The organism is Bacillus sp. GW823-FHT06B01, from assembly GCF_058952315.1.
This window is the reverse complement of sequence record NZ_JBXAHR010000003.1, coordinates 893,668-1,009,010: the sequence shown is the minus strand read 5'-3', so window position 1 is coordinate 1,009,010 and position 115,343 is coordinate 893,668. Positions and strand designations below refer to the sequence as shown.

106 protein-coding genes, 5 pseudogenes, 1 riboswitch and 4 other annotated features (2 of these 116 only partly in view) are annotated in these 115,343 nt (G+C 35.0%); of the genes and pseudogenes, 29 read left to right on the top strand and 82 right to left on the bottom strand.

Annotation, left to right across the window (positions count from 1 at the left end; translation table 11 throughout):
• The 11 genes from AC1Q8N_RS18430 to AC1Q8N_RS18380 all read right to left on the bottom strand — a co-directional run.
• On the bottom strand, positions 1-135 hold the start of the coding sequence (locus tag AC1Q8N_RS18430) for a class I SAM-dependent methyltransferase (RefSeq protein WP_493521310.1). Its footprint begins 1,911 nt before the window's first position; 135 of the gene's 2,046 nt are visible here — the first part of the coding sequence; its start codon is at positions 133-135; its stop codon lies off the left edge, out of view.
• Positions 136-186: 51 nt separating this feature from the next.
• Positions 187-399, bottom strand: a complete 213-nt coding sequence (locus AC1Q8N_RS18425) for a hypothetical protein (RefSeq protein WP_141520086.1) — start codon at positions 397-399, stop codon at positions 187-189.
• Between the two features lie 63 nt (positions 400-462).
• Positions 463-843, bottom strand: coding sequence for a BA_1872 family lipoprotein (locus AC1Q8N_RS18420; protein WP_000771817.1), 381 nt, complete (start codon positions 841-843; stop codon positions 463-465).
• Between the two features lie 59 nt (positions 844-902).
• Positions 903-1,112 (bottom strand): hypothetical protein, encoded by a 210-nt coding sequence (locus tag AC1Q8N_RS18415; RefSeq protein WP_088107098.1) that lies wholly within the window; start codon positions 1,110-1,112, stop codon positions 903-905.
• A 442-nt stretch (positions 1,113-1,554) separates the two neighbouring features.
• Positions 1,555-3,183: a peptide ABC transporter substrate-binding protein gene (locus AC1Q8N_RS18410; protein WP_098080400.1), complete on the bottom strand. Its 1,629-nt coding sequence runs from the start codon at positions 3,181-3,183 to the stop codon at positions 1,555-1,557.
• A gap of 154 nt (positions 3,184-3,337) precedes the next feature.
• Positions 3,338-4,663 carry a bifunctional S-methyl-5'-thioadenosine deaminase/S-adenosylhomocysteine deaminase gene (locus tag AC1Q8N_RS18405; protein ID WP_141520087.1) on the bottom strand — a complete coding sequence of 442 codons (1,326 nt, stop codon included), beginning with the start codon at positions 4,661-4,663 and terminating at the stop codon, positions 3,338-3,340.
• A gap of 114 nt (positions 4,664-4,777) precedes the next feature.
• Positions 4,778-5,221 (bottom strand): GNAT family N-acetyltransferase, encoded by a 444-nt coding sequence (locus tag AC1Q8N_RS18400; protein ID WP_098643178.1) that lies wholly within the window; start codon positions 5,219-5,221, stop codon positions 4,778-4,780.
• Between the two features lie 213 nt (positions 5,222-5,434).
• Positions 5,435-6,949, bottom strand: a complete 1,515-nt coding sequence (gene scpC / locus AC1Q8N_RS18395) for a succinyl-CoA:acetate CoA-transferase ScpC (RefSeq protein ID WP_098080406.1) — start codon at positions 6,947-6,949, stop codon at positions 5,435-5,437.
• Positions 6,950-7,076: 127 nt separating this feature from the next.
• Positions 7,077-7,721 carry a LytTR family DNA-binding domain-containing protein gene (locus AC1Q8N_RS18390; RefSeq protein WP_098078308.1) on the bottom strand — a complete coding sequence of 215 codons (645 nt, stop codon included), beginning with the start codon at positions 7,719-7,721 and terminating at the stop codon, positions 7,077-7,079.
• 81 nt (positions 7,722-7,802) lie between these two features.
• Positions 7,803-8,408: a pentapeptide repeat-containing protein gene (locus tag AC1Q8N_RS18385; protein ID WP_098068174.1), complete on the bottom strand. Its 606-nt coding sequence runs from the start codon at positions 8,406-8,408 to the stop codon at positions 7,803-7,805.
• A gap of 55 nt (positions 8,409-8,463) precedes the next feature.
• Positions 8,464-9,387, bottom strand: coding sequence for an alpha/beta hydrolase (locus tag AC1Q8N_RS18380; RefSeq protein WP_098078311.1), 924 nt, complete (start codon positions 9,385-9,387; stop codon positions 8,464-8,466).
• 204 nt (positions 9,388-9,591) lie between these two features.
• Here AC1Q8N_RS18380 and AC1Q8N_RS18375 point away from each other — a divergent pair, with 204 nt between their 5' ends.
• The gene (locus AC1Q8N_RS18375) at positions 9,592-10,353 is read left to right on the top strand and encodes a DODA-type extradiol aromatic ring-opening family dioxygenase (RefSeq protein ID WP_098078313.1); all 762 of its coding nucleotides are present in this window, start codon (positions 9,592-9,594) and stop codon (positions 10,351-10,353) included.
• 52 nt (positions 10,354-10,405) lie between these two features.
• On the opposite strand, the gene AC1Q8N_RS18370 is transcribed toward AC1Q8N_RS18375, so the two are convergent.
• The 3 genes from AC1Q8N_RS18370 to AC1Q8N_RS18360 form a co-directional block, all read right to left on the bottom strand.
• Entirely contained in the window at positions 10,406-11,620 is a 1,215-nt protein-coding gene (locus AC1Q8N_RS18370) for a multidrug efflux MFS transporter (RefSeq protein ID WP_048543276.1), read from the bottom strand.
• Between the two features lie 167 nt (positions 11,621-11,787).
• The gene (locus AC1Q8N_RS18365; RefSeq protein ID WP_048543277.1) at positions 11,788-12,639 is read right to left on the bottom strand and encodes a GNAT family N-acetyltransferase; all 852 of its coding nucleotides are present in this window, start codon (positions 12,637-12,639) and stop codon (positions 11,788-11,790) included.
• Between the two features lie 19 nt (positions 12,640-12,658).
• The gene (locus AC1Q8N_RS18360) at positions 12,659-13,375 is read right to left on the bottom strand and encodes a DUF554 domain-containing protein (RefSeq protein ID WP_046955070.1); all 717 of its coding nucleotides are present in this window, start codon (positions 13,373-13,375) and stop codon (positions 12,659-12,661) included.
• Between the two features lie 211 nt (positions 13,376-13,586).
• Here AC1Q8N_RS18360 and AC1Q8N_RS18355 point away from each other — a divergent pair, with 211 nt between their 5' ends.
• Positions 13,587-14,690: a CapA family protein gene (locus AC1Q8N_RS18355; RefSeq protein ID WP_098080412.1), complete on the top strand. Its 1,104-nt coding sequence runs from the start codon at positions 13,587-13,589 to the stop codon at positions 14,688-14,690.
• Positions 14,691-14,742: 52 nt separating this feature from the next.
• A complete protein-coding gene (locus tag AC1Q8N_RS18350) occupies positions 14,743-14,970 on the top strand; it encodes a hypothetical protein (protein ID WP_046959079.1) in 228 nt (75 codons plus the stop codon).
• 79 nt (positions 14,971-15,049) lie between these two features.
• Here the strand turns inward: AC1Q8N_RS18350 and ilvA are convergent, their stop codons facing one another.
• The 6 genes from ilvA to ilvE are packed head-to-tail and all read right to left on the bottom strand — an operon-like array spanning position 15,050 to position 21,950.
• Positions 15,050-16,312 carry a threonine ammonia-lyase IlvA gene (ilvA, locus tag AC1Q8N_RS18345; RefSeq protein ID WP_046959078.1) on the bottom strand — a complete coding sequence of 421 codons (1,263 nt, stop codon included), beginning with the start codon at positions 16,310-16,312 and terminating at the stop codon, positions 15,050-15,052.
• Between the two features lie 31 nt (positions 16,313-16,343).
• The gene (gene ilvD, locus AC1Q8N_RS18340) at positions 16,344-18,017 is read right to left on the bottom strand and encodes a dihydroxy-acid dehydratase (RefSeq protein ID WP_098080414.1); all 1,674 of its coding nucleotides are present in this window, start codon (positions 18,015-18,017) and stop codon (positions 16,344-16,346) included.
• A 46-nt stretch (positions 18,018-18,063) separates the two neighbouring features.
• Positions 18,064-19,071, bottom strand: a complete 1,008-nt coding sequence (locus AC1Q8N_RS18335; protein ID WP_493521309.1) for a ketol-acid reductoisomerase — start codon at positions 19,069-19,071, stop codon at positions 18,064-18,066.
• Between the two features lie 14 nt (positions 19,072-19,085).
• Positions 19,086-19,316 carry an ACT domain-containing protein gene (locus AC1Q8N_RS18330; RefSeq protein ID WP_048543283.1) on the bottom strand — a complete coding sequence of 77 codons (231 nt, stop codon included), beginning with the start codon at positions 19,314-19,316 and terminating at the stop codon, positions 19,086-19,088.
• Positions 19,313-21,028: an acetolactate synthase large subunit gene (gene ilvB, locus AC1Q8N_RS18325; protein ID WP_493521308.1), complete on the bottom strand. Its 1,716-nt coding sequence runs from the start codon at positions 21,026-21,028 to the stop codon at positions 19,313-19,315. The genes AC1Q8N_RS18330 and ilvB overlap by 4 nt, the downstream gene beginning before the upstream one ends.
• A gap of 22 nt (positions 21,029-21,050) precedes the next feature.
• Positions 21,051-21,950: a branched-chain-amino-acid transaminase gene (ilvE, locus tag AC1Q8N_RS18320; RefSeq protein WP_493521307.1), complete on the bottom strand. Its 900-nt coding sequence runs from the start codon at positions 21,948-21,950 to the stop codon at positions 21,051-21,053.
• Positions 21,951-22,102: 152 nt separating this feature from the next.
• Positions 22,103-22,342 (bottom strand) — a binding site (T-box leader).
• Positions 22,343-22,409: 67 nt separating this feature from the next.
• Positions 22,410-22,655, bottom strand: a binding site (T-box leader).
• Positions 22,656-22,941: 286 nt separating this feature from the next.
• On the opposite strand from ilvE, the gene AC1Q8N_RS18315 reads away from it, so the two are divergent.
• Positions 22,942-23,700: an SDR family oxidoreductase gene (locus AC1Q8N_RS18315; protein ID WP_048543286.1), complete on the top strand. Its 759-nt coding sequence runs from the start codon at positions 22,942-22,944 to the stop codon at positions 23,698-23,700.
• A gap of 49 nt (positions 23,701-23,749) precedes the next feature.
• On the opposite strand, the gene AC1Q8N_RS18310 is transcribed toward AC1Q8N_RS18315, so the two are convergent.
• Genes AC1Q8N_RS18310 through AC1Q8N_RS18295 form a run of 4 tightly spaced genes read right to left on the bottom strand, consistent with a single transcriptional unit; the run spans position 23,750 to position 28,862 of the window.
• Positions 23,750-24,439, bottom strand: coding sequence for a response regulator transcription factor (locus AC1Q8N_RS18310; RefSeq protein ID WP_000821645.1), 690 nt, complete (start codon positions 24,437-24,439; stop codon positions 23,750-23,752).
• 15 nt (positions 24,440-24,454) lie between these two features.
• Positions 24,455-25,945 carry a sensor histidine kinase gene (locus AC1Q8N_RS18305; RefSeq protein ID WP_048543287.1) on the bottom strand — a complete coding sequence of 497 codons (1,491 nt, stop codon included), beginning with the start codon at positions 25,943-25,945 and terminating at the stop codon, positions 24,455-24,457.
• Between the two features lie 27 nt (positions 25,946-25,972).
• The gene (locus AC1Q8N_RS18300) at positions 25,973-27,217 is read right to left on the bottom strand and encodes a copper resistance CopC/CopD family protein (RefSeq protein WP_048543288.1); all 1,245 of its coding nucleotides are present in this window, start codon (positions 27,215-27,217) and stop codon (positions 25,973-25,975) included.
• A gap of 16 nt (positions 27,218-27,233) precedes the next feature.
• Positions 27,234-28,862 (bottom strand): multicopper oxidase family protein, encoded by a 1,629-nt coding sequence (locus AC1Q8N_RS18295; RefSeq protein WP_088057877.1) that lies wholly within the window; start codon positions 28,860-28,862, stop codon positions 27,234-27,236.
• Between the two features lie 247 nt (positions 28,863-29,109).
• Between AC1Q8N_RS18295 and msrA the strand changes: the two genes are divergently transcribed.
• Positions 29,110-29,646: a peptide-methionine (S)-S-oxide reductase MsrA gene (gene msrA, locus AC1Q8N_RS18290; RefSeq protein WP_001291868.1), complete on the top strand. Its 537-nt coding sequence runs from the start codon at positions 29,110-29,112 to the stop codon at positions 29,644-29,646.
• A 163-nt stretch (positions 29,647-29,809) separates the two neighbouring features.
• On the opposite strand, the gene AC1Q8N_RS18285 is transcribed toward msrA, so the two are convergent.
• The 7 genes and pseudogenes from AC1Q8N_RS18285 to AC1Q8N_RS18255 form a co-directional block, all read right to left on the bottom strand.
• On the bottom strand, positions 29,810-30,010 hold the full coding sequence (locus tag AC1Q8N_RS18285) for a hypothetical protein (RefSeq protein WP_098080534.1): 201 nt from the start codon (positions 30,008-30,010) through the stop codon (positions 29,810-29,812).
• Positions 30,011-30,214: 204 nt separating this feature from the next.
• A complete protein-coding gene (locus AC1Q8N_RS18280; RefSeq protein WP_493521306.1) occupies positions 30,215-31,111 on the bottom strand; it encodes an RCC1 domain-containing protein in 897 nt (298 codons plus the stop codon).
• A 164-nt stretch (positions 31,112-31,275) separates the two neighbouring features.
• Positions 31,276-31,542: pseudogene (locus tag AC1Q8N_RS18275) on the bottom strand (FusB/FusC family EF-G-binding protein); the annotation flags it as partial.
• A gap of 143 nt (positions 31,543-31,685) precedes the next feature.
• Positions 31,686-32,816 (bottom strand): annotated as a pseudogene (locus tag AC1Q8N_RS18270) (RNA-guided endonuclease InsQ/TnpB family protein).
• 641 nt (positions 32,817-33,457) lie between these two features.
• Positions 33,458-33,832: pseudogene (locus tag AC1Q8N_RS18265) on the bottom strand (FusB/FusC family EF-G-binding protein); the annotation flags it as partial.
• 110 nt (positions 33,833-33,942) lie between these two features.
• Positions 33,943-34,629, bottom strand: a complete 687-nt coding sequence (locus AC1Q8N_RS18260) for a DUF421 domain-containing protein (RefSeq protein WP_048543294.1) — start codon at positions 34,627-34,629, stop codon at positions 33,943-33,945.
• Between the two features lie 164 nt (positions 34,630-34,793).
• Complete coding sequence (locus AC1Q8N_RS18255) at positions 34,794-35,057, bottom strand: CD3324 family protein (protein ID WP_048543295.1); 264 nt, start codon at positions 35,055-35,057, stop codon at positions 34,794-34,796.
• 326 nt (positions 35,058-35,383) lie between these two features.
• Between AC1Q8N_RS18255 and AC1Q8N_RS18250 the strand changes: the two genes are divergently transcribed.
• Complete coding sequence (locus tag AC1Q8N_RS18250; protein WP_048543296.1) at positions 35,384-36,088, top strand: polysaccharide deacetylase family protein; 705 nt, start codon at positions 35,384-35,386, stop codon at positions 36,086-36,088.
• A gap of 39 nt (positions 36,089-36,127) precedes the next feature.
• On the opposite strand, the gene AC1Q8N_RS18245 is transcribed toward AC1Q8N_RS18250, so the two are convergent.
• The gene (locus AC1Q8N_RS18245) at positions 36,128-37,465 is read right to left on the bottom strand and encodes a sodium-dependent transporter (protein ID WP_098642842.1); all 1,338 of its coding nucleotides are present in this window, start codon (positions 37,463-37,465) and stop codon (positions 36,128-36,130) included.
• A gap of 302 nt (positions 37,466-37,767) precedes the next feature.
• Positions 37,768-37,990: a binding site (T-box leader), on the bottom strand.
• A 221-nt stretch (positions 37,991-38,211) separates the two neighbouring features.
• Here AC1Q8N_RS18245 and AC1Q8N_RS18240 point away from each other — a divergent pair.
• Positions 38,212-39,846: a putative polysaccharide biosynthesis protein gene (locus AC1Q8N_RS18240; RefSeq protein ID WP_098642843.1), complete on the top strand. Its 1,635-nt coding sequence runs from the start codon at positions 38,212-38,214 to the stop codon at positions 39,844-39,846.
• 38 nt (positions 39,847-39,884) lie between these two features.
• Here the strand turns inward: AC1Q8N_RS18240 and AC1Q8N_RS18235 are convergent, their stop codons facing one another.
• From AC1Q8N_RS18235 to AC1Q8N_RS18220, 4 genes are all read right to left on the bottom strand, one after another.
• Positions 39,885-40,709, bottom strand: coding sequence for a DUF4037 domain-containing protein (locus AC1Q8N_RS18235; protein WP_098642844.1), 825 nt, complete (start codon positions 40,707-40,709; stop codon positions 39,885-39,887).
• 93 nt (positions 40,710-40,802) lie between these two features.
• Positions 40,803-41,315 (bottom strand): GNAT family N-acetyltransferase, encoded by a 513-nt coding sequence (locus AC1Q8N_RS18230; RefSeq protein ID WP_048543604.1) that lies wholly within the window; start codon positions 41,313-41,315, stop codon positions 40,803-40,805.
• A gap of 54 nt (positions 41,316-41,369) precedes the next feature.
• Positions 41,370-42,287, bottom strand: a complete 918-nt coding sequence (gene cysK / locus AC1Q8N_RS18225; RefSeq protein WP_000762271.1) for a cysteine synthase A — start codon at positions 42,285-42,287, stop codon at positions 41,370-41,372.
• A 10-nt stretch (positions 42,288-42,297) separates the two neighbouring features.
• Positions 42,298-43,509 carry an MFS transporter gene (locus AC1Q8N_RS18220; protein ID WP_048543300.1) on the bottom strand — a complete coding sequence of 404 codons (1,212 nt, stop codon included), beginning with the start codon at positions 43,507-43,509 and terminating at the stop codon, positions 42,298-42,300.
• A 244-nt stretch (positions 43,510-43,753) separates the two neighbouring features.
• Between AC1Q8N_RS18220 and AC1Q8N_RS18215 the strand changes: the two genes are divergently transcribed.
• On the top strand, positions 43,754-45,394 hold the full coding sequence (locus AC1Q8N_RS18215; protein WP_048543301.1) for a peptide ABC transporter substrate-binding protein: 1,641 nt from the start codon (positions 43,754-43,756) through the stop codon (positions 45,392-45,394).
• 41 nt (positions 45,395-45,435) lie between these two features.
• Here the strand turns inward: AC1Q8N_RS18215 and hflX are convergent, their stop codons facing one another.
• A complete protein-coding gene (gene hflX / locus AC1Q8N_RS18210; protein ID WP_098642845.1) occupies positions 45,436-46,695 on the bottom strand; it encodes a GTPase HflX in 1,260 nt (419 codons plus the stop codon).
• A 483-nt stretch (positions 46,696-47,178) separates the two neighbouring features.
• Complete coding sequence (locus AC1Q8N_RS18205) at positions 47,179-47,733, bottom strand: cobalamin biosynthesis protein CbiN (RefSeq protein ID WP_098642846.1); 555 nt, start codon at positions 47,731-47,733, stop codon at positions 47,179-47,181.
• Between the two features lie 180 nt (positions 47,734-47,913).
• On the opposite strand from AC1Q8N_RS18205, the gene AC1Q8N_RS18200 reads away from it, so the two are divergent.
• Positions 47,914-48,897: a ketoacyl-ACP synthase III gene (locus AC1Q8N_RS18200; RefSeq protein ID WP_060489920.1), complete on the top strand. Its 984-nt coding sequence runs from the start codon at positions 47,914-47,916 to the stop codon at positions 48,895-48,897.
• Between the two features lie 87 nt (positions 48,898-48,984).
• On the opposite strand, the gene AC1Q8N_RS18195 is transcribed toward AC1Q8N_RS18200, so the two are convergent.
• The 5 genes and pseudogenes from AC1Q8N_RS18195 to AC1Q8N_RS18175 all read right to left on the bottom strand — a co-directional run.
• The gene (locus AC1Q8N_RS18195) at positions 48,985-50,253 is read right to left on the bottom strand and encodes an MFS transporter (RefSeq protein WP_493521305.1); all 1,269 of its coding nucleotides are present in this window, start codon (positions 50,251-50,253) and stop codon (positions 48,985-48,987) included.
• Between the two features lie 205 nt (positions 50,254-50,458).
• A complete protein-coding gene (locus AC1Q8N_RS18190; protein ID WP_097917600.1) occupies positions 50,459-52,207 on the bottom strand; it encodes an MFS transporter in 1,749 nt (582 codons plus the stop codon).
• 36 nt (positions 52,208-52,243) lie between these two features.
• Positions 52,244-52,783 (bottom strand): PadR family transcriptional regulator, encoded by a 540-nt coding sequence (locus AC1Q8N_RS18185; RefSeq protein WP_098080248.1) that lies wholly within the window; start codon positions 52,781-52,783, stop codon positions 52,244-52,246.
• A 175-nt stretch (positions 52,784-52,958) separates the two neighbouring features.
• A complete protein-coding gene (locus tag AC1Q8N_RS18180) occupies positions 52,959-53,771 on the bottom strand; it encodes a polyphosphate kinase 2 family protein (protein WP_098080246.1) in 813 nt (270 codons plus the stop codon).
• A gap of 89 nt (positions 53,772-53,860) precedes the next feature.
• Positions 53,861-54,154, bottom strand: a pseudogene (locus AC1Q8N_RS18175) (carbon starvation CstA family protein); the annotation flags it as partial.
• Between the two features lie 110 nt (positions 54,155-54,264).
• Between AC1Q8N_RS18175 and AC1Q8N_RS18170 the strand changes: the two are divergent.
• Entirely contained in the window at positions 54,265-54,729 is a 465-nt protein-coding gene (locus tag AC1Q8N_RS18170) for a YozF family protein (RefSeq protein ID WP_048543308.1), read from the top strand.
• A 19-nt stretch (positions 54,730-54,748) separates the two neighbouring features.
• On the opposite strand, the gene AC1Q8N_RS18165 is transcribed toward AC1Q8N_RS18170, so the two are convergent.
• Both AC1Q8N_RS18165 and AC1Q8N_RS18160 read right to left on the bottom strand, forming a co-directional pair.
• Positions 54,749-55,027, bottom strand: coding sequence for a hypothetical protein (locus tag AC1Q8N_RS18165; protein ID WP_098080244.1), 279 nt, complete (start codon positions 55,025-55,027; stop codon positions 54,749-54,751).
• Between the two features lie 28 nt (positions 55,028-55,055).
• Complete coding sequence (locus AC1Q8N_RS18160) at positions 55,056-56,318, bottom strand: MFS transporter (protein ID WP_048543309.1); 1,263 nt, start codon at positions 56,316-56,318, stop codon at positions 55,056-55,058.
• Between the two features lie 137 nt (positions 56,319-56,455).
• Between AC1Q8N_RS18160 and AC1Q8N_RS18155 the strand changes: the two genes are divergently transcribed.
• Complete coding sequence (locus tag AC1Q8N_RS18155; RefSeq protein ID WP_001136059.1) at positions 56,456-56,941, top strand: 8-oxo-dGTP diphosphatase; 486 nt, start codon at positions 56,456-56,458, stop codon at positions 56,939-56,941.
• Between the two features lie 29 nt (positions 56,942-56,970).
• On the opposite strand, the gene AC1Q8N_RS18150 is transcribed toward AC1Q8N_RS18155, so the two are convergent.
• Genes AC1Q8N_RS18150 through AC1Q8N_RS18140 form a run of 3 tightly spaced genes read right to left on the bottom strand, consistent with a single transcriptional unit; the run spans position 56,971 to position 60,125 of the window.
• The gene (locus AC1Q8N_RS18150) at positions 56,971-58,596 is read right to left on the bottom strand and encodes a YndJ family protein (protein ID WP_493521304.1); all 1,626 of its coding nucleotides are present in this window, start codon (positions 58,594-58,596) and stop codon (positions 56,971-56,973) included.
• A 5-nt stretch (positions 58,597-58,601) separates the two neighbouring features.
• Positions 58,602-59,213, bottom strand: coding sequence for a DUF4166 domain-containing protein (locus AC1Q8N_RS18145; RefSeq protein ID WP_098123367.1), 612 nt, complete (start codon positions 59,211-59,213; stop codon positions 58,602-58,604).
• Between the two features lie 3 nt (positions 59,214-59,216).
• Positions 59,217-60,125: a DoxX-like family protein gene (locus AC1Q8N_RS18140; RefSeq protein WP_098642849.1), complete on the bottom strand. Its 909-nt coding sequence runs from the start codon at positions 60,123-60,125 to the stop codon at positions 59,217-59,219.
• A 191-nt stretch (positions 60,126-60,316) separates the two neighbouring features.
• A riboswitch (Lysine riboswitch) is annotated at positions 60,317-60,503 on the top strand.
• Positions 60,504-60,702: 199 nt separating this feature from the next.
• On the opposite strand from AC1Q8N_RS18140, the gene AC1Q8N_RS18135 reads away from it, so the two are divergent.
• Together AC1Q8N_RS18135 and AC1Q8N_RS18130 are read left to right on the top strand one after the other, a co-directional pair.
• The gene (locus AC1Q8N_RS18135; RefSeq protein WP_098080235.1) at positions 60,703-61,932 is read left to right on the top strand and encodes an aspartate kinase; all 1,230 of its coding nucleotides are present in this window, start codon (positions 60,703-60,705) and stop codon (positions 61,930-61,932) included.
• 343 nt (positions 61,933-62,275) lie between these two features.
• On the top strand, positions 62,276-62,728 hold the full coding sequence (locus AC1Q8N_RS18130) for a VOC family protein (RefSeq protein ID WP_000002878.1): 453 nt from the start codon (positions 62,276-62,278) through the stop codon (positions 62,726-62,728).
• Positions 62,729-62,922: 194 nt separating this feature from the next.
• On the opposite strand, the gene AC1Q8N_RS18125 is transcribed toward AC1Q8N_RS18130, so the two are convergent.
• Both AC1Q8N_RS18125 and asnA read right to left on the bottom strand, forming a co-directional pair.
• A complete protein-coding gene (locus tag AC1Q8N_RS18125; RefSeq protein ID WP_098642850.1) occupies positions 62,923-63,360 on the bottom strand; it encodes a helix-turn-helix domain-containing protein in 438 nt (145 codons plus the stop codon).
• 136 nt (positions 63,361-63,496) lie between these two features.
• A complete protein-coding gene (gene asnA / locus AC1Q8N_RS18120; RefSeq protein WP_048543314.1) occupies positions 63,497-64,480 on the bottom strand; it encodes an aspartate--ammonia ligase in 984 nt (327 codons plus the stop codon).
• Between the two features lie 70 nt (positions 64,481-64,550).
• Positions 64,551-64,809: a binding site (T-box leader), on the bottom strand.
• Between the two features lie 405 nt (positions 64,810-65,214).
• Between asnA and AC1Q8N_RS18115 the strand changes: the two genes are divergently transcribed.
• Positions 65,215-65,349 (top strand): DUF3934 domain-containing protein, encoded by a 135-nt coding sequence (locus AC1Q8N_RS18115; RefSeq protein ID WP_000047588.1) that lies wholly within the window; start codon positions 65,215-65,217, stop codon positions 65,347-65,349.
• A gap of 95 nt (positions 65,350-65,444) precedes the next feature.
• Here AC1Q8N_RS18115 and AC1Q8N_RS18110 read toward each other — a convergent pair whose 3' ends face one another.
• From AC1Q8N_RS18110 to AC1Q8N_RS18085, 6 genes are all read right to left on the bottom strand, one after another.
• Positions 65,445-68,639 (bottom strand): SNF2 helicase associated domain-containing protein, encoded by a 3,195-nt coding sequence (locus AC1Q8N_RS18110; RefSeq protein WP_493521303.1) that lies wholly within the window; start codon positions 68,637-68,639, stop codon positions 65,445-65,447.
• A 118-nt stretch (positions 68,640-68,757) separates the two neighbouring features.
• Positions 68,758-69,690 carry a response regulator gene (locus AC1Q8N_RS18105; RefSeq protein ID WP_048543316.1) on the bottom strand — a complete coding sequence of 311 codons (933 nt, stop codon included), beginning with the start codon at positions 69,688-69,690 and terminating at the stop codon, positions 68,758-68,760.
• 2 nt (positions 69,691-69,692) lie between these two features.
• Positions 69,693-70,991 carry a sensor histidine kinase gene (locus AC1Q8N_RS18100; protein WP_098080230.1) on the bottom strand — a complete coding sequence of 433 codons (1,299 nt, stop codon included), beginning with the start codon at positions 70,989-70,991 and terminating at the stop codon, positions 69,693-69,695.
• Between the two features lie 63 nt (positions 70,992-71,054).
• Positions 71,055-72,767, bottom strand: a complete 1,713-nt coding sequence (gene malS / locus AC1Q8N_RS18095; RefSeq protein WP_141500165.1) for an oxaloacetate-decarboxylating malate dehydrogenase — start codon at positions 72,765-72,767, stop codon at positions 71,055-71,057.
• A gap of 75 nt (positions 72,768-72,842) precedes the next feature.
• Positions 72,843-74,282: an aspartate ammonia-lyase gene (aspA, locus tag AC1Q8N_RS18090; RefSeq protein ID WP_048543319.1), complete on the bottom strand. Its 1,440-nt coding sequence runs from the start codon at positions 74,280-74,282 to the stop codon at positions 72,843-72,845.
• A gap of 24 nt (positions 74,283-74,306) precedes the next feature.
• Positions 74,307-75,578 (bottom strand): cation:dicarboxylate symporter family transporter, encoded by a 1,272-nt coding sequence (locus AC1Q8N_RS18085; protein ID WP_048543320.1) that lies wholly within the window; start codon positions 75,576-75,578, stop codon positions 74,307-74,309.
• 376 nt (positions 75,579-75,954) lie between these two features.
• On the opposite strand from AC1Q8N_RS18085, the gene pyrH reads away from it, so the two are divergent.
• On the top strand, positions 75,955-76,698 hold the full coding sequence (gene pyrH / locus AC1Q8N_RS18080) for a UMP kinase (protein ID WP_048543321.1): 744 nt from the start codon (positions 75,955-75,957) through the stop codon (positions 76,696-76,698).
• 53 nt (positions 76,699-76,751) lie between these two features.
• On the opposite strand, the gene cls is transcribed toward pyrH, so the two are convergent.
• The 6 genes from cls to AC1Q8N_RS18050 form a co-directional block, all read right to left on the bottom strand.
• A complete protein-coding gene (gene cls / locus AC1Q8N_RS18075) occupies positions 76,752-77,963 on the bottom strand; it encodes a cardiolipin synthase (protein WP_141520075.1) in 1,212 nt (403 codons plus the stop codon).
• Between the two features lie 110 nt (positions 77,964-78,073).
• The gene (locus tag AC1Q8N_RS18070; RefSeq protein WP_098047449.1) at positions 78,074-79,219 is read right to left on the bottom strand and encodes an ABC transporter permease; all 1,146 of its coding nucleotides are present in this window, start codon (positions 79,217-79,219) and stop codon (positions 78,074-78,076) included.
• Position 79,220: 1 nt separating this feature from the next.
• A complete protein-coding gene (locus AC1Q8N_RS18065; RefSeq protein ID WP_098080227.1) occupies positions 79,221-80,330 on the bottom strand; it encodes an ABC transporter permease in 1,110 nt (369 codons plus the stop codon).
• Between the two features lie 37 nt (positions 80,331-80,367).
• Positions 80,368-81,306, bottom strand: coding sequence for an ABC transporter ATP-binding protein (locus AC1Q8N_RS18060; protein ID WP_001093813.1), 939 nt, complete (start codon positions 81,304-81,306; stop codon positions 80,368-80,370).
• Positions 81,307-81,442: 136 nt separating this feature from the next.
• Complete coding sequence (locus tag AC1Q8N_RS18055) at positions 81,443-82,543, bottom strand: sensor histidine kinase (RefSeq protein ID WP_048543326.1); 1,101 nt, start codon at positions 82,541-82,543, stop codon at positions 81,443-81,445.
• 4 nt (positions 82,544-82,547) lie between these two features.
• Positions 82,548-83,186 carry a response regulator transcription factor gene (locus AC1Q8N_RS18050; protein WP_048543327.1) on the bottom strand — a complete coding sequence of 213 codons (639 nt, stop codon included), beginning with the start codon at positions 83,184-83,186 and terminating at the stop codon, positions 82,548-82,550.
• A gap of 283 nt (positions 83,187-83,469) precedes the next feature.
• Here AC1Q8N_RS18050 and AC1Q8N_RS18045 point away from each other — a divergent pair, with 283 nt between their 5' ends.
• From AC1Q8N_RS18045 to exsE, 4 genes are read left to right on the top strand one after another with little or no spacing between them, the layout of a single operon-like run.
• Positions 83,470-83,952, top strand: a complete 483-nt coding sequence (locus AC1Q8N_RS18045) for an RNA polymerase sigma factor (RefSeq protein ID WP_234931839.1) — start codon at positions 83,470-83,472, stop codon at positions 83,950-83,952.
• Positions 83,949-84,392, top strand: coding sequence for a hypothetical protein (locus tag AC1Q8N_RS18040; protein ID WP_048543328.1), 444 nt, complete (start codon positions 83,949-83,951; stop codon positions 84,390-84,392). Before AC1Q8N_RS18045 ends, AC1Q8N_RS18040 begins: the two co-directional genes overlap by 4 nt.
• Positions 84,385-85,455: a hypothetical protein gene (locus tag AC1Q8N_RS18035; RefSeq protein WP_048543329.1), complete on the top strand. Its 1,071-nt coding sequence runs from the start codon at positions 84,385-84,387 to the stop codon at positions 85,453-85,455. Before AC1Q8N_RS18040 ends, AC1Q8N_RS18035 begins: the two co-directional genes overlap by 8 nt.
• A complete protein-coding gene (gene exsE, locus AC1Q8N_RS18030; RefSeq protein ID WP_098080226.1) occupies positions 85,452-86,408 on the top strand; it encodes an exosporium protein ExsE in 957 nt (318 codons plus the stop codon). The genes AC1Q8N_RS18035 and exsE overlap by 4 nt, the downstream gene beginning before the upstream one ends.
• Positions 86,409-86,440: 32 nt before the next feature.
• On the opposite strand, the gene AC1Q8N_RS18025 is transcribed toward exsE, so the two are convergent.
• Complete coding sequence (locus tag AC1Q8N_RS18025; RefSeq protein ID WP_098642852.1) at positions 86,441-87,688, bottom strand: DUF445 domain-containing protein; 1,248 nt, start codon at positions 87,686-87,688, stop codon at positions 86,441-86,443.
• 159 nt (positions 87,689-87,847) lie between these two features.
• The gene (dsdA, locus tag AC1Q8N_RS18020) at positions 87,848-89,188 is read right to left on the bottom strand and encodes a D-serine ammonia-lyase (protein ID WP_098080222.1); all 1,341 of its coding nucleotides are present in this window, start codon (positions 89,186-89,188) and stop codon (positions 87,848-87,850) included.
• A 150-nt stretch (positions 89,189-89,338) separates the two neighbouring features.
• Between dsdA and AC1Q8N_RS18015 the strand changes: the two genes are divergently transcribed.
• Positions 89,339-89,884, top strand: a complete 546-nt coding sequence (locus AC1Q8N_RS18015) for a helix-turn-helix domain-containing protein (protein WP_000427657.1) — start codon at positions 89,339-89,341, stop codon at positions 89,882-89,884.
• A gap of 54 nt (positions 89,885-89,938) precedes the next feature.
• Here AC1Q8N_RS18015 and AC1Q8N_RS18010 read toward each other — a convergent pair whose 3' ends face one another.
• The 6 genes from AC1Q8N_RS18010 to AC1Q8N_RS17985 all read right to left on the bottom strand — a co-directional run bounded on the left by AC1Q8N_RS18010 (position 89,939) and on the right by AC1Q8N_RS17985 (position 93,714).
• Entirely contained in the window at positions 89,939-90,619 is a 681-nt protein-coding gene (locus tag AC1Q8N_RS18010; protein ID WP_141497535.1) for a prolipoprotein diacylglyceryl transferase family protein, read from the bottom strand.
• An 18-nt stretch (positions 90,620-90,637) separates the two neighbouring features.
• A complete protein-coding gene (locus tag AC1Q8N_RS18005) occupies positions 90,638-91,192 on the bottom strand; it encodes a TlpA family protein disulfide reductase (RefSeq protein WP_000733169.1) in 555 nt (184 codons plus the stop codon).
• Between the two features lie 18 nt (positions 91,193-91,210).
• Positions 91,211-91,924, bottom strand: coding sequence for a cytochrome c-type biogenesis protein CcdA (gene ccdA / locus AC1Q8N_RS18000; RefSeq protein ID WP_098080220.1), 714 nt, complete (start codon positions 91,922-91,924; stop codon positions 91,211-91,213).
• 53 nt (positions 91,925-91,977) lie between these two features.
• The gene (locus AC1Q8N_RS17995) at positions 91,978-92,790 is read right to left on the bottom strand and encodes a M56 family metallopeptidase (RefSeq protein ID WP_098642853.1); all 813 of its coding nucleotides are present in this window, start codon (positions 92,788-92,790) and stop codon (positions 91,978-91,980) included.
• Position 92,791: 1 nt separating this feature from the next.
• Positions 92,792-93,208 carry a BlaI/MecI/CopY family transcriptional regulator gene (locus tag AC1Q8N_RS17990; RefSeq protein WP_048543337.1) on the bottom strand — a complete coding sequence of 139 codons (417 nt, stop codon included), beginning with the start codon at positions 93,206-93,208 and terminating at the stop codon, positions 92,792-92,794.
• A gap of 110 nt (positions 93,209-93,318) precedes the next feature.
• Entirely contained in the window at positions 93,319-93,714 is a 396-nt protein-coding gene (locus AC1Q8N_RS17985) for a DUF3942 family protein (RefSeq protein ID WP_098047439.1), read from the bottom strand.
• Positions 93,715-94,090: 376 nt separating this feature from the next.
• On the opposite strand from AC1Q8N_RS17985, the gene AC1Q8N_RS17980 reads away from it, so the two are divergent.
• Entirely contained in the window at positions 94,091-94,789 is a 699-nt protein-coding gene (locus AC1Q8N_RS17980) for a peptidase E (RefSeq protein ID WP_048543339.1), read from the top strand.
• A gap of 57 nt (positions 94,790-94,846) precedes the next feature.
• Here AC1Q8N_RS17980 and AC1Q8N_RS17975 read toward each other — a convergent pair whose 3' ends face one another.
• Together AC1Q8N_RS17975 and AC1Q8N_RS17970 are read right to left on the bottom strand one after the other, a co-directional pair.
• Positions 94,847-96,256, bottom strand: coding sequence for an MATE family efflux transporter (locus AC1Q8N_RS17975; RefSeq protein WP_000804152.1), 1,410 nt, complete (start codon positions 96,254-96,256; stop codon positions 94,847-94,849).
• Positions 96,257-96,355: 99 nt separating this feature from the next.
• Positions 96,356-97,120, bottom strand: a complete 765-nt coding sequence (locus AC1Q8N_RS17970; RefSeq protein ID WP_064470811.1) for a DUF2087 domain-containing protein — start codon at positions 97,118-97,120, stop codon at positions 96,356-96,358.
• A gap of 256 nt (positions 97,121-97,376) precedes the next feature.
• Between AC1Q8N_RS17970 and AC1Q8N_RS17965 the strand changes: the two are divergent.
• Positions 97,377-97,529 (top strand): annotated as a pseudogene (locus AC1Q8N_RS17965) (MBL fold metallo-hydrolase); the annotation flags it as partial.
• A gap of 361 nt (positions 97,530-97,890) precedes the next feature.
• On the top strand, positions 97,891-98,313 hold the full coding sequence (locus AC1Q8N_RS17960; protein ID WP_098080215.1) for a PH domain-containing protein: 423 nt from the start codon (positions 97,891-97,893) through the stop codon (positions 98,311-98,313).
• An 88-nt stretch (positions 98,314-98,401) separates the two neighbouring features.
• Here the strand turns inward: AC1Q8N_RS17960 and fumC are convergent, their stop codons facing one another.
• The 5 genes from fumC to AC1Q8N_RS17935 all read right to left on the bottom strand — a co-directional run bounded on the left by fumC (position 98,402) and on the right by AC1Q8N_RS17935 (position 104,283).
• Positions 98,402-99,790, bottom strand: a complete 1,389-nt coding sequence (gene fumC, locus AC1Q8N_RS17955; protein ID WP_046959025.1) for a class II fumarate hydratase — start codon at positions 99,788-99,790, stop codon at positions 98,402-98,404.
• 123 nt (positions 99,791-99,913) lie between these two features.
• Positions 99,914-101,317 carry a Na+/H+ antiporter NhaC gene (gene nhaC / locus AC1Q8N_RS17950; protein WP_000843982.1) on the bottom strand — a complete coding sequence of 468 codons (1,404 nt, stop codon included), beginning with the start codon at positions 101,315-101,317 and terminating at the stop codon, positions 99,914-99,916.
• A gap of 330 nt (positions 101,318-101,647) precedes the next feature.
• Positions 101,648-102,307, bottom strand: coding sequence for a class I SAM-dependent methyltransferase (locus AC1Q8N_RS17945; RefSeq protein ID WP_048543345.1), 660 nt, complete (start codon positions 102,305-102,307; stop codon positions 101,648-101,650).
• Between the two features lie 112 nt (positions 102,308-102,419).
• Positions 102,420-103,292: a TIGR03943 family putative permease subunit gene (locus AC1Q8N_RS17940; protein WP_048543346.1), complete on the bottom strand. Its 873-nt coding sequence runs from the start codon at positions 103,290-103,292 to the stop codon at positions 102,420-102,422.
• A 13-nt stretch (positions 103,293-103,305) separates the two neighbouring features.
• Positions 103,306-104,283 (bottom strand): permease, encoded by a 978-nt coding sequence (locus tag AC1Q8N_RS17935; RefSeq protein ID WP_098222393.1) that lies wholly within the window; start codon positions 104,281-104,283, stop codon positions 103,306-103,308.
• Positions 104,284-104,468: 185 nt separating this feature from the next.
• Here AC1Q8N_RS17935 and AC1Q8N_RS17930 point away from each other — a divergent pair, with 185 nt between their 5' ends.
• From AC1Q8N_RS17930 to AC1Q8N_RS17920, 3 genes are all read left to right on the top strand, one after another.
• Complete coding sequence (locus AC1Q8N_RS17930; protein WP_098080212.1) at positions 104,469-105,656, top strand: GTP-binding protein; 1,188 nt, start codon at positions 104,469-104,471, stop codon at positions 105,654-105,656.
• 310 nt (positions 105,657-105,966) lie between these two features.
• The gene (locus AC1Q8N_RS17925; RefSeq protein ID WP_098047433.1) at positions 105,967-106,932 is read left to right on the top strand and encodes a DMT family transporter; all 966 of its coding nucleotides are present in this window, start codon (positions 105,967-105,969) and stop codon (positions 106,930-106,932) included.
• A gap of 16 nt (positions 106,933-106,948) precedes the next feature.
• The gene (locus AC1Q8N_RS17920) at positions 106,949-107,620 is read left to right on the top strand and encodes a GntR family transcriptional regulator (RefSeq protein ID WP_046959020.1); all 672 of its coding nucleotides are present in this window, start codon (positions 106,949-106,951) and stop codon (positions 107,618-107,620) included.
• Positions 107,621-107,676: 56 nt separating this feature from the next.
• On the opposite strand, the gene fbpA is transcribed toward AC1Q8N_RS17920, so the two are convergent.
• The gene (fbpA, locus tag AC1Q8N_RS17915; protein WP_000098304.1) at positions 107,677-107,847 is read right to left on the bottom strand and encodes a Fur-regulated basic protein FbpA; all 171 of its coding nucleotides are present in this window, start codon (positions 107,845-107,847) and stop codon (positions 107,677-107,679) included.
• A 193-nt stretch (positions 107,848-108,040) separates the two neighbouring features.
• Positions 108,041-108,940, bottom strand: a complete 900-nt coding sequence (locus tag AC1Q8N_RS17910) for a cation diffusion facilitator family transporter (protein WP_097917572.1) — start codon at positions 108,938-108,940, stop codon at positions 108,041-108,043.
• 213 nt (positions 108,941-109,153) lie between these two features.
• Between AC1Q8N_RS17910 and AC1Q8N_RS17905 the strand changes: the two genes are divergently transcribed.
• Positions 109,154-110,227 carry a WD40/YVTN/BNR-like repeat-containing protein gene (locus AC1Q8N_RS17905; protein ID WP_098642854.1) on the top strand — a complete coding sequence of 358 codons (1,074 nt, stop codon included), beginning with the start codon at positions 109,154-109,156 and terminating at the stop codon, positions 110,225-110,227.
• Between the two features lie 40 nt (positions 110,228-110,267).
• Here the strand turns inward: AC1Q8N_RS17905 and AC1Q8N_RS17900 are convergent, their stop codons facing one another.
• A complete protein-coding gene (locus tag AC1Q8N_RS17900; RefSeq protein ID WP_098642855.1) occupies positions 110,268-111,413 on the bottom strand; it encodes a DUF4179 domain-containing protein in 1,146 nt (381 codons plus the stop codon).
• Positions 111,410-111,976: a sigma-70 family RNA polymerase sigma factor gene (locus tag AC1Q8N_RS17895; protein ID WP_000840022.1), complete on the bottom strand. Its 567-nt coding sequence runs from the start codon at positions 111,974-111,976 to the stop codon at positions 111,410-111,412. Before AC1Q8N_RS17895 ends, AC1Q8N_RS17900 begins: the two co-directional genes overlap by 4 nt.
• Before the next feature lie 419 nt (positions 111,977-112,395).
• Here AC1Q8N_RS17895 and asnB point away from each other — a divergent pair, with 419 nt between their 5' ends.
• Positions 112,396-114,219, top strand: a complete 1,824-nt coding sequence (gene asnB, locus AC1Q8N_RS17890; RefSeq protein WP_048543353.1) for an asparagine synthase (glutamine-hydrolyzing) — start codon at positions 112,396-112,398, stop codon at positions 114,217-114,219.
• A 42-nt stretch (positions 114,220-114,261) separates the two neighbouring features.
• On the opposite strand, the gene AC1Q8N_RS17885 is transcribed toward asnB, so the two are convergent.
• The gene (locus AC1Q8N_RS17885; protein ID WP_088062938.1) at positions 114,262-115,089 is read right to left on the bottom strand and encodes a PP2C family serine/threonine-protein phosphatase; all 828 of its coding nucleotides are present in this window, start codon (positions 115,087-115,089) and stop codon (positions 114,262-114,264) included.
• A 124-nt stretch (positions 115,090-115,213) separates the two neighbouring features.
• Here AC1Q8N_RS17885 and AC1Q8N_RS17880 point away from each other — a divergent pair, with 124 nt between their 5' ends.
• A protein-coding gene (locus tag AC1Q8N_RS17880) for a MarR family winged helix-turn-helix transcriptional regulator (protein WP_098080206.1) crosses the window boundary here: on the top strand, positions 115,214-115,343 show its beginning. It continues 281 nt past the right edge of the window; only the first 130 of its 411 coding nucleotides appear in the window; it begins with the start codon at positions 115,214-115,216; its stop codon lies off the right edge, out of view.

Genomic DNA, 115,343 nt, shown 5'->3' with positions numbered 1-115,343 from the left:
TACTTGTACATTCTCATAGTTTTGATGTATCTCCTCTGCCTCGATTAGATACTTTAACCACGTAGGGAGAGTATTCGAAAACCCTTCAATGTATTTATTTAGAACCTCAATATTTTTCAACTTATTTACCCCCATATATAATCAATTTCAGTAGTATGGTCTGGGACATCTTCTCTAAAAAGATTATCACCTTATGCCCCCTTTACCATCTATATCTCTTTCAAATACAAATGCATCAAACCGAGTCTTTTTATCATGTAAAAGAGAGTTATCAATTTCGTTTCTAACATCCCAAGTTTGTAACACATTCTTTTGTTCATCTCTTATTTTAACTTCATCAGGAATTTCGACGGAATAAACAGCAGGACTCAGCGAAGCATTTCTTACATTAATAAACATTTGTTGTGATAGAATCAACCGAAAATAGAAACGGCAAGCGGGTGCACTCCACTTGCCATTTTTTCATAGCTTAGTATGTATTTGAATTTCTTTTGCTTTCTCTTTTTCACCCTTCACTCGTACAATTAAATCATATGATCCGGATTTTGGCGCTTCAAAAGAAAGCAGACCTTCTTGTTGAGAAGTGACTTCTTCTTCATAAATAACCTTATCACCTTTTGTAACTTGCAATAAAATCGTACCTTCTTCAACGGCTGCTTCATAAGGAATTTCCACATTTCCTTTTTCAGCTTTAATCGTTTGCACATCGTAATACCCTTGCAACGAACCAATTTTTAAAGTCGTTTCGCCATTTTTTTGAACCTTTGTGACTTGTGTTGCTGTATTGCATGCGCTTAACAATACAACAAGAGTGAGAATCATAAATAAACGTAGTAATTTCATAGAAATTCTCCTTTTTTATGTATATGAATTAAATTTCTAACTCTAAATTTTGTACCATCTTATTTCCCACCTCTTAAAATAGCTGTTTTTATAATAAAATAAGTAATAGAAAATAATAAACAAGTACCCATTGTACCAAAAACTGCAACTGAGATGTTACCTGCCAATGTTTCATTTGGATCTAATGCATTAGGTAAAATTGTACCCAAAATTGCAATACAGGCTAATACAACCATAAAATATTTAAATCTTTTTACTTTCTTATTCATACTAATTATCCCCTTTATTCCTTAACATTAACTTCTAAACCAAATCCCCATAAACCTACACCAGGACCTAATGGTACATGGAATTTGACTCTGCTTTTTCTAGCTTCAAAGGATCCCCCTAGATTCCCAAATTAATATCCCCAAGTATTATACATACCAATTAATTCATATAGAAAAAGCCCGTTCAAATCAAATACTTAAGCTCCCTTATTTTTATAATACTCAAATAATTATACACAAACATCGCTATCGATTCATCTTAATACCTCAATTACCTTTTAAGTATATCAATGACAAAATATATAATCTAATATTTTTTATATAATTAAAAACAAACATAGTTACAACAAGAGATTGTTTTTATGCTGATTTGTACTGTATTCCCTTATTCCATGTACTCTTTAAAAAAACCTTACTTTTTAAAAAGTAAGGTTTTTTGTATTTATTCATTAGCAATATAAGCATTCTTATACGTATAAACACCACCAAATTGATGCTTCTCAATTCCTTTTACATAATCCTTTTGTACGTAAGCTGATCCCATTTGATAAAGCGGTGCAACTGCAGCATCCTCTAGCAGAATACGCTCGGCCTCTTGCAATGCTTCCCATCTTTTCTTTTGATCTAGTACAAAATCGCTTTTCGCTTTCTTTATTAATTCATCGTAGTGAAGGTTAGAATAATTCATTTTGTTATTCTGATTATCCGTCGTAAAGAGTTCTAAATAACTAATTGGGTCTTTATAATCCGGTCCCCAATTTGCCATAGATATATCGTAATCTCCTGTTTGTTCTAACTGTAATTTTTGCTTAAATGGCTGTTGTTTAATTTGTATCGTTAATCCTTGCAAATTCTTTTCTAAGTCACCTTTTATATATTCTGCCATACGTTTTGCATTATCTTGTTCAAACGTTAAAAACTCTAGGTTTACTTGTTCTACTCCAAGCTCTTTTTTTGATTCTTCCCAAATCTTTTTCGCATTTTGCAAATCATATGAAGAAAGATCTCCGTTTTCTTTTCTAAAATCTTTGCCAGTCTCTTCATTTATATGACCAGCCGGTACAAGTTCGCTTGCAGGTTTTGCCCCGTTATTAATAAAGTGAGCAACGAAAGCTTCTTTATTTAACGCGAATGAAATAGATTGACGCACCTTTTTATTTGCTAACGCACTATTTTTTTCATTAAAACGTAGCATAGCAATTCCTGAATCGCTCGACATATGTAAGTCCTTGCTTCCCTTATACTTGTCTACAAATTGAGAATTAATAGGCACTCGATCCAAATCACCAGCTTCGTATAAATTAACAACCGTCATTGTATCTTTTACAATTTGAAAGTTTATTTCGTCTAATTTCACTTTCTTTTCATCCCAATATGTAGCATTCTTCTTTAATTGAAACTCTTGTTCATGCTTCCACTTCTCTAATACAAATGGCCCGTTATATATGAGATTACTAGGTTCCAATGCATAATTCTTTCCTTGTTCTTTCAAAAATGATTCATGCTGTGGTAAGTAAATCGGTAGTGCTAACAACTGTAAAAAATACGGAATTGGCTGTTCGAGTTCCACTTCTAACGTATAATCATTTATTGCTTTAACTCCAAGGTTATCAAGAGGCATTGTTCCTTTATTAATTTCTTTCGCATTTTTCACATGAAAAAGCATGTACGCATATTGAGACGCTGTTTCACGGTTAATTGCACGTTTCCATGCAAACATAAAATCATTTGCTGTCACACTGTCCCCATTTGACCATTTTGCATCTTTACGCAAATCAAATGTATATTTTTTACCATCTTCACTTCTTTTAAACGATTTTGCTACTGCTGGAATAGGCTGATCTTGATCATCTAATACATACAAACCTTCAAATATGTTTTGCATAACGTGCGCTGATGTACCATCCATCGTTTTCGCAGTATCAAGAGAAGGAATTTCTTCTGATACTGTTACATTTAACACTTGTTTTTTAGCTTCTGCATCACTTTTATTCGCTTCATTATTACAAGCTGTTAATAATAAAGTTGTAACAAGTGCCATTACCATTAAATGGCTCTTTTTTTGCTTCATGAATTGTTCTCCTTAAGTATAAAATATTATAAAGCGTTATATATTATAGCAGAAATATGAACAGAAAGATGCGACATTCTTTTGAATATTTATTCGTTCAAGAAAAAAGCTATCCTTTTAAAAAAGGATAGCTTTTTCAACTACATATAATTACCTATCTTTGTAAACCTCGTTTATAACGACTTGCTTCAAATATAATACGCTCTTCATCTAACGTTTTACATTCACCATTCCAAACGACACGTTTTCCGTTAATAATTACATCGCTTATATCTTTTCCACTAGCGGCATATACAAGGTGTGATAACACTTCATCTGCTGGTTGTAAATGCGGCTTATTAGACGGGTCAATCGTAATAAAATCGGCACACTTTCCAACCTCAAGTGATCCTGTTTGTTTCATCCCGATTACTTCAGCAGCTCCTTTAGTCGCAAGTGTAAGAGCTGTTTCAACCGGTAACGCTGTTGCATCTTGATGAATACCTTTTTGTAGTAAAGTCGCTATACGCATTTCTTCAAGCATATCTAAATTGTTATTAGATGCTACACTATCTGTTGCAATTCCTACTTTCATTCCTGCTTCTAGCATCGCTTTTACATTCGCTATACCAGAACCTAGTTTTAAATTACTATTCGGGTTATGAGCTACTCGAACATCATGTTCTGCTAAAAATGCACGCTCATTTTCATTTAATACTACACCGTGTGCAATAACTGTTGGGCGTTTAAATAAACCGCAACTTGCTGCATATTCTACTGGACGTTTTCCGTACTGTGTTTCAATATCACGTACTTCACGCTCTGTTTCCGAAAGATGAATATGAACCATCGTTTGATTTTCTACTGCAATACGAGCACACTCTTCTAACAGTTCTGTAGAACATGTATATGGACTATGCGGCGCAACCATCGTAGTTAACATACCACTTTCTTTATAGTAACGCTTCACATATTTTTCAGCTTCTTCAATCGCTTTCTTCTCATCGTCCTTCGTTCCGAAGCTAAATAAAGTTCTTGAAACAGCAGCTCGCATCCCACTCTTTGATACCGTTTCCATAATTGCATCTTGATCTATTCCAATTGGATTAAACATATCAGAGAATGATGTTGTACCACTTTTCACCATTTCAAGTAATCCTAATTCCGTACTAGCAACCGCAAGCTCTGGCGTAAACTGACTTTCAAGTGGCCAAATTCTCGTCTCCAGCCATGGTTGTAATAACATATCATCGCCAATACCTCTTAAGAGACTCATTACAACGTGTGTATGTGTATTTACAAGCCCTGGTAAAACCCACTTTCCTTTCATATCAATTACTTCATCTACTTCAAAATCATTAGCGAATTCTCCGCTCTTTACATCTATAATTTGATCATTTTCTACAATGATATATCCATTTTCTATCACTTCGTTTTGTTCATTCATCGTTACAATTGTAGCGTTTACATAAGTTGTTTTCAAAAGTATTTCCCCTTTCAACTCTATGAAGTTCCCTTTAATAAGTTACCACCATTATAGTAACTTATTAAAGATTAAGAGTCAAAAGATAATTTCAATTCTTTCATTTCTCAGCTTCTCCTACTATTAATTGTTTTACACATCATATTTCAAAAGAGGCAGTAAACGATCCTTAAAAACCGTTGATGGTGTCTCTCCTATTAACTTTGCTCCCATCTTCCAGTAAAACCCTTTTGCATTCGGATCACTATCAATTGTAAAACTTTTTATTCCTAGCTCATTTGCTTTTTCTAATACATACTCCCAAAGTATTTTCCCGTACCCTGCTCCTTTGTAACGAGGTTGAATATATAGAAAATCAAGAGCATTTTCATTACGTAAAAATGAGAAAAATCCAATCTTCGTATTATCGTTTTCTAAAACATATACAAAATTATTTTTTATGTACTCTTCGGTAATTGTTAAATCTTCCTTACAAGCAAGTATGAATGCTTCGCTATAGTTCCACGTTGCTTTTGAATGTAGTGCAAGTTCACTTAATTCATTTTCTTCACTTAATAACGCTTTTCTTATCTTCATGATTCTTTCTCCTCACCTTTAATATATAAACTATTAAAATGATTCGAAAAGTAATTTAAAAAACCTCTTATTTCCGTAAATAAGAGATTACTTTTATAATTCTTCAGAATAGGTAACAATTTTTTAAAAGAAAAAAAACGCCATTCCTGAAAATTGACGTTCTTTTTCTTTCAATCTTTATAGCATATTATATTAAGAATTATTTTTACACTTCTATACAGTTTCTACTACATCTTCAAGCATTGTTCCATTTTCAGCATAATTCGTATGCCAAGAAAAAGCTTTTTCTAAAACATGAGGGGTTTGTCCACCTCTTGTTTTTGCTTCCTCGTAATAAGCTCGTAGCTGTTCACGATACATTGGATGTACGCAATTCTCAATAATTAGTTCCACTCTTTCTCTTGGCGCAAGCCCTCTTAAGTCAGCATACCCCTGTTCAGTGACGATAACATCTACATCATGTTCCGTATGGTCTACATGAGAAACGAAAGGAACGATGCTTGATATGTTGCCACCTTTTGCAATCGATTTAGTAACAAAAATAGCTAGGCGTGCATTTCTCGCAAAATCACCAGAACCACCAATACCATTCATCATTTTCGTACCTAAAACGTGAGTAGAGTTAACATTTCCATATATATCTAATTCTAAAGCAGTATTAATTGAGATTAACCCGAGGCGGCGAATGATTTCAGGATGATTAGAAATCTCTTGCGGGCGCATCATTAATTTGTCACGATAGTTTTCAAAGTTAGAAAATACTTGTTGCATTTTCTCTTCAGAAAGCGTGATCGAACAGCAGGAAGCAAAATTAACTTTCCCAGCGTCCATTAGATCAAAGACCGCATCTTGTAAAACTTCAGAATACACTTCTAAATCTTCAAACTCCGAATCTAGCATGCCGTGCAATACTGCATTAGCAACTGAACCAATTCCCGATTGTAACGGTGCTAAACGATTTGTTAATCGGCCTACTTTAACCTCTTCTCGAAGGAACTCTATTAAATGCTGTGCCATAATAACAGTTTCTTCATCTGGAGGAACAATTGTCGATGGCGAATCCAGTTGATTCGTAAACACAATTCCCTTCACTTTTTCAGCATCAATTGGGATACCGATTGTTCCAATTCGATCATCCGTTTTTACGAGCGGAATAGGGAGTCTTTCCCTTTGTTTACCTGGTTCATATAAATCATGCAGCCCCTCTAATTGCGTAGATTGAGCCATATTCATTTCAATAATAATGGACTTAGCATTTAAGGAGAATGCTAAGGAATTTCCAATTGAAGTGGTTGGAATAATCATTCCATCTTCAGTAATCGCAACCGCTTCCAAGATAGCGAAATCTATATCCATAACATCAGCACGAAGTAACTCTGCTGTATGAGATAAGTGCTGATCCACAAATAAAAAGTCTCCGTTATTAATTCCTTTTCGCATAGTCGCATCGGCTTGGAAAGGCAATCTTTTCCCTAAAATTCCTGCCTCAGCAAATAATTTATCTACATCCGAACCTAAGGAAGCCCCTGTATAAACATTTACTTTAAAAGATTTATCATTCTTAACTCGGTTTACAAGTGCAAATGGGACTGCTTTTACATCACCAGCACGTGTAAATCCACTTAATCCTAAAGTCATTCCACTTTCAATCCATGAAGCTGCTTCTTCAGGTGTAACTACTCGATCTTTTAATCGTTGATCCCTAATTCTATCTAAATTATTCTCCATATGTAATCCCTCTCCCAATGAATATTCATAATTATTTTACACATTAACACCATCAAAATAGGGATTTTCTTACACAATGCCGAAAATTCAGATAAAACAGCGAATCTAGGTTCTAAAGCAGAAAATTTTAGAATCCTAGAAGCTTACGAAAATAGCTGGCGTATGATTGACTTACTGGTACCATCTCTCCGTTATCCATAGAAAGTAAAAAAGTAGAATGGGTATCAGGATAAATCGCTTTAATATGATTAACATTTACAATAAAGGAACGATGGCATCTAATAAACGAATCTTTCGGAAGCAAGTATTCGAATTCTTGTAGAGAGTATTTATGCGTTCCTGTTAACTCTTCTGAATTCACATATGTCTTTTTATCTTTAGCCTCTAAATACATGACCTTTGCAAAAGGAACTGGAATCCATCCGTCTGTTGTTTTTAAAGTAACGACTGACTTACCATCCGTTAAAGCGGGATAAATTGCCGTCACGCAACCTTCAATCTTTCCATTATTTGAAAATGGTACGGCCATTCCATGATAAGGAATACCGAAAACATCTCGGTTAATAAACTCAGAGGCTTTTTGCTTCGTTACCATTGCTTTATGAGCAATCGTTCCTTCCTTAATGGGATTCCCGGCGCTAATCTTTAAATCAATTCGTTTACTTGGCCGATAGTAAATATATTCTTTCGTGTTCGAAACAGCGATTGATATTTCATCTGAAAATAATTCCCCAACAACATCTAGTAGTATACCTAATGTTTTATCTTCCATATTATTAACACCTCATTCACTATTATACTACTATTATGATTTGTAAAACCGTTCAACAATTTGAACGGTTTTACAAACAATTTAGTTCACCTTAGCCCCATAACATCTTGCTACTGCAACTGCCTGCGCTATATCTAATTTCACATTTTTCAAATCAAAACTTGTAAAATCAATTCTATCAACTATCGCCCCTTTTAAATTTGCACCGCTAAGTTTCGCCTTCCCTAGTTGTACACCTGTTAAATCTGCTTCACGTAAATCTGCTTTTTCTAAATTACATTCATATAGGTCAGCTTCAATTAAACGTATACCCTTTAACATTTGTTTACTTAAGTTCGCGAACCTTAAATTCGTATATGACCAATCGCCCGATATTATAGTTATTCCGTCTAAATTCGCTTCTTCAAAATCAGAGCCAGTCATTTTACATTCTTCAAACTTCGATACGAATAAATTCACACCAACAAACTTACAATTTGCAAATGTAGTTCCTTGATGGATAGAAGCGTTAAATAGAGCACCGGTAAAATCACATTCTATGAAATTACAATTTTCAGTAGAAACTTCCGTTGCATCTACCCCTCTAAAAGAGCATTTTATGAAGGTACAATTTTTCAATTCCTCTTCTTTAATCAAAACATCTTGAAAATCTATTTCTATATACTCTTTATTTACAAATTCACTCATAACTATTCCTCCATTTCCTCAAAGAAACCTCACTTGAAAAAAGTGAGGTTTCTTCTCATACAATATGCCCATCTAACCAAGAAATCAAATCTTGAAATACTTCATCTCTATTTACTTCGTGGAACATTTCATGCCTTCCATTTTCATATAAACGCAGCGTTACATCTTTCACGCCACATTTTTTATAATTTTCATATACTTCTTTTACACCTTTCCCCATATCCCCAACAGGATCACGATCTCCTGAAAAAATATGTATTGGAAGATTTTTCGGTGTTTTCTTAAACTCTTCTAGTTTATTTACTTCTAATACACCGGAAAACAATTCGCGATAAAAGCTTGTTGTACAAATAAATCCACATAACGGATCCGCAATATATTTATCAACTTGATTATTATCTGAAGATAACCAATCAAATTTCGTACGATTTGGCTTAAAGTGTGAGTTGAAATTTCCGAAAGATAAAAAGTTTAGCATCGGACTTTTCGTTTTTTCCCCGCGTAGTTTCATCTCGATTGTCGCTACTTTATGACCAATGACTCCTAACAATCCCGGGTTCCCACCAGTTCCTGAAATAAGGAATCCATCATATAATCCACCTTTAAGTTGTACAGCACGTCTTGATAAAAAAGAACCCATACTATGTCCAAGTAAAAACAACGGACATGTCTGCTCTTTTCTTATTGTTTCTGATACAAAAATAACATCAGACACAGCCTCACTCCAACCTACATTTGGTTCAAAATGACCATAATCTTCTTCTCTTTTCACTGTTTTCCCATGACCTTTATGATCATGCGCATAAACACCATACCCCGCTTCTAATAAGGCAGCAATAAAGTCTGTATAAACACCTGCATGTTCTGTCATACCATGTGCAATTTGAATAATCCCTCGCGGATCTCTTTCTGGTAGCCACTTACGTAAATAAATTTCCGATCCATCCAATGCCGTAACGAAACTTTCCTGTACGTTCATTTCGTCAGCCCCCAACTCTATTATGTATATCAAAAAATGAATATCCATTCATTATTCTTATTATGTATTATATGCAATTGCCTTCATTATGACAAATGACCCACTTTTCCAATTAGCTCTTAAACTAATATATTGACGAACAGAAAATAAAATTATATAGTTACTTACATAAAGTAATTATTATATTTTTGGGAGGTTTCTATTATGATGCCATCATTATTTTTAGCACACGGATCACCGATGCTTGCTATTCAAGATACAGACTATACAAGGTTTTTAAAAACACTTGGCGAAACATACAAACCGAAAGCAATTGTTATTTTCACCGCTCACTGGGAAAGCGAAGTAGTAACGATTTCTTCATCAGATAACGAATATGAAACAATTTATGATTTTGGAGGTTTTCCTCCTGAGTTATACGAAATCAAATATCGTGCGAAAGGCTCTTCTAACATTGCATCTATGTTAGAAACAAAATTTAAAAACAAAGGTATTCCAGTCCATCATAATATGACGAGAGGTTTAGATCATGGCTCATGGACTCTTCTGCATCGCATGTATCCAGAAGCAAATATTCCTGTTGTCCAAATATCAGTCAATCCATTCCTTGCTGCAAAAGAGCAATTTAAGATTGGCGAAGCACTAAAAGGACTTGGACAAGAAGATATTTTAGTAATCGGGAGCGGTGTTACCGTTCATAACTTACGAGCTTTAAAATGGAATCAAACTACACCCGAACAATGGGCAATTGAATTTGATGATTGGATTATTAAACATATGCAGACTACTGATAAAGATGCATTATTTAATTGGGAGAACAATGCCCCTCATGCACAATTAGCAGTACCAAGAGCAGAGCATTTTGTTCCTTTATTTATCGCTATGGGAAGCGGTGAAAATAACGGTGAAGTCATTCACCGCAGTTACGAGCTTGGTACATTAAGCTATCTTTGTCTCCAATTTTAAAGAAAAGGATGAAGCAATCATTGCTTCATCCTTTTCTTTTTCATTCACTTAGTTAACTAACTTCCAAATGTCGTTTCTCTGATACCTCTTCGTTCTTATTGTGAAAATAAACCCAAATGCACGCAATAAATAATAGTGATGAAGTAGAGAAGAAAACATATTGGAAGCCTGCATGAGCTGCAATTTGTCCACCAAGTACTGGTCCAATCATATTTCCTAAAAACTGAAACGATTGATTATACCCAAATATTCTTCCCGTTACATGGGTTGGTGTATGTTGTTTTAGTAGAGTTTGTACGGAAGGTAATAGCCCTGCTTGTGCGATACCTAATAAAAAGCGAAGAATTAATAGTTGCCAAGCTGAGGTTACAAATGCTTGCGGAATAAAAATAATTCCTGCCGCAAATAATGCCACAACTAACGTTTTTTGAGGTCCAATACGATCTGATAATCTCCCTAACTTAGGAGCTGCCATAATAATAGCTAAACCTGTCGCAGACATGACTGCGCCTGCAATCATTTCAATATGAGCTGTTCCTGGGCCTTCTAAATTCTTTACATACAATGTAATAATAGGTTGAATTGACATGTTCGCAAGTTGAATAATAAATGTTGTTACAAACAAACTAATAATTAAATGCTTTGCTGGAACCATTGTCCATACTTTTTTCGGTTGTACTTTTTTTGCTTGAGCGAAGTGATTCTCTTCATGTAGGAAGAAAAAAACGATGAGAAAAGAAAGGAATAAAAAAGCTCCTGTAACAAGAAAAACATGGCGCATTCCAATTAACTCAGACAAGTATCCTCCAAGTAACGGGCCAAGTAAAGAACCGCTCACGCCCCCAGTTGAAATTGTAGAAATTGCCCAACCTGAATGCTCTTTCGGAGTTTCTGCTGCAATAAATGTCATCGCCGTTGAAAGGAAACCAGATACTGCTCCCATCAAAAACCTTAGTGCGACTAGTTGATACACATCCGTTACAAACCCCATAAGCGTCATAATAATCGCCATACCAAGGCTCGCACGAATCAGCATCAATTTCCGTCCATGTATATCACCAAGCTTTCCCCATATTGGTGATACGATCGCACCCATTAAAAATGTTATACCAAATGCAAGTCCCGACCACTGTGCAATACTAGAAGTGCCAGTTACTCCTAATTCCTCAATATAAAAAGATAAAAAAGGAATTACTAAACTCATACCGGCTGCAGTGGTAAAACAACCTAGCCAACAAATCATTAAATTTCGTTTCCAGCTGGCCATTTTCACACCTTCTTTCTTTAGATACCCATTCTACACCCTTTCTTGTAAAAAGTTTAGTAATTTGCTTTAATTGTAAGATTTACTACAAAACCCGCTATTTTCTAGTGAAAACCACTACATCTCTACATTATTTTCATAAAAAAACCAACTCCCATATATGGAGTTGGTTACTTATTCTCTAACGGTATTAAACGCGCATCACAATTTCGCTCATAAAACTCAATCGGACCTGCTTGTCCAATAATTGCGTATTCATATCCTTCTTGCTTCATACTATGTAAACAACGATGTAACAATTCCTTACCTACACCTTTCACGCGATTTTGTTTCGCTGTGCCCATTGGACCAAACAATCCCTTCTTTCCTCTCACTACATCATAACAAGCGAAACCTACTATCACTTCTTCTTGTTCTGCTATATAAATAGGTAAATTTTCTTTATATGTACGAAATCCATACTCTATTGAATGTAACCAACGTTCACCAAATTCCTCATTAACAAAACTTGCTAATTTTTCAAAATCAGAAGGGCTAGCCTTTCTAACAGTACAAATTAAATGATTATAAGTAGGAACAAAATATTTTAGATCGACCGCTAAATCTCTTGGCTCAGCTATAATACGTAATATATCTTTTTGTATTTGTGCATTTCCAATCAACGTATCCGTGCGAAATAGCGCATATATAACATGCCCTTCATTTATTATTACTTGCTGGAAACGTTCCATACGTTTCTTCGCTATTTGTAAAATTTCTAGCACCTTATAAGATACCTTATATTGTCCTATTTTCTTATACTCTTGATACGGTGAATCGTAATGCTTTCGTATTGAAAATTTTTCTAAAAAATCCGTACCCAAGTTACGAAACAAATACATATACAACTCGCTACAAACTCCAGTGCCTTCTTTACTCATTCCGATAAACAGATGAGTTGATTGAATAATATTATTTTCCGCCTCTTCTGCTGCAATCTTCAATATGTTATGAACACGTTTTGTATATTGAAATTCCTCCATATATATATCCATCCCCCTACTACTTTACTATTAAACCGTAACCGTAAATAAGTGAAACAATTATTCCAACTACCAATATACCTGGCAGTAAATTTGCCACTTTAATTTTAATAATACCAAGTAAGTTCAATCCAATAGCGGCTATCATAATACCACCTGTAGCTGTCATTTCCACTATAAATTGATTCATTAATTCTTTCGGGACCAAACTATTAATTTGTGTTGCAAAAACCGCAATCCCTCCTTCATATAAAATAACTGGAATCGCCGAAAATACTACGCCAATTCCTAAAGTTGTCGTTAATATAATAGAAATAAACCCATCGATAATCGCCTTTGTAAATAAAATATCATGATTTCCGCGAATCCCACTGTCGAGTGCACCAAGTATGCCCATCGCACCAATTGCAAAAATTAAAGTAGCTGTTACAAACCCTTCTGATATGCTCCCTTTCCCTTTCGATCCAACTTTATTTTCTAGCCAATCTCCTAACAGCTTTAACTTTTCCTCTAGTTGTAGCCATTCCCCGATGACAGTACCAATAACTAAACTTAAAATGACAACAAGAAAATTTTCACTTTTCAATGCCATTTGAAGTCCAAGCACAGTAACTGCTAAACCGATTGCATGCATAATTGTTCCCTTCATACTTTCTGGAATTCTACTAAATAATTTTCCTAGTAAAGTACCAAATATAATACAAATCCCATTTACAACTGCTCCTAATATAACCATCTCTCGTTCTTCACCCTTCGAATTCTTTATTTCTATATTTTGGTTTATACATTGATTTACAGGTTATCTATATGTTAACTTAATATTGAGAATATTGACAAATGTTTTCACTACATAAACTGCATTTGTAGTTATACTTAAAGTGAAACTTTAACTAGCGCGAGTTTTATTGCCCACAAATTGCGGTATAAACTCAAAAGGGAAGGTATTTATGAAAACTTTACTAAAACGATTTCTGTTAATAGCCTTTTGCATTACACCAATTGTTTTATTAGTTAACTACTCTTTTATTTCAAAAGCGAAAGACAAACCCGATTTGCAAAACAAATCTAGTAAAACAGCTTCAACAAGTGAAAAGAAAATAGAAGACAAGGCAATCACACTCACCTTCTCTGGTGATACAATGTTCGATTGGCAATTACGTCCTGTAATCGAAAAAAACGGGGCTGATTATCCATTCCAACATGTAAAAGAAGAAATAACAAAAGCTGATATTTCTTTCGTTAATTTAGAGTCAGCATTTACAACGAGAGAAAAGAAAGCTCCTGGACAACTGTTTTGGATTAAAAGTGATCCATCTACACTAAAAGCTATTAAAAACACGGGATATGACATCGTAAATATTGGGAATAACCATACACTTGATTATGGGCAAGATGGATTATTAGACACGATTTCTCACGTTGAAAAATTAAAGTTCCCTTACATTGGAGCCGGAAAGAATGCAAAGGATGCATATACTGCACGAGAAATGACTGTAAAAGGGAAGAAGTTCAAATTTCTTTCCTTCGTTCGATTTATGCCTGATACGAATTGGGTAGCTGGTGACAATAAACCTGGCGTTGCGAACGGATATGATTTAAATCTTGTAACAAAAACAATTAAAGAGCAAAAGAAAGATGCAGACTATTTAATCATATATATGCATTGGGGCGTTGAAAAGTCAAATCGTCCGGTAGAATACCAAAAACAATATGTACCTAAAATGGTTGAAGCAGGAGCTGACGCGATTGTCGGGAGTCACCCGCATTGGTTACAAGGATTTGAGTATTATAATAACGTTCCTATCGCTTATTCATTAGGTAACTTTTTATTCCCAAGTTATGTAAGCGGGAAAAGCGCCGAAACTGGCGTATTAACTTTAACTTTTAAAGGAAAGGATGTCCAAATGTCATTCAATCCTTACATCATTCGCAACAACCAAGTTTCCCCTGTAAATGAGGAAGAAAAGAAAAAAGCTCTACAATATTTACAAACGATTTCAACTGATGTAGAAATTGATGATACAGGGAACATAAAAAACAAACGAAACTAGACAGCGCAAGATTTATTTCTCTGTAACATACTTTATAGAATAGGTGATGAACATGCTGAAAGACTTATTAGAAAATGTAAGTTTGTTAGAGAATATTTATAAAATATCTATAGCCGTTCTACTTTTATGTTCATTTTTTTCTGTTAAACTTCTAAAAAAAATAAAACGTGAACGAAAACTTACTACCTTTGAATTTACTATGTATGTAATCATTCGCATTGCGATACTCTTTTGGTTAACTAGCTTTATCCTACTTGAATATGGAAAGTATATAGTGTAATTATAAAAAGATAGATACAAGCAGCATTTCCGCTGGTTGCATCTATCTTTTTTATTTGGATGCTAACTCTTTCCTTCTATTAAATAAGCAAATCAAACAAAATAGGATTTTTATTAAGCTCCATAAATTGAATATTATTTTCTTTAAAACGAGTAATTAATTGCTCATAATCTTCTTTATGTTTCAACTCTACTCCGACTAGTGCTGGGCCATTTTCTTTATTATGTTTCTTAATGTATTCAAAACGAGTAATATCATCTTCTGGCCCTAATCCCTTATCAAGAAACTCTCTTAGCGCACCTGAACGCTGCGGGAATTCAATGATAAAATAATGCTTTAACCCTTCGTAAATGAGCGAACGTTCTTTCATTTCTTGCATTCTATCAATATCATTATTTCCACCACTTAGCGTACATACAACTGTTTTACCTTTTATTTCATCTCTATATAAATCAAGCGCTGCAATAGATAGTGCACCAGCCGGTTCAGCTACAATTGCATTTTTCTTATACAGTTCTAAAATCGTCGTACAAACCTTTCCTTCTGGTACTAAAACAATATCATCAATTACATCTTTACAAGTTTCAAATGTTAACTTTCCTACCTTTTTGACAGCTGCCCCATCAACAAAACTATCTATTTTCTCTAACGCGACATTTTCGTTTTGAAGAAAAGCCTCCTTCATAGATGCAGCTCCCATTGGCTCTACGCCAATGACCTTTGTAGCAGGACTAACACCTTTTACATATGTACCAACACCTGATGCTAACCCACCGCCTCCAATTGCTGTAAAGATATAATCCACTGGTTTCTCCATATCATGCATAATTTCAACTGCCACTGTTCCTTGACCAGCAACTACATGCGGATCATCAAACGGATGAACAAACGTCATTCTATTTTCTTCACAATAGCGCTGTGCTTCTTGGAAAGAGCTATCAAATGTATCACCAACTAATACAATTTCTGCAAAATCACTACCGAAAAATTGTACTTGCGATACTTTTTGTTTAGGTGTCGTTGTTGGCATGAAGATTTTCGACGGAATCTTCAATAAATTACACGTATAAGCAACTCCTTGCGCATGATTACCAGCACTTGCACAAACAACACCGTTTTGTAATTGTTCTTTTGATAAACTTTGAATTAAATTGTACGCACCACGAATTTTGAAAGAGCGAATCAATTGTAAGTCTTCTCGTTTTACATAAACGTCACAATCATATTTCTCAGATAGAACTGTATCACGTTGTAACGGTGTTTTAATAACGATATCTTTCATGCAATTATGTGCCATTAAGATATCTTCAATTTTCACTCTCTCCTTTACCTTCTGCACCATTTCATATCATCCTTATCTCTTTTAAATTGGCTCAATCAAAATTCGGGATTTTTAGAACTGCACCTGTATTCGCCGATGTTACCATCTGTGCATAACGTCCAAGCCAACCAGTTTTCACTTTCGGTTCTGGTCGTTTCCATTCTTTTTTACGCTTATCTAATTCTTCATCACTAACTCTTACTTCTAGCAATCTTTCCTCAACATCAATACAAACGATATCCCCTTGCTTGAGAAGTGCAATCGTTCCGCCCGCAGCTGCTTCTGGCGAAATATGCCCTACCGAAATACCACGTGAAGCTCCAGAAAAACGACCATCCGTTAATAGCGCAACATCTGCACCTAATCCCATACCGGCAATCGCTGAAGTTGGTGCTAACATCTCCGGCATACCAGGGCCGCCTCTTGGTCCTTCATAGCGAATAACAACTACATCGCCTTTCTTCACTTTCCCAAGCATAATGCCCGCAAGCGCCTCATCTTGTGAATTAAAAATAACGCAAGGTCCTTCAAATCGTTTTACTTCGGTTGCCCCGCTTTTAATAACTGCTCCATCTTTCGCAAGATTTCCTTTTAATATACGTAATCCCCCTTCTTCACTATGAGGATTTTCGAGAGAATGAATAACTTCCTTATCTTTAATCTCTGCATGAGCAATATTTTCTCTTAATGTTTGCCCAGTAGCAGTAATACGGTCTAAATGAAGTACCCCTTCTTTTCGACTCATCTCTTTCAAAATTGCACTAATCCCGCCTGCTCGATCAATATCTTCCATATGCCAATTGGAAGCAGGGCTTACTTTACATAAATGTGGTACACGCCTTGAAACGGCATCAATACGGTTCATATCGTAATCTAATCCAGCCTCTTGCGCGAGCGCCAATGTGTGCAACACTGTATTTGTTGAACCGCCCATCGCCATATCAAGCGCGAACGCATCATCAATTGCTTCTTCCGTTACAATGTCTCTTGGCTTAATATCTTTTTCAATTAAAATCTTTAATTTCTCTGCTGCTTGTTTAATTAATTCTTCACGTCTTGGATCAATAGCTAAAATACTACCGTTACCAGGAAGAGCTAAACCTAATACTTCACATAAACAGTTCATAGAATTCGCTGTAAACATACCAGAACAAGAACCACAAGATGGACAGCCATGATCTTCAATATCCTTTAATTCTTCTTCTGAAATTTTCCCAGATTGATAAGCTCCTACTCCTTCGAAAACAGAACTTAAATCGACAACGTCTCCTTTTGAAGTTTTTCCAGCCGCCATCGGACCACCTGAAACAAAAACAGTTGGAATGTTAATACGAAGTGCAGCCATCATCATACCGGGTGTAATTTTGTCACAGTTTGGAATACAAATCATGCCATCAAACCAATGTGCATTTACAACCGTTTCTACTGAATCTGCAATAATTTCACGACTCGGAAGCGAATAACGCATGCCAATATGCCCCATCGCAATACCGTCATCTACTCCAATTGTATTAAATTCAAATGGAACCATACCTGCTGCACGCACTGCTTCTTTAACAAGTTTTCCAAACTCATTTAAGTGCTTATGACCTGGAATAATTTCAATAAAAGAATTACAGATAGCTATAAACGGTTTATCAAAATCTTCATCTTTCAAACCAGTTGCTTTTAATAAACTACGGTGCGGCGCTTTATCAAAACCTTTTTTAATCATGTCACTTCTCATCTTGTCAAATCCCCTCTTACGTATTTTGCACTTACAATCACTTACTCTATTTCTTTACTAATTCTTTCGGCGCATGAATCCAGCTCATCATTTCACGAAGTTCTGCCCCTACTTTTTCTAACTGATGATTTTGCTCTGCTTTTTTCATCGCATTATATGTTGGACGCCCAGCTTGGTTTTCTAAAATCCATTTCTTCGCGAATTCACCTTGCTGAATTTCTGTAAGTACTCGTTTCATCTCTTTCTTCGTTTCATCTGTAACGATTCTCGATCCTGTTACATAATCTCCGAACTCAGCCGTATCTGAAATAGAATGGCGCATGTTCGTCAAACCACCTTCATACATTAAATCAACAATTAACTTTAATTCATGTAAACATTCAAAGTATGCAATTTCAGGACGATATCCACCTTCTGTTAACGTTTCAAAACCAGCTTTCACAAGTGCAGTTACCCCGCCGCAAAGTACCGCTTGCTCTCCGAATAAATCCGTCTCTGTTTCTTCTTGGAATGTCGTTTCAATTACACCTGCACGTGTACAACCTACACCTTTTGCATACGCAAGTGCTACACTTAATGCGGTGCCTGTTGCATCTTGATGTACTGCGACTAACGCCGGAACACCATTCCCTTCTTGGAATACACGGCAAACGAGATGACCTGGACTTTTTGGTGCTACCATTGCTACATCTACGTAACTTGGCGGGTTAATTTGTCCGAAGTGAATATTAAATCCATGTGAGAAAAGTAACATTTGCCCTTCACGGAGATTCTCTTCTACTTCTGTTTTATACACATGTGCTTGCTGTTCATCTGGCAATAACATTTGTACGACTTGCGCGGTTCGAACCGCTTCTGAAACAGACATTACTTCAAACCCATCTGCTTTTGCTACTTCAAAAGACTTACCAGGTCGAACACCGACTACAACTTCCACACCAGAATCACGTAAATTTTGTGCCTGCGCATGACCTTGAGATCCATAACCAATTACCGCAACTGTTTTCCCTTGTAATAACTCTAAATTTGCATCTTTCTCATAATACGTTTTCATATTCCATACACTCCTTATAATTTATTTACTTGCAGTACATCAATTAATTTTTTCAACTGACCAACAAGTAATGTCGCTTCATTTTCAGTACAAACTGCTGTGAGTTTCATTTCAGAAACGCCACTAGTATCTCTTTCGTTTAAATGTAAAGAAGAAATATAATAACCATGCCGAGCAAAAATTCCACTTATACGTAATAAGACGCTTGGCTCGTTATGAATAACGAGTGAAAAAGTATGACTCATTCTTCCCACCTCTTCATAATCATTTCGTTATTCCCCTTGTTTGGCGGAACCATCGGAAATACGTTTTCACCTTCTTCTACACAAAAATCAACTACGACAGGACCTTCATGAGCAATTGCTTCTAACATCACTTGTTTCGCCTCGGTTGAATTCGTCGCTCTTAATCCCTTCACTCCATAAGCTTCTGCCACTTTCACAAAATCTGGCGAGCCGATTTTTGATTCTGATAAACGATTTTCATAAAACATTTCTTGCCATTGCCTTACCATCCCTAAAAATTTGTTATTTATAATAAATACTTTTACAGGAATATTATTTTCAGCAATTGTTTGTAGTTCTTGAATGTTCATTTGAAAAGAAGCATCGCCTGCAATACAAATGACGAGTTCTTCTTCTTTCGCAAGCTGAGCACCAATTGCCGCCGGGAAACCAAACCCCATCGTTCCTAGTCCGCCAGATGTGAGAAAAGTCCGTGGATTTTTCGCTTTATAAAAATGCGCAGCCCACATTTGATGCTGCCCTACTTCTGTCGTCACAATCGCTTCACCATTCGTTACTTCACTTACTAGACTAATCACATGCTGTGGTTTTAACTCCTTTTCTTTTTGGTTGTAGGATAGTGGGTATTCTTCTTTCCATCCCTCGATTTTCGTAAGCCATTCATCTGTCCGTGTATCAATCGGCATACGTAACAGAATGTGTAACGCTTTTTTCACATCTCCAACAATCGGATATTCCACAGTTACATTTTTATGAAACTCCGAAGGATCTATATCAATATGTACCTTTTTTGAATGCGGAGAAAAGAGTTCTAATTTTCCTGTTACACGATCATCGAAGCGAACACCTAAAGCAAGTAGTAAATCACATTCTGTTACTGCCATATTTGCAGCGTACGTTCCATGCATGCCGAGCATTCCTAAAAATAATGAATCTCCTGGCGGATATGCACCAAGTCCCATTAAGGTGGAAACGACAGGAATACGATTCTCCCTCGCAAATTTGATGAGTTCATCAGATCCACCCGAATGAATGACACCTCCTCCAATATAAAGAAGTGGGCGTGTAGCTTTTGAAATTTCTTTAGCCACCTCTCTAAGCTTTATACTGTCTGGCATAGGCTCTATTTTGTATCCTGGAATCTCAATTACTTCATTATAAAAACTTGTTACATTTTCATTTTGAACATCTTTTGGAATATCAATTAATACTGGTCCTGGTCGCCCGCTTTCGGCGATGTAAAAAGCTTCTTGTACAATGCGTGATAAATGATTCACATCACGAACTTGGTAATTATGCTTCGTTACAGGTACTGTAATCCCGACAACATCCGCTTCTTGAAATCCGTCTTTTCCGATGAGAGGTGTTGCAACTTGCCCTGTAATGACAACTAAAGGAATCGAATCCATATAAGCATCCGCTAAGCCTGTAACTAAATTTGTCGCCCCTGGGCCAGAGGTAGCAAAGACTACCCCGACCTTTCCAGAAGCTCTCGCATATCCTTCTGCCGCATAAATGGCAGCTTGTTCATGACGAGTTAAAACGTGCTTCAAACCACTTCCGTATAACGCATCATACACTGGCAAAATCGCTCCGCCTGGATAACCGAAAACGGTGGTTACACCTAAATTCTTCAAGCATTGAATAACGTGTCCAGCTCCTGTTACTTCTTCACAATGCAATTTCTCACGTGTTGTATACTGTTGCTCCATTTCAATTAACTCCTCTCCCTACCTACAGTAAGCTTTCCGCTAATCCTGGAACACGTACTCCTCTTTCTCTCGTTAACTTTTTAAATTCCTCTGTCAATTGTTTCGTTACACTTCCTGGTTTCCCATCTCCAATTTCTCTTGAATCAACTTTTACAACTGGAATTAATTCTGCTGCCGTTCCCGTTAAAAATACTTCATCTGCTACATATACGTCATGGCGAGTAAACGGTCTTTCCTCACACCGAATATTAAGTCGTTCACATAACTCAATCACACTATTTCTCGTAATACCTTCTAGCGCCCCTAAATAAGAAGGAGGTGTTAACACCTTTCCATCTTTCACCACGAAAACATTATCTCCAGATCCTTCACAAACATATCCTTGTTGATTTAACATAAGTGCTTCTAGCACTCCAGCTTGTGCCGCTTCAATTTTTACAAGTACGTTATTTAAGTAGTTCATTGACTTAATACGTGGGTCTAATGCATCTGGCGTATTACGTCTTGATGCAACAGATACAACGCTTAATCCATTATCGTAAAATTCCTGTGGGAATAACTTTAATTGTTCTGCAATGATAATAACGCTCGGTTTCACACAACTTCTCGGATCGAGCCCTAAGTCACCTTTTCCTCTTGAAACAATTAACCGAATGTAAGCATCAGTATACTCATTTTTTTGCAATGTTTGTAAAACTGCTTCTTCCATTTCTTCAACCGTCAGCGGGATTGTAAGTAAAATAGATTTTGCCGATTCATATAATCGTTTTACATGTTCTTTTAAACAAAATACATTTCCATCGTAACTACGAATCCCTTCAAATACACCGTCTCCATATAAAAAACCGTGATCATATACTGAAACAACTGCCTTTTCTTTTTCTACAAATTCCCCATTCATATAAATGTACTGGTTTCCCATCTCACATCGCTCCTCTTTTTTCTCTCTATTTTTGCAATCTATTTCTATATCGATTGCTGAGATGAGTGTTTTTTAACAGAATATTCAGTATATAAATCTTAAAAATATACTCGTCTCAACAATCGATTACATACATACTTGTAGCAATCAATTGCTGAGACGAGGAAATCGTGGTACCACTCAGCTTCCTTACACTTCTCACGAAATATAAGCTCTGCAAGTCCAATTAGACTTTTGTTTTTCTATCGGAAACAACTCCGCTACTTTTTACTAGTTTTCAAAAGTAGTACTCCGAGGTGATTTTCAATGATGAAATTGTTACTACCCTCACAGCTTTTGGGCAGCTCTCTGAAACAATTTTTATCATTTACTCTCCTCTTCTACGCATTCTCTTATTCTATTTTTCAAAATAAAAACTCTCGCCTCAGCAATCAACTACTACAATTTAGTAGCTTTGATTGCTGAGGCGAGAGTTCCGCGGTACCACTCAGCTTCCTTATACTTCTCGCGAAATATAAGCTTTGTAGGTCCAATTAGACCCCCGTCCTTTTACCGGAGACGATGCCGTCGCCCTCTACTCAGTTTCCCTTTCGCAAGCGATGCTCCGAGGTGATCTTCAATGATTCGATTGTTACTACTCTCACAGCCTAGGAGCAGCTCTCTGAAACGATCATAACCATCTACTTTCCTCTTCTTTGCATATGCAACATATGAAGTTAGAAAATTCTTAATTAACTTTTATTTGTTAAACGTATTATAGGACGTTGTTCTTTTCATTGTCAACATGTTTTTCAAAAAAAAAAAAAAAAAAAAAAAAAAAAAAAAAAAAAAAAAAAAATTCAATCAATTTAAAGGAAGTCTATTTTTTCTCAAAACAAAATCGGAATGAACTTCTTATACATACTCATATATTACTTAAGTATGTTCGCATTACTACATAAAGAAAAACAACTTAATAACATATAAAATTTTTTGAGGAGATGAGAAAACTATGTTAAAAGGAAAAGTGGCATTAGTTACAGGAGCAAGCCGAGGAATTGGACGTGCTATTGCAAAACGTTTAGCAAACGACGGTGCATTAGTTGCTATTCATTACGGAAATCGAAAAGAAGGTGCTGAAGAAACCGTTTATGAAATTCAATCAAATGGCGGATCTGCTTTTTCTATCTGTGCAAACCTTGAATCTTTACATGGTGTAGAAACTCTTTATAGTTCTTTAGATAGCGAATTACAAAAAAGAACTGGTAGTACTAAATTTGATATTTTAATAAACAACGCTGGAATTGGTCCTGGTGCTTTTATTGAAGAAACGACTGAACAATTTTTTGATAGAATGGTTTCAGTTAATGCAAAAGCACCATTCTTTATCATCCAACAAGCTCTATCTCGTTTACGTGACAATAGCCGAATTATTAATATTTCATCCGCTGCCACTCGTATTTCTTTACCTGATTTCGTTGCCTATAGTATGACGAAAGGCGCTATTAATACAATGACTTTCACACTAGCAAAACAGCTCGGAGCACGAGGAATAACAGTGAATGCAATACTTCCTGGATTTATTAAAACAGATATGAATGCGGAACTCTTGAGCGACCCAATGATGAAACAGTACGCTACTACCATTTCCGCTTTTAATCGCTTAGGTGAAGTAGAAGATATTGCCGATACCGCGGCATTTCTCGCTTCTCCAGACAGCCGCTGGGTTACTGGACAATTAATTGATGTGAGCGGAGGATCTTGTTTGTAATTTCTTAATCTACTTACGCAAAAAAAGCCAGCATTTTTGCTGGCCTTTTTCACTGTGTAAAACGATATCCTACTCCCCAAATTGTTTCGATGTATGATTTATCGAATGGATCGAGTTCAATTTTTTGACGAATATTTTTCACATGTACAGCAACCGTTGCTGCATCACCAATTACATCCATCCCCCATACAGTTTCAAAGAGACGATCTTTACTAAATACTTGATTTGGATGTTCTGCCATACAAGTTAATAAATCAAATTCTTTTCCTGTTAACATGACCTCAGTTCCATTTACAAATACACGTCGGGCCGATTTATCAATAAACAATCCTCGAATACGAATTTCATCTTTTATTAGTTCTCGTTTTCCTGTTAAACGATCATAACGAGCTAGATGAGCATTTACACGTGCCACCATTTCACTCGGGCTAAACGGTTTTATAATATAATCATCTGCTCCAAAACCTAACCCTTTAATTTTATCGATTTCCTCTTGTTTTGCGGACACCATAAGTATTGGTATGTCCTTTTCCAATCGAACTTGTTTACAAATTTCATATCCATCTATTCCCGGTAACATTATGTCTAAAATTAACAAGTCATAATCCTCTAGAAGAACTCTTTGTAAACCTTTTTCGCCAGAGTAATCAATATCTACTGTATACCCAGCAACCTCTAAATAATCCTTTTCTAACTCTGCTATAATAGCTTCATCTTCAATAATTAAAATTCTTTTCAAGATGCTCTCCTTTTTCTAATTGATTTTTTGTAATGTAAATGCCAGCGTCGTTCCTTTACCTTTTTTGCTTTCTACCCAAATATCACCACCATGTTGTGTGATAATCTGATGTGCAATTGACAAACCAAGTCCGCTTCCACCTGTTTTAGAATTTCTAGAATGATCTGCACGATAAAACCTTTCAAATATATGAGGCAACGCCTTCTCTTCTATTCCTACCCCATTATCTTTTATGTAAATCGTTACATAATCAATAGATTCGGTCATGCGAATTCCTATATATCCTTCTTCTTTATCCATATACTTCACACTATTCCAAATGATATTTGTAATAACACGACGTAATTTTTCACGATCACCTTTTACCAAAATAGAAGTATCCTTTTGAGCATCCCATCTCACTGTAATTCCCTTATCTTGCAATTCAAGCTGTAGTTCTTCTATGCAATCAGATAAGTATTGGTTAATTTCAACCTCTTCAAATTGAAATGGTTCCTCTTTCAAATCAAGTTTTGAAAAGAGAAAAAGCTCGTCAATTAATTGATCCATATCAAACACTTTATGATAAATAATCGTTAAATATTTATCTAATTGTTCTGGAGTTCGAGCGATACCTTCTTTAATTCCTTGTACATACCCTTTAATAGCCGTTATTGGCGTCCGTAAATCATGAGAAATATTTGAAAGCAACTCTTTACGATTCTTTTCATATTGCATTTGCAACTCGACCGATTCTTTCAATCTGCCACGCATCTCTTCAAACGATAAACTTAATTCACCTATTTCATCTTTCGCAAGTGGCTTTACTTGAAAATCTAAATCACCCTTTTGAATTCTTTCCGTTGCCTGCTTTAATGAATGCAATGGTTTAATAATACTCCGTGATATAAAATATGTTAATATTCCATTCGTAATAATTAACCCAAGTATTAAAGAGAATACGAAATACGGGAAAAATTCTCTAATCATTTCTTCTAAAGGATTTACATACTCAAATACAAAAATACTGATCTTATCCTTCTCTTCATCGTAGTAATCAAATTGCTTATAGTAAAAAGAATTACCCTCTATTTTCACATCCATTCCCTTTCTTTGTCCTTCCGTTTCAAATGCGGGTAGGTATTTATCAAACGAAGAGATTTTAAAATATGGGGATGAATATGTAAGCTCATCATTTTTTCGAATTAGTAATCCTGCTTGATTATCGTTTAATTCTTTATCAGTTTCCTTTAAAAAATGTATATCCTCCAATTTATCTGGAGCATAAGATGAAAGAATTTTCAACCTACTAAAAATATCATCTTCATCTTCTTTTGTACGAATAGCTCCCTCCTGCTCTTTATCAATGAGAGAATGACTATTTTGATTAAGACCAATGATTGCTTTTGCAATACGAATATCACCAAATAAAGTAACACTAATTAACATAACTGCTATACCGCAAAAAACGATTGGAATAATTACCATCGCAACATACGACAACAGCAATCTAATACGGATTGACATTACAGAACTCCTATAAACATTATAATTTTAGCTTGTTACAGAATTCACCGGAAACGAAACTTGACTCATCCAAATACCAGCTAATAATACGAGTATAGCTAGAACAATTTCTAAGAGCAATAAACGGCGATTAACTGTTCCCATATCGTTACCCCATGTTTTCGTTTGTCTCCATGCTACAATTGTAATTATACATACAGTAAGAATCTTTATATTTAAAAGGTTCGTCCATATTGAATTAAAATTAAAAAGTACCCAATTCCTTGTCTGTAGAAACACAATTAATTCCCCAGAAAGAAATGCTAGAATAAATGAAATACCAGCAATAATGCTAAAATGCTTACGGAAACGCTTTTGATCAAATGTAATTTTGTATAATGTTGTCCACGCTATAACAAGAACTAAATAAATAAGTGCTCCTAGCCACACTGCAATACTCATAACATGGACCATTCTAATTATAACTGCTGCCCAATTTGGATTAGTAATCCATACATGACCTGTGAAAGAAAAACTCGCAACAAGAAATCCCCAAACTAGCGCATACCATTCGTTCCCCATATGTTGCAAAGACATAAGAACTAATAATAGCAGTTGAATCATAATAACAACTGCAAATGGCGAATGAATAAGTAAACTTCCCTTCGGAATAACTGACTTATATACTATTAATTCGGTTATTAATCCTACTACAAGTATAGAGAAGAAAATCTTTTTCATATTCTTCATTCTTTGCAATATGGACGGTAATTTATAACGTTTAACAAACATATCGAGCCACTTTACTCCTGCTCCAATTAAAATCATTCCCTCTACAATATAGCGTAGTGCTACTATCATAACATCTGAAAATACTGAGCCACTCCCACTCGCATTTCCCTCTACCACTACATTAGTTTGTACTTCTTCTCCAATTGAAAAGGGATAGCCTCCCTCACTCGGATGTCCGTCTGCAGAAATCATAGACCACCTTACTGTGTAAGTACCATTATTTAAGTTTGGTAATTTCACTTTTATTTTTGTTGGGTTATCTAATATTTCAACCTTTGATACTTGCACTCTCTTTGCACTTGAATCTAGCAGTTCAATATTGACTACATTTCCTGTAACTGGTTCACTAAATTCAAGAATAATCTGTTCCGGTTGTACTGTAAGAACCTCCCCCTCTTTAGGGGTGGCTCCTACAACACTTGTATGAGCAAATACACTACTATGAGAAAATAAAAATATACTTACACTTGTTAACATAAATACTATCATTCTATAAAGCATGAAAACCTCCGTATTATTATTCTGGATGATTACCTGAGTGATCTCCGGTAGAAAATGGAGTAGTTACCCCCTCATAATTCATCATCGTATGCATTCCTTTTTCCGCATGAACGAGATGATGACAATGAACCATCCATAGTCCACTATTATTTGCCTCTAAAGCAATTTCATATTCTTCTCCCGGAAAAACATTAACTGTATCTAAGTAAATCGGACTTCCCTCCATTGGTTTACCATTTTTAGAAATAACTTGGAATGTATGTCCATGTAAATGCATTGGATGAATTTCCTCTCCCTTATTTTTAAAGCGTATCTTAACTTTATCTCCTTTCTCTACTTTAATGGGTGGAATATCAGGTGATGTCTTTCCATTAATCGTATACACCCATTTTTCTTGTCCATTTACATCTTTCACACCTTCTGCCAAATCCATATCATAGACCTTTGTAAACTTTGAATCTATCGTAAACTTGCCAACTTCTTTTTCTCCATATTTCGTAAAATCAAACCATGGATAACTCTTTATATCAATAGGTTTTTTCGGCAAAGAACCATTCCCAATAGTCGCTGTTAACATTCGATTCATTTTCTTAGATGGATCCACATTAATAAGTTTTACACTCGTTGTTTCCGGCATTTTAAAAACAAGGTCATAACGTTGTGCAGCTCCCATCGGAAGAATTGCTTTATCTAGCTCGTCCCCACCTTTTATATCACGACCATCTAATGCGATAATTTGAAATGGCGCCCCAACTAATGTCATTAAATGCGTATTATTCCCAGCATTAATTAAGCGAAGGCGTACTGTTTCACCTGGTTTTGCATCCAATCGTAGTCCCTCACTTGTATCATTTAATGTAAATACATCGTAATCATCTCCATCAGATAAATCTTTGAGTTGATCATTACTTGGCATCATTAACGGGCCTTCTAAAGTTTGCGCCTTTTCATTTCGAATATGATTGCTAGGGTAGCTATCCCAATCTTTATCTTGTTCGCCATTATGCTTACGGGTTTTTATGGCTCCTGTTTTCCATTCATGGATCGCCACTGTATAATCCTTTTCATATTTTACAGCTGGTTTATTCGGTTCAATAACAATGGTTCCAAATAGTCCCCGCTCCGTTTGTATTGCACTTTTTTGATGTGAATGATACCAATATGTCCCCACCTGATCAGCATTAAATGCATATGTATATGTTTCACCTGGTTTTATAGCATTTTGCGTAACACCTGGAACACCGTCTACCGCCGCTGGAACATCTAATCCGTGCCAATGGATTGTAACTGGTTCTGGCAATTCATTTTTCAAATTTACAACAATACGTTCACCTTGTTTAACTCGAATTTGAGTACCCGGTGATGTTCCATCAAAAGTCCATGCATCTACCTTTTTCCCATCTCCCAAATCTAAACTGGCTACTTTCGCCGTAATATTAAAAGTTTTTGTAACCCTTTTTTTGGCATCTGAATTAGCAATAGATGTAATTGATTCTGAAGTAGATGTTGCATCTGTTAACTTCTTTTTTTCATTTGTACCTGGGTAATTATTTATTAAAAAATATCCAAAAATAACTAACCCTAATAGTAAGCATGCCGCAATCAATATATTTCTTAAATCGCTTTGTATAAATTCCTTTTTCATATTAGTCTCTCTTTCATTTTTTGTTGTAAACTATTAATTTTCATACGTAGATTCATTGCCTATCACCTCACATATTCACTTCGATTTACATCATAACACTCAGAAAAAAAGAAACTTTGAAGGAATTTTAAAGACTTTATAAAGAAATATATTTCAATTTTTCTTTACTTCTAAATCTTTTTTATTGCGCAATAAAAAAGAATGTATAATACTATATAAAACATATATATTTAGGAGGATTACAACAATGTCCGAAAAAACATACGAACTCGCAACCTTCGCAGGCGGTTGCTTTTGGTGCATGGTAAAGCCATTTGATGAACTTCCTGGTATTCATAAAGTACTTTCTGGCTATGCAGGTGGTCATGTAGAAAACCCAACATATGAACAAGTAAAAGCTGGTACATCTGGTCATTTAGAAGTTGTACAAATTACATTCGATCCTTCTATTTTTCCATATGAAAAATTACTAGATTTATATTGGCCACAAATCGATCCAACTGATGATGGCGGACAATTCTTTGACCGCGGTCCCTCTTATCGCACTGCTATTTTTTATCATAATGAAACGCAAAAAGAGCTTGCTGAAAAATCAAAACAGGCTCTTGCAGAAAGCGGTATGTTTAAAGAGCCAATCGTAACTGAAATTCGCCCGGCTGCACCTTTTTATGAGGCTGAAGAATACCATCAACATTTTTATAAAAAAAATCCGGAGAAATATGCTACTGAGCAAAAAGAATCTGGCCGTGAAGACTTTATAAAAGAAAATTGGCAAAAAAAATAATAAAAATGCATCGTACCTTTTAAGTACGATGCATTTTTATCTTTGAAAAAAGTACCATACAATGATGAGAACAACCGCTGTCAATGTCCAAAGTGCGATTTCATTTTTCACTCTACTCTTTTTCTTATTCATTTCCTCTCCTCCTAATAGAAATACAACATATTCAAGATTTCCTCTGTTTCATTGTCCACCTTATATACGTGAATACATCCTTACAAATTTTTATAACAAGACCACCGACGATTCCGATTGCAATTGAAATTACTAACATCTGTACAAAACTAAAAGTAGTTGTGTATGTCATGTAGATAACAATGCATACAAGTAAAACATCCGGTAAAGAAAGCAAAAACTTTTTAAGCATTTCTTCAGCTCTCCTATGCTTTATTTGTAATTTATACTTTCTACTGTAGCTTTGAAATAAAGTTTGTTCAAAAATTCCATTTAGACACTCATTTTATGGAAAAAGAATAAGAACCTCTTTTAAAAAGGGGTTCTTATCTACATATCCTATTCCATGATTACTCCTAAAATAGAATAATATTACTAGTGATTTGTTGTGAATTAACTATTTGCTAGGCAATCGGATGTTACGCCAGCTACCTACATCGCATTGACCGTATGTATTATCACCTACTGCTACCACCGTGCCATCTAATTTCAGACCAACCGTATGCGCACAACCCGCCGCTATCGCTACAATATCACGCCAATCGCTTACATTACATTGACCATACTCATTCCAGCCGACTGCCACCACGGTACCGTCTGATTTAAGTCCGATTGTATGATTCGTACCAGCCGCTATTGCCATAATATCTTTCCAGCTGCCTACATCGCATTGACCAAGTTTATTATTACCCACTGCCATCACTTTGCCACCCGATTTCAAACCAACAGTATGAAGATAACCTGCTGCCAACTCCACCATAGCACGCCATCCACTTACATTGCATTGGCCATATCGATTATTCCCCACAGTCGTCACTGTTCCGTCCAATTTAAGACCGACTGTATGCCAGTCACCCGCCGTGACCGCCACAATATCACGCCAGCTGCTTATATTACATTCTCCTTCTTTATTTCGGCCCATCGCTATTACCGTACCATCCGGTTTAAGACCAATGGTACGACGCCACCCTGCCGCAACCGATACAATATTATGCCAGTCGTTTACATCACATTGATCATGCTTATTCCACCCCACCGCTTCCACAGTATTATCACTTTTAAGAGCGATTGTATGAGCATTACCCGTGTTCGTCGCCATATGAACATTACCCGCTGCGACTGCTTCAATATCACACCAACCGCTTACATTGCATTCTCCTTCTTTATTTCGCCCCACTGCCACAACTGTGCCATCCGATTTAAGAGCAACTGTATGACCACGACCTGCCGCTATCGTATCTTTAGGCCACCGTTTCACTTTTAACATTTCTTCTTTCGGTGAAATGTAATTCATGTTTTACCTCCTTGCATATAAACAACTGTATCCAAATAGATATTTTTATCTAATTTCATTATAAATGACCCGACTTTTTTTATAAATTTACAGCTACAAAAGAAGCCTATTATTATTTCTTCAAAAAATAAAAACCTCCAGTTTAAATACTAGAGGTCCCTTCTTTATTTCTTCAATCGTTCAATAAAATCGTTCAATTTATCAAGTGATTTCATATTCTGATTACAAGCTACACCATCTTTGCAAATATAGTTTCCCTTTTTAACGAAAGTTCCTTGTACATCACCTTTAATTTCAACTAAAAACATCCCTACTTCTTCATGTCCATGACATAATGAACAAATGCTCTTTTTATTTAAACTTTGGAACGTTCCTTGCAGACCAACAAACTTATTTTTATCATTTTTCGCTATTATAAATTTCCTGCTTGACCGATACGATAAACTTAACTAAATCTATACAATTCAATCAAATTTACACGAGTTAGTGCTTCATCGTGTTCTCGCAACCCCAAAGGGACGAGGGGTATAACACTCCACACGAGGCAGTATCGTTACCTCCTATTATCAAGCATTTATTTTACCCATCTTGATAAATTTATCGCAGCATTTACATCCCTATCGTGATGGCTATTGCATTCGACACAACGCCACTCACGTATTTTTAAACTCCACTGTCCTTCTGGTTGAACTGAATGGTCGTATTTTACGCCGCAACATGAGCAAATCTTGCTTGAGGCGAACCATTTATCAGCTTTTACATACGCAATGCCATACTTCTCGCACTTGTATGATAAACATTGAAAGAAGAAGTGTAATTTTTGAAATGAAAATGCTTTCGATAGTTTTTTGTTTTTTAACAGGTTTGAGATAGGTAAGTCTTCCACAACAATCCTCATTGGTTTGGTTTTCACCAATTTAGCTGTTGCTTGATGGATATGGTTATTTCGGATATTCGTAATTTTCCTAGATAACCGCAGGTGCTCAGCTTTCGCTTTTTCATATCCGGCAGATTGAATTTTTACACCTTTTTTAAATCTCCTAGACATATCTCTTTGAGCTGACTTTTTCCTTTTCAAAAGTTTTTTAACCTTGGCATCTTTGTTTATATTTCGTTCTTTCGTACCATTAGAAGCTACAAACAACTCTTTTAAACCAATGTCCACACCAATCGATTCATTGGTTAGTTCTTGTGATTCAAAGTCTTCTTGGAATCCTACACTAATCCATCAGTGACGACCATCAAATGTAACTCTTGGATTGGATGGTTTTTTGTTTCTTGGTAGTTGTTGGCTTGTTTTCACTTCTCCAATAGACTGAATATGAACTACTTTCTTTCCTATAATCAGTCTTTCATAATTGGCATAAAATCCTTGAATTAAATCTTTTTTGGATTTATAAGAAGTGTGATAACCATTTTTGTACTTTTTGAACGAATTTCTTCTCGCCTTATCAAAATCTTTTGAAGCCTGTTTAGGAACTTGTGCATTGATGTCTTTTAACCACCCATATCTCTTTCGCTTCTTGATCTTTGTAAATCGTTTCTGTAAAGCTAACTGTGAAACAGATTTTCCAAATAGCTTATAGTATCTATCACTCATTCTTTTACAATAGTTATAAGCGAATCTTGCAGCACCAGCATGGTTTCTAAGCACTTGTTCTTGTTCAGGCGTTGGAATCAGTCTGACTTTCTTCGCTAATATCATCAGAATGTAACTCCTTTAATGAAAGATTTGTTCTTCTGAATAGTAGCGTGTTCCACCAGCATTCTCCTGAGACTACTCGGATGCAAACCTGTTAATTCTGATACTTGACTAACTCGTGAAAATTTCATTATTATTCTCACCTCATTGAACCTAACATAGCACGTACGTTCGATATTTTCAATGAATTTTGATAGATTCAATAAAATTTATCTTGTTCAACTAAGGGCGCAATTCCTTAGCCAGTTCTCTTATGAACTTCTCATGTTTTCACATGAGCGCAGACTATATGTTTATCTACTTAAAGATAGAGGATTTTTCCACCACCATAGGCTTGTGGTGTACTCTCGTCAGTTATACGAGATAGTCGTTGAACGTTCATCTTATCCATTTTGACTTAGATGATTCGAGGCGGAAGACCCATTGTTCTAGTGTTTAGGATTTAACCTTGCACGATCTGATTGATTTTTTCTGCTTTCGCGACATTCACGCTCGCTATTTCTAGCCACGTTGTAGTTCAATCAGCTTTAGGGATTGCCCGCAGTTAACCCTCACTACTAGCCAATCACTTGACTAGCAGGGCTTACTGATATATTTAATTAACTTTCATTATAATTGGTTAAATAAATCGTAACAGTTAGTTACCCTTTATCAATCCAGCTTAAATAAGATAATTCTTTCATGTTCAGTTCTTTCATATCAGGAAGTTTTAACTTTTTCGCTTTAGGAAATAATTTTTTTAATGTTTGCGCTGTAACTTCCTGAAACGGAATGACATACGGATTTATTTTCATTAAAAACGATTCTGCATCTTCTCTATTTTGAACTGTTAATACGGTATCAATTAACTCTTTCTGTTCATCTGTTAAATTTTCAAATACATGTATTATTTTTTCAATCGCAAGTGATTTTAATGCTTGAATTACACCTCTATCATTTGCCGTTGCATGCCCATTTGCTAAAATATAAGCTTGTGATTTTATAAAATTGTATTGATCACTTCTAATAAAAGCTTCCATCTTTATCACTCCATACAAATTGTTGATCTAGTCTTATTGTATACAATGATTCAACTTTTTGATATGTAAAAGATAACTTAGAAACGAATATTACATACATCGATTATATTTTACCGCTCCATTTCCTGACAAAAGAAACCATCGTCTGTTTTCCATTCAGCATATAATACATCCTCAAATTTAGTAATCCCTCTTTGCTTTATTTGCTTATACAGCCATCCCTCATCAAAACCAGCTTCCCTCAAATTATCTTTCACTACTTTTCCATCACTAATTAATGAAATTGGTAAGTATACAGGCTTATGTTTTAAACTTAAATCATTTATAGTAGGAGATTCATATTTGCTCTTTTTCAGAACGCTTATGTTTCCGTTAGGTTCCAAAATCATATATTCAACTTCTCGAATTGAAAAAATATCTTTTTGCTGCCTAAGCATTTGTTGTAATTGATTAATATCTAAATGATTTGAACTTAATTGTTCTCGGTCAATGTTTCCATTACGGATAATAATTGAAGGATACCCTTCAAAAAACCTTCTTGTTCCTCTTATTTTTTGTGTTATCACTTCTATTGAATAAATTAAAATTACCCAAACAAATACTGAATATAAAATAGACCACACTTTAATTTTAGGATCATATATTGAATTTCCAACGAGCTCACCAAGGACGATAGCTGAAATAAAATCAAAGGGGGTTAGCTGAGATATTTGTGTTTTCCCTAGTATTTTTGTAGCAATTAATAGAACAAAGAAACCAATTAAAAGCTCTATCGTTATTTGTCCAATATGATTCATAAATGCTCACCTTTCTGCTTTTCACTCAAATGTTCTATATTCTATTTAGTAAAAAAACGACACATTTTTCTATTATTTTGTCCATTCATACGCAATATATCCGATACATACAAAGCAAAAAAGAGTCTAGTTCAATTTAATAATTGAACTAGACTCTTTTATTTTTATTTAGAATACACGATCTTTTTAATCGTTTCTCCGGAAAGAAAATGCTCCTCTGCAAGTTGATGAATGGAAATTCCTCTTTTAAACGCTTCTTTAATAGCTTTATTTCTTTCATCTAATTGTTTTCTTCCTCCAGATCGTGTACCCCATTTATAATGTTTCGTTTCTTGTTTTGGAATGTAAATTGTTTCACCTTGTATATACTTTTGAATTTCAATAATTAAACTTTCTGGTAAAACTGTCGCAGCTTTAACGTATTTCATTTCTGCTCGCCCCTTATTTTTTATGGTTCATTTCAATAAGGTGCAAAGCCAAATATAAAAAATGATACGAGCTCATTTAGGCGATTGTATATTACTTATCTACCTCACGCAAAGTATCGCCATTTCCATACTTGGCTTTGCATGAGACGCTGCAGTGTCCGGCAATTGAATTGTAATCGCCATATAAACACCTCCTAATATACCTTTTGCATTTTATTATATGATAAATTCCTCCCCCTTGCATCCACATCCTTTTTAAAGCATGAAATTACTTAGTTTGATATAATACTTTTTAGTCCAATTCAAAAATATAGTGAGGTTGCTTTATGAAAAAGAAAATAATTATTACAATCGTTACATTATTCATTATTACTGTAGCATTATTTGGAACATACAAATTGATGAACGCAAGAAGTTTTCAATTGTTTGGAGATTTAACAAACCGAGTAGAAACAAATGAAAAAGTGATTGCTTTAACTTTTGATGATGGTCCTACGAACAATGTAAAACAAATATTACCGCTACTAGATACATACAATGCAAAAGCTACTTTCTTTTTAATCGGAAATGAATTAGAAAAAAACCTATCGTTAGGAGAATCTATCGTACAATCTGGACACCAAGTTGGAAACCATACATATTCTCATAACAGAATGGTTTTTAAAACACCTTCTTTTATTAAAGAAGAAATAGAAAAAACGAATTCATTAATCCGCCAAACAGGATATACAGGTGAAATTGATTTTAGACCACCTAACGGAAAAAAGCTAATTGGTCTGCCCTATTATTTAAATAAAAATAATATCGAAACAATCACATGGGACCTTGAACCTGATACTTTTTATAAATCTGCTGCTGATAAAATTGAATATGTTAATAAAAATGTACAACCAGGTTCTATCATTTTATTACACTCTATGTACGATGAGTCTAATGAAAATTTACAGACCATTGAAGGTATTTTAGACTCATTATCTAAGAAGGACTATCAGTTCGTAACAGTAAACGAACTGCAAAAAAGAGCAAAGTAAAAAGGTAGCGTATCATAGAGCGATACGCTACCTTTCTTTTTAAATAATGCCAAGTACATTTAAGAATACGATAATAATCGCAATTGGTGCGATAAAGCGAAGTAAGAATAACCATAATACGAACAGTTTATAGCCTTTATTTTTACTTACACCAAGCTCTTTCATTAATACATCTTTCTTCATTTTTAAAGGAACAAAGATGGAAACTAATAAAACACCAAGTGGCATTAGTACGTTACTCACTGCATAATCCGCTAAATCAAAGACTGTCTTTCCGAAAATTTTCAAATCACCTAATATACCAAATGATAATGCTGATGGTACCCCAACAACGAAGATTAATAACCCTACGATTAAGGCCGTCTTTTCACGTTTGCCTTTACCTTTTGATGTTAACGACGCAACACTAATTTCTAGCATAGAAATAGCAGATGTAATCGTTGCGAAGAAGAACAGCAATAAGAAAATAACGAAGAACACTTTTCCGAACGCCATTTTACTGAAAATAGCAGGTAATACGATAAATAATAATCCTGGTCCTTGAGATGGTTCTAATCCAAATGCAAATACAACTGGGAAAATTGCAAGTCCTGCAAGTAATGTAATTACTAATGTTAAAGCTACGATAGAAAATGCTGAACGAGGTAAACTTTCTTCCTTCGGTAAGTATGAACTATATGTTACCATTACTGCTACACCGACCGATAATGAGAAGAACGATTGACCCATCGCATATAAAATAACTTCTGATGTTACATGTGAGAAATCAGGTTGTAAGAAGAAACGAACGCCTTCTCCCGCGCCGTCTAATGTAAGGGCACGAACAATTAATACAAAGAATAAAACGAATAGCGCTGGCATGAAATATTTATTTACTTTTTCAACACCGTTTTGTACGCCTTTACTTACGATAAAAATAGTAATAAGAATGAATAATAACTGTGCTCCTACTGCTAAATAAGGATTGGAAATGATTTCACCAAACGTAGCTTCGTATGCGCCATTTCCTTCCCATAGTCTACCTGTAATTGCATTCCATAAGTATAATAAAATCCATCCCCCTACAACACTGTAGAAAGAAAGTAATATGAAACAAGTTACAATCCCTAATTTCCCTAACCACGGCCATAATGTTTTTGGTGCGATTTCTCTATATGCATCAACAGCCTCTTTTTGTGTACTTCTTCCGATAACGAATTCAGCTAATAATAGCGGTAAACCAATTAATAATGTGAAACCGATGAAAATAAGGAAGAACGCGCCGCCCCCTCCAATTCCGGCCATATACGGGAATTTCCAAATCGCCCCAAGACCAATTGCTGAACCTGCTGCAGCTAATACGAAACCTAATTTCGATGTCCATTGCTGTGAATTCATTTGTTAATCTCCTCTCTGTCTCTTTTTCTTTGTTTCAGTTCAGTATTTATATTGTTCTATCAATACTCTTTTCTAATACGTTCACTTCCTCCCTAATCATAAAAAAACGCCCCTACGTAAATACGTAGGGACGACAAAAATATCGCGGTACCACCCTAGTTATGAAGATACAACAAAGTTAGGACCTAAATAAAAAACGTCCCTACGCAAATACGTAGGGACGATAAATTATCGCGGTACCACCCTAGTTATGAAGCCACAACAAAGTTAGGACCTAAACAAAAAACGTCCCTACGTAAATACGTAGGGACGATAAATATCGCGGTACCACCCTAGTTGTGAAACAATCTTCACCACTTTATTTGATAACGGTATAAACTACCGTCTTTCATTTCCTCAAAATATGAGATTTATGAAAGATGCTCCAGGACGAACTTCATGAATAATCTATATACTGATTCACACCAACCATCAGCTCTCTGAAATAGGGAGATATTCACTACTATACCCTTTCATTGCCCAAATATTATTTTCCGAATTGATTACTATCATTTTTATCACACATTAAAAATAGTGTCAACTTATATTTTGAATTTTTATGTATTACATTCTATTTAAAAAATGTAAAATATGACTTTTAAATGAATAATATTAGAATATTTATGTTCCATACTATATTAACTTCTCTAACAGGTTTATAGTAGTATACGATAAATGCAAGACAGCACGAGTAGGAGGAAAGAATTTTGTCTACTTCAAAAGTTTTAAAAGGTACTGCTTTATTAAGTGGTGCAACAATGATTTCACGTATATTAGGTTTTATATACTTCTTCCCTTTTCAACTATTAGTCGGAACACAAGGGGTCGCTTTATATGGATATGCATACTCTTGGTACGGTATTTTATTAAGCTTCTCAACAGCTGGTATTCCTATTGCTGTTTCCAAATTTGTTGCAAAGCATAATGCGCTCGGTGATTATAGTACAAGCAAAAAATTATACAACTCTAGTGTAAAATTAATGCTGTTTATGGGCTTCTTAGGATTTTTAAGTTTATTTATTGGGGCACCATACATATCACAATTTATTATTCGCTCGAAAACGCCAGACCCTCAATTTATCGCCGACGTAACACTTACGATGCGAGCATTAAGTTTCGCACTTATTATCGTACCAGCTATGAGTGTTACACGTGGTTATTTTCAAGGATTTCAGCATATGAAACCAAGTGCTGTTTCTCAAGTTGTAGAACAAATTGCACGCGTTGTTTTCATTTTAGTTGGTAGTTTTATCATTTCAAAACTATTAGGGGGTTCCGTAGCTTCTTCTGTTGCAGTTGCTACGTTTGGCGCTGTTATCGGAGCGCTTGCCAGCGTTTCGATTTTAATGTTGTACTGGAAAAAATATAACAGATTAAAGCCTCCCGAAGGAGAATTAAAGTCAAGAGCATCCAATATTCCATTAAAAAATATTTATATGGAATTACTTCGATATGCAATCCCAATTGTATTTGTCGGTATTGCAATTCCACTCTACACGTTAGTAGATCAATATACTGTAGCTGATGTCCTTAGGGCGATGGGCGAGCCGTTAGAAACAGCGAATGCAGTTTTCGCTTATATAACGAACTACGCCCAAAAGTTAATTATGATTCCAGCTTCTCTTGCAACTGGATTCTCATTAACGATCATTCCGGCTATAACGAAATCTTATACAAGCGGGAAACTAGAAGAACTACAAGAACAAATTGCAAAGATATTTCAAGTCTTATTATTCTTCACTATCCCAGCTGCATTCGGTCTTGCTAGCATCGCTTACGATGCCTTCCGTATGGTTTATGTAAATCCTGAAATTGCACTTGGGGGATCACAATATTTAATTTCATTTGCACCTTCTGCTATATTAAGTGCGATTTTCACAGTTTCAGCAGCTATATTACAAGGAATCGATTATCAAAGAAAAACGATGATCGCTTTCTCAGTCGGTATTCTCGTTAAAGTTTTAGTAAATACACCGCTCTTACATTTATTTGGCGGACACGGTGCTGTACTTGGAACAATTCTTGGATACCTCGTTTCCAATGTTATTATGTTGTACTGCATCATTAAGTTTGCGAAATTTAAAATTGGTGAGACAGCAAAAACAGTACTTCTTATTACAATTTACTCCGCTGCAATGTCTGCTGTTGTAATTGCATTAAAAGCGATTTTAAAATGGATGATTCCTGGACAATCCTATATGGAATCACTTCTCATTGTCTTTATATGCGGCGCTGTAGGAGGGATTGTTTATCTTTTATTCGTCCTAACGAGCGGACTTGCTTCACATATTCTCGGTGATAGACTTCAACGATTACCCATACTAGGTAAATTAGTCAAATAAAAAGAAGGGAGGTAACTCATTGTTACATCCCTTCTTTTTTACTTCGCATATTGTATACGTTTTTGTTGTTCAGTAATATGTAATTCTGGAGCATATTGTTGTACTAAATGTAATAGCTCTTCAATTAACACTTCTAACTCCTGTACACTATACTCCGGTTTCCCTATTAACGTATTTGCCATACGCTCGTATAGATTTTCAGGCTTAATAATCATCCGTTCCACATTATGTGGCATCCATTTAAATGCCGGATGATGTACATACATTTTATTCAAACCAAATAAGACCCCAAATATATTTCTTTGCACTTCACAAATAACATCATATAACATAAGCCAGTCTTTTCGTTTTAAAAGCGCCTCTCGATTATGCCAGCGATTACTTAACCAAAGATTTTCTGAAATCATCCGTTTCGCTAGGTCTTCTGGATATGCCACCACTCTATCTTTTAATTCATGTACTTTCTCTTCTCCATACAAACTAACACCATCATGAACGGATGATACGATACATTGTTTTTCATAACTTATATCATATTGATCCACCACATCCGAAATAACTTTCTCTACAGTTTCAGTTAAAAAGTTACTAATCTCTAATTTAATTCCCTCTTTTGTCAAATACGTTTCCGACCATTCTTCTTCCTCGTAAGGGTGATATGACAAAATTGTTCCACCAATATAGTTAATTGGCCCTTTGCGATCCTCATCCTCTGGTGGCATTGACCATAAAATATGCAATTCTATATCTGAATGTTCATCTTCTAGTTTTCTAGCTACTGAACCCGCTAAAATAATAGTCTCTATTTTCGGATTTCTCCTATAAATCTCCGACATTTCTATTGCTTTCTCTTTTAATCCCACTTCATTTCCCCCTATAATTGCAGTACACAGTTACCTTTTCATTTATCTATTTCGATATTATGCATTGTATTCCCTTTTCAATGTCCCACTAAATCATATTTCTATCCAATAACGCTGAACAATTTCCCCAGTATGAACAGAAACTACTTCATCTTCTAACATACCGCCAACCTTTTGAATCGTTTTAGCCGAAGCGATATTAACTTTATCGCAAGTTATTAACACTTTCTGTAACCCTAACTTTTGTGCTTCATCTAATGCAAGTTGTAGTTGTTTCGTAGCGTAACCTTGACGACGTTTATTTGGATGTACACTATAACCGATATGACCGCTTTCCAGTAATAATTCTTCGTTTAATCTATGTCTAATATTCACAAAACCTATAAGTTCCCCTTTTTCAAAACTTAAAAATTGACTAGACGGTACTCGATTACCTTGTAAGTTTTCTTCCACTTCTTGTATACTCACTTTTTCAAACCATTTATCGAGAGAATCAAAATTTTGTAAAGAACTACTACCATGTGGTTTTTCATCCGTATGTAAAAATGCCTCCCGATACTCTATAATTTGTTCGCTATATTCATTTGTTGGTTTTAATAGTTTCATTGTCATTCTCCCCCCTCTTTACAACCTAAAACAAACAGCTTAATCGTGACAATTTCATTCAAATAATCCCATACTCAAATAACGTTCTCCTGTATCAGGTGCAATACATAAAACTTTTTTACCTGCGCCTAGACGTTTCGCTATCATAATTGCTGCGTAAACAGATGCTCCAGACGATGGCCCAACTAATAAACCTTCTTGTCTAGCTAAGTTTCTCATTGTCGTTAAAGCCTCTTCGTCTGCAATTTGAATAATTTCGTTATACACTTCTGTATTTAAGTTTTTCGGGATAAACCCTGGACTTGTTCCTACTAGTTTATGAGGACCTGGAACACCGCCTGATAAAACGGGAGATCCTTTTGGTTCTACTACTGCAATATATAAGTTTGGTAGCTTCTCTTTTAACGTTTCCCCAGTACCTGTAATAGTTCCACCAGTTCCAGCCGTTGCTACGAATGCATCAAGCTCGCCATCCATTTGTTCATAAATTTCAAGTGCAGTCGTATAACGATGAATATTCGGGTTTGCTGGATTTTCAAATTGTTGCGGAATAAAACTATTTGGAATTTGCTTTTGCAGTTCTAATGCCTTCGCAATTGCTCCTGGCATTCTTTGTTCTGCCGGTGTTAAAACTACTTCCGCGCCGTATGCTTTCAATAAATTTATACGCTCTTTTGACATATTGTCTGGCATAATTAAAATTGCTTTATACCCTTTCGCAGCTGCATTCATTGCTAAGCCTATTCCTGTATTTCCGCTTGTCGGTTCAATAATTGTATCTCCTGGTTTGATGAGACCATTCTCTTCTGCAACGTGCAGTAAATTATAGGCAGCGCGGTCTTTCACACTGCGTGATGGATTAAACATTTCTAGTTTTACATACACATCCGCTGCGTCTTCTGGAATAAATTTAGATAATCGGACGACAGGTGTATCTCCTATTAATTCTGTAACATTTTCACATAATTTCATAGTGCATCCCCTATTCTATCGTTTTCTTATCACTTGGTAATAACCAAGAAGTAAGTCCAATTAATGGTAGACAACTACATAGTAACATAATGAATTGTAGACTATATATGTCAGCCAATTTCCCAAGTACTACAGATCCTAAAGCTCCGAGTCCAAACGCAAGCCCTACAATTAATCCAGATACCATCCCTACTTTTCCAGGAACAAGCTCTTGCGCATAAACAACAATTACACTAAAACTACTTGAACTAATAAAACCGATACATAAAAATAGCGGTACGACCCACATGAGCGAAACGTGAGGTAATAAAAGGGCAAGTGGCGCCGAACCTAGCATTGAAAATACAATAATTGTTTTCTTTCCAAATCGATCTGCTAACGGTCCACCAAAGAAAGTTCCTAATACACCGGCAATCATAAATGCGAATACGAAATACTGGGCATTTTTTATAGATAAACCGTAATGCTCAATTAAGTAAAATTGATAAAAATTCCCTATACCAGCACCGTACCAAGAACGTACAAAAGTAAGAAAAACAAGAAGTAGAATAACAAATTTAATATGTGTACTTACAATCGCATTTTCCGCCTCAAGCGCAGCCCTCTTTTTTCTTCTCACAGCGCCAGTTGCTAATTCATTTCTATACCAATTTGATACGAAAATTAATAATACAATTCCTACTGCTGCAAAGGCTGTAAAACCTAAAGAACCAATTTGGCCGAGCGGAACGAAAATTAGCGCTGTAAAAATAGGAGCTAAGGAATTCCCTGTATTTCCTCCAACCTGATAAATCGCTTGCGCTAAACCTCGTTTTGCACCAGCTGCCATATAAGCAACTCGAGCACCTTCTGGATGAAAGACTGCGGAACCTAATCCGATAAATAAAACAGAAATGATAACAATAATAAAGTTCGGTGCAAATGCAAGTCCAATCATTCCAAGCATACTCGAAAACATACCGAGCGGTAATAAAAATGGTGATGGCTTCTTATCTGAATACATACCAAAAACCGGCTGCATAATCGATGACGTCATATTTAATGCAAACGCAATCCATCCTACTTGCATATAAGATAAATTCATCGTTTTTTCCAAAATAGGAAACAATGCCGGCACGACTGCTTGCATCGAGTCATTTAAAAAGTGACCGAAACTAATCGCAAATAGAATTCGATATATCGTCGGTGTTTCCATTGTATTTTTTTTCGAAACTGCCTGCATATATGTATTTCTCCTTCCTGTACAAAATATATATTTATTACAGCAAGTGTAATAAAGTAAAACTTTAACCTTGATAAATTCTGACTTTTGAAACATTTCTATTCTATACTGGTTTCATTTCTTTTTCCAGAAATATCACTTCTTACATAATATATTTTTTCTATAAGTTTTATCGGGTTTATTTATAGAAATTTTCTATATTTTCTTTTATACTAGGACAGAGATGAAGGAAAGGATGACAACTATGAAGAAAAAAACTAAAGGAATCGTTGCACTCTCAATCACATTATCTATGTTTTTAACAGCATGTGGTCAAAAACAAGAGGCTACAACTACCGGAGAAAAGAAAAAAGAATCTTCAAAACAAGTATTAAACATTGTAGAAGCTGGGGAAATTTCTACACTTGATTCATCTATCGCAACTGATGGGTTTTCTTACGCTGCATTAAACAACGTAATGGAAGGATTATATATGCCTGGCCCTGACAATAAACCTGTTCCTGCAGCAGCTGAATCATACAAGCTGAGCGAAGACGGAAAAACATATACATTTACATTACACGATTCAAAATGGTCAAATGGTGATCCAGTTACTGCACATGATTTTGAATATGCATGGAAACGTGCTGTTAATCCAGAAACTGCTTCTGAATACGCACATATTTTGTTCGATATTAAAAACGCAGAAAAAATAAATAAAAAAGAATTACCAATTGACTCATTTGGTGTAAAAGCAATTGACGATAAAACGCTTGAAGTACAGTTAGAACACCCTGTTCCATACTTTTTAGGGTTAATGGGATTTGCAACATTTTATCCTCAAAACAAAAAAGTTGTAGAAGCGCAAGGGAAAAATTACGGACTTGAAGCTGCAAATGTAGTTTATAACGGGCCGTTTCAATTAAGTGAATGGAAACATGATACAAGTTATAAAATGTCAAAAAACCCGAACTACTGGGATAATAAAAATGTGAAGTTAAGTGAAATTAATGTAAATATCGTAAAAGATACTTCCACAGCCGTTAATTTATTTGAAAGCAAACAAGTAGACCGAATTACGATTAATTCAGAGTTTGTCGATAAATATCAAAAAGATCCGAGCTTAAAGAAAATGGAACGTCCTTCTATGACATTTTTCCGATTTAGCCAAAAGAATCCTTTATTAGCAAACAAGAATGCTCGAAAAGCTATTTCGCTCGCTTTTGATAAACAAGGAATCGCAACAACGATTTTAAATAATGGTTCTATACCTGCGAATGCATTTGTTCCGAAAGGATTCGTAAAAGGACCTGATAATAAAGATTTTCGCAGTACAAGTAATGTAAAAGTAGGAACAAATGTGAAAGAAGCTAAAACACTATGGGAAACTGCAAAAAAAGAAACAAACTTACAAAACGCTTCACTTTCAATCATAACAACTGATGAATCTAACGATAAAAAAATTAGTGAGTTTTTAAAAGGTGAACTGGAGAAAAACTTACCAGGACTTAAAGTCACATTACAACCCCTTCCAGTAAAAGCATTTTTAGATCGTGAAGGAAATGGTGATTTTGAAATTTCACTTTCTACATGGGGACCAGATTATCCTGATCCTACAACATTCTTAAATATGTTTGTCACTGACGGACCGTTTAATAAGATGAGTTATTCAAACAAAAAATACGACGAATTAATTGAGAAAACGAGCTCTACTTTAGCAACTGACTTACCAGCACGTTGGAAAGCGTTCCAAGATGCAGAGAAAGTCTTACTGGAAGATGATGCAGCTATCGCTCCAATCTTCCAATCAGGCCTGGTATATTTAGAACGTCCAACAGTAAAAGGTGTTGTTATTCGTCCATTTGCAGGAATTTATTCTTATAAGTGGGCCTCTATTACAGAATAAGAAAAAGGCGATCCTAACATATATTAGGATCGCCTTCTTTATTAAATTGCAAAACGCTTATACTTTTCGTAATCACTCGTCTTACATTCTACTTCTAGTTTTGTACCTTCGTTTTCATAACTTGTAGATAAAACGTGCGCATGATTATTGAAATAAGAAACTACCTGTCCTTGATCATACGGAATTAACATTTCACACTTCGTATACTCTTTATAGATGTGTGAACGAATCATTTCGACAAGCTCTTCTATCCCAACATGTTTCTTCGCTGATAAATAAACGCGGTCTTCTTGTACTTTCGGAATTTCAACATCTACCATATCTGATTTATTATAAGCATAAATGGTTGGAATATTTTCTACTCCAATTTTCTTTAACGTTTCATTTGTAATGTCAATTAACTGTTCGTAATTTGGGTTCGCGTAATCTACAACGTGAATAAGTAGGTCCGCTTCCGCTACTTCTTCTAACGTTGAACGGAATGCTTTCACAAGGTGATGCGGTAATTTGCTTACAAATCCAACTGTATCTGTTAATAGGAATGATTTGTTATCTGGCAAATCAATATTTCGCACAGATGTTTCTAGCGTCGCGAATAACATATCTTTTTCAAATACTTGTTTTTCTTCTGTACCATTGTAAATTTCAAGCATTGCATTCATTGTCGTTGACTTTCCGGCGTTCGTATAGCCTACTAATGCTACAACTGGTACTTCATTTTTCTTACGTTGCTTTCGCTGCGTTTGACGCTGGGCAACAAGTGCTTCTAGATCTTTATTTAAAACTGAAATCTGTTCTTCAATTTTACGACGATCTAACTCTAATTTCTTCTCACCGACACCTTTATTTTTCGTACCAACTCCGCCGCTTTGTCTTCCTAACGATTCACGAAGACCGATTAAACGTGGCATCATATACTGAAGATGCGCTACCTCTACTTGCAACTGTGCTTCTTTCGTTTTCGCACGTTGCGCAAAAATATCTAAAATTAATATGGTACGGTCAATTACTTTACAATCTAAATCTGCTTCTAAATTTCGAATTTGAGAAGGAGATAATTCGTCATTAAAGATTACCATATTCGCATCTACTTCATTTACATAGGCTGCTACTTCTTCAATCTTTCCTTTTCCAATATAATGGGACGGATTTACTCGTTGTAAATTTTGCGTCACTTGCCCAATTACCTCTACATCACAAGCTTCTGCAAGATTCGCTAGCTCTTCCATTGAATATGCAAAATCATCTTCATTACCTAAATTTACTCCAACTAAAACTGCTCTTTGTAATAATTCTTCCATATATTTATTCCTCCATTTCGATTACGTAAAATAAAAAACACAGGTTACTGCCTGTGTTTTCGTAAACGGATAAGGGTTCACCAAAGAAATAGGAGAAAGCTATACTTTCATCCTATCTCATAGTCAATAAGTCCCAAAATCATATACGCATCCACAATAAGTGTTCACCTATACGATCCCATTCTATTTATAAAGGCAAAACAAAAAGAGGGCGTATTCGTCCCTCCCTCTTTTTCACATATAAGCTTAATAAAGGGTTCCTTTAAAATAGGCAGACCAATCCCGTTCACTCTGCACACAGACAGAGCCTTTGAGCGCTATTCAATTATTGGCACAAAGTATTGAGACGTAATCTGATTAAGATCAAAGGAAGCCCCTCCGTTCATTTTAAGTTACATAAAGTGTAGCATAAGTAATTCGCTTTCACAAGATTAAACCACCTATAGAAACAGAAAGAAATTCTTTATATATTTACTTTAATCGTCATTTTTTGCGCATTCTTCTTACACTAAAAATCACAAAAGCTACTATCAGTAACAGACCTATAGAAAGGGTAACAACTTGCCACCAACTGAAACCGCTGACCATCTTCCCTTTTAAATCGACTTTCTTCGTCGGAATAGACTCTTTTGCAATTTGACTTAAAGCCACTTTCTCCGCCCCTGCCTCATCTAATCTCTTCGTTCCACTACAACTATGTGTGTGTAATTGTTTTTCTGATCCTCTTTGAGAAGAATATACTAAATACTCTCCTCCTTCTACAAAGTGAAATACACAATCACCACCATTTGTATATACAATAAGTTGCGAAGAAGTTGTCCCTTTCCAAATTTTCTTCACTTCAAATAATACTTCAATCTCAACCCCTTCTTTCCTTCCAACCCCAATTACCTTCCCCTCAAATACTACATCATTTTTTTGAAATGCATCTTCTGCTGATACGTTAATACAATCACAAGCATAAGATTTCCCTGGAAAAATAATAAGAATAAAGCTACAAATAATGACAACAGGCAATATATACAAAATTCTTTTCAAAGAGCCCAACTCTCTTCATTATCAATTTTAAAAACTTATCGTATATTATTTTTTACAACACTCGCCAAATTCCTTCATAGTAAGTTAAGCTTTTTCGTTTCAATACAATAAAAGTCTTTATTAACATTTTTATAACCTAATAATAGTATCAGGTTATAAAATAAGTTAGGAGATGTTCCTATGAATTCTAAATCTCGTATTACTGCAATTGGTACTTATGTTCCAAATCAAATATTATCTAATAACGATTTAGAGAAAATGATTGATACGAATGATGAATGGATTGTACAAAGAACAGGAATGAAGGAAAGACGAATCGCGAGCGAAGACGAATACTCCTCACACTTAGCCATTAAAGCAATTGAAAATTTATGTACAACTTTTAAAAAGAACTTAGAAGATATAGACTGTATCATCGTCGCTACAACAACCGCTGACTATGTTTTTCCTAGTGTCGCATGTCAAATACAACAACACTTCAACATACCTCATACAATAGCATTTGATTTAAATGCAACTTGCGCTGGTTTCACATATGGTCTGCACGTTGGTAATAGCTTAATCACTTCTGGATCACACGAAAAAGTACTTGTCGTAGCGACAGAGACATTATCTAAAGTTACTGATTACACCGATAGAACGACTTGCATTTTATTTGGCGATGGTGCTGGAGCTATTTTATTAGAAAGAGATGAAAACAAACCAAGCTTTGTCGCTGCTCATATGGGAACAAATGGGCACGGTGGTATTCATCTATACCGAACAAACTTATCTACTACTATGAATGGTACACCACTGCAAACAAATGAAAAAATCGTTCAAAACGGGAGAGAAGTATATAAATGGGCAACTCGTACAGTGCCAGCAGGTATAAAAGAACTATTACATACCGCAAATATGCAAATAGATGATATAGACTGGTTCATACCACACAGTGTTAACTTACGAATGATTGAATCTATTTGTGAGAAAACCGAAATTCCAATTCAAAAAACTTTAACAAGTGTAAAACACATGGGAAATACATCTTCGGCTTCCATTCCACTCGCTCTGGATTTAGCTAGGAAAGAAGGAAAATTAAATAACGGAGACACACTTTTACTATACGGATTTGGCGGTGGTCTTACGCATTTAGGCCTTATTGTGGAGTGGGATTTAAACTAACATTTTTCTTTTATACAACTAACTACAAAAAAGCAGCATCCAAAGATTGGTTCCCCCACTTTGAACGCTGCTTCTACTCTCTTAATTTTATTTACCTGTCCGAGCCCATATCACAACAGGAATAAGCATGAAAGCTAATACTCCTCCTGCTAATGACAATGCCGCATAACTTGAATTCGCCACTACCATACCTGACATCGCTCCACCTGAAGCTCCAGCTAGCGCAATAAACACATCTATTTTCCCTTGTGTTTTTGCACGTGTGGAAGGTATAGTTGCATCAACAATTTGAGCAGTACCACTTATTAAACCGAGGTTCCATCCTAATCCTAGTAAAGACAAAGCAACAATTAATAGTATTAAAGAATCACTCGGCGCTATCGCAGCTATGACACCTGCTGCTAGTAAAATTACTCCGCCAGCTATACTCATCGTAGTTCTTCCAATTTTATCAATTAACATTCCTGTAACGAGAGATGGAAGATACATTGCACCTACATGAAAACCAATCACAAGTCCTACTGCACTTAATCCATGACCGTGATGCCCCATATGAACTGGCGTCATCGTCATAATCGCAACCATCACGATTTGTGTAAGTATCATTACAATAGCTCCAACAGTAATACCTCGTTTATTTTCTGTCGCTTCTTCTGTTACTGCTTGCCCTTTATATGTATGCTCTTGTTTATATGTTTCTATCATATTAGCAATAAATAACGGATCTGGACGAAGCATAACAAATAAGACAATACCCGCAAGTATAAATGCTGCTGCCGATAATATGAACGGACCAGCAAGTTCAGGAATTCCAATTGAATGAGCAAACCTTCCCATTACACCTACTAAATTTGGACCTGCGACTGCACCAAAAGTCGTCATTACCATCGTAATACTAATAGCAGTTGCTCTTTGCTTCTTATTCGCTAAATCCGTTCCAGCATAACGCGCTTGTAAATTCGTAGCTGTGCCCGCGCCATATATAAGTAAAGAAACTAGTAAAAGAATAATACTATTTGTTAAAGCTGCCACCACAACTCCTATAGCCCCTAGTCCACCTACTATAAAACCTCCTGCAAGCCCTATGCGGCGACCATGTTTTTGTGATAACTTCCCAACAAAGAAAGCCGCTACCGCAGATCCCATTGTAAACATAGCTGCTGGCAATCCTGCATATGCATCTGTCCCAAGCATTTGCTGCGCAAGAAGTGCACCTACTGTAATTCCAGCAGCTAACCCTGCTCCGCCGAACATTTGTGAGATGCTGACGATTATTAATGTTCGTTTGTATAATTTTTGTTGGTCTTCTTCTGTATATATGTGATTACTTTTTAAAGCCCCCGCCTCATCTAACAATTCCTCATCCTCCCTTTGAAATAAAATCCCCTTGTTAATGTATTATGTTTTACATTACATATACAACGACATTTTCTATTCGTTTTTTTCATTCTAAAAACTTACTAACCATAGACTACTTATCTCATGCTATATTAAAAATACTACTATTTACAATATGCAAGGAGAAAACAATAAAAAAACAGGCTGCTATTAGCCTGTTTTTTTACGCTTCCTCTACTACCCTTTTCCTTCTCCCTTTACTCAAAGCCTTTCCTTCCCAAAATAACAAACTTACTAACGCAAAAACTAAGATAATCGGCACACTTACTTTATATAAATCTGTAAAACTCATTGCCATCTGATTTTGAGCATAGTGATTCACATCATTCGAAAATGCGAGTACCTCTTTCTTTATACTTTCCTCTTGTTTTTCAACTTCTTTTGTCACTTGATTCATAACTTCTTCTCTTTTTACATCTCTATATTCTACTGGAATTCCTCTTAATACTTCATCCACTTTTTGGTGAATTAATGCATCTTTTTTCTCTTTATTTAACCCTACAAATGTTTTATGTTGATGCTTTTCTACACTTGGTTCTATACTTTGGTTCTCTATTTTTTCTTTTGTTACTTGTAGTATTTCAGCTTGCTGTGAGCTATCCACATGAATATTATGCACTTTTTCTTCTGCATAACGATATACATTCTCTTTATTTACAGCTAAATTGTGCGTTAAGTTAGATACAAATATTGCAACTGCTAATACAATTCCTACTTGCCGCAACATTGAGACAACACTTTGAGAAGCAGTTAATAATTCCCCTTCAAACGAAGAAGCACTTAAAACTGTAATTGGACCTACTACTAAACCATACCCAACACCTAATATCATACATGGAATAATAATTTCTATATTTGTTGAATTAACATCAATCATTTGCAACCAATAATAAGATAAGCCCATAACAAGAAAGCCTGACAAAATAATAGTTACCTTTCCGAGTTTTTTAATTAAAGTTGCTGCAACTGGTGAGACAAAAAATATCATTGCTGAAATAGGTGTCACTAAAAAAGCTGCTTCAATTTCCGTTCGGCCTTGTATTTTCGTCAAGAACGTCGGAAGCAATACAGTAACTCCAATTAAAAATAAATTACTTAATATGATAACGATAGACGCTCCGACAAACATTCGATCTTGAAATAACTTTAAATTCACCATTGGATTATGAATCTTTCGTTCTACTAAAACAAATAGAATAAGAGAAATAGTGCTAATTGCATAACAAGAAAAAGCAATATTACTTTGCCATCCCCATGTATTGCCTTTTACTAATATGAGAGTAAAAGAAAAAATTGCTGTGCTACTTAATAGTAGTCCTACCCAATCTATTTTTGAGATAATACGTTCTTCATTTTTTATTTGCAGCATAACGCAGCATAAAATGATTCCAAGAATACAAATTGGAACATTTACGAAGAACACCCATCTCCAACCGAAATTTTGTGTAATAATTCCACCTATTACTGGTCCCATTGCAGCTGATAGTCCTTGTGTTACCCCTAAAATTGCAAGTGCAACATGCCTCTTTGCTAATGGCATTGCTGATACGCCGATTACCATACTTGTCGGAAATAAAATTGCCGCACCAATACTTTGTATAAAACGAGAAAAGATAAGAAAATCGCCCGTATTAGCAAAAGCACAAAGCACTGATCCACCACCAAAAATTATCAAACCAAGAATATACATCTTTGCTTTCCCAAAAATATCAGCTATCCGTCCTAGTGGAATGGCTAGTACTGCAATCGTCATCGTATAAACATTTAATATCCAAGACATCTTTTCTAATGAAGTATTTACACTCGTTTGTATGGCTGGTAAAGCTATATTCATAATTGTCGTATCAATCATACAAAGAAATATACCTAAGCACATTAAAAAGACAATCTTAATACCCTTTGATTGCTCCATGTTCATCTACCCCTTTATTTATTATGAACGTGTTTTTCATTCTTCCGTTTTATTGTGTTTTTTTACTTCTAGTTGCTCTAGTTTTCTTTTCAACGTCTCTACTTGAGCACTATACGATGCGATACCTACATCTAGTGAAATTTCTTCAACAAAATTAATACCTTCTCTCCACTTTTCATATTTCAAACGAAGATCCGCAATATATGCTTCTTTCCTTTCAATTTCGTCCGCAATCCATTTTTTTATTGCCTTGTCATCGCTATAATTACCGAAATACATCCTCATTAAAAAATCTGAACGTAAAACATCTTTCTCTACATCTGTTTGCATGTACTGATAAAACTCTTCACGCCCTTCATCTGTAATAAAGTACATTTTCTTATTCGGTTTTCCTTCTTGCATAATAACCTCTTTCTTTATTTTCCCCTCTTTTTCCAACTGTCGTAACGTTGGGTAAATCATTCCAAAACTCCCATCAAAGAAATGAGTAAATACGTCTTCAAACACAATTTTAATATCATAACCAGACATTTCTTTTCCCATTAACAAGCCTAAGACAACATCTCTTCCCTTCAAAATAAAACCTCCATACTGTATATAATCAATAATTATATTAACATTGTTAATATAATTATTGATTATATACCTCATTCCGTTAATTGTAAAATGTTTCTAAATAAAAACACCCTGTAAGTTTATTATCTAAAATTACAGGGTGGCTCTACTTTATATTTCATATACAAACTTTGTACTATTTTACAACTTCATCTTGATTAGCTTCAAAACCTTCTGTCTTACCCTCTTTCATTTCATAATAATACGAAGGTAATTCTATATTATGTTCTAAAAGGTAATCCTCAATCAATGCAATAATCACTTTCAATGTTTTCAAACGTGCGTATAATTTATCATTGCTTTCAATAATATGCCATTTCACATTTAGCTTATTTGTTTTTTCAAACATGTCTTCCATTGCTTCAACATACTCGTCCCACTTTTCACGGTTACGCCAATCTTCGTCTGTAATTTTCCATCTTTTTAAAGGATTGTTCTCTCTATCTTTAAACCTCTTTAATTGTTCATCTTTACTAATATGATAGAAAAACTTCCCGATTATATAATGATCATCTGTTAATAGTTTTTCAAAATCATTAATCTCATCATACGCTCTCGTCCACTCTTCCTTTGTAGCAAAGCCTTCAACACGCTCAACTAACACACGGCCGTACCATGAGCGATCAAAAATAGTAATTTGCCCATACTGAGGTAGTTTCCGCCAGAAACGTTGCAAGTAATGGTACCGTTTTTCATGAGGTGCTGGTGCTCCGATTGGATTTACTTGAAACCCGCGCGGATCAAGATGTTCCGTCACTCGCTTAATCGCTCCGCCTTTTCCAGCCGCATCCCAGCCTTCCATAACGAGCATAACTGCGATTTTTTCTTCTTTTACAATTTGCTGTAGCGCTAATAAACGTCTTTGGTATTTTTCAAGTTTCTTATTATACTTAGATTTCGATTCTATTCTTTTCATTAAATCTACTTTAGCAAGATATCCATTTTCCATAAAACAAATCCCCCTTGTTGTATGACAATGTTATTTTAACATATTATTGGAAAATTTTTCACATTAGAAAAAACTGTGTAAAAAAATCTCTACACAGCTTCCTTCTCTAATTGCACATCTACTTCAATATTCTCATTTTTATTTTTCACAGCTTTCATAAAGAATACAGCAGTTACTATAACCGTAATAACTGTACCTACAATATAAGATGTGTTTAACGGAATGTTAAAACCAATTTTTGCATTTAAAATGTAAATTACAGTCATGAGTGTCACGGGAATTAAGAAAACAACATATAGTTTTCCTTTTATAAATAAATACATCGTTCCAATCCATAACGCAATTGCTGCAGGCAATTGGTTAGCCCAAGAGAAATATATCCATCTTATTCACAAATAGAGACTATATTTTTTACAATTGAATTATGGTATACCTTCTCAAAAAAAGAAGATAATAACAAATAAATTCGTTACAGAATGGGAGTACTTTAAAGATGAAACGAAAAATACTTTCTCTCTTTACACTAGTCTGTTTAGCACTACCAATACAAGCTAGTGCATACACATTTCACTCACTACCAATTGAATCAAAGTCTAAACAGTGGTATATCGAAATTGATAAATCTCATAGCGCAAACAAGCAAGCAGTGCAGCCAAAACAGGGGGTATACGATACATATCGCTTACTCGTAAAAAACATCGGTAATGACGTATCAAATGTATCAGTGGAAATACTTGATAACACTCCTACCTCTAAAGCTACTTTTAATCCTACTACATTACATAACAACGTTTCAAAAAGTCAGACAAGCTTTGACTACATCGTATTCCCTTTAGACTTTAATAGCCATAATTTTAAAGTCGTCATTACTTGGGAAGAAAAAAATTTCTCATACAACGGTCATCCGGTAAATGAGGGGGAACAAATGAAACAAACATTTGTGTTTAATGAAGAATAGGCCCTAATTTGATTAGGGCTTATTCTTCATTTACAAAACCAGATTGAATCGCTTCCGTCATTTCTTCTGTGATTTCTAGTTCTGTTGCTTCCGTACTAATTTTCTTATCCCAAATATGTACGGAAGGCTTTTCGTTACAAAGATGTTTTATTAATACTAGTTGGTTATATGTTAGCTTATTTTCTCTATGGGTGGCGATATAGACTGTGAAATTTTTTGCTTCAAAGACCTTTTCTTGCAAAATATATTTGTTGGCCAACTCCTTTACTACTATATCTTTCAAGTTTTCAATAATCATATAAGTCGTTCCCCCTTCCCTTATATCATCAATCAAATCGTCGAATACTTGTTACACATAACGCTATTCCAATTGTTACAAGTACTAAAATAGCTAGTGTTATAATCGTTATCTCGCCACCTATGACAGTAGCTAACCAGCCTACAACCACATAACCTAGTGGTAATAAAGCAAATGAACCTAACATATCAAGGCTTGCCACTCTTCCAAATGCTTCTTCTGGCACAAGCTCTTGTAAACTTGTTTCCCAAATGAGTCCAAATATCATCATACCAAATCCTTCAATTGCCATTAATCCAATTAAAGCAGGTGCCCAAGTAATAAACGGCATTATTAAAAGCGCACAACCACTTATTAAAACACCACCATAGGCAAGTAATCCCCGCTTACGCCACCGCTCCTTCCCACCAAAAATAAGTGCGGCAATTACAGCTCCAACACCAGAGGATGCCATTCCTAATCCATACACGTAAGCTTCAAAATGATGATGAACATTAAATAACCATGGAATTAATACGACGATAATGCCGGCATAACAAATGTTTACGAAAGAAAAAACCAAAATTGTAATCCATAGCCACGGATGACTTTTTAACACTAAAATACCTTCCATAAACTCTTGTTTGTAATCGACCTTTCTCTTTTCAATGGGTTTTACTTTTTTAAACTTTATTTCACTTAAAAATAATAAACAAAAAAATGATAACAAATACGTTACCGCATCTAATCCAAACCCTATTCCAGCAGATGCAACTGATACGATTAATCCTCCAAGTGCCGGTCCAATTAATCGAATACCTTGATTACTCATTTGTGTTAATGCATTAGCTGCGTTTCGAATTTCTGGTACAAATACTTTTGCTCTTACAGCTGAATACGCTGGCTGAAATATGCCTTCCATAAGTCCGTAAAAGGCAACGAGTACATATAAAATTGTAATTGTTAATAAATCCATCAATATAAGCGATGCAAGTAATAGCATCAATATACAGCGGATTATGTCTGTAAATAACATTAATTTTACTCGGTCAATTCGATCTACAACTAAACCTGCAAACGGTAAAGCAAGAATATTTGGTAGCATGTACATTGCCATTGTCATCCCCATAACAACTGTTGAACCCGTTAACGAATACACAACGACTGGTAAAATTACCATCGTTATAGAACTCCCTAAAGTTGAAAGCAATTGTCCAATCCACAAAAACTTAAAATGCCGTGATACTCTAACTGGCAACAATAATTTACCAACATACCCCAAAGCTTTTTCTCTTTGTACTTCCCCTTGCATTTCTCTCTCCTCTTTTCAAATGATTATAGACTTTATAATATATCACTAAAAATCCCTAATATTCTTTTTTAATTATATAAGAAACCATTATGTTATGGTAAAATTATCAAAATAAATATAAAGGAGAATACATTGTTATGCCTCAAAATTCTCATAACATCGAGCACCGCATCTATACAATGTGTATGATCCAACGAAATAATGAAGTTTTACTTATAAAACGCCCCGATCATCGAGGTTTTCCTGGCTACATCGCTCCTGGCGGAAAAGTAGATTTCCCAGAAAGTATTGTGCAAGCTGCTAAACGAGAAGTAAAAGAAGAAACTGGATTACTTGTTTCAAATTTAACTTTTAAAGGATTAGATGAATACGTAAATCCGAAAGAAAATGTTCGATATATGGTATTTAACTATTGGACAGATTCATTTGAAGGTGAACTCCTTTTGAATCCTCCTGAAGGCGAATTATTATGGGTAGCAATCGATACAGCACTAAATCTTCCTATGCAAAATTGGTTTAAAGAGAGATTCCCATTATTTTTTGAAAAAGGTACGTTTGAAATTCAACGTGTTTGGGACCGAGACTTAGATAAACAAGTTGCTATGACAATTACGCATACGTAAAAAAGGCTTGGTATCTCTCCAAGCTTTTTTTACTTTCCTTCTATTTTCTTAATCTCATAATCAATTTCTAAAAACTTAACTCCAAATATCCACATTCTATGGTTAGCTTCTAATATGTGATTCGTGTTCTCCTTTATAATAAAAGTCTCTGCTAACGGTAAACGAATTGTAAAGAAACGAGTATGTAAATAAATCCCCTCATCTCCTTTACCGTTTCTTCTCAGCTTACTAGTAATGATTAAATTATTACTCTTATTACATAATTTTAAAACCCCCGTCATATTCGAATATGGTAAAGGTAATGCAATATTCATATATGTCTCGCTCTTATATGTGTGCTTTGAATAAAGAGCTACAAAAATAGATTCTCCTGCTTCATTTTTTCTTAGCCAAGCCCTTACATTCTCCCTTCCATCTTTCTCATCTATTATCCCAACGATAGAGCCATGCATCGTTTCCCACTTACCACCCATTCCTAAATGTATTTGTCCTACATGCTTACTCATTTTCTCATAGCAAAATGCAACCGGACGAAACCAACGAGCCCACTTAATATGCGATTGTAACTCATACTCTTTTGTATTTTCATAAAAACGAGTAATGCTTAAAGGAATCTTTGCCATGTCAAATCCCTCACTATGAAAATCGTTCATATTATCAACTAAACCTTTGTATTCCTTGCTATCTATTAAACTTCTGTTATGTAAAAATGCTTCACCAACTGTCGCCTTTCCTCTTAATCTGCTCATTGGTTTCCCGTAATATTTATAGTTCGGAACAGTCTTTTCAACCATCCAGCCGACAAATGCCGGCAACGCTACTCCAATTCCATTGACAACACCGTGAATCCAAACCATTTGAGCAATTGTAATCGTCATTACATGTTTCAAATGCCCATACGAATATATGAGTGAGAACATAATTGTTACCATGAGTGTACTAGACGATATGACTAGGAGGATTTTTGCGCTGATAGCATTAAAATTCGTGCGCCAAACATAAATCCCATAACTATAAATAGCACATAAATATAGAAAAACTGCAAAAAATTCAAATACTCTTGAGTACGTAATCCCTATCGCAACTGTCATAGGTGAAATGACGATAACAAACATAATAGCATCATATATTTTACTGCTCTTTTCTCTTTTCCTCCCAATTAAACCAGCTGATAACGGCAATAGAAATGCCGAATAATGAAAGTGTGCAGCTGTAAGTAAAACAATGTCAGAACTAAAGTGCATAATGGAAAGCTTTGCTACAGAAGCAAAAAACCAGAATCCACCTAAAAACAAATATATAAACGCACTATCGATAGCCGTTTCTTCTAACGGTTTCCATCCTCTTTCTAGTAATCTATTCATACCAAATAACGCAACGATTCCTGTATATACAAACCAAATTATCGCAAAGATATATTGATTTGTTACGAAAGCTAACATTGCACAAATCGCTGCTATCGGATATAAAAACGATACAGATTTATAAAATAATAAATACAATCCATTTCGTTCTCTTTTATCAATAATACAAAAAGACATCGGTATAAATAACAAAATAGATAATAAAATAATTGCTTCAACTGGGTTTACATTTGACCACTCACATATTAGAAAAATAATATAACAAGCAAGCCCAACTATTATATTTTTCATATCATTTATTTCCTCTCCACAAATGTTCCCCTATATGAAAATAATGAACCAATTAACGGATTGCGTACTTGTACATGAATTCGAAAGCACTGTTTTGTTTCATCATAACTTTCTACAATGTTGGCCTCTCCGTATAAGAATCTAGGTAACGGGATTTTTCTTCTAAACATGTAAAACCATTGCTTCTTTGAAGAAATATGCATTGCCCCCATCTCATCAATATGAAAATTCAGTGTAGAAACAAGTATGTGTGGTTCACCAAAATAATCTACAATCTCATTATTCTCTTCATCCAACTGCATAACAGCGTTAAAATATCTTTTCTTATTTTGAAAATAAAAAGTACGATTCCACCGCACAAATTCATGTCCATGTTCATTCCGCTCAGCGGTATTATGTATTGTAAATGGCACTTCCTTCCCCCGCTCAGAGAAAAACATATGGAACTTTGATGCAATTTTTAATATGAATTTTACGAAAAAAGAACCACCAGAAATCTCATCCATCTTTCCTTCTCCAGTAAAACTATTTTCTTCCGTAATCTCATAGCGTTTCTGTAATTTCGGATGAAGTTTTTTATAAGAATCCCCTAATAGTCTTTCATACATATTAGCCATACATTATCCCTTTCTCTTCCTCTTGCAATTTTTTACACTTGGCAAGTTCGTGCTATTTATATAACCGACAATGGATAACCCCATTAGTAAAACGTTTAATGTAATTGGATTAAACGGCTCTGTAAAGCTTGCGATATTCGTAAATCCTGCTGCGATTGTTAAGGCTATTAACACGCAAATATGTATTATAAATACATTTCGTTTTGGAAATGGAAGTAACCATGTGACACCAAAAATAACTTCTAACAGCCCAATTATTTTAAGAATAAAAATACTATTTTCAGTTGAACCAATTATGACCGAAAGCATTTTCACTTCTTCGGGATGGATAAAGATCATTTTCGGTACAATCCCTTGATATAGCCATACAAAAGCAATTAAAAAACATACGAGCCAATATGTCATCGTTCTTCTAATTAGTAATCTCGGATGAAGTCCCTTTTCTAACCATAATTTTAAAGCATCAAAACTCCAAGCAGTCGCCCAGCCTAATAACGGACGAAACATATAAAAATCTATTACATTCCCTATACGACCAAACCTCGTATCATAATCATATTGCGTCTCAAAATGAATGTGTTCTTTACGCGGTGTATACTTCCAATAACCACGCCCTATTTGAATAAGTGATAATTTATTATCCGTCCAAAATTTTAAAGAAGAAATCCGGTCTCCCGTTTCTTTTCTTATTTCACCTATCGATTCTCCTTCCCCAGCTATTTCAAGTCCAAATCCGATCTTTGTTTTATATAAAAACTTCTGCGGTTCTCCTTCTTTTTTCTCTAAATATGAAATTTCAGTAAAGCGAGCATCCCATTCTGTATGTATATGTGGTTCTTGCGTGTATTCCCATAATTTCTCCATTGTTGTGTTCATTTCTGCCGAAACATAAATAGGCTTTTTCCCCTTCATTCTTCCACCTCCAATGCGCTATAATTTTAATGTACATGCTATGAATTTATTTTGCTACAGTTTTCACAAACTCCTCCAAGAGAAGAAAGAATTTTTAAAATTTATACAAAACACTTGATTCCCCGAAAAATTTAAATTATTATAAAACAAATGTTACCAACAACTTCATAAATCAAACACTCTCGCCTAAAACGTGAGATAGAGGTTGCGATACTTATGATTATTCTAATGGAGACACAGAGATGTCTATGAAATTAGATGAAAGGAAGTATTGCCGAAATCGATAATTTTCTCTGCATTTATCGATTGGGGCTGTTTTCGAATAGAAACAGAACTGTCATATGTACAGCAGTGTATGTATGAAGAGCTATCTACAAAAAAGAGATATCATTTTTATGGTATTCCTTTTTTGGCGGTTTTTTTATTAGCTCCGTTTTCTGTTTCCCTTTTCCTGTAACAGCACCATCCTCACTTATTTGAGATGGTGTTTTTTGTTTTTCTCTGGTAACTACAGGAATATTGGGATCTATATATGTCCTAATCTATTCTTAAAAATGGATGAAAGAAGGAATTCGTAATGGAAACGATTGTACAAAAATTTGGTGGCACTTCTGTTGGAAGCGTTGAGCGCATTCAACATGTAGCAAATTTAATTATTGAAGAATATGAACGAGGACATAGCATCGTCTCTGTCGTTTCAGCAATGGGAAAAAGCACAGATGAACTCGTAGCACTTGCTAACGCGATTTCAGAAAATCCGAGTAAACGCGAAATGGATATGCTTCTATCAACAGGAGAGCAAGTGACTATTTCATTATTAACGATGGCACTACAAGCAAAAGGTTATAACGCGATTTCATTAACTGGATGGCAAGCTGGTATTACGACAGAATCTGTACATAGTAGTGCACGGATTACTGAAATTCATACAGATCGAATTCAATCTTATCTTACTGAAGGCACGATTGTTATTGTAGCTGGCTTCCAAGGAGCCAGTAAAGAACATGAAATTACAACGCTTGGACGTGGTGGTTCTGATACAACTGCTGTTGCATTAGCTGCTGCACTGAAAGCAAAAAAATGTGATATTTACACGGATGTGAACGGTGTATATACAACGGACCCACGAGTTGTAAAAGATGCTTATAAATTAGATGAAATTTCTTATGACGAAATGCTAGAACTAGCAAACCTCGGTGCTGGTGTATTACACCCGCGTGCTGTTGAGTTTGCTAAAAATCATAATGTCATGTTAGAAGTTCGCTCAAGTATGGAACAAGAAAACGGAACAATTGTAAAAGGAGAATGTAACATGGAACAACAATCAATCGTTAAAGGTATTGCATTTGAAGATAATATTACACGCGTCACAATGAAAGGATTGGAACAAGGTGCACTTTCAACAGTTTTCTCTACATTAGCAGCGGCACATATTAATGTAGATATCATCATTCAAAGTATTACAAATGAAGGAACTGTTCACCTCTCCTTCTCAATCCATTCTAATGATTTAGAAGAAACATTAGAGGTATTGGAACAGAATCAAGAAACACTTCACTATGAATCTGTAGAATATGAAAATCATTTAGCAAAAGTATCCATTGTAGGATCGGGTATGGTCTCTAATCCTGGTGTTGCTGCAAATATGTTCACTACTTTAAAAGAAGAAGATATTCATATTAAAATGGTAAGTACATCAGAAATTAAAGTGTCTGTCGTTATTGACCGCCTTCATTTAGTAACAGGTGTCGAGGCACTGCATCAATCATTTATGGCGAAAATTGAGCCTTTAGTGCAGATGAGTTAATTTCCACCGGTAAAACTTTAAAAAATATATGAATCTATTTCCTTCCTATATAAATAGAAACAGGGTAGGACTGTTTTGTGGGAAAGTCGAAGTTATTCTATCGAATAGCAATTACAGTATCAAATTCTTGAAATGATAGCATTCACGAAATAAAGTTCTCGCATATTTCAATAGTAAAGGTTTGCGAAGTGTTATTCGTTAACAAGATTTTATATACTATGCCCGAAAACACCTTGTCACATTTTCCTACACTGTGACAAGATGTTTTTTGTTTAGAAGAGATTTTAGTATAATTATGAGGATAATTAAATAATAAATTTATACATAAAAGGAGATAAAAACTATGGCAAACAACCGATTACTACGAATGGACAATGTCAGCATCGTTGTAGAATCCCTTGATAACGCAATCTCTTTCTTCGAGGAGATTGGCTTGAATCTCGAAGGGCGAGCTACTGTTGAAGGTGAATGGGCTGGTCGCGTAACTGGACTCGGTTCTCAGTGCGTAGAGATTGCTATGATGGTTACCCCAGATGGCCATAGCCGAATTGAACTTTCGCGATTTCTCACCCCCCCTACTATTGCAGATCATCGGACAGCTCCTGTAAATGCCCTCGGTTATTTACGCGTCATGTTCACCGTTGAGGACATTGACGAAATGGTATCCAGACTGACTAAACATGGTGCTCAGCTCGTTGGTGAAGTAGTTCAGTATGAGAACTCGTATCGACTCTGCTACATTCGTGGAACCGAAGGAATTTTAATCGGTTTAGCGGAAGAACTCGGTAACAAGTAAGTAATGTTTTACTGAAGTAAAAATATTTGAAAGAATTTTACGCTTAATAAAACTTAGATTTTGAACCCCGTCCTAACTTTAGAACGGGGTTATGCTTGTTTGGACTTTTTAACATACTATCAATATCTCAAAATTATTATAAAACAATTCAATTGCTTGTTATACTCTTTCCTAGGAAATATAACTGACTCTTCTCACTTCTTATCATATATATCTTTTCTTTTTAAAAACGATCTGAATTCATTCAACATAACTTTCTTTACATCAGAGTAAAAAACCATCATGAATAGTGCTATCCCTAATAATATCTCTTGCATTCCTTCATAATCAACAAAAGCACTCACAATTAGCAAACCAAACCCAATATAAAAACCAAACTCATTCTCTTTCTCAAAATCCTCATCTTCATCAATATGTATTTTCTCTTTAAAGCTTTGGTTTCCTTTTATTAATTCATCTAGCGTGACATTATACATTTCGCTAAGCAAAATTAAATTATCAATATCCGGACAGCTTTTATCATGTTCCCACTTATACACAGCTTGCCTTGTCACACCAATTTTCTTAGCAACATCTTCCTGTGAAAACCCTTTTGACTCTCGTAATCTTTTAAGTTGTTGTCCTAAGCTCATAACGTCCCCTCCTTTAACAAATTATTACATAAAAGGATCCAAAAAAGAAAGAAACCATTAGTAAAACCCACTGTAAACCACTCGTTTACACTATAAAAAAGAGAGAATAACTCTTTGAGCTATCCTCTCTCTTCTATTAAAACAGATGAATGTTTTCTTTCTTGCAAGCTGCACGTAAATCGTCAGGCCATACAGAAGATTGAACTTCACCAATATGTGCTTTACGTAAGAAGTACATGCACATTCTTGATTGTCCAATACCACCGCCAATTGTTAACGGTAGTACGTCTTCTAAAATACCTTTATGGAAATCGTACTCACGTTTGAAGTCTTCACCTGTTTTCGTTAACTGCTCATCAAGTGATTTACTATCAACACGAATTCCCATTGATGATAATTCGAATGAAGATTGTAATACTGGGTGCCAGAATAAAATGTCACCGTTTAATTTCCAATCATCATAATCAGCTGCGCGTCCATCATGCTTTTCACCTGAACGAAGTGCATCACCAATTCCGATAATAAAGACTGCACCGTGTTCTTTTGCAATTGCGTGTTCACGATCTTTCGGTGTTAATTCTGGATATTTATCTTCGAGTTCTTGGGAAGTGATAAAAACAACTTCTTCTGGTAAATACTTTCCAAGGAACGGATACTTTTCAAATAAGTGGTCTTCTAAATCTTTGAATATTCCATAAATTGTTCGTACTGTTTCTTGCAAGTAATCTACAGTACGCCATTCTTTTTGAACGATTTTTTCCCAATCCCATTGGTCAACGTAAATGGAATGTGTTGCATCAAGTTCTTCATCACGACGAATCGCGTTCATGTTTGTATATAAACCTTCACCAGCTTCATATCCGTATTCATGTAATGCGAATCTTTTCCACTTCGCTAGTGAGTGAACAATTTCTAATTCTTCTCCTGAATGTAACATATCAAATTCAATTGGACGTTCTACACCGTTTAAATGATCGTTTAATCCTGATTTTTTCGTTACGAATAATGGTGCAGATACGCGGAATAGTTCAAGGCGTTTTGCTAATTGATCCTCGAAAAATGTTTTAACTTCCTTAATTGCGATTTGAGTCTCTCTTACTGTCATTAATGATTGATACATGGTGGTTTCCTCCTAAAATGTTTGGATGTTGTGAAAAGAAGCCAACAAAAAAAGCCCTTCTTTCCCAAAAAACTGGGACGAAAGACTTTGGTTCCGCGGTACCACCCAAATTAGCAACAGAGGTTGCTCACTTATACAATACGGAGATGAAATATCTCGATACTGTTCTTCTTGTAACGGCGAAGTTCCCGGCTAAGTCTACTTTCCTGTAAAGGATTTCGGTTAGCAACTCCAGGAGGTTCTTCATAATAGGCTTCGTATCAGGCTCACACCACCCCTGACTCGCTTAGACTACATCCTACTACTACTCGTCCTTTCATAGTCGTTTTGTTGTCACATCTCTGAAACATTTTATTAATGATTATTCTATACAAAAAATAAAGAAAGTCAACAAAAATTTAAAAATATTTTTCAATTCTTTATTTTACGGCTTTATTGATTGTTTTCAATATAACGTCTTCACTTCTTTTGTCTTGTCAATCCAAAAAACGTTTCACTAACCGAAACTAACATATACACAACAAGTAATGTAATCGTTCGAAATATAGAATCCGCAGTATTTCGTATTATTTTCATTTTCTTTGTAATTCCTTTCAGTTTACTTGCAAATTCGTGTTATACTATAGCATTCAAGCAGTTTATTTTTACTTAAAGCAATCATAGTCATTTATAAAGAGTATGTTCTAAATCATTGACTATTATCAAATAAGATTTTTATATAACGGAGTGATCATATGAGTAAAACGAAAGCAAAACCGAAAAAAGGTGTAGGACAAGGTACAGGAAGTAAAGGATGGAATCGTTGGCAATCAAGTGCAAAGAAAAAGGCAGCTGCCAAGCCATATAAAAGTAAAGGGACTAAAAAATAAATTCTGTATTATCTCTTTACTTTGTTCAAAACAAATTATAATTATTACACTAAAAAAGCTATGCTCTCATACATGTGAAAGCATAGCTTTTTATATTAAATCATTAAAATATCTCGTATTTCTTCCTCCGTGATTGATGATAATTTCTCTTCTCCCGGCTCAATCACTTCAGCGATTAAATTTTTCTTACTCTCTTGCAGTTCATGCATTTTTTCCTCAATTGTTCCGTGGGCTACTAATTTTATAACTTGTACTGTATTTTTTTGTCCCATTCGATATGCTCTATCAGCTGCTTGTTGTTCAACAGCTGGATTCCACCATAAATCGTACAATATAACCGTATCGGCACCCGTTAAGTTAAGACCCGTACCACCAGCTTTTAAAGAAATGAGAAATAGATCCCCTTCCCCCTCGTTAAACCGATTACATAGCTCTACACGTTCTTGTGATGGTGTACTCCCGTCTAAATAAAAGTATGGAATCGCTTGACGATTTAACTCACGGCCAATAATAGACAGCATCTTCGTAAATTGAGAAAAGATTAAAATTCTCTTACCAGTACTTCTGCATTCCTCTAGTATCTCTAATAGTTGTTCAAATTTAGCTGAACTACCCTTATAATCATCAACGAATAAAGCCGGATGATTACAAATTTGTCGCAATCTCGTTAAGCCAGCTAAAATTCTAATTTTATTTTTACGTAACGTATCTTTATCTAAATGTTTTAACGTTTCTTCCCTTAATTTCGCTAAATAAGCAGCATAAAGTCTCTTTTGATCTGGTAATAGCTCCGATGACTGTAAGTGCTCTATTTTATCTGGAAGCTCCTGTAATACGTCTTCTTTTAATCGTCTTAATACGAAAGGTTTTACGCGCTTCGCTATATCTTCGCGCCTTAAATCACCGAATTCTTTTCTTCCTGGTAATAATTCCGGAAATACGACATGGAAGATAGACCATAGCTCTTCTAATGAATTTTCTACAGGCGTTCCCGTTAGCCCGAAACGATATTCCGCTTGAATTGTTTTCACTGCTTTTGCAGTTTGGGTTGTAGGATTTTTAAACGCCTGTGCTTCATCAAGAAACAGTGTATGAAACGGCCTCGCATACGATCTTATATCTCTTCTCAGTAATGGATATGACGTAATTACGACATCAAATTCCGCTACGTCTTTTAATATTTTTTGCCGCTCCGTTTGATTTCCATCTGCAATAACCGCTCTAATATGCGGGGCGAATTTTTTCAATTCACTAAACCAATTGTAAACGAGAGAGGACGGTGAAACGACTAATATAGGTAGTTTCTTTTCTCGAATTTCAGGCAACACAGAATCTATGTAAGCAATACTTTGCAGCGTTTTTCCAAGTCCCATATCATCTGCTAAAATACCGCCAAAACGGTAATAGGCGAGTGTTTTCATCCACTCAAATCCGTATACTTGATACTCTCTCATTACAGCACTTAAAGTTTGCGGCACTGTAAACTTTAATTTTTTCGGATTTTGAATGCTTTCTACTAAATCTTGAACAGACTCATCTAAACTTAAAACATTACCTTCGTGAAGTCCGTTCATCCATTTTACACTCCGGATAAGCGGAACGTTCACTTCTTCTCCGTGTAAAAACTCTTTCCGAATACCCGATTCTTTTACAAACTGATTAATTTCATTAAATTCTTTGCTCTCTAGTGATAATAAAGAACCATTCGCTAATCGGTAATATTTGCGTTTCTCTTCAAGAGCCACTAATACACCTTTAATTTCTGCTTCCGGTATTCCTTTTATATCAAAACGAAATGATAACCAATCAATTCTTTCTTTTCTTCTCACTCTAATAAGTGGTGCTGTATCCCCTTTATGAATACGTAATTTAATTGCTGTCGTCGCATAAATATCAACTAAACCTTTTAACGACGGAACGACGTGATATAAAAAGTTATACTCAGCCTCTTCATTATGCATAAAGTAACCACCTTCTGTTTTCGCGAAGGCACTTTCACTCATAATGTCTAAAATCTCTTTTTCCTTTTTCTCATCACGATTAAAAACAGACGGCTGTCCGTCTTCTTCTAACGGATTGATCATGACGTTTCCATAATGAAATTCAAGACCTGCTAACAAACGATTTTTCACTCGATCTAAATACAGTTTTGCTTTTAGCGACGGCGTTTCAACACGATCTGATATTACTTCATCAATTCGTACCGTTCCAAGTTTCATTAATCCTGGCACAACTTTCGCTACAAAATGTTCCATCTTACTTTCAGGAATATAAAACTGATTGCTATTTGAGCGATTCATCATCTTTTGCAATTCAATAAGTCGCATACAATCTTCCATAGGTAAATGATATAATTTCCCATCGTAAAGAGCGTTGTTATACATTTCCATCACTTGAACACGATTTAGGCCGTCTATATGAAGTGTGAATCCACCATTATTTCCCTTCGTAAACTCAAAATGTAATGGCAATAAACCGTTTGAAATTTGTAAGCCATGAAACAGTTGCTCATTTTGTTTCAGTTGTACATACTCAACTTTAGAAAGTGAAGAGAGCATATCTTTCCACGAAGCTGGCGGTATGAATATCATACTTTCATCTTGTTTCGCATGTACTTCTAGTGCATCTTCATACATTTTTTCGTTATGATATATTTTAATGAGTTGTTGTATAATCGCGTCCGTTTCTTGTTTAAAACTATGTATATCTGGCGTGTATGTAAATTCATTAGTACAATGAAAAGCCTCTCTTTTTTCCACTTTAGAAAGAAATTCTCTAATATGATTTATAAAATATGTTTTCGCAAGTTTTAGCTGAATTCCAAGAAGGGCCCCACCACTTTTCGTCGCTACTGGTGAACATATAAACGCAATATCTAATATTTCACGTGTATCAAAACGGTGTTGTTTACTTTTTGGCCTCAGTGGTTTTTCTGCAAACAACTGAAACATCCCGCTCGTTAATTGATCATTTCCGCTCATATTTTCGGACATGCCGCCCGTTTGCTGGTTATAATTTATTTGTATTAGTACGGCTGCAACATGTTGACAATACGTTTGAAAAGACGCTAATGAAGGACAACTACATCTCGCAACTACATCACCTTTTTTAGCTTTTTCTACTGTAACATGAAAATCCTCATTCCCTTTTACCGTCGCTTCACAAATTTCTTTCGTTTCATCATAATGATTCACGATTACTTTATTTGCTTTATAATAAGCTTCGCCTCTTTTATATGAGGTCTCTCCGCATACTTCTTTTATAATCGATTTATTTAATGTAAAACTCATTGTTTTGACACTTCCTTAATGTAAAACCATTTTCTCTTACTTAACATTTTACATGCTCTACGAGAAAATATAAAATATTGATTGAACAAAAAAAGATGCTTATTTATAAGCACCTTTTTCACTCTATCTCCATCAACCGTTTCGCCTCAAAATATAACACTTGAATAAATTTTTTCGTATTAATTCGTATATGGCCAGAAGTTGCTACTTCATCCTTTGTCATTTCTGTCATCCGTTTTCTAACTACAGTGAAATCAAAAAACTTCGGAGCATAGCTTTCAAATTTCGGATTTGAAAAGTCTGTTAGTCCGAGGGAGGCTAAATGATTCAATGATTGATAAATTGCTCTGCGCACTCTTTGTTCCGATGCTTTTTTCTCTTTATCAATATCCGTATGTAAAGCTTCATCCCCTAATTTCTTTATCGTAATATAGTGAAAAATATCTTTTAACGCAGGAAAGCCAAATTCAAATGTTTGCGCCTTTTCTTGTCCGTATAAATATTCCAGCATACTAAGTAAATCTTTACTTCCGTTCTCTCCCGCAATACCGAGTTCTGCTAGTAAGAAGCGTCCTGAATCTGATATCTTTTTTCCTTCTTGTACTGTTTCACTACGCATTGGCGGCTTTTCCCACTGAAACACATTATTTAATGATTTTTGAATGTCATGTATAGAACGTTCCAAACGAATACGCTCCATCACTTTTCGTACAACAGATACTACTTCTATTTTGTTTAGTGGTTTTGTAATATAATATTCCACACCAAGTGTATACGCCTCACCAATGAGCTGTTTCGATTCAACTTGGGAAATCATAATAATTTTCCCAGTAAATGAAGACGCTATATGACGAACTGTTTCAATGCCGTCTCTCATCGGCATTAGTAAATCAATAAATAAAATATCTACTTTTTTATAATTTAGCTGTTCTGCTTCAATAAACGCTCCATCTTCCGATTCTCCAATTACTTCCCCAAGATCGCCATCCTCAATAATTTGCGAAAGCATTGAACGGAAAACTTCATCATCATCTACAATATAATAAAACAAACCTATTCCCCTTCCCGCTTTAAACTGCACTCCGGTAAACAAACTATAAACTTACACCCTTTTTCAGTTTCATTGTCTTCTAACCTTACTTCTCCGCCGAGCTCTGTTACCATTTCGTGTATGTAAGAAAGTCCAATACCTGTTGACGGTGTTCCTGTTTGATCATACTTGGAAGTAAACCCGGGCTTAAATACTAATTTCTTATACTTTTGTGCAATACCAGGGCCATCGTCAATTACTTCAAAGATTACATGTTGCTCTCGTTTATATAACTTAATACGAATAAGGCCTCTATCTTCAATTGCTTCCACTGCATTGGCAACTAAGTTATTAAAGATTGATAGCACTGTATACACGTGATATGCAGCGTGTTCACCTTCTATATGTTTTGAAAAACGTATATCTTTCCCTAGCATTTCAGCATATTTCTCATTTATTCTTACGATCATTTCTGTAAGCTCATGTCCTTCTACATACTCAGCCACATTTTTATCTAATAACAGTTTAGATAATCCTGCAAAAATCCTTTGATTATCCTTTTTTATTTCGTGCACTTCTCCTGCTATTTTCAATGCTGTTTTACTACTGGAATCATCATCTGTCTGTAAATTTCGATATAGTTGATATGCTTCTTGTGTAATCAATTCTGCATTTTGTAACGTTTTTTTCAAGTGAACAGATTCTACATATAAATTTGAAAGGTGCATGAACATTTTTTCATTTTCTTTTCGGACTTGTGACTCTTTTAATTTCGTTTCATATAAAATCATCATATTTAAAAAGCCAAGTGCAAAGAAACTACGAAAAATAGCAATAATAATTAATTTGTTCACTTCAGAAACTGTTATTATTGTACCGAGTACTACCATATGATAAATCGCAAGTTCTGACATACTTGCGATAATTTCAATTGTAATTCCAAGGCACCCAATAACGATTGGTTTCTGATGAAACTTATTCACCCTACAAAGTGAAAAAAGACTTCCATAAATAAAATAATAGAAGAACACAGGATAGCGCAAATAAAATGATTCTGTCATATGAAATGAACCTTGCATGATCCAATCAAGGCATACACGGAATAAAACGACACATATACCGACAAGAATACCTGCAGCCGCTGCTGGTATTCTTCTTAAAAATAATAATAAAAAGAAGAAAAGCGGTGTCCCAAAGCTAACGCGAAACGTATCGTTAAAAGGATGAAAATTAAGCTCTCCAGCAATCGGAACAACAACCATTAATATAATTAAAAGGGATATATCTTTCTTCCATAATTGATTCCAATTCAAAGGTGCCACTTCCTATACTTTTTTCGGTAATAAAAGTGAAAGCCCGCTTATTTTTATAAACGGGCTTTATTTCTATATTCTAACCTTTTCTACCGCTTTTATTTGGCGATACTCTGGTTCCCAGATTGCTTCTTTCACTGCAATCTTAATATCGTTATCACTTAAGTTCTCTCTAGCAACACCTTCTGCAACAGCAACTTTCGCTACTTCAATTGCAACCATTTCCGAGATATTACGTAACTCTTCAACCTCTGGCAAAATAGGTGCTCCTGGCTGACTTGTGTCTACCATGCTTGCAACTGCTTCAGCAGCTGCTGCGAACATTCCATCCGTCATGACGCTTGCACGTACAACAATTGTTCCAAGACCAAGACCTGGGAAAATAAGTGCGTTATTTGATTGTCCAATCACATACGTTACACCGTTGTATGTAACCGGTTCAAATGGACTTCCTGTTGCAACTAATGCTCTTCCTTCTGTCCACTCGATTAAATCATCTGGTTTTGCTTCAGCAAGTGGCGTCGGATTTGACATCGGTAAAATGATTGGTCTTTCTGTGTGAGAAGCCATTTCTTTAATAATCTCTTCTTTAAATGCACCTGCAACAGTTGATGTACCGATTAAAATTGTCGGTTTTACATGTTTCACAACTTCAGCAAGTCCGATCACATCATTTTGCTTCCACTCATTTACTTTCGCTTCTTTTCTTGCATATGGAATTTGGAAATCAAGAAGATCTTCCATATTATCTGTAACTAATCCGTTACGATCAATACACCAGAAACGCTTATATGATTCTTCTTCTGACACACCTACGCGGACCAAAGCATCTCTAACTTGATCTGCAATACCGATTCCAGCCGTACCAGCACCAAACACAACAACGCGGTGTTCACTTAATGGTACACCAGAAGCTTTCACTGCTGATAACACAGCAGCAAGTGAAACTGCACCTGTACCTTGAATATCATCATTAAATGTACAAATATCATGACGATATTTATCTAAAATTTTTCGTGCATTTCGAGAGCTGAAGTCTTCCCAATGTAAAAGTGCTTTCGGGAATTGTTTATTTACCGCTTGTACAAACGTATCAATAAATTCATCGTAAGCTTCACCAGTTATACGAGGGTGACGATTTCCAATATAAAATGGATTCTTTAATAGTTCTTCACGATTTGTACCTACATCTAAAATTACCGGTAATACACGACTAGGATCGATTCCAACTGCGGCCGTATAAACAGCTAATTTTCCGATTGCGATGTTTATACCACCAACGCCCCAGTCACCAATTCCAAGTATGCCTTCTCCATCTGTAACAACGACTAAATCAATATTTTCTGCTGTTGCACCGATATTGGCGAAAGCTTCTTCAATACCCGACGGATCGTTAATTGATAAATACACACCACGCGGTTTACGGTATTCATGACTATATCTTTGAATCGCTACACCAACAGTTGGTGTATATACGATTGGTAACATTTCACGTAAATGATTTGTTAATATACGATAAAATAACACTTCGTTTCGATCATGTAACGCTGTTAAGTATACATTCTTTAATAAATCGTCCGGCTGAGAACAAAATTGTTCATACGCTCGGCGTGCTTGTTCTTCTAATGTTAAAACCGCTGGCGGTAATAACCCTTTTAAACCTAATTCTTCTCTCTCTTCTTGCGTGAAAGCGACCCCTTTATTTAAAAGTGGTGTTGATAATACTTCTACTCCTCTTAATGTCGTTTCTAATGAACCATTAGAAGCTACTGTAAACTTACTCATAACATCCCTACCTCTATTCATATATAGCATTTCTATATTGTAAACAAAAAAGAGGGGATTGTCCCCCCTCTTCTTTTAATTTTTCTTTAAAAGAGTTGCTCCTGCAATCCCTGGGTGTGTCATTTCGAATGGATCTAGAATTAACTCTAAGTCTTCTTGTGACAGTACACCGTTTTTCACACAAAGTTCTCGAACGGATTGACCTGTTGCAATTGCTTCTTTCGCAACGCGAGCTGCTGCTTCATAACCGATATGAGGGTTCACGGCTGTAATAATTCCTACACTCTTCTCAACATACTCTTTTAAGCGATCTTCATTCGCTTCAATTCCTTTTAAGCAATTATCTGTAAAGGCACGGAAACCGTTATTCATAATGCTAATAGATTGAAGTAAGTTGAAAACAAGTACTGGTTCCATAACGTTTAATTCTAATTGTCCTGCTTCTGAAGCAAGGCAAATTGTATGGTCGTTACCAATTACTTGGAACGCAATTTGATTAATTACTTCTGGCATAACAGGATTTACTTTCCCTGGCATAATAGAAGAACCTGGTTGACGAGCTGGTAACATAATTTCTGCTAAACCAACACGCGGACCTGATGCCATTAAACGAAGGTCATTCGCAATTTTAGACATATTCATCATACATACTTTAAGTGCTGCTGATACTTCTGTGTATGCATCCGTATTTTGCGTTGCATCTACTAAGTCTTCTGCACCAACAAGTGGTAATTCACTGATTGCAGCTAAATGTTTTACAACTGCTTCAATATATTCTGGATCTGCATTTAAGCCTGTACCAACTGCAGTTGCTCCCATATTTACTTCATATAGATGTTGACGTGATTGCTTGATACGTTTCATATCACGTTCAAGTACGCGGGAATACGCTTTAAATTCTTGTCCAAGACGAATTGGCACAGCGTCTTGTAAATGTGTACGACCCATTTTAATAACATGATCGAACTGCTCTGCTTTTAATTCAAATACATCATGCATATACCCCATCGTTTGTAATAAACCTTCTAATGCGTTTAATGTTGCGATATGAATCGCCGTTGGGAATGCATCGTTTGTTGATTGCGCCATGTTTACATGACTATTTGGACTAATATAATGATAGTCTCCCTTTTCCATTCCTAATAATTCAAGAGCACGATTGGCCATGACTTCATTTGCGTTCATATTCATTGAAGTACCTGCTCCGCCTTGGATTGGATCTACGATGAAATGATCATGCCATTTTCCATCAAGAATTTCTTGAGCAGCTTCTGCGATCGCGCCGCCCTTGCTCAATTCCAATCTTCCTACATCTGTATTAGCAAGCGCTGCAGCTTTTTTTACAATTGCGAACGCTCTAATTAAACCTTCATGGATTTTATATCCTGTAATTGGGAAGTTTTCAACTGCACGCATTGTTTGTACACCGTAGTATGCATAATTCGGTACTTCTTTTTCACCTAAAAAATCTTTTTCAATTCGAACACCATTTTTAACTTCAGTTAATGTTGCCATGATTATTCACTCCTTAACGATTTCTTATGCTGCTTTTGTTTCTTTGACTGTTTCTACATATTGTTTTGCTTTCTCATCATCGAATTCGCCTTCCCACTTCGACATAACAATGGCCGCTAATGCATTTCCTAATACATTGACAGATGAGCGAATCATATCTAAAATGCGGTCAATTCCCGCAATTAACGCGATACCTTCTAGTGGTAACCCCATTGAACCTAACGTTGCTAATACAACAACGAAGGATGCACCTGGAACTCCCGCCATACCCTTGGATGTTAACATGAGAACGAATAATAACGTTATTTGCTCTGTCAGTGACATGTGCACACCGTACATTTGTGCAACAAACAATGCTGCTAACGCTTGATAAATAGCCGATCCAGTCAAGTTAAATGTATAACCTGTCGGAATTACGAAAGAGGCAACTGCCTTTGGACAACCGAATTCTTCCATTTTTCTCATTATATTAGGTAAAACAGCTTCTGAACTTGCTGTCGTAAATGAAAGAATGAGTTCTTCTTTTAAAATTTTCATTAATGTAAAAATGTTTACGCCAACCATTCGTGCATTAATACCTAATACAATCACAACGAATAGTATAACAGTTACGTATACAGCTAGCACTAGTTTTCCTAAAGGAAGTAGTGTTGCTACACCAAATTTTGCAACCGTAACCGCAATTAATGCGAATACACCAAATGGTGCAAATTTCATAACTTGATTTGTAACCCAAAACATCGCTTCGAGTACACCTTCAAAGAAGTTAAAGACAGGCTTCCCTTTTTCCCCAATTGCCGCAACTCCTAAACCGAATAATACGGAGAAGAAAATAATCGGTAATAAGTCACCTTGTGAAATCGATTCAAATACGTTTTTCGGTACAATATGAACAATCGTTTCTGCAAAGCCTTTCTTCTCTGTAGCATCTGCCGTTTGTTTATAAGAAGAAATATCACTTTGCTGTAAATTACTCATATCAACGCCAGTACCTGGTTGGAATATATTCGCCGCAAGTAATCCCATTAAAATAGCAATCGTCGTAATAATTTCGAAATAAAGAATTGTCTTACCACCCAGTTTCCCAAGCTTCTTCATATCTCCTACACCAGCTACTGCAACAATTAATGCTGAAATAACAATCGGTACTACAATCATTTTAATTAAGTGAATAAATATATCCCCAATTGGTGTGATATAAGAAATCGCCGTTTTATTGCCATAAAAGACTGCCCCTACTACAATCCCTAGAACAAGCGCGACAAAAATTTGTGTTGCCAATCCGAATTTTTTCATTTATGTTCATCCCCTTCATGCGAACGCTTTCAATTTGAATTTATAAAAGCTACTCACACATCTTATAAGCGAACCTACAAAATCATACAAAAACCTACAAGTTCGTCACAAAAAATTCGAAAATTTTTCTTTTCTTTTTCATTGACACCTTTTTATTAAAAAGAGATACAATATACTTGATAAGTAATCAGATTGTTTCGTATAATCAAAAAGATATACACTTACAATAAATCGAAATGAAAAGGAGTGGATGGTATGAAAAATTATGTACAAAAATTCGTCCTATCTTCTTCTTTTCTTTTTCATTTTCTTAAAAAGGAACAAAGGCATTTGCCTTTGTTCCTTTTTTATTGCGATCTATATAGGAGGAATTGTTATGAAGCCATATAAAAGAGTATTAATTAAATTAAGCGGCGGCGCACTTGCTGATCAATCCGGAAATAGCTTTAACTCCAAAAGATTAGAACATATCGCAAACGAAATTATATCCATTATTGACTTAGGTATCGAAGTATCCATTGTCATCGGCGGCGGTAACATTTTCAGAGGTCATCTAGCTGAAGAATGGGGCATTGATCGAGTAGAAGCTGATAATATCGGTACGTTAGGTACAATCATTAACAGCTTAATGCTTCGCGGCGTCTTAACAAGTAAAACAAATAAAGAAGTACGCGTTATGACTTCCATCCCGTTTAATGCAGTAGCAGAGCCTTATATTCGCCTCAGAGCAGTACATCATTTAGATAACGGTTATGTTGTCATTTTTGGTGGCGGTAACGGGCAGCCGTTCGTTACGACAGATTATCCAAGTGTTCAAAGAGCCATTGAAATGAATAGTGACGCAATATTAGTCGCAAAACAAGGAGTCGATGGCGTCTTTACTAGTGATCCAAAACATAATAAATCAGCAAAAATGTACAGAAAACTAAACTATAACGATGTTGTTAGGCAAAACATTCAAGTCATGGATCAAGCCGCTTTATTACTTGCTCGTGATTACAATTTACCAGCACACGTCTTTAACTTTGATGAGCCGGGGGTTATGAAAAGAATTTGTTTAGGTGAGCATGTAGGGACTTTGATTAATGATGATGCTTCATTGCTTGTGCATGAAAACTAATTATCTCTCATTAAAAAAGGGTGTCTATAAAAGACACCCTTTTTCATTAACCTTTATAAATAAAAATCCACTAATCCTGCCACTTTCTCCTTACAACGCTCCCAAAACGATAACTTCTCAAAAAATTGTTTCGTCATCTCTTTCGAATCACGAAAATCTTTTGTTAATGCCTCATTCACTTCTGATACGATAGTCCCACCGTGAATATACAAATTCATCTCATCGTTCATATAAAAGCTACGTGCAGTCATGTTCGTTGTACCGATAACAGTTAGTTCATTATCAATTAACATTAACTTCCCATGAAACATTCCTTTTTTATAACCATATACTTTAATTCCATTATTAACAGCTTGACGAATATAAGGATATGCTGCCTCTTTAATGAGAGGAATATCTGGTTTATATGACCAAAGTATTTTCACTGTAACACCACGTTTTTGCGCTTCAATTAAAGCATTCATAAATTCTTTATTTTTCGCTATAAAATAAGGTGTTGTAATTACGATTGAATGCTTCGCTTGTTGTATTAATTCGATATATGTTTCAGCGACGTGATGTCCATTGTAGCAAGCCATCGTATGTAATGTATTCCCTTTACTCGCTTTATTCGTACTTCTCTTTATATGTTCTTTCGTATCTCGTTTCCAATCTAAAGCAAATTGTTCTTCTAAATCTTTTGCTCCTTCCCCTTTAAGCCTCACATGATAGTCACGCCAATATCCAAATTTTTTATCTTTCCCCAAATATTCATCCCCTATATTAAAACCACCTGTATAGCCAATCTCTCCATCAATCGTCGTAATACGGCGATGATTACGATGGTGAAGTGAATAAAATCCGAATGGCAATTTAGGTTTTCTACTATATGTAAAATGTACACCACTTTCCCGCAATTCATTTATCATCTTGCTTTCAAATGATAAATCATTAATGCGATCAACGGATAAATAGACGTTTACTCCTTCTTTTGCCTTCTCTTTTAATAAGTTTAAAAAAGTATGGCTACTTTTATCATCCGACAAAATAAAAAAGTACGTGTAAATAGATTGCTTCGCTTCCCTTATATCAGTAAATAACTGTTTATAAAATGACTTCCCTTCTACATATAATTGAAAGTCACTATGATGAGGAGTGTACTCTGTCGGCATATTTTTCCCGGCTTCCATTTTTCTTCCGAGCGTAACGTCAATATGCATCCAAATCAATATAAAAATAGCAATCGCAATAATAATAGAAGTAACTCGCAATATTTTTTTAATCATTTTGATTTCCTTCCGCTCATTTTCTTTCTACCCTTCTATTTTGTCATTCCAATTTAGATTTCATGCTTCATACAAAAAAGGATGTGACTTAACGTCACACCCTTTTCATATTAAACAAAGTTTCTCGCATCATTATTTCTTCCAAACTTATAAATAGCAATTAAGAAGAATGCAATCGCAAAGGCGAATAAAATTAAAATATTTAAATACAACTCAGAGAATGGAATTCCTTGTTGTAGTTTTGATACTGTGTCTAATAGCCATCTCTGTGGAAGAAAATCAGCTACTTTTTGCACTGCTTTCGGCATAATATCATACGGAAAATAGCATCCAGCGAGTAAACATGTCGGTACAATGATCATATTTTGCAGTGCGTTTGCCGATGCTGAGTTTTTCGAAAAAGCGACAAGCACTAACGATATTCCAATCGCTATTAAAGCAAATAGCATGAGTACACCAATCATCACGATGAAAGGCATATTGATATTTATATGAAAAACATTCGTTAGGAATAAGATTGTAATTAGAATTTGTACTGTTAATAGCATCATATTTACCCCGATATTAGATAATATGAACTTCTTCCCATCTATCGGCGTTGATATGAGTCTAAAATACGTTCTATTCTCTTTTTCTTTTAAAATCTGACCAGATAAGTTCGCTGCTGAAAACAACATAAACATAATAAGGTAACCCATCGTTTGGTTTGTCATATCTTTATTTTTCGAAGTATCTTCTAGCGTTTCAGTTTTCATTTTAAATGCACTTTTTTGATACCCAGCGTACATATTATCAAATGCACTTTGATCTGTTCCTGCTACTTTACTAATAGCTGCTACATTATCAATATAATTGTATAAATATGATTTTATAAATCCTGTTACTTGATCACCTTTAATCGATGAAATTTCAATATGATTTGGTTTCCCTTCTCGAACACTTTTTGCAAAACCAGAATCTAATGTAATAACTCCATCAAGTTTTTTGGAAGTGAGTTTATCTTCTACTTCAGATTCTTTAATTTTACTTACCTTTACATGATTTAATCCTTCTAAAAATTTCACCGTATCATTTGCTATAGATTGATTTTCTTTATTTATAACCCCGATATTTAACGTCCCTTGCCCCACATTCCCATACATTGAGAAGGAGATTAATGTTCCGATTATCGGCAAACTAATAATAATGAATAACCCTTTTTTATTTTTCAAAAGTACAGATAACGTTTTTTGTATGAGCCATAAAATATCTTTCATACTATAGCCCCTCCCGTCTACGTAATGCAATAATCGCAATTAATAAAAAGAGTGCCGAAATTCCAAGGTTTAAACATATTACTGGCAATGCTGCTCCTACATCATTTGCATAAATAATTTTCATAACAGCTGTGTTCGCCCACGTTAATGGTGATAAATTCGTAACGAAATTTTCTTCTATTACGAAATATGCACCACCAAAAATAGAAGCTAATTGCACTACTACCATAATAATTGCTCTTGATGATTCCGGTGTTTTTGTAATATATCCGATTCCTAAACCGAAACTAATTGCTAAGAAGACTTGTGTTAATAAAATAATAAATATGATTCCAAGATGGTCACCCCAATTCGCTTGAAAAACAAATTTACTAAATAACATGACGAGTAATATGCACAGAGCATTTGCTACTAGGCTACCAAGTACTTTTCCAATGAATATTTCAGCCTTACTTATAGGCGCAGCAATGAGGCGATCTCCTGTTTTACGTATTCGTTCTCCACGAATTAAAGAACTCGCTCCCATCGCAGCATATAGTGCAATCATCGTCGTCATTACAACCGCATAGTAATCCATAGAACCTGGCTTTTTCGCAGCTTGTAAAGATGTTTCTTTTATATAATCATTATGATTTCCGCTTGAAATAACCGCGCTCACCCTACTAGGATCAACTTTTGCAACTTCGGCCGCTACATTGTACTTATCAATAAATGTTGTAAGCATGCCTTCCACAATACTTCCCTCAATACTACTTTTGTCACTTCCGTAAAATTTCGCACCATCTTTATTTAATTCTACATAAGCAGCATATTTATTTTGCTTCACTTCTTCTTTCCCATCTATACTGCCGGAAGCTTTTTTAAAATGAATACCCGATTTATCGACTTCTTTCGTAAATGCTTCGAACGATTGAGAAAACGTGCTACTCGCTTCATCTTTGTAGAGCACTTGTATATCTTTAATCGATTGACTATCGCTATCAAATGCATTCGTTAATGCTGTTCCTAACACAAGCATAAGTACAATCGGAAATGCTAACATAAAAACTAAAGTTCTTACGTCTCTGAAATCTCTTTTAATATGCATAACTGCAATATTGAAGATGTTCAATTGATGAACCTCCCTTTACCTTTTCTTCATTTACCTTTTATTTATCTCGTAAGTTTCTTCCAGTCAACGTAAGGAATACTGTTTCTAAGTTCGGGGCCTGCTCCTCTAACGAACGAATTTCAATGTCATGATTAATGAAATGCTGAATAATTTTATTTAAATTATTTACTCCTGCATCCGAGTTTACCTTGATTACGTTCTCTTCAACTTGAACAGCTTTCACACCGTTTATCTCTTTTAACTTTTCTACATCTAAATTTTCTACTGACTTCACTTCAACCCAAATATCTTTCGTATCAGTAATAATCGCTTTTAACTGTTCTTTCGTTCCTTCTGCAATTACTTTACCGTGATCTACAATTGCTATTTTCGTACAAATCTCTTCTACTTCTTCCATGTAATGGCTCGTGTAAATAATCGTACTTCCCATTTCATTTAATTTTCGAACAGACTGGAGAATATAGTTTCTTGACTGCGGATCAATCCCCACTGTTGGCTCATCCATAATAATTAACTTCGGTCTATGAGCGATTGCGCAAGCGATATTCAATCTTCGTTTCATCCCGCCAGAAAAGTTTTTCGGGTAACTTTTATGCTTATCACTAAGCCCTACAAATTGAAGTGCTTCCTCTACTCTCGCTTTTAGCTCAGCTCCTCTTAACCCATACAGTCCAGCAAAGAATTTCACATTTTCATAGGCAGTTAACTCTTCATAAATCGCAATATCTTGTGGAACGATACCGATATTCATCTTCGCAAACCGATTATGTTTCTTTATATTTTTTCCTAATATGCTAATTTCGCCTTCATTACTTCTTAACAACCCGGCAATCATATTTATCGTTGTACTCTTACCAGCACCATTTGATCCTAAAAAGCCAAATATCTCTCCTTCTTTAATAGATAAAGACATATTATCTACCGCGATGAAATCACCAAATTTTTTCGTTAAATTTTTAATTTCTAATGTATTCATCATTTCACCCCTATTTCGGTTTCTCTGCTTTTAGTATAAACAAAAAAAATGAACCTGCTCAGTGCAGAAGTTCATTCTTTTCACATGAGATTATTCACTTTTTTCATATGAGATGATTCATCTTCGTCCCATTTTCTTATATCGGCAACAGCATCGTTACTGAAAAGCCACTTGTTCCATCTACAATAATTTTTCCGTTTACTGATGCTGTTCGCTCCTCCATCCCCATAATTCCGAGACCTTTCTTAACGAGAGCTGCACCTTTTCCGTTATCCTTCACTTGTACTTTCACCATCTTGTTAAGTACATGAATATCGATTGAAATGACTGTCGCATCAGCATATTTCATCGCGTTCGTTAGTGCCTCCGTAACATTTTCACCGATAATCTTCCACTGAATCGGTGAGATCATATCTAAATTCCCTTTATATACGAAGGGGATATTTATATCATGCTTACCGGCAAATTCCTCTATGAATAATTTCATACGATGAATGCCAATTTGCTCCGTTGGTGGCTTCATATTTTTTAATGTAACTCGAATACTTTCAATTCCATCTTTCGATATATGAATTGCATTTTGTAATAACTCGGCAGATTTTTCTTTATCTATCCCCATTAATCTCTTTGCTGCTTCCATTTGAATTAGCGCCCCTGTCATCGAGTGACCAATTTTATCATGAATTTCTTGTGATAACCGATTTCTCTCTTCTAACTTAAATGTGTACTCTGATTGCTTTATGTACTCTTTATTTTCATGTAAGCTTTTCGACAGCCGCTGCATATCTTTTCGCATCTTATCATTTTGTGATTCAAGCTTTAATACACGCGATATATACCGTTCTGCCATAGTTAATACGATAAAAGAAAATGTAGCAATTAATCCATATGTCATTCGAATACTTTCTTCTGTAAAGATAATAGGAATCATCATAATGATAAAGAGCTGCCATTTCTTCTCTATATAACGAAATATAACTTCATATAAGTTCAATGGTAAAAATAAAATAAAAAATGGATGAACCTTCCATGTAAATAATATAACTATGCCAATTGACAGACTAGATAATATGTTTTTGTACGTATCTTGTTTAAATATAGAGATCAGCACATTTACAGAAAGATATAAAAGCAAAGTAAGTATAATCCACGGTAAGTTCACAACATTTAAATAAATGTAACTAAACACAATATATATGAAGACAATTAATTTACTTACAATTAACCAAAATTCCATATCTTTAATCTACTTTCCCTGTTAAATAATAAATCGCAATTTGTGTGCGATGTTCAAGTCCAGTTTTCCCTAAAACTGATGTAATATAATTTGCAATCGTTCCTTCTGATATGAAAAGTTGCTTTGAAATTTCTTTATTCGAGAAACCTTTCGCAATTAATGCGATAATACTAAGTTCTCTTTCTGTAAAAAGACTTGTATCTATTTTACATTCGTCCTCTTTGCTTTCCATTAAATTGCTCTTAATTTTATCAAGCACTACATCTTGCATAACAGTTTGACCGTTATATACTCCTTTTATTGCATCACGAATACGCTCTGGATCATTATTTTTTAATAAATAACCTTTCGCCCCGTTTTTTACTGCGTCCAAAATATATTCATCATCATCGAACGTCGTTAAAATTAGCGGTTTCGTTTTCGTCCCTTCACAAATGAATTTCGTTGCCTCTACCCCGTTCATATTTGGCATGCGGACATCTAAAAGAGCGATATCAACGTCGTTCTTTTTGCAATATTCCACTGCTTCTTTCCCATCATTTACTGTATCTACAACTTCGAACTCTTCATATGTATTTAAAATAATTTTCATGCCTTCTCTAATAAAAGAATTATCATCTGCTATTAATATTTTAATTTTCATGTTTGTTAGTATGGACCTTCCCCTACTAATATTCACATCCTTTCTTCACGTAACATTTCCTACTTGCTCATTATATACTTCTCTTTACCATTTTTTCACACCTTTTTTCGTATAGCTTCCTTCCTAAAAATATATTATTCTTTTTTTACAACATGTGTAGGGTGACCGATCATTTCTTACGTCTATATAATAGAATGCGTCAAAAAGGAGGGAGAGACCCATTGAGGAAAAACAATTAATTGAAAAAGCACAGCAAGGAAGCGAACACGCTTTTCGTATCCTTGTGCAAACATATCGTCATTATATTTTTCAAGTTATATTTTCTATTTTAAGACATGAAGAAGATACGAAAGATGTTACACAAGAAGTATTCGTAAAAATTCACGCCTCTCTCCCTAATTATCAATTTCGCGGATTAAAAACTTGGATGGCGCGTATTGCCACCAATCACGCTATTGATTATAAGAGGAAAAAAGCTAGAGAAAATGAAGAACTCTCCTTATGTAAAGAAACTGAGGAAAATATAAAATCCTCTCATAACGTTGAGGATTTATTATTGACGAAAGAGCAAAAATTACTCATTGCTCAAAAACTGAGAGAACTTCCCGAAAATTACCGTGACGTCGTTCTCGCACATTACTTAGAAGAAAAAAGTTATCAAGAAATTTCTTTACAGGAAAACATCGAAGTAAAAACAGTCGAAATGAAACTGTACCGGGCAAGAAAATGGATTAAAAAACATTGGAAGGAGGAAGAGTTTCTATGATGCATTATTCAAAAGAGGATTGGCGCAATTATACTTTAGATTTTATAGAAAGCAATGGACGTGAATCTATGGAAGAACACCTTTATGAATGCGATCATTGTTTAGCACTTTATATGGAAAGTATCGATGAACAACATGAAAACCTTCCAATGATAAATGATGATTCATTTACGAACGAAGTTATGACGCAAATTAATTTTGAAACGCTACAACCTAATGAAAATATAAAAACAAACTCACTAAAGCGCACCATTATTCACTACATAATTGCGACTGCGGCTACAATTATTTTTATGGTAAGTGGTTTATTCCAGTATATTTTCACAGCGACATCAAATTTCGAGAAATCTTCAAAACATAACGAGTCTTCTATCTCACAACAAATTGTAAACAAATCGGTCGACACATCAAAAAAGGACGGAGGTTCAAAACATGAATAAAAATCCCTTTTTAGCACTTGTATTAGGGCTAATTCCCGGGCTTGGACATTTATATTTAAAGAAATTTGGACGGTTTATTTTATATAGTGGAGGGGCTGTATTTCTATTTATCTTTGCAGCATTTTGTACAATAGCATTAGGTGCGCGTGATATTGCTTTTCTTTCTCTATTTTTACTAGTCGTCTTATGGACAATCAATTTATTAGATTTAGTTATCACTATTATTAACCAATCGAAAAAACAAGCAGCCGGAGAATTTACAGAGTCCTCTAAAGAAAGCGAACGATTTTATATCATTCTTCTATCAATCATCCCTGGACTTGGACATTTTCAATTAGGACTTATGCAACGTGGACTTACATTTTTAGTAGCTTGCACAGGAATCGGAAGTATGATTATATTCGTTGCACTTTTAACATCGCAAGAAAGTTTCCTTATCTTCCTTATTACATTACCTGTTTTATGGATTTATAACTTCTTTGATGTTGTTCAACAACTACAGAAAAAAGAGCGCGGAGAGCAACTAGATGATCGTACTATTTTCGAAGATTTTGAAGAACATCGAGAACAAGGAAAGAAAAGTAAAACATTTGCTTCTATTTTAGCGATGTTCCCTGGAGCAGGACATATGTATTTAGGTTTACAACGTCGTGGTCTTCAGCTTATGGCAGCCTTTTTACTATCAATTTATTTACTCGACTTATTAAGACTTTCTGCGTTTTTATTTTTAGTACCAATCATTTGGTTTTATAGCTTTTTCGACGCTTTACAGCAAACTGCAAAGTATGGAAAAGAACGTGTACATGACGAACCTATCATTGATTATTTTATCAATCATCAAAGATGGATTGGTATCGGATTAATTGCTTTAGGTGGTTATTATTTATTAAATCAAACAGTCCTTCCTATTTTGAATGATTATTTTGTAACTATATTTAATATTCATCTTAGCGAACTATATTATCGCTATTTCCAAACATCTATCGTTGCACTCTTCTTAATTGGTGGCGGCTTTAAATTGTTACTTGGAAATAAAGAAAACAAAGGTGGGACAAGCGAATGAGGACTTGGCGTGTTGGAACATTCTCAATGGGGCTTTCTATTATATCGTTAGGATGCTTTTTACTATTTTCAGTCGTAAAAGGAATTCAAGTATTAGATACACTAACTGCATGGTGGCCGGTTTTACTTATCATACTTGGAGCTGAAGTTTTACTATACCTTCTATTCTCTAAAAAAGAGCAATCTTTTATTAAATATGATATTTTTAGTATTTTCTTTATCGGCGTTTTAGGAAGTGTCGGAATTGCTTTTTACTGTTTATTATCAACTGGATTACTAGAAGAAGTTCGTCATTCTATTAACACAACGAGGCAAACGAGTAATATTCCAGACGGACAATTTGATATACCTGAATCTATCAAAAAAATCGTAGTAGATGCAGGACATCAGCCTCTAACGATAGAGGGAAATAATACAAATCAAATTCATCTTTTGGGAACTTATGAAATGACGACGAAAGCAAATGAAAAACTCAATTTAAAACGAGATGATTTCCTTTCCGTTCAAACGGCTGGAGAAACGATGCATATCACATTAAAATCATTACCTGTTCAGCATACGTTATTTAACTCGGCACCACAGGTGAAACCAACGCTTGTTCTTCCGCAAAATAAAAATGTGGAAATTCGTGCTTCAAATAACGAGCTATCTCTTTATCCAGGTCAATTACAAAACAATTGGTTTGTACAAGAAAGCTCAAGAGTGTCTGTACATCTTGCAAAAGAGAGTGATGTATCTTTAACAGCAGTAACGAATCAAAAAGAAACACACGGAAGCACACCTTGGGAACAAGTAGAAGATTTAACGAAAAAAGAAAATACTTCTTCAGAAGAGCATCCAGAATTAAACAACCAAGAACATTGGTATAAAAATTCGATTAAAACCGGAAATGGGACGTACAAGTTAAATATTGAGAAAGCTTACAATTTAAATATGAGCGTTATTGAAAAATAAGAAAAACCTTCCGCAATTGCGGAAGGTTTTTCTTATATAATCGCTTTAATTCCTTCTAATACTAATCCAATCATAAATCCGCAAACCGCCCCGTTCACTCGGATCCACTGCAAATCTTTACCGACGTTATTTTCAATCATTTCAATTAACGTTTTATCATCTAACTTATCAAGATTTTCTTGTACAAGTTTTCCGATTTTCGAATGATTCTTTTCCACAAGTGTGACAACTTGTTTTTGTAGCCACTCTTCTATTTTTTGAACAGTTTGTTCATCTTCTTTTATTTTATTCATTTGTGTTTGTAAAAATGGAATAACATACTTATTCGCAAATTCTTCATTTTTCACAAAAGTAATTGCCCTTTGTTGTACTTGCTCCAGCATCTCTTTAATTTTGTCAGTAGCATCCCAATTGGCAATCCATTTTCCTTTCCAATTTTCTAATTCTTGTAGTAACGCTTCATTTTCTTTTACATTTATAATTTCTTGGCGAATTTTTGATAAGATAAGTTGTCTTGTGCTATTATCTGCATCTTGTAAGCTGTTAATATTGCTAATAATAAATTTCTGCAAAATGCCGCCAATTTTATCTTCATCTACAATATTCATAAACGATTTTAAAGTAAACTGTAAGAATCCATCTACTTTTATATTTTCCATCGCCTTCATACCTAAACTTCCGAGCTGGTAACGCGCTTCATCTTGCGCTGTCCAATCTTTCACTTTCACTAATATGTAATCAAGTGTTTTTTCATCATATTCTTGCACAACTAACTGATCAACAAGCACTTGTAAAATGTTACTTGTATTAATTGTATGCAAATACGTTTTTAATTCTTTTTCAATAATAACCGCTAACTTTTCCGTATCTATTGAAACAATCGCTTTCTCAGCAATCGTTACAATCCCTTTCTTCACAGCATCAGACTGCATTTCTCTCTCAGCAATTTGCAGCACCATTTGTGCTAGCTGCATGTCTTTTACTTTATTCGTAATACTTTCTTTCGTCAGCCACTCATTTTCTAACGTATGAATAAGCCCTTTCGTTACTCGTTTACGATTTTTAGGTAATAACGCTGTATGAGGAATTGGAATTCCCATCGGATGACGGAATAATGCTGTAACCGCGAACCAATCCGCAAGTCCACCAACTAATCCAGCTTCAAATCCCCCTTGTATAATCTCTCCAGCTACCGTTCCTTGAAAAGGGATAGAAGCCGCAAACCCTACTCCCATAACCCCAAGCGAAATACCCGCTATATATTTAGTCTGTAATGACATCGTATACACATCCTCTTATTATGTAAAATAAAGCTTTTTTGTTATGTTTATTTGATATTAATTCTTTATATCTATACTATAATGAACTAATGCGAAAATAACAAAGAATTTATAATAATACATATGTCATATAAATAAAAAATGAGGCCACAATTAGCCTCATTTTTCTAATATTGTTAATGACTCACCTGTTTTATAATACCCATTCATCACATCTTCTGGAACCATACTACCGCCAGTTCCCCACACAATATGAGTACCTTTTTTCATCTTCTCTGTTAACTGTCGCTTTTGTAAATACTCATCTTCTGTACATACTTTCACTGATCCTATCATGCCCGCTAACGCAGAAGGCTCTAAATAAATATTTTCCGTATCAGCTAGTTCTTTTAACAATCTATACAACTCTTCATCACTTACTGTGTAATTTCCACTCAAAAATGGCTCCATCGTTTTACCGACAAATCCAGACGGTCTTCCTACCGCCAGTCCGTCCGCGTCTGTTACATTATCAATCCCTATATCTTGAACGGCAATTTTATCATGAAGTCCTGTCATTAAACCGAGTAACATACATGGAGAGTGCGTAGGCTCCGCAAAGAAACAGTGCACGTTGTCTTTATATAATAACTTTAAACCAAATGCGACTCCGCCAGGTCCGCCCCCTACTCCGCACGGAAGGTAAACGAATAAAGGGTGCTCTTCATCTACTACAATCTCTAACTCTTCTAATTGCTTTTGTAAACGCGATGCTGCTACTGCGTATCCTAAAAATAAATCATGTGAGTTTTCATCATCTACAAAATAACAGCTAGGATCTGCATCTGCTTGCTGACGCCCCTCTTCTACTGCTTTACTATAATCAGCTTCATATTCAATAACGTTTACACCTTTACTTCTTAATAAATCTTTTTTCCATTCTTTTGCGTCTGCTGACATATGAACAGTTACGTTAAAACCTAGTTTCGCACTCATAATCCCAATGCTTAATCCTAAGTTTCCTGTTGAACCTACCGCAATTGAGTATTTGGCAAAAAACTCTCTACATGTATCACTATCTAAAATGGAATAATCATCTTCTTCTGTTAACATACCATGCTGCAAAGCTAATTGTTCAGCATGTTTCAACACTTCATAAATCCCGCCTCTAGCTTTAATGGATCCTGATATCGGAAGCGCGCTATCACATTTTAATAGTAATTCACCTAATATAGGTTTCCCATAATTTTTCTCTAAAGACTGTTTCATAGTAGGTATCTTCACTAAAGGTGATTCTATAATGCCGCCCGTTTCTTTCGTTTCTGGAAAAACTTTCGCAATGTACGGCGCAAAACGCTTTAACCTCTCTTCCGCATCTTTTACATCACCTTCATTCAATGGGGAATCTTTTATTGCCGTTTCATACTTTTCCATGTTCGGATTCACCCAAAACACTTCTTCTGTTGCGATTAATTTATTTAATAGTGGATATTCCTCTTTTAATTTCTCTATTCCCTGCATTTCTCTTCCTCCTCATAACCTTGTGGCTTACGATTCAATAAATTATAATTAAATTAATTTTAATTTAGTTTAACATAAATTATTTACTTTAGTTAATTTTAATTTAATTTATTTAAATATAATTTAATAATTAGTAAGGAGCCTTTCATTATGGAAAATATAGATATTGGTAAAAAGATTGAAAAGCAAAGAAAAGAAAAAGGTTTAACGAGTAAAGAACTAGCAACGATGGCAGGTATTACACCATCTATGTTAAGTCAAATTGAGCGTGGGTCTGCTAACCCTTCTATTCAAACATTAAAAGTACTCGCTAAAGCTCTTGATGTTCCAACATTTAGCTTTTTATTGGAAGATACAAATACAGACGATTTAATTGTACGTTCTCATAAACGAAAAAAAATGATTATCGATAATTTATCATATGAATTGCTATCACCTGATTTTACAGGAAATTTAGCAACAGCAATTATGACTGTTCCACCGAATACAGCTTCATCAGAAAATGTACTAGAACATAAAGGTGAAGAGTTAGCATACGTATTAGACGGGAAAATTACATTACATTTAAATGAAGAAGAATACATATTAGAAACGGGTGATAGCGTAAAAATACCCGCTTATTTAAAACATAAATGGGTAAATCAATTCGAGAAAAATGCAATTGTTTTATTTTCTGTTACTCCGCCGATTTTTTAATACACAATAAAAAAGATAGCCACGTACGGGCACACTCCATACGTGGCTATCTTTTTATTTTTTCGGCATCAACAAAATTCCTAAACTAATAACAAAAAAGCTCATTATTTGCTGTATTGATAAACCAAATAGAACCGAATTTTGTTCACTAACAAGCGAAATAATGATATGAGCAACCCCTTCAATAATTAGAAAAACACTTATATTCTTTCCATTTCCGAGCCTTTCATTTTTCATCCATAACAAGCCGATTATACAAAGGGCGAGGATGATCTCGTATACGAAAATAGGGTGATATAAAAATTTAGATTCATATATTTTCACACCCCAAGGCAATGTCGTTTGTACACCTATTTTGTGGTTGAATAGAAAATAAAAAATAATACTCATACATAGTCCAAAAGGTAATGCGTCAAGTAAAATACGAAGCGAAAATTGTCCCTTTTTACTTTTCCAAACAATGTATATACTCGCAATTACACATCCTGCTATAATATGCTGCATACTTCCTACAGCTAATAGTGCCTGCAATGGCGACCTAAAGGCCCATACTGGATTTAAAATTGCCGGTGCAAATTTCCATACAAATACGATGATAAGAAAAGCATTTGTTACTGCATCCATCATTTTTTCATATGGTACACTTTCGTTCTTCATCTTTCGTTTCATCAACATAAATCCAAATAAACTTCCAATTATAAGAGATACGGGTTGTAACCTCACGATCCACTCCATCAATACAAAATCCCCTCTTTAACTCTCAATTAATTTCTTAAATTTCTCTTCTAATTGATCTGGAGGTAATACGCCTCGTACTTGCTCTACGATAATTCCATCTTTATTAACAAAAAATGTCGTTGGTAACGAAAATACTTTATAATCTAATCCAGCTACTCCGTCCATATCTAGTAAAACAGGAAACTTAAATCCGTGACGATCTGCAAATGCGCTCGCTTCTTGTACTGGATCTCCAATTGTCGCATTTACCGCAAAAATTTCAACATCCTTTTTATATTTATCATACATACGAACTAAGTCAGGTGCCTCCATTTCACATGGGCCACACCATGATGCCCAAAAATTAATAAGGTATGGCTTGCCTTTTGCATCATTTAACGAATACAGCTTCCCGTCTAACCCTTTTAATGTTATGTTTGGCGCTTTAAATCCTACTTGTGGTAATACTTCTGTTTCTTGTAACTCCGCTTGTTTTGCTTTTCTTTCTTTTTCTTCTTTCTTTGTATTATAAAAATTAACCCCGGCCCAAATTAATGCCCCGGCCAGTATAATCGCAATTAGCTTCTTCACTTTTCTTCCTCCTCATTTTTAAAAGCCTGTAAATCCGCCGAATAGACGAATAAAGAATGCGGTAATTTTCGTCATTTGATTTGTATACAATAAAACCCCTGTTACAATCATCATTCCACCGCCAATTTTCATCATGACATTGGCATATGTAACGATCCATTTTACCTTCCCAATAAAGAATGCCATCACAAAAAACGGAACCGCAAACCCAAGAGTATACGCTGTAATATAAAGAAGTGCTTCTTCAGGATTTGTCACCCCAAGCATGAGTACAGCTGAAAATATCGGTCCAACACACGGCGTCCAACCCGCTGCATATGTCATACCGACTAAAATCGAGCGAATATATCCAGTCGATTTACTTCTATACTGTACCTTTTTCTCTGCCATAAGCCACTTAGGCTGAAACAAACCTGTCATAAACAGCCCCATCAAAACAATGAAAATCCCACCAATTTGTTGAATCAATTTTTGGTTAGATGAAAATGTTATTCCAATCCAGCTTACCGATAAGCCTAACGCATAAAATATAACCGAAAATCCGATCATAAAAAATACGGTATGTATGATCGCTGATTTTTGCATCATTCCACGATTTTCTTTTAAATCTTGAATAGACACACCTGTAATATACGATAAATAAGATGGATATAGCGGCAAAGAACATGGTGATATAAATGACAATACCCCTGCCCCAGCTACAAGCCAAATTGTTAAATCTGCTGCATTCATTTTACTCCCCCTAAAGCACTACAATAAGTAGTGTTATTTCTTAAAAAAAGAGGCTATATGCACTCTCCGACAATAAGTACAATCGACATACAGAATAAACCTAATGTTACATATACCGAATTCGTATGTAACGGAATATTGAGCTTAACAACTTTTTCATTTAACACTTGCTCGATTCGTAAATTTATTGCTGTTTTTGCAAATGAAGCTGTCACACATCGATTTTCCATTGTCTTTATTTTAATTAATTTTAATAATGCGCTACCTAACTCGAATTTAGATTTCATTTTTCGCATCGCATACTTATCTGCTGCTAGCTCCTGATACACATGATAGCGCTGCAATAAACCTTTTAATATCGGGATGTACACCATTCCTTCTGCTAATAACGTAAAACAAAATAATTTTAATGGATCTCGATTAGTTTGATGATATTCTTCATGGAAAATAATCGCATCCATTTCTTCATCTGAAAATGTTTGAAGCATGCCTTCTGACATGACAACTTTCGGACGAAATAACCCAATTGTAAATGCTGCAACTTCCGCGGTCGGCAATATATATATTTGTTTTCCTTTTCGAATGGAAGGGATAAGTACTTTTTGTAATTTTTTACTATAGAAAAATTGTCGCCACATTCTTTTGCACACTATGAGTACAGTAAGTAATAGTAATCCAGCAATTATAATACGAATGAGCGATAATTCCTTCATATGTTGTTCTAATTGAAACAAACAAAAATTTGAAAGAAAGAACGCCTTATTTTGAAACAGAAATGGATATGTAACGTAATACACTAACATGCTGAAAAAGAGGGTACTAACCATTACTGCTAACAATACGATTTTACGCATTTGCCCTTTCATTTCATTGATCCTCTTTTTTTAACTGATTCAATTTGTCTTCTAATTTTTTTATTAAAGTTGGATCAACCTGCTCTAACTCATCAAGCATATGATTTACAACTAAATCTCCAAATTCCCCCATCAATTCCTGTGTCATTTTCTTCGTTTGATTGGATAAGAATTCTTCTTTTGTTTGCACAGCACGATATATGCCACTTCTTTTCACAGTCTGTTTTTCTAAGTGGAATTTCTCTACTAACCTGTTCATAACTGTCATGACCGTATTAAAATTCACAGGTGATTCTTCACTTAATTTCTGCTGCACTTCTTTAATCGTAATACCCTCGGTAGACCAGACAATCTCCATAATTTTCGCTTCAAGCGGTCCAAAAAAGTGATTTAATCCTTGCTCATTTAATTTATAGTTTTGAGTAAACATAGTATGGCTCCTTTCACACTACGAATTGTAGTATAAATTAAATGAAAGGTCAAACACGAATGAAATGCACTAAAATCCACTACCTATAAATACGTTCGCCATTCCATTCATTATAATCCTAGCTTCTCTCCAAATGTTTCAAAGAGATACTGCTCTAATATTTGTACATTAAACTTCTCATTACGCCCAAGTGCAAATAATTCCCGATCTTTCGCTACGATAGTATCTAATGGAATAACGACATTATCCACTATTTTTGTAATTTCAATGATGTTACTTTTGACATTTACCTCTGTTTTAAATTCAATATTTTCTAATACGATATGTGAACGTCTTCCTGATGTAAAGAAAGTAAAGTTAGGATTTTTCACAACGCCAATTTCAGCCTCTAACGCATATAAATAGTGAAAAATTATATCTCTATGTCCATCTTTTATTATTTTTTCATCCTTCTCATCATCTAAGTATTCTTTCACTTTCGTTGCAAACTCAAATCGAAAATCCATTTTTTCACGCTCCCTCTATTCATTCTATATTAAATAAATATATTAAAATAACTTTACCATATTACGGTACAAGTTCCTATTAAAAGTAAAAAGCACTTTTAATATCCCTATTATTTCTAATTCTTTTTTAATTCAATATTAATTACTGCGTCGTTATATCAATTTAAACATATTTTTCCTATATTTTGAAACAATAGTACGAAATATTATATATCAATAAATTGTTTCTAATTCATTTTTCTATATAGTTCTCACTACCTTTACTATTCCGATATACTGAAACTATATTTTCTACTTATTCATTACATGAGAGAAGGAATGTTACTCTCTTCTATCGAATTTTTATATAACAAAAATGATTAGGTGGTGCTTTACTATGAAATTAGCTGTCATTGGTGGCGGTGATTTACAAGATTCAAATCACTCGCCTATTAATGAGCGACTTATAGAATTAACAAATAAACAGTATCCAAAAGTATTATTCATTCCTACAGCTAGTCATGATGATGAAAGCTATATAAAGCTATTTTTAGACACGTTCGAAAAACAATTACACTGTGAAGTACAAATTTTACGTACTATAGCTGATACACCTTCTAAATATGAAATAGACGAAATGATTCAGTCTGCTGATTTAATTTATCTCGGTGGCGGGAACTATATTCAAATGGTTACAGAATGGAAAGAACTTAAACTCGATGAAAAATTACTATTGGCTCTGCAACAAGGAACACTCATTGCGGGCAATAGCGCTGGTGCTATGTGTTGGTTCACATCTAGTATCCGATCAGATTATGAAGGTTCTGGTTATATAGAGTGTAACGGTTGGGGGATTGTTAACAAAAGGTTTTGTCCACATTATAATCAATTAAATAGAATGAACGCCTTCCATTCCTTTTTACAAAATCATCAAGGTAATATAGAAGGAATTGCACTAGAGGATAATTGCGCTTTATATATTACAGAAGAATCTTTTGAAATTATCGGTGAACCTGAAAAAGCGTGGGAGTTTTATATGAGCGATAACAAGCTCATTAGACAACATTTTGATATCACTTTAAAAAGCTATTTGTAAACATACACTTACAAAAAAATGTCCCTAAGTATAATAGCTTAGGGACATTTGCATGATTTAACTCACTAGTCGTGTAATTCGTTTCTTCTGCCATGAAAGCTTATAATATGCATACTGTAATATTAAGCTGACAATAAATGCTGCTGGGTACCCAATCCATATCCCTTCTATGCCAAGACTTGTATGGTAAGAAAGGTAATATGCTACAGGTACTTCAACAAGCCAAATTGATACAACTCCGATAACAGTTGGCCATAATACTGTACCACTCGCTCGCATTGTCGCACTAATAATTTGCGCATGCCCGAAAATTAAATAACTCCATAACGTAATCATAACTAGGCTATGAGCAATTTCAATTGTAGTTTGACTCGTTAAAAATAGTGATAGAATGTCTCTTGAGAACAAGTAAATAAGAGATATTAGCACACCACCGATGACGTAGTTCATAATAATTCCGGCCTTCACAACTTTCTGCAATCTATCAAATTGATTCGCACCAATTGATTGTGCTGCAAAAATGGAAACTGTAATACCAAGGCTAACTGCTGGCATTTGTACATAACTTGCAACCTGGTTCACAACGCCATAAGCTGCTGTTGCATCCGAACCATAACGATTCACAAACGCGATTACCGCAATTTCAGATAATGAAACTAATATCATATTAATACTCGCTGGAATTCCGAGTCGTAACAATAGCTTCAATAACTCCCTATCCATGCGAAGATATTTCCTTACCGTACTATCTAATTGTAGTGGGTGATTTTTCTTCTTTAAATACACCAACATGACAATAAACGTAATAACTGTAGATATAACAGAAGCATAGGCCGCTCCATACACATCTAATTTCGGAGCTCCTAACCATCCAAAAATAAGAATTGGTAATAAGATCATATTTAGCGCTGTACTTACAATTAAAAAGTAAAATGGCGTTTTAGAATCTCCTGTACCTCTCATAAATGTTGTGTATGCAAAATATAAAAATAATACTGGCATCGATATAAATAAAATACGTGCATAATGAACACTTATATCAATAATATTTTCTGGCGTTCCCATTAGGCGCATAATATCCATCGCAAAAATACTACCTATTATCGCCAACACAACTCCAATAATAAATGTAAATGTCAGTGTCGTACCAACGATAGCTTTTAAACGATCTTCGTTTTTAGCACCAAACGCCTGACCAATTAAAATAGAACTCCCTGAACCAATACCAATTACAAATGAAACGAGTAAGAAAAATAGTGGAAAGAATGCTGATATAGCCGCTAAATCATTAACGCCAAGCCATCTTCCTACTACTACCATACCGAATAATTGTCCAATCGATTGTAATACATTACTTAATAGTAACGGTACTAAAAACATGGACATCGATTTCCAAATCGGTTTACTCTCACTTTCTAACTTATGTGACTCCGCACCTTCTTTATTATTATCTGTAGGTGGTTTCAAATTTCATTTCTCCTTTTATTAAAAATCTGTTTTTCAACTTCTATTTCTTTGTATAGTTGTTATAATAATGTGCCTCTATTTATTTTCTTTTCCATATTATCATAACTTTACCCAATATTGGCTTCCATCTGCTGTTCTATCTAAAAACCCATATTCGATTAAATACCTTCTTAAAGTTACAAAATCCGGGTATACTCTTTCTATGATAGTATTTACTTCTTTTTCAGTGTACTTTTTATTACTATCAAACTTCGTCACTAAATGGCGTAATATAATTAATTTACGCTTTTGCTTTTTCGGAAATGTAGAAAGCGGTCCATCTAATCCTTCTGTAAAATGCGCTTTTAATACTTCATCATTTTCTTCTTCCGTAATATTGTAGCGATCATCTACCATCGTTGCGGTTCTATGAATGGGTACAAATTTCGTTTGTACTTTTGATTTTTCTTCTGACAGTTCCATTAATGCTAAAAATACTTTCGCTTGCTTCATTTTCTCTCGAAGTGTAAATCGATGATTACGAATGGTTGATGTACTTCCGCCATCCATCTCTTTTACAATCTCTTTATCATTCAGCCCCATATGGAAAAACTGAACCATTTTCTTTTGCAAATCCGTTAAACCCGTATACTTTTTATCAAGGTTTAATAAATAATCAAACATAGACGTATGTTCATTTTGCACATGCAATTGCACAAACTTCTCTGCTTCATACAAAACTTGATTATCTTGATAAATAACCCCCTTAATAAACGCTTCTCCACAAGCTAAACAAATATACTCCTCTGCTTCCGCTTCAAATACATACCCTTTCTTCAATTCTTCTACCGAAGCATCCCAAAACTTCTCTGAAATATCACTCATACTAAACACTCCTTTAAAATGTTTATCTAAAAACAGACATTTCCCAATAACGTTTACTATCTCTTCATCATCTTAACATACAGTAAATAAACATTTCAACATTCCGTTTACCCATTTTACAAACTTTTATAAAAAACGTCTACTAAATAATTTTATAAAAAGACTTAAAGTAACAAAAAAGCGAATGTATTTAATACACAAATGAAGATAGGATGTGAAACAAAACATGACTATTCTGCAAGATCCTTTGTTTACTGTTAATCAAATTTACGGTTCACATCATACTCTTGGTCTCCCGCCTACTATACTGAAAGAACTAAAATACGCTATTCAATATTTGAGTGATAACAACCTCATTCAACACGGCACTGGTACTTACTCATTCCAAAACTTCAGTATTCAATTTTAACTACAAAAAAGGTATTTCCGTATACGGAAATACCTTCTACCCATTATATATTCTATTTATAACCTCGACTAAAGCTTTACTTACCTGTACGAATATATGCTTTCGGTTTCCATCCTCAACAAATTTATTAGCACAACTACCCATAATCATCATACAACTAATTATGACTAATGCTAACTTTCTATTTTTGCAAGTCACTTTATACCTCTCCACTATTACAAAATTCCATTTAAATTTATCCCATCAGGAAATTTTACATGAATAATAAAACGTGTGAATATGCAATTATGCATACATACACGTTTTATTACGATGTTGTGATTTAATTTAGTTAGCGTACACGTAAACCGAGGTGACTAACTTGAAATTCAAAGCGAAAAAAAATCCATTTCACGTCATTTTTATTACATTATTTATCATTATTTTTTTCGTTTCGCTATTCTTCCAAAATGAAAATTCTATTTTTTTCACTCTCATGATGCTGTTAAATATCGTGAATCTTTCTTCATTCTATTTCTCTCACTACAACGTAACGAAATCCTCTCTTGTTGTAAAACATGGTTTTGTATTTCATACTGAAATTCCATTTGAAGATATTCGTCACGTTACATACTCTGGCCAAACACTTCGCTCTGAAAAGTGGACTAGGCAGCAATTAGAAATCCATTACAATTTATTTGATTCTGTGACAACTTTCGTACCTCAAGAAGAAGAAAAGTTCATTTCACTCTTAAAAGAAAACTGTCCACAAATGAAAGTATTGAACATGCCTGCTAACAAATAATATATTTTGGCACTTGTAGTAATACAAATGGAGGTCATAAAAATAAATATCAAAAAAGCCAAGATTCTAAAGAATCTTGGCTTTTTTATTACTCTTTCGGAGCAATCATTTTTTTCGGATCGACAATTTCATTAAATTGTTCTTCTGTTAGTAGTCCAGATTGCAGTGCTGCTTCTTTTAGCGTTAACCCTTCTTTATGAGCATGCTTCGCAATTTTCGCTGCATTTTCATATCCGATATGCGGGTTTAATGCCGTAACGAGCATTAAGGAACGATTCACATTCTCTTTAATTACTTCTTCATCTGCTTCAATACCAACTGCACAATTATCATTAAATGAAACAATTGCATCCGCTAATAGATGAGCAGATTGTAAGAAGTTATATGCAATAACAGGTTTAAATACATTTAATTCAAAATTACCTTGGCTCGCTGCAAATCCGATTGTTGCGTCATTTCCCATTACTTGCGCTACAACCATCGTTAACGCTTCACTTTGCGTTGGATTTACTTTACCTGGCATAATAGAGCTTCCTGGCTCATTTGCCGGAATAATAATTTCTCCTAGACCACTACGCGGACCACTTGCCAGCCAGCGCACATCGTTAGCGATCTTCATTAAATCAGCTGCTAATGCTTTTAATGCACCATGCGTATATACAACTTCATCATGGCTCGTTAATGCGTGGAACTTATTTGGTGCAGAAATAAATTGCTTACCTGTAAATTGGCTAATTTCCTCTGACACCATCTCACCAAATTTAGGATGAGCATTAATACCTGTTCCAACTGCAGTACCACCAATTGCAAGCTCTTTCATATATGTATTGCTCTCAGCAATCATACGCTCTGTTTTTTCAAGCATACGGTGCCATCCGCTAATTTCTTGCCCTAATGTTAACGGTGTTGCATCTTGTAAGTGTGTACGACCAATTTTTATAATATGTTCAAATGCAGTTACTTTTTCTGCTAACGTTTCTTTTAATTTCGTAATTGCTGGTAATACGTGATTTTCCACTGCAATTACACATGCTACATGAAGCGCCGTTGGGAATGTATCATTTGAACTTTGAGACATGTTCACATCATCATTCGGATGAATATGTACGTCAGATTCCTTCTCTTTCAAAATTTGATTCCCTCGATTTGCAATTACTTCATTCACATTCATGTTTGACTGTGTACCGCTACCAGTTTGCCATACGACAAGTGGAAAATGTTCATTCCATTTCCCTGCAATCACTTCGTCAGCTGCTGCCACAATTGCTTCTGCTTTTTCTTCTGATAGCTTTCCTAATTTTTGATTACTAAGTGCTGCACTTTTCTTTAAAATGGCAAATGCTTTTACAATCTCAAGCGGCATTTGCTCTGTTCCAATTGGGAAGTTTTCTTTACTACGTTGCGTTTGTGCTGCCCATAATTTATCAGCTGGAACTTTTATTTCTCCTATTGTATCTCTTTCAATTCTGTACTCCATTTTTTCATCCCCTTGAAAATAAAATACCTACATTTCTCATTTTAACAGAATTTCACCCAAATGATAAGGATTCTCACTCGTATATATAAAAAAATACCTCCTGCCATCGCAGAAGGTATTTTTTTATGATGCTTGCTTTCCTTTTTCAACGTCATCTACATACCAAATGAATTTGCCTGTGTATCCGTAAATAACTGCTAAAATTAATGATACAAAGCTTAACCACATAAACGGAACGTATGAGAACGTTGCTACACCTAAAATACCAGCCATAAAAATACCATTATCCGACCACGGAACCATACCAGAAGTTAACGTTCCACCTACTTCTGAGTTACGCGCTAATACACGTCGGTCTATTTTTAATTTATCATAGCTATCTTCCATAATTTTCGGTGTTAAAATTAATGATACGTACATTGCACAACCAAATATATTAGCTAAGAATGCCACGATTAATGTAGACAATGTTACATTACCTGCAGAATTTAATTTCTTCTCAAATTTTGATACAATCACTTTTAAAACACCCAGTTTTTCAAGTAATCCACCAAATCCTAAACCGAAAATAATAACGGCTACTGAGCCAAGCATACCGTTAATTCCACCACGGTTTAATAACTTGTCAACAAACTCAACACCTGATTGAATTGAAAATCCGTTATACGCTGTTCCAATCGCCTCTCCAAAGTTCATTCCTTGGAAAAGAGTTGCCCAAATTGCACCAATTAAAGCTCCCATTGCAATTGTTGGCATAGAAGGTTTCTTCATCGCTAATAAAGCGATAACAATGACTGCCGGAACAAGCATCCATATTTTAATATCAAATTCCTTTAATAAAGCTTCTTTTAAAAACTCTACTCGATTCAAATCTACATTATCGCCGCCATACATCCAACCAGCTACAGTAAACATAATGCTAGTAATAATGTAAGCCGGAACATCTAATACGAGCATAGCTCGAACGTGAGCAATAACGTCTACTTTCGCCATAGAAGCTGCAAGAACTGTGCTATCAGAAAGTGGTGATAATTTGTCGCCGAAATAAGCTCCTGAAAGAACTGCACCAGCAACAAGCGGAAGTGGTAAGCCAAGTCCTTCACCAATCGCCATCATAGCAATACCTGCTGTTCCAACTGTTCCCCATGATGTTCCTGTCGCAATAGAAGTTATCGAACAAATAATTAATGTTGCTAATAGGAATATGCTAGGGTGAATAAACTCTAATCCATAATAGATTAATGTTGGTACAACGCCACCAGCAATCCAAGTTCCAATTAAAGCACCTACCGCAACTAAAATCAGTATTGCTTCTAATCCGTTAGAAATCCCTTTCGTAATTGCATCTTGCAATTCTTGATAACGAAATCCTAATCTTAATCCAAGCGCAATTACTAAAAACCATGAAATAAATAGCGCTAATTGAATTGGGAGATCAAAAATCGTTTGGAAGGAAAAGACAACAGCAAGAAATAGTAATAAAAGAACTATGATTTCTAGCATCGATGGTAATCTTACACTTTTCATTTTTTTCTCTCCTTACAAGTCGATAACATGACGTATGTCGTCTTACATGTATGTAATATACAATTAGCGAAGACAAAACAAAATTTTCATATTATTTCGATTTATTTTTCCAGTATAATATACGGACACCTTTTCTATTGTAAAAGTAGATGCTACTTTTCGCAATGGAAAATATAAAAAATGTTACATTTTTTATATTTAACAATCAAAGAGTAACTTTTTTAATATTTGCCACCATAAAACTTTTTACCATTATCCTCACCGTTTTAAGGAGTATCATTATTCCCCACAAAAAAAGCACACATCATTCAAATGATGCATGCTCCACTTTTATTTATACATATTTTGTATTTCTTCTTTATTTTTAAGTATTTCCACAAACTTCTCGCTACAACCTTTCGGAAATAACACTCCAAGCCCATATGAATGCTCAAACTGAAAATGAGGATACTTCGCTTTAACCTCATCCCAAAATTTATACACGCCGAAGTTTCGATCTTTCACCTCAATATCATGAAATAATACGATACCGTTATTCGCAAGTTTCGGTAACCATGTTTTATAGTCATGAGAAACTGCTTCATACGTATGATAGCCATCAATATGCAACAAATTTATCGTTCCATCTTGAAACTGATCCACGGCCTCATCAAAAGTAGACCGAATTAAATTCCCTATTTGAGGATAACTCGTGCTCACGAATTTACTCACTATTTGAAAAACACCTTCCCCATATGGACCTGTGTGCTCATCTCCTGCCCAAGTATCTACAGCAAAGCATTTTGTAGATAACCCTTCATCTTTTACCCCTTGGCAAAAACTGAAAAAAGAAGCTCCTAAATGTGTACCTAACTCAACTAATATTTCTGGCTTTTCAAATCTTACTAAATCATAAGCGAAGTTTAAATGTCCCACCCAAGCAGAATTCATACGAATATATGGACTATATTGATCAAATTCAAATGTTGGTTTATGAGTAACCCAGCTCATCACATTTCTCCTTCTACACATATTTTTAACAAACCAAATTACTCTTATCTTTATTTTTTTATCATTGTAATTATGATTTTATTTCATAAAAAGATGAAGAATGAACTCTTTCTCATTGAGGTAAAGCATCGTATACATATGGATCTGTAGGCGTATTAATTTTCTCTACTTTGCTTACTTTTACAAGTGGAAATAGTGTTCCTTTATATTTCGTTTCATCTAACAAACCTGTTATTTTCACCCATGTTTCCTCCGGGAGCTTTTTTACGTTTTCTCCTGTAACAATCATCCCCCAGACTGATGCATCCGCAATACAACAAGTTATGCCGTATCTCGCCACTACCACTTTATCACCCGTCACATCCTGATCATTATATATAAACCCTGAGAATGTAATTTCTTTCCCTTTAAACCCATTTACATCTTGGCCAATCGCATTCATTGTCTGTACATAATCCTTATCTTCTACTTGTATTTTACGCTGCTCTAACATCCTTTTTGCTAATTGCTCTTCCACTTGATCAGTCACTTTTAAATTTGATGTTTCATCTTGTTCTTTCCAATCAGAATTTACCTGTATTCCCTCTTTTTCGTTCTTTTCTATACTTCTCGCCTGTACACTTTGATTCATACCCCTTTTTCCTGCTAAACTTCCGTCAATTGTTACACCTCCAAATAGAAAAGCACTAATAATTGGAACAACAAATAAAACATATACAAAGTATCTTTTCAGCCCTAATTTTAATTCCCTATGATGCACACAACAATTACAATCACCTTGTTCCTCTCTCTCATCTCCCCAAACTTGTAATGAACCAAGAAGTAAAATTACTACAAAAGCGATATACGTAAATTTAATCATTTTTGGAGCGATAAAATGATAAATATTCCCTGTTACAAGTAGTTTAAATAAGAGCATTGCTAAACCAATTAAAATAATGCCACGAATATAGCGATGATAGGCCTTCTGTTCCTTTTTATCCACTATTTCTCACCTCCTATAACGTTGTAATTTGCACGATTGTGTACACTGATAAAATAATAATTCCAATCAAAAAGAATACAAATTTCTTTTGAAAATACGCAAATAGCATTAACGTATTTTTCATATCAAGCATGGGTCCAAATACAAGAAATGCGAGAAGTGCTTTTACAGAGAAAACATGTCCAAAAGATGCCGCTATAAATGCATCGGCTGCTGAGCAAATTGATAAAACATAACCCAATCCCATCATAATAATTGGAGAAATCACTTCATTATGCGCCACTGTATCAAGTACATTTCGATCAAAAAATGTTTGAAATACGCTCGCAAAAAAAGCACCAATCAGCAAATATTTACCCGTATCAAAAAACTCATCTACAGTGTGATTCACAACATTCCTCCAGCCCCTTTTTTCCTTTTCCTGAACCGGATCCTCTATGTCTTTTAAAATATTTTTTCCACGATAAAAATAATACACAATTAGCCCTACTAATAGCGCCGCACAAATTGTTATTCCAAAGCGTGCATATACAACTACAGCATTTTTTTGAAATGCATATACGGTAGATAAAAGAACAATTGGATTCATAATAGGTGCACTCAGTAAAATTACAATTCCTACATGAAGTGGAAGTCCTTTTTGAATAAGTCTTCTCACAATTGGTATAATGACACATTCACACATCGGAAAAATGATTCCGACAAATACTGCCGGAATCATTGCAACAATCTGTGATTTCGGCAGTACTTTTTGAATCATATCTTCTGTCACAAACACTTGAATGAGAGAAGATACAATTACCCCTAATAAAATAAAAGGGATTGCTTCAAATATAATACTTAAAAACACCGTATTTACATTCAGCCATTCTTTTGGCATACTTTTATGCAAATTTGCTAAACTTGTGAAATCTACGAAAAATAATAAAAAAAGAAAAATAGCAATAAGGGCTATTCCTATTAATTCTTTTGAAGCTCTATTAAAAACCAACTTTATCCCCCCACTTTATTCATATTAGACCGTATACTTGTCCAAATGCCCTACACTACTACAGCACAAATTTTATAGTCTATTCCTATTCTTAAATCGTAATCATTATGATTTATTATTGATTTTTTCTTTTTTATCACTTAATATAAAACGTAATAATTACGATTTAAAGGAGAGATTATTTCATGAAAAAGATACCTATCACTGTACTAAGTGGCTTTCTAGGAGCTGGAAAAACAACTCTACTGCATCATATTTTGACTAATAAGAGCAACTTAAAAGTGGCTGTTATCGTTAACGATATGAGCGAAATAAACATTGATGCATCCCTTATAAAAAAAGGTGGGTTTTCACGTACGGAAGAGAAATTAGTAGAAATTCAAAATGGTTGTATTTGCTGTACACTACGAGAAGATTTAATGATAGAAGTGAATCGGCTTGTTGAAAACGGTGATATTGACTATATAATTATTGAATCTTCAGGTATAAGTGAGCCTATTCCAGTCGCCCAAACATTTACTTATACTGACGAAGTACTTCATATCGATTTAACGAAAAATTGTCGCCTCGATACGATGGTTACAGTTGTAGATGCAAATAGATTTTGGGATGATTTTGCAAATGGGGAAAGTTTATTAGACCGTAAACAGGCTATCGATGAAAATGATACGCGGGAAGTTATTGATTTACTAATAGACCAAATTGAGTTTGCAAATGTCATTATTCTTAATAAAATTGAGTTACTAGAAAAAGAAGATGTGATAGAACTTCATCATTTACTAAAAAAATTAAACCCTGGTGCAAAAATTATCGAATCTTCATTTAGCCACGTACCATTGCAAGAAATTTTAAATACAAATTTATTCGATTATGAGGAAGCCAGTCAATCAGCGGGCTGGATGCAAGAATTAAATAGTGAGCATCATACACCCGAAACAGAAGAATATGGTATCAATTCCTTTGTGTACCGTCGTAAATCCCCTTTCCATCCTGAACGTCTTATGAATTGGCTAGAAAAATGGCCTGTAGATGTTGTAAGAGCGAAAGGCTTTTTCTGGCTCGCATCTCGTAATAATATGATAGGGCTTCTATCTCAAGCAGGTTCCTCTATTACAATTCAAGGAGCCGGTGAATGGATAGCAGCGTTACCTGAAAATGAAAGAAATCAAATGATTACAGAAGAACCCGAAGTATTGAAAAACTGGGACGAGCGATATGGAGATCGAATAACTGAGCTCGTATTTATCGGCATTGATATGAATCGTTCTTTAATTGAACAATCATTAAATGATTGTCTATTAACAGAAAAAGAAATGGAACAAAACTGGAATACATTTGTTGATCCTATTCCGGCGTTTACTTATACTCCATAAACATCAATAAAGTGAGACTTTAATCAGCCCCCACCAATCGGACTTTAATGGGCAGCCCGACCCCCACCTAACTTCTTTGCTTTCGCTGAATTTTGAGGTGGGGGTCTTACTGCCCATTAAAGCGGGATAAAAAGGCTTCATTAAAAATGAAGCCTTTTTTACTTTATCATACTCCTATTCGCCAAACTTTCTTTCATGTGAATAACATTTTAGGATTCAGTTTTAATTTTCAGTTTATTATTATCCTTTTCTGTGATATATTGCATATTGTATTCAATATATATTTTTAGAAAGGAAGATATAAAATCATATGGATCCAAATCGTTTAAAAGGAATCATTATGGTTGTAATTGGTGCTTGTTTATGGGGATTGTCCGGAACAGCTGCACAACAACTTTTTCAATATGAAAATGTTTCTACTGAATGGTTAGTTACAATTCGATTGCTTATATCTGGCGTTATCTTGCTCCTTATTTCCTCATTCGGAACGAGAAAAAAAGAAATATTCGGCATATGGAAACAAAAATCTGATGCTACTAAAATGATATTGTTTGGCCTATTCGGTATGCTTGCTGTACAGTACACGTACTTCGCTTCTATTAAAGAAGGGAACGCTGCCGTCGCAACATTATTGCAATATTTAGCTCCTATATTTATTACTGTATACTTACTTTTCAAATGGAACGTTCGGCCATCAAAAATTGATTTCATTTCTATTACCCTTTCATTAGTAGGCACTTTTCTCTTACTAACAAATGGGTCTGTTCATAACTTAGCTGTTTCTACACCGGCTATTATTTGGGGTATTTTATCTGGGTTATCTCTTGCTTTTTATAGTTTATATTCCAAGGAATTACTAGAAAGCTGGTCTTCCTCTGTTATCGTTGGATGGGGCATGATTATTGGGGGTATTGGCGTTACGATTCTACACTTTATTTCTACAAACGAATTCATTTTATTATCGACTATGAAATATGTAAAACTAAGTACCCTACCGCTCATCACATTTGTCGTTATTTTCGGAACACTGATTGCATTTTATTTATACTTAGACAGCATACGATACCTGACTCCGAAAGAAACGACATTATTCGGTTGTACTGAACCACTCGCAGCTATTATTTCTTCTGTACTTATATTACACGTACCCTTTCAATCTTTTCAGTTATTAGGGGCTTTTTGTGTCATTGTAATGGTGCTCATCTTAAGCCAAAAACCGGATGAAGGGAAACAGGAATTAAAGTTTGTTCATGAGAAAAAAGAAAATATACAATGAAAGGATTGAATTCACTATGCCTATCCCTCAAAATTATAAAAAACAAGGAAGAGTTTCGGCAAAATCACTCGTTTTAAATCAACTACAAGATTGGATTATTGAAGGTGTACTGCAGCCTGATGAAAAAATTAATGATGGGGAGTTGGCTGAAGCACTAGGAGTAAGCAGAACACCTGTAAGAGAAGCACTTCAAATATTGGAGCTTTCTGGATTAGTGGAAATGGTACCTGGGCAAAAAACAAAAATTGCTCCTATTAAGTTAGACGACATTCCTATCATTTATGAAACGATGGCTGGTCTTCACTCTATTATAGGAAAGCAAGCACTTCAAAACATTACAGACGCTGATCTGAAACTACTTTCTGAAATAAATGCTGATTTTCAGCGCTCTATAGAGAAGAAAAACGCAAAACAAGCTTTAAAACTAGATATACAATTTCACAATACAATTTCTTCTATTGCTAAAAACCAATATATTGAACCCTTTCTAGAAAATATGCAACTTCACGTTTTACGCCTTGAATATTTGTTTTTCCAAAACTTTGTTCCAGCAAGTCAATCTATTGAAGAACATCACTCTATCATTCAAGCATTGCAAAAGCAGGACGAAAAACAAATGGAACAAATGATGTCTCAAAACTGGCTCCGTCCAATGAAAGAAATATCAAAAATAATTTCTACGAAATAATAATAGAGCTGGTTACACAAAATCGTAACCAGCTCACCTTTTACTAATCTATATAGTTATGCCTGAATATCTGCATATTCTTCCATATCTTCGTACTCTTTTTCCAATTCCTCTAAAGACAGCTCGTATAATTGTCGGTCGCGAATTTTAAACACACCTGCTCCAATTAACTCATCAATTAAATGCCTCTTACGATTTTCAACAGCAAAACGGAGTTGACTACTCATCTTTTAAAAAACTCCTTTCCACAATCATTGAAAACGATAATCTTTATCAATTACCATTTTTGATTATAAAAGATGACTCTTTATAAGTAAAGTAATTTCATGAAATATTTACCTTACAAAGTATTTGTGGCCACATTATATATATGTATGCCGTGCGAAAAATGTTATGACACATTTTCTTATCCTTTTTCTTTCATACTTTGCAAGTTGTCTCACTATGATTAAATTCACCATCTATTTCTACTTGAATAGTGACATGTTCTACATGAAACTTCTCCTTTAATACATCCGTAGCCTCTTTTAATACATTTTGCGTTTCATCACCTTTAATAATCAAATGGCAAGTTAATACTTGAAAATCAGATGTGACAGACCATATGTGCAAATCATGAACTTCTTTTACAACCGTAATATTTAATAATGTACTTTTTACCTCTTCAACATTTATGTGCTGGGGTGCACCTTCCATTAATATATGGACCGTATCACGTGTTACACGCCATCCGCTAATAATGACTAAAATAGACACAAGAATACTAGCAATCGCATCAGCAACAGTCCATCCGAAAAATTTAATAAATAGCGCTGCAATAATCGCTCCGACTGATCCTAATAGATCGCCTAATACGTGTAAGAAAGCACTTCTTAAATTCAAATTCCCCTTCACATCTCCGCCTCTCATTAATATCCAAGCTGATAAAATATTAATAAGCAGACCAAGTACAGCAATAATGAGCATCCCATTACTAGCAATCTCAACTGGCTCTTTAAAACGGCGAATTGCTTCAATAAAAATGTATACTGAAATGACAATAAGAACGACACCGTTACATAATGCCGCTAACATTTCGACTCGCTTATACCCATATGTTTTCGCAGTTGTTGCTGTTTTTTCTCCGAGCTTGAACGCAAGTAAACTTAACGCTAACGATACTGCATCACTTAACATATGCCCCGCGTCAGATAATAGTGCTAAGCTATTTGTTACAAATCCCCCAATAACTTCAGCAATCATAAAACTTGTCGTTAATACGAAAGCGATTAGTAACGCTTTTTTATTGTTAGAATGACCATGATCATGTGAATGTCCCATACGAATGCTCCTTTAAGTGCAATATCTGTATGTTAGTATGAAACAAACTCCCCCTCTTTATCCCCCATTAACTGCCCATAAACGTCCGCTTCCTTCTACCTACACACTTCGTTATTTTTCAAACAAGTCCTTTTTCTCAACAAAAAATAAGACTACTTCTTTTTCAGCTTCATATTGTTTACTAATGAAAGAATTTTTAAGGAGGTTATGAAAATGAAACGTTTATTTCTCTGTATGGAACGTGAACTTGTTGTAGTGAAAGAACAATATGGTCACTTTGAAACAGCGTATCACTTACAAAACATGCAACCTACTTGTATCGCAGTTGATCCATTCCAAAATAATCGTATATATTGCGGAACATTTGGACGAGGTTTATGGTTAAGCGACGATGGCGGTGATTCGTGGAAACCGATTGGAGATTCATATCGTTACTTTGATTTCCCTAGAGAAGATGGTATTTTACACTCTTCGATAACTTCCATTACGATAAGTCCTAATGAACAAGTTAACGGCTATGGCGTCGTTTATGTCGGCACAGAACCGAGCGCTTTATTCCGTTCTGAAAATGGTGGTGAAACGTGGACTGAACTTAAAAATATGAAATCATTATTATCTTCTTATACGTGGGCTTTTCCGCCTAGACCTTTTACCCATCATGTACGCTGGATTACAGTTGATCCAAACAATCCGAATACAATCCATGTTTCAATTGAAGCTGGTGCTGTTATTCAAAGTAATGATAGAGGGCATACTTGGATTGATAAAAAATTCGGTGCTCCTATCGATGCACATCAATTGCTTATGCACCCTGAAGCTCCAAATCGCCTTTATGCATCATGTGGTGACGGATTTATGGGCGGACCTGATCGTGCATACCTTGAAAGTTATAACAGTGGAAACAGCTGGATATCATGCAGTGAAGGACTTGAACATCATTATTTATACAGCATGGCTATTGATCCAGCTGATTGCAATACAATTCTCGTTTCTGCCGCACCAAGTGCTGACCTCGCCCATCACCATATTCCTTATGAATCTTATATTTATCGTAAAACGAAAGATACTCCTTTCGAGCAATTGCAGCAAGGTCTACCATCTGCAATTGGTACAGTCATTTCAATGTTTGCTACAAATCCAGCAGAACCACATACGTTTTACACTTTAAATAACAACGGCGCCTTTCAATCCAAAGATAGCGGCGAATCGTGGGAACAATTAAACATTCCGTGGAAAGATGAGTATAAAACGCAGCATCCACATGCATTACTCGTTACTAGTTCTTAACGAAAAAAAGACTGCCTAATTGTTTTAGGCAGTCTCTCTTTTATTTCTTTAAATCAATTACGATATCATCTAACGCAATACCCTTATTGCCTCCCAATCTTCGAGGCACAAAACGCTCCTTTACTTCTCCTCCAACTATTGTTACCGAGCCATAATTTTCAGGAGTGTGAATTCTTAAATTAACGTAAGGCGTTATTATTAACTTAGTCGCATTCTCATTAAGTTGTTGGAATGTTTCACTCCAATTAAAATTATAAGGATCTTCACCTGAGCCTCCATTTCCTTCTCCATAATACTGATTACCTATATCATCTCTCACTTTTAAATCAACATCCACTCCATCCCATACACCTCTTATTTCTTGATCTACTTCTTGGTTGTAATATAGAATAAACGACATGGGTGTTATTTCCATTCTCTCCATATTAACTTTTACACCATCTTTTTCTGCACTACCTCTAATCAATTTCTCTTTATTTTCTATTCCTTTTAGATTAATATTAAAATTCCAATCTCCTTTTATCTCTTCTTCTGTTTCTAAAATGTTTATACTTTGTATACTCCATTCAACATTCACTGTAGTTCCTTTATTACTAATTAGATCACTACTTGTTTTTATTAAACCTTTATATTGCCTATCAGCGACCTTAATAATTTCATTGCTTCCTGATTGGGCACCTGCTCCTTTAATAGTTAAAAAATCCAACGTACTTGGATTTTTTCCTAAATCTCTGTTACTTTCTATAGAATAGTTTATTGATACTGTCTTACCATCGAAAATCGCATTATTAATCGTTATCTTAATTCCATTTCTTTCTTTTGTCATATTTAGTACTGTGGCGTATTGTTGATAATTATTATGAAGCCCCGTTTTCTTCTCTGCGTTCGCTTTATAATTTTCATATAACCCTGTTCTACCATTATCTAAAAATCGGAATATATCACCTACAATTGGCAATCCCCCTGCATATGTAGGAAATCCAATACCAAGCGTTGCAACTGATAACCCTACTAAAATAGATGCGGCAGCGACACCTTTTTTCCAACTTTTCATCTTTTTCTTCGTACGTATCGATTGTTTTACATTTCGTTTTACTTTTTCTTTTTCAATTTCAGAAGCCTCAATTTCCTCAAGTTCTCTTTCATCTATATCAATATCATTTAATAGTTCGTAAATGTCTTTCATATGGCACTACCTCCAAAACTAATATTCGTAGCATTTTGTTGTAGTTTCTTTTTCCCACGGTATACACGATTATCGATCGCTGCCCGAGTTAACCCTAACTTATCTCCTATTTCTTCTGTCTTCATACCGAGAAGATATTTCATAATGAACACCTTTTGATCTAACGGTTCTAATTGATTAATAAGCTTCAATAACTCTTCCCTATCTTCCATAACGATTAATTCATCTTCAGCTGACTTTTCCGTACTAATATGAAACTCATCTGAAATAATTTCTACTTTTCTAGTCGCTTTCCGGTAATAATCAATCGCTTTAAATTTCGCAATCGCCGCTATCCATTTTTTAAAGTCACTCGGCTCTCCATGAAATTTATTTGCGTTATTCCAAATGGAAAGAAATATATCGTTTACACATTCCTCTATGAGTCCATCATTTTGAACTGGAAGGAGAACTTTGTGCGTTATTCCTTTTATGAGTGGTAAGTATGTATCGACAACAAATTCTAGCGCATCTTCTTTTTGTCGTTGTAATCTTTTTATAAAATTTTTCTCATTTGATTTCATGTAGCGATTCCCCTTATTTTTTTGTAAAAGCTTTTACACCCTATATAACGTCTTACAAAATATTTTCTCTCATCTTTTTTATTTTTTGTATGTTATGGAATACTTTCCCTACGTCATTGTCTCACATAACTATGTATTACAAGAAAATTTTCTCAAGTCTGCAATTTAATTCATGTAGTACACTATTTATATAGTCATTCTTTAACTTGGTGTACATTTTACTCCGCATTAACGGGCAGTAAATCCCACCTCAAAATTGGGCGAATGCGAGGAAGTTAGGTGGGAGATAACTGCCCGTAAAAGCCCGATTGGTGAGGGCTAATAATCAGTGGGTTATGGAAAAAAAAACCACTGATTAAAGTTTCACTTTATTTCATTAATCTACTTTTCAACATTTTAAATTAGGAGATGAGATGTGTATGTGTGGAATTACAGGTTGGGTAAATTGGAATAAGGATCTTTCCAATGAACATGTTATTTTAGAAAAGATGGCAAATAGTATCCAGCATCGCGGTCCGGATGCTGAAGGATTTTGGTTTTCACCTCGTGCGGCCTTTGCACACCGTCGGTTAATCGTAATTGATCCAGAAGGCGGGACACAACCAAAAACATTTCGTGCTGGTGATTATACGTATGCTCTTACTTATAATGGAGAAATTTATAATTTCCGCGAGCTTAGAGAGCAACTTCAAAAATGTGGTCATGCATTTGAAACACATTCGGATACAGAGGTGTTACTACATGCTTATTTAGAATGGAAAGAAGACTGCGTACAACATTTAAACGGAATTTTCGCTTTCGCTTTATGGGATGATCAGAAGCAACAATTATTTTTAGCACGTGATCATTTAGGCGTAAAGCCACTCTTTTATACTGAAAGAAATGACAGCATTATTTTCGGATCTGAAATAAAAGCACTATTAGCGCATCCATCTGTCCCTGCTGAAATTGATGCGGATGGCATAAACGAAATATTTGGATTAGGATTATTTCGAACTCCAGGATGTGGCGTCTTTAAACATATTCAAGAAGTGCGTGCTGGACATTCTATAACGTTTACACGTGATAAAAAAGTAGTTAAGAAATATTGGAATTTAGAAAGTAAAGTTCATACAGACTCTACTGAAGATACATCATCACATATTTTATCTATTTTACAAGATACAGTAAAAAGACAATTAATTGCCGATGTTCCTCTCGTTTGTATGTTATCAGGAGGATTAGATTCTAGCGGTATTACTGCACTAGCGGGTAAAGAGTTTGCAGCGGAAAATAAAACACTTCATACGTATTCCGTTGACTTTGTAAATAGTGCAAAAGATTTCGAGCTGACATTTGCTCGCACTGGTTTAGACGCTCCTTGGGTAAAACGTGTTTCCGAACATGTAGGGACATCTCATCATGACATTATTGTGAATGCTGAAGAATTAGCAAATCACTTATTCGTCCCTCTCCGTGCAAAAGATTTACCGAGTGCTGGCGAAATGGAAACTTCACTATATTTACTATTTTGCGAAATGAAAAAAGATGCAACTGTAGCTTTATCCGGCGAATCTGCTGATGAAGTATTCGGTGGTTACCCTTGGTTTCATCAAGAGGATTTACTATTTGTCGATAAATTTCCTTGGCTAACAAATTGGAAAAACACTTCCCCTCTTCTACTAAATGAAGTAAATAACCAATGCAACTTAGAAAACTATATTGATACACGCTTCCAAGAAGCGATTCTTGAAGTACCTACTCTTGAAGGGGAAAGTAAAAAAGCCGCGAAACAACGCCAAATGTTTTATTTATTTTTAACGAGATTTCTCCCGTTCTTACTTGATCGTAAAGATCGTATGAGTATGGCTGTAGGCTTTGAAGTACGTGTACCGTTTTGCGATTATAGATTAGTTGAATATTTATGGAACGTTCCTTTCAATATAAAAAGCATTGATAATATTGAAAAAGGCATTTTACGTAGAGCACTGCAACCTGCTTTACCTGACGATGTACGCAATAGAAGAAAAAGTGCTTACCCAACTTCACAAGATCCACATTATTTACAAACAATCCGTCATTTATCACTCGACTTGTGCAGTAATAAAAACAATCCTATTTTCTCACTTATTAATCATTCCACACTACTTGCCATTGCCGATGAAAGCAATAAAGAAATTAACAATTTTGAAGCAAGAAGTGCTATGGAATATATGCTACAAGTAAATGAATGGTTGAAAACGTATCATATTCATATTGCTTAACAAAAAGGAGTTCAAGGATAAAAACCTTGAACTCCTTTTATATTAATTAGCGCATTTTTTATTTTCAGTATCAATGGACCATCCAATAATTGTGGCACAATCTCTACCTTTCCACTGCAGTACATTTGTTAATACTGGCTCAATCTGTAAGCAACTTCCGTCGTGCAATATTTCTACTAAAGATTGATCATCATCAAATTTTCGTTTATCACACTCTAAAATACCGTCCGTTGCCATTACAATGTGATTCATTCCTTTTTCTAATCCTCTGACACCTGATGTAAAGCAAGGTGTATTTGCAGCAAAAATATTTTTCCTACCAATATATTCGTAATTCTTCCGTTTATTTAACCGCCCTTTACCATTCTTCGTTTTTTCAGAATGGAATAAATATGCGAAGCAATCACCAACTGATAGCCAATATAAAAATTCGCCTTTTCGCAAACAAATTAAGCATGCAAGTTCCTCATCATCTTGATCACATTTTTCAATAAACAATTCATCTGTAAATAACGCTAATAAGTACATATGCGTATGATGAAAAGCTAAATGTATCGGGTAAGAAAATAACTCTTTTAGTTTCTCTTTTCTTGCTGAAATTGCTTCTATTATATAATCAATATTTTTTGTTTTGTGGTGTGTATCAAAAATCATAACAAATTCAAATTGTAATTCAGGATCCCACCAAGCAAGTACCGCATCTCCTCGTTCATATGCATCACTCTCTTGATTTCCCCCATATACGCCGACTGAAAGAGGACCACATTTTTCAACATGTATTTCATCTACATACATCTGTTCATGACTCATCCATTTGAATGTATTCACAGCTATCATCCTCTCTCTTGCTAAATGTATACCTTTACACATAGATTACCTTATATTTCAATAAAAATAAACTTTTTCAACATTTTTTATCCAAATAAAAGGATTTTATTTCTGTGTTCACGAATATATCTTACTATACGATATAAAAATAGGGGGATTTATCATTATGAAAGACATCAATCAACATTGGGAGAGCATTTATTATCACTTACGATATGAGTATGAGGACAACCTTTCTCACCAAGCCATTCGTATTTTACAACTTATTTCTCGTGAGAAAGATATAACAATTGGAA

Excerpts from the sequence above, each read along its gene's own strand:
- AC1Q8N_RS17920 (WP_046959020.1), top strand. The coding sequence starts at position 106,949 with ATGCCTATCCCTCAAAATTATAAAAAACAAGGAAGAGTTTCGGCAAAA.
- AC1Q8N_RS18180 (WP_098080246.1), bottom strand. The coding sequence starts at position 53,771 with ATGGAAAATGGATATCTTGCTAAAGTAGATTTAATGAAAAGAATAGAA.
- AC1Q8N_RS18390 (WP_098078308.1), bottom strand. The coding sequence starts at position 7,721 with ATGGAAGATAAAACATTAGGTATACTACTAGATGTTGTTGGGGAATTA.
- AC1Q8N_RS18295 (WP_088057877.1), bottom strand. The coding sequence starts at position 28,862 with ATGAAAAAGGAATTTATACAAAGCGATTTAAGAAATATATTGATTGCG.
- AC1Q8N_RS17970 (WP_064470811.1), bottom strand. The coding sequence starts at position 97,120 with ATGAGTGATATTTCAGAGAAGTTTTGGGATGCTTCGGTAGAAGAATTG.
- AC1Q8N_RS18410 (WP_098080400.1), bottom strand. The coding sequence starts at position 3,183 with ATGAAGCAAAAAAAGAGCCATTTAATGGTAATGGCACTTGTTACAACT.
- AC1Q8N_RS18110 (WP_493521303.1), bottom strand. The coding sequence starts at position 68,639 with ATGAGTTTTACATTAAATAAATCGATTATAAAAGAAGTATGCGGAGAG.
- AC1Q8N_RS18380 (WP_098078311.1), bottom strand. The coding sequence starts at position 9,387 with ATGAACGTACAGGAAAGTTTCGTTACGGCATTGGATGGATCGGAAATT.
- ilvE (WP_493521307.1), bottom strand. The coding sequence starts at position 21,950 with ATGGGAAACCAGTACATTTATATGAATGGGGAATTTGTAGAAAAAGAA.
- dsdA (WP_098080222.1), bottom strand. The coding sequence starts at position 89,188 with ATGCAGGGAATAGAGAAATTAAAAGAGGAATATCCACTATTAAATAAA.
- AC1Q8N_RS18115 (WP_000047588.1), top strand. The coding sequence starts at position 65,215 with ATGAGTAAAACGAAAGCAAAACCGAAAAAAGGTGTAGGACAAGGTACA.
- fbpA (WP_000098304.1), bottom strand. The coding sequence starts at position 107,847 with ATGAGTAGTCAACTCCGTTTTGCTGTTGAAAATCGTAAGAGGCATTTA.
- AC1Q8N_RS18330 (WP_048543283.1), bottom strand. The coding sequence starts at position 19,316 with ATGAGTCATACTTTTTCACTCGTTATTCATAACGAGCCAAGCGTCTTA.
- nhaC (WP_000843982.1), bottom strand. The coding sequence starts at position 101,317 with ATGAAAAGTGTAAGATTACCATCGATGCTAGAAATCATAGTTCTTTTA.
- ilvA (WP_046959078.1), bottom strand. The coding sequence starts at position 16,312 with ATGGTGCAGAAGGTAAAGGAGAGAGTGAAAATTGAAGATATCTTAATG.
- AC1Q8N_RS18165 (WP_098080244.1), bottom strand. The coding sequence starts at position 55,027 with ATGATTATTGAAAACTTGAAAGATATAGTAGTAAAGGAGTTGGCCAAC.
- malS (WP_141500165.1), bottom strand. The coding sequence starts at position 72,767 with ATGAGTAAGTTTACAGTAGCTTCTAATGGTTCATTAGAAACGACATTA.
- AC1Q8N_RS17910 (WP_097917572.1), bottom strand. The coding sequence starts at position 108,940 with ATGGGACATTCACATGATCATGGTCATTCTAACAATAAAAAAGCGTTA.
- AC1Q8N_RS18420 (WP_000771817.1), bottom strand. The coding sequence starts at position 843 with ATGAAATTACTACGTTTATTTATGATTCTCACTCTTGTTGTATTGTTA.
- AC1Q8N_RS18280 (WP_493521306.1), bottom strand. The coding sequence starts at position 31,111 with ATGAATTACATTTCACCGAAAGAAGAAATGTTAAAAGTGAAACGGTGG.
- AC1Q8N_RS17990 (WP_048543337.1), bottom strand. The coding sequence starts at position 93,208 with ATGTTTACTCAAAACTATAAATTAAATGAGCAAGGATTAAATCACTTT.
- AC1Q8N_RS18050 (WP_048543327.1), bottom strand. The coding sequence starts at position 83,186 with ATGAAAATTAAAATATTAATAGCAGATGATAATTCTTTTATTAGAGAA.
- AC1Q8N_RS18085 (WP_048543320.1), bottom strand. The coding sequence starts at position 75,578 with ATGAAAAAATTCGGATTGGCAACACAAATTTTTGTCGCGCTTGTTCTA.
- fumC (WP_046959025.1), bottom strand. The coding sequence starts at position 99,790 with ATGGAGTACAGAATTGAAAGAGATACAATAGGAGAAATAAAAGTTCCA.
- AC1Q8N_RS18350 (WP_046959079.1), top strand. The coding sequence starts at position 14,743 with ATGCTGAAAGACTTATTAGAAAATGTAAGTTTGTTAGAGAATATTTAT.
- AC1Q8N_RS18370 (WP_048543276.1), bottom strand. The coding sequence starts at position 11,620 with ATGGCCAGCTGGAAACGAAATTTAATGATTTGTTGGCTAGGTTGTTTT.
- AC1Q8N_RS18060 (WP_001093813.1), bottom strand. The coding sequence starts at position 81,306 with ATGAATACATTAGAAATTAAAAATTTAACGAAAAAATTTGGTGATTTC.
- AC1Q8N_RS18260 (WP_048543294.1), bottom strand. The coding sequence starts at position 34,629 with ATGAATCATATTGGACAAATAACGATAGAGCTTTTAATTGGTTTCTTT.
- AC1Q8N_RS18255 (WP_048543295.1), bottom strand. The coding sequence starts at position 35,057 with ATGAAATACGTTAAAGCTGCGACAGTTTTACCAGAAAGTTTAATTATT.
- AC1Q8N_RS17945 (WP_048543345.1), bottom strand. The coding sequence starts at position 102,307 with ATGAGCTGGGTTACTCATAAACCAACATTTGAATTTGATCAATATAGT.
- exsE (WP_098080226.1), top strand. The coding sequence starts at position 85,452 with ATGAGGACTTGGCGTGTTGGAACATTCTCAATGGGGCTTTCTATTATA.
- AC1Q8N_RS18285 (WP_098080534.1), bottom strand. The coding sequence starts at position 30,010 with ATGCTTAAAAAGTTTTTGCTTTCTTTACCGGATGTTTTACTTGTATGC.
- AC1Q8N_RS18155 (WP_001136059.1), top strand. The coding sequence starts at position 56,456 with ATGCCTCAAAATTCTCATAACATCGAGCACCGCATCTATACAATGTGT.
- hflX (WP_098642845.1), bottom strand. The coding sequence starts at position 46,695 with ATGGAAGAATTATTACAAAGAGCAGTTTTAGTTGGAGTAAATTTAGGT.
- AC1Q8N_RS18365 (WP_048543277.1), bottom strand. The coding sequence starts at position 12,639 with ATGGAGGAATTTCAATATACAAAACGTGTTCATAACATATTGAAGATT.
- cls (WP_141520075.1), bottom strand. The coding sequence starts at position 77,963 with ATGATTAAAAAAATATTGCGAGTTACTTCTATTATTATTGCGATTGCT.
- AC1Q8N_RS18160 (WP_048543309.1), bottom strand. The coding sequence starts at position 56,318 with ATGCAAGGGGAAGTACAAAGAGAAAAAGCTTTGGGGTATGTTGGTAAA.
- AC1Q8N_RS18415 (WP_088107098.1), bottom strand. The coding sequence starts at position 1,112 with ATGAATAAGAAAGTAAAAAGATTTAAATATTTTATGGTTGTATTAGCC.
- ilvD (WP_098080414.1), bottom strand. The coding sequence starts at position 18,017 with ATGAGAAGTGACATGATTAAAAAAGGTTTTGATAAAGCGCCGCACCGT.
- AC1Q8N_RS18130 (WP_000002878.1), top strand. The coding sequence starts at position 62,276 with ATGGCAAACAACCGATTACTACGAATGGACAATGTCAGCATCGTTGTA.
- AC1Q8N_RS17930 (WP_098080212.1), top strand. The coding sequence starts at position 104,469 with ATGAAAAAGATACCTATCACTGTACTAAGTGGCTTTCTAGGAGCTGGA.
- AC1Q8N_RS18385 (WP_098068174.1), bottom strand. The coding sequence starts at position 8,408 with ATGAGTGAATTTGTAAATAAAGAGTATATAGAAATAGATTTTCAAGAT.
- AC1Q8N_RS18025 (WP_098642852.1), bottom strand. The coding sequence starts at position 87,688 with ATGTCATTACAGACTAAATATATAGCGGGTATTTCGCTTGGGGTTATG.
- AC1Q8N_RS18355 (WP_098080412.1), top strand. The coding sequence starts at position 13,587 with ATGAAAACTTTACTAAAACGATTTCTGTTAATAGCCTTTTGCATTACA.
- AC1Q8N_RS18140 (WP_098642849.1), bottom strand. The coding sequence starts at position 60,125 with ATGAAGGGGAAAAAGCCTATTTATGTTTCGGCAGAAATGAACACAACA.
- AC1Q8N_RS18300 (WP_048543288.1), bottom strand. The coding sequence starts at position 27,217 with ATGCTTTATAGAATGATAGTATTTATGTTAACAAGTGTAAGTATATTT.
- ccdA (WP_098080220.1), bottom strand. The coding sequence starts at position 91,924 with ATGAATGCAGCAGATTTAACAATTTGGCTTGTAGCTGGGGCAGGGGTA.
- AC1Q8N_RS18230 (WP_048543604.1), bottom strand. The coding sequence starts at position 41,315 with ATGAAACTATTAAAACCAACAAATGAATATAGCGAACAAATTATAGAG.
- AC1Q8N_RS18145 (WP_098123367.1), bottom strand. The coding sequence starts at position 59,213 with ATGGCTAATATGTATGAAAGACTATTAGGGGATTCTTATAAAAAACTT.
- asnA (WP_048543314.1), bottom strand. The coding sequence starts at position 64,480 with ATGTATCAATCATTAATGACAGTAAGAGAGACTCAAATCGCAATTAAG.
- AC1Q8N_RS18425 (WP_141520086.1), bottom strand. The coding sequence starts at position 399 with ATGTTTATTAATGTAAGAAATGCTTCGCTGAGTCCTGCTGTTTATTCC.
- AC1Q8N_RS17925 (WP_098047433.1), top strand. The coding sequence starts at position 105,967 with ATGGATCCAAATCGTTTAAAAGGAATCATTATGGTTGTAATTGGTGCT.
- AC1Q8N_RS18170 (WP_048543308.1), top strand. The coding sequence starts at position 54,265 with ATGAAACGAAAAATACTTTCTCTCTTTACACTAGTCTGTTTAGCACTA.
- AC1Q8N_RS18245 (WP_098642842.1), bottom strand. The coding sequence starts at position 37,465 with ATGAATTCACAGCAATGGACATCGAAATTAGGTTTCGTATTAGCTGCA.
- AC1Q8N_RS18360 (WP_046955070.1), bottom strand. The coding sequence starts at position 13,375 with ATGGTTATATTAGGAGCAGTTGTAAATGGGATTTGTATTATATTTGGT.
- AC1Q8N_RS17885 (WP_088062938.1), bottom strand. The coding sequence starts at position 115,089 with ATGTGTAAAGGTATACATTTAGCAAGAGAGAGGATGATAGCTGTGAAT.
- aspA (WP_048543319.1), bottom strand. The coding sequence starts at position 74,282 with ATGGCAACATTAACTGAAGTTAAAAATGGTGTTCGAATTGAAAAAGAT.
- asnB (WP_048543353.1), top strand. The coding sequence starts at position 112,396 with ATGTGTGGAATTACAGGTTGGGTAAATTGGAATAAGGATCTTTCCAAT.
- AC1Q8N_RS18400 (WP_098643178.1), bottom strand. The coding sequence starts at position 5,221 with ATGAAGATAAGAAAAGCGTTATTAAGTGAAGAAAATGAATTAAGTGAA.
- AC1Q8N_RS18125 (WP_098642850.1), bottom strand. The coding sequence starts at position 63,360 with ATGAGCTTAGGACAACAACTTAAAAGATTACGAGAGTCAAAAGGGTTT.
- AC1Q8N_RS18200 (WP_060489920.1), top strand. The coding sequence starts at position 47,914 with ATGAATTCTAAATCTCGTATTACTGCAATTGGTACTTATGTTCCAAAT.
- AC1Q8N_RS17995 (WP_098642853.1), bottom strand. The coding sequence starts at position 92,790 with ATGAAAGGGCAAATGCGTAAAATCGTATTGTTAGCAGTAATGGTTAGT.
- AC1Q8N_RS18040 (WP_048543328.1), top strand. The coding sequence starts at position 83,949 with ATGATGCATTATTCAAAAGAGGATTGGCGCAATTATACTTTAGATTTT.
- AC1Q8N_RS18150 (WP_493521304.1), bottom strand. The coding sequence starts at position 58,596 with ATGAAAAATATAATAGTTGGGCTTGCTTGTTATATTATTTTTCTAATA.
- AC1Q8N_RS18015 (WP_000427657.1), top strand. The coding sequence starts at position 89,339 with ATGGAAAATATAGATATTGGTAAAAAGATTGAAAAGCAAAGAAAAGAA.
- AC1Q8N_RS17985 (WP_098047439.1), bottom strand. The coding sequence starts at position 93,714 with ATGGATTTTCGATTTGAGTTTGCAACGAAAGTGAAAGAATACTTAGAT.
- scpC (WP_098080406.1), bottom strand. The coding sequence starts at position 6,949 with ATGGAGAATAATTTAGATAGAATTAGGGATCAACGATTAAAAGATCGA.
- AC1Q8N_RS18220 (WP_048543300.1), bottom strand. The coding sequence starts at position 43,509 with ATGCAGGCAGTTTCGAAAAAAAATACAATGGAAACACCGACGATATAT.
- AC1Q8N_RS17905 (WP_098642854.1), top strand. The coding sequence starts at position 109,154 with ATGAAACGTTTATTTCTCTGTATGGAACGTGAACTTGTTGTAGTGAAA.
- AC1Q8N_RS18315 (WP_048543286.1), top strand. The coding sequence starts at position 22,942 with ATGTTAAAAGGAAAAGTGGCATTAGTTACAGGAGCAAGCCGAGGAATT.
- AC1Q8N_RS17980 (WP_048543339.1), top strand. The coding sequence starts at position 94,091 with ATGAAATTAGCTGTCATTGGTGGCGGTGATTTACAAGATTCAAATCAC.
- AC1Q8N_RS18335 (WP_493521309.1), bottom strand. The coding sequence starts at position 19,071 with ATGAAAACGTATTATGAGAAAGATGCAAATTTAGAGTTATTACAAGGG.
- msrA (WP_001291868.1), top strand. The coding sequence starts at position 29,110 with ATGTCCGAAAAAACATACGAACTCGCAACCTTCGCAGGCGGTTGCTTT.
- AC1Q8N_RS18035 (WP_048543329.1), top strand. The coding sequence starts at position 84,385 with ATGAATAAAAATCCCTTTTTAGCACTTGTATTAGGGCTAATTCCCGGG.
- AC1Q8N_RS18135 (WP_098080235.1), top strand. The coding sequence starts at position 60,703 with ATGGAAACGATTGTACAAAAATTTGGTGGCACTTCTGTTGGAAGCGTT.
- ilvB (WP_493521308.1), bottom strand. The coding sequence starts at position 21,028 with ATGGAGCAACAGTATACAACACGTGAGAAATTGCATTGTGAAGAAGTA.
- AC1Q8N_RS18070 (WP_098047449.1), bottom strand. The coding sequence starts at position 79,219 with ATGAAAGATATTTTATGGCTCATACAAAAAACGTTATCTGTACTTTTG.
- AC1Q8N_RS18190 (WP_097917600.1), bottom strand. The coding sequence starts at position 52,207 with ATGGAGCAATCAAAGGGTATTAAGATTGTCTTTTTAATGTGCTTAGGT.
- AC1Q8N_RS18215 (WP_048543301.1), top strand. The coding sequence starts at position 43,754 with ATGAAGAAAAAAACTAAAGGAATCGTTGCACTCTCAATCACATTATCT.
- AC1Q8N_RS18305 (WP_048543287.1), bottom strand. The coding sequence starts at position 25,945 with ATGTCAATCCGTATTAGATTGCTGTTGTCGTATGTTGCGATGGTAATT.
- AC1Q8N_RS18250 (WP_048543296.1), top strand. The coding sequence starts at position 35,384 with ATGAAAAAGAAAATAATTATTACAATCGTTACATTATTCATTATTACT.
- AC1Q8N_RS17900 (WP_098642855.1), bottom strand. The coding sequence starts at position 111,413 with ATGAAAGACATTTACGAACTATTAAATGATATTGATATAGATGAAAGA.
- pyrH (WP_048543321.1), top strand. The coding sequence starts at position 75,955 with ATGAAGCCATATAAAAGAGTATTAATTAAATTAAGCGGCGGCGCACTT.
- AC1Q8N_RS17895 (WP_000840022.1), bottom strand. The coding sequence starts at position 111,976 with ATGAAATCAAATGAGAAAAATTTTATAAAAAGATTACAACGACAAAAA.
- cysK (WP_000762271.1), bottom strand. The coding sequence starts at position 42,287 with ATGAAATTATGTGAAAATGTTACAGAATTAATAGGAGATACACCTGTC.
- AC1Q8N_RS18375 (WP_098078313.1), top strand. The coding sequence starts at position 9,592 with ATGATGCCATCATTATTTTTAGCACACGGATCACCGATGCTTGCTATT.
- AC1Q8N_RS18010 (WP_141497535.1), bottom strand. The coding sequence starts at position 90,619 with ATGGAGTGGATCGTGAGGTTACAACCCGTATCTCTTATAATTGGAAGT.
- AC1Q8N_RS18055 (WP_048543326.1), bottom strand. The coding sequence starts at position 82,543 with ATGGAATTTTGGTTAATTGTAAGTAAATTAATTGTCTTCATATATATT.